This window comes from Stappia sp. (assembly GCF_048261845.1).
GTDB lineage: Bacteria > Pseudomonadota > Alphaproteobacteria > Rhizobiales > Stappiaceae > Stappia.
Window position 1 is genome coordinate 1 of record NZ_JBLXFR010000010.1, and the last position, 98,275, is coordinate 98,275.

Sequence of the window (98,275 nt, forward strand, 5' to 3'; positions counted from 1 at the left end):
AGCGTCATGCCGGTGTTCTCGCGGGTGAGCGCCTCGCCTTCCTCGATCAGGCCGAGGATCGAGGGATCAAGTCCCTCGCGCTCGCCGATCATCGTCACGCGGACGTTCTGGCGGTGGATCTCGGCAAGGTCCCGGCGCACGAACCGCTCAAGCAGTCCCATCAGGAAGCCGACTTCGGCCGGCGGCCGGTTCCAGTTTTCCGAGGAGAAGGAGAACAGCGTCAGGATCTCGACGCCGCGCTTGGCGCTGTGCTTCACGATCCTGCGCAAGGCCGCGACGCCGGCCCGATGGCCCTCGGTGCGCGGCAACCCGCGCCCGATCGCCCACCGGCCGTTTCCGTCCATGATCACGGCCACGTGTCTGGGCACCCCGATACGCTCCCCCGCGTCAACCTGCGCGGAAACGCCAAGGTCTGCCGTGACCGTCATCCCGAACTCCTTGATCCGCCGACCGGACCGCGACTGTGCGATCAGATCTGGGAGATTTCCTGTTCTTTCTTCGCCAGCATGGCGTCGATTTCCGTGATCATCTCGTCGGTCATCTTCTGGACCCGGTCAGCCTGCACGCGGCTGTCGTCCTCGCTGATGTCGCCGTCCTTCTCGAGCTTCTTCAGCGTGTCCATGCCATCGCGGCGCACATGGCGCACGGCGACCTTCGACTGCTCGGCATATTTGTGCGCCAGCTTGATCAGGTCCTTGCGGCGTTCCTCGTTGAGTTCGGGAATCGGCAGCCGCAGGTTGGTGCCGTCGACGACCGGGTTGAGGCCGAGATTGGATTCGCGGATCGCGCGCTCCACGGCGGACACCATCGACTTGTCCCAGACCTGGACCGAAATCATCCGCGGCTCGGGAACGCTGACGGTCGCCACCTGGTTGAGCGGCATCTCCGAACCGTAGGCGGAGACGGAAACCGGGTCGAGCATGTTCGCCGACGCACGACCGGTGCGCAGTCCCGCCAGATCGGTCTTCAGAACGCCGAGAGCGCCGTTCATGCGCCGTTCCAGATCGCCAAAATCGATATCCTGGTCCGCCATCTTGTCCTCTTTTGTTGAAGCGTCCGTCCAGGAGGACCGGAACGATCGAAATCTTCGCGTCTTATTTCCATGACGCGGGCGGCAAAGGCAAGGCCCCCGGCCCTCTTTTGCGGGGACGGGGATGCCGGAAACCGCTGTCGGCGGCAGCTCCGCGCCGCAGGTCCGGCCGAAGTCCCGTGCCCGGCGGGTATCGCGTCAGTCGGCGATCACCGTGTAACGGCCGGCGCCATTCATCACATCGACAAGCGCGCCGGGCGTGCGAATCGAGAAGACGATCACCGGAATGGCATTGTCGCGCGCCAGCGCGATGGCGGTGGCGTCCATCACCTTCAGGTCGCGTCCGAGCACCTCGCCCGGCGTCAGCGTATCGTAACGCTCCGCGTCAGGCACCTTCTTGGGATCGTCCGAGTAGACGCCGTCGACACTGGTTCCCTTGAGGAAGGCATCGCAGCGCATTTCGGCGGCCCGCAGGGCGGCACCGCTGTCGGTGGTGAAGAACGGATTGCCCGTGCCGCCGGCGAAGACGATCACGTCGCCGTCCTCCATGTAACGCTCGGCGCTGCGCTGGGTGAAGGTCTCGCAGATCGAAGGCACCGGCACGGCCGAAAGCACGCGGGCCGGCACACCGAGCCGGCGCAGCGCGTCGGCCAGCGTCAGAGAGTTCATCACCGTGGCCAGCATGCCCATGTGGTCGCCGGTGACCCGGTTGCCGCCCTTCGCCGCGATCGCGACACCGCGGAAGATGTTGCCGCCGCCGACGACGACACCCACCTGGGCACCGAGGGACACGGCCTCGGCAATCTCCTTCGCGACCCGGTCCACCGTCTGCGGATCGATGCCGAAATCCTGCGATCCCATCAGCGCCTCACCCGACAGTTTCACGAGCACGCGCCGCCAGCGAAGTTTTCCCGTCATATTTTTCTCGCCGTTTCAGAGAAGCAGTTTGTCTTGGACACTCGCACGAACGCAAGCGGACAGGACACCCCGTCCGCTTGCGCTGCGCATAGAAGAAGGGCGCCGGAATGACCGGCGCCCCGTTATAGGCTTAGCTGCCGACGGCCGCCGCGACTTCCGCGGCGAAATCGGTCTCTTCTTTTTCGATGCCTTCGCCGAGCGCATAGCGCACGAAGCCCGTGAGCTTCACCGGCTTGCCGAGGGTCTTGGCGAACGCCTCGACGGCCTGCTCGACCGTGTTGTCCGGGTCGATGACGAAGGCCTGCTTGGTCAGCGTCACTTCCTCGTAGAACTTGCGCAGACGGCCTTCGACCATCTTCTCGATGATGTTTTCCGGCTTGCCCGACTCGCGTGCCTGCTCGGAGAAGATCTGGCGCTCACGCTCGACGACGTCCGGATCGAGATCCTCGACACCGAGGGACAGCGGGTTGGTCGCGGCGACATGCATCGCGATCTTGCGGCCGAACGCGGCCACTTCGCCGGCATCGCCTTCCGACTCGAGCGCCACGAGCACACCGATCTTGCCCATGTTGTCGGCAATCGCGCTGTGCACATAGGTGGCAACCGCACCGCTGGAAACGGAGAGAGCTGCCGAACGGCGCAGCGACATGTTCTCGCCGATGGTCGCGATCGCGTCCTTGATCGTGTCGGACACGGTCTTGGAGGAGCCCGGGAACGTCGAGGAGGCAAGCGCCTCGACATCGCCGTCGACGGCAAGAGCGGCCTTGGAGGTGCCGGCGATCAGCGCCTGGAAGGCCTCGTTGCGGGCGACGAAATCGGTTTCGGAGTTCAGCTCCACGACGGCGGCCTTGGTGCCCTCGGATGCAACGCCGACCAGACCTTCGGCCGCGACGCGGTCGGCCTTCTTGGCCGCCTTCGCCAGACCCTTGGTCCGCAGCCAGTCGATCGCCGCTTCCATGTCGCCGTTGTTCTCGGTGAGGGCTGTCTTGCAGTCCATCATGCCCACGCCGGTCTTCTCGCGGAGCTCTTTCACCATAGCTGCGGTAATGCTCATAGATCGCCTCGTTGACGGGTGTTTACCCCGGCACGTTTAGCCGAGGCCTTGCTTAAGATTGATGACAGGAGCCGCCGTGACGGCGGCAGCCGGCGAAACAGGGTCCGCCGGCCATCGCTTACACCGTCAGCCGGCCTGGGCCGGAGCTTCCTCGGCGACCGTTTCCGCCGCCGGCTGCTCGCCAGCGTCCGCGGTCTCGGCCACAGCCTCGACTTCGGCCTCTGCTTCGAGAGCCGGCTCCACCGGAGCCTCCTCGGCAGCGCCGACATCGACGCCCATGCCGCCCTGGGCACGCGAGATGCCGTCAATGGCGGCGCGTGCGATCAGGTCGCAATAGAGCGAGATCGCGCGGCCGGCGTCGTCATTGCCCGGGACCGGGAAGTCGATGCCGACGGGATCGCAATTGCTGTCGACGATCGCCGCGACCGGAATGCCAAGGCGCTTGGCTTCCTGGATCGCGATCGCCTCGCGATTCGTGTCGATCACGAAGATCAGGTCGGGCAGGCCGCCCATGTCCTTGATGCCGCCCAGGTTCCGCTCGAGCTTCTCGCGCTCGCGGTCCATGAACAGACGCTCCTTCTTGGTGAGGCCGCTCGGGTTGCTGAGCGTCTCCTCAAGCTTGCGCAGGCGCTGGATCGACTGGGAGATGGTCTTCCAGTTGGTCAGCATGCCGCCGAGCCAGCGGGCGTTGACATGGTACTGGGCCGAGCGGCGGGCGCTGTCGGCAACAGATTCCTGCGCCTGACGCTTGGTGCCGACGAGCAGCACGCGGCCACCGGCGGCAACCGTGTCGGACACGGTCTTCAGCGCCTGGTGCAGAAGCGGAACGGTCTGCGCCAGATCCAGAATGTGGATGTTGTTGCGCACGCCGAAAATGTAGGGACCCATCTTCGGGTTCCAGCGGTGCTTCTGGTGACCGAAGTGAACACCGGCCTCCAGCAATTGACGCATAGTGAAATCGGGCAGGGCCATGGCCGTGCAACTCCTTGATTTTCCGGTTGTACCTCCGCAGGGTGTGACAGCGCTCATGCGCCGACACCGGATGGACCCCGTCCGTGACGAAAACCGACCCTGCGTGTGGAATGCGCGCGTTATAAAGGGCGTTGCCCGCCAAGACAAGCCCCGCCGTCCCGCCTTTTGCCGCGCCCGCCGCAGAAAGATGCCGATGGCGAAGGGGCACGGGCCTGCGCGGGGCGAACGGCGAGGCGCGGCGGTGTCTGGAACCCGCCCGGCGGGAGGGCTCGCGGCCGCCCCTTCCCGCCTCAGGCCAGCTGCACCTCGATGACGCCGGGAATCGTCTTCATGGCGCCCGCCATTTGCGGCGTCAGCCGGTAACGGCCGGGAAGCTTCACCTCCACCTCCCGCTCGCCGCTCCCGCACAGCACGACGACGCTGACCTCGCCATCGCCGCGGTCTCCCAGGTGGCGGGCAAGACGTCGCGCCGCCTGCTCGTCCCGCAGGAACACCGTCAGGCTCTTCTGCACCCGGGAGGCTTCCTCCTCCAGCGGGCGGACGGACTGGATCCGGAGGCTCGGTTCGTCATCGCGCATGTCGGCGCCAACGAGAAGGACCACGGATTTGCCCGGTTCGACCGCGTCGCGATACTGCTGCAGGCTCTCGGAGAACAGCAGCGCCTCGTACTGGCCGGTCGGGTCCGACAGCCGGACGATGCCCATCCGGTTGCCCGAGCGCGTCTTGCGCTCCTGCCGCCCCAGCACCGTTCCCGCGAGCCGTCCGGCGGTTGCCCCCTGTTTCACGGCCTGCGCGAAATCGCTCCACATCTGCACCCGCATCCGCTCCAGCAGCGGGCGGTAGCTGTCGAGGGGATGGGCGGAGAGATAGAAGCCGATCGCCGCCTGCTCGCGCTGCAGCTGGTCGTCCGGCAGCCAGGGCGCGGTATCCGGCAGGTGGACCGTCTCGCCCTCCTCGCCGCCGCCGAACATGTCGTTCTGGCCGCTCTGCTTTTCCTCGTCCGTCCGCTGCGCGACGCCGACGATCCGGTCGATGCCGGCAACCAGCCGCGCCCGGTTGGCCTCCAGCGCGTCAAAGGCGCCCGCGTTGATGAGGCTTTCCAGCGTCCGCTTGTTGAGTTGCCGGGCGCTGATGCGGCCGGCGAAATCGCCGATCGACGAGAACGGCCGGTCCTTGCGCATGGCGATGACATGCTCGACCGCGCCCTCGCCGACGCCCTTGATGGCGCCCATGGCATAGCGGATCTTCTCGCCCTCGACGCTGAACTGGACGCCCGAGCGGTTGACGGACGGGGGCAGCACCTCGATCCGCATCCGCCGCGCCTCGACGCAGAAGTCGCTGAGCTTGTCGGTGTTGCCCAGATCCAGCGTCATCGACGCGGCCATGAACTCGACCGGGTGGTTCGCCTTCAGCCAGGCCGTCTGGTAGGAGACCAGCGCATAGGCGGCGGCATGGGACTTGTTGAAACCGTAATTGGCGAATTTCGCCACCAGGTCGAAGATCGTGCCGGCCTGCCCCTTGTCGACGCCGCGCTCGACCGCGCCGTTGACGAAACGGGCCCGCTGGACCTCCATTTCCGCCGCGATCTTCTTGCCCATGGCGCGGCGCAGCAGGTCGGCTTCGCCGAGCGAGTAGCCCGACAGAACCTGGGCGATCTGCATCACCTGCTCCTGGTAGACGATGATGCCGTTCGTCTCCTTCAGGATCGGTTCCAGCAAGGGATGCAGGTAGTCCGGCTCCTGCTCGCCGTGCTTGACGGCGTTGTAGACGGGAATGTTGTCCATCGGGCCGGGACGGTACAGCGCCACCAGCGCGATGATGTCCTCGAACCGGTCCGGCTTCATGCCGGCGATGGCGCGGCGCATGCCCTGGCTTTCCAGCTGGAACACGCCGACCGTCTCGCCGGCGGCAAGCAGGCGGTAGGTCGCCGGATCGTCCATCGGCAGCGAGGCCATGTCGACGGCGATGCCCTTGTCGGCGATCAGCTTCACCGCGACATCGATCACCGTCAGCGTCTTCAGGCCGAGGAAGTCGAACTTCACCAGCCCCGCCTGCTCCACCCATTTCATGTTGAACTGGGCGACCGGCATGTCGGAGCGCGGATCGCGGTAGAGCGGAACCAGCTGCTCCAGCGGCCTGTCGCCGATGACGACGCCGGCGGCATGGGTCGAGGCGTGCCGGTAAAGCCCCTCGAGCTTTTGCGCCATTGCCAGAAGGCGGGCGACGTTCTCCTCCTCGCGCTGCGCCTCCTGCAGGCGCGGCTCGTCGCGGATCGCCTGCTCCAGCGTCACCTGCTGGCCGGGCGCGGCCGGCACCATCTTCGACAGCCGGTCGACCTGGCCGTAGGGCATCTGCAGCACGCGGCCCACATCGCGCAGCACGGCGCGGGCCTGCAGGGTTCCGAAGGTGATGATCTGGGCGACCTGCTCGCGTCCGTACTTGCCCTGGACGTAGCGGATCACCTCCTCGCGGCGGTTCTGGCAGAAGTCGATGTCGAAATCCGGCATCGACACGCGCTCGGGATTGAGAAACCGCTCGAACAGAAGCGCATAACGCATTGGATCAAGGTCGGTAATGGTCAACGACCAGGCAACCAGCGAGCCCGCACCCGAGCCACGCCCCGGCCCCACCGGAATGTCCTGCGCCTTGGCCCATTTGATGAAGTCGGCAACGATCAGGAAGTAGCCGGGAAAGCGCATTCCCTCGATGACGCCAAGCTCGTAGTCGAGCCGGCTCCAGTAGTCCTCCTCCGCAACGCCCGGCGCCAGCCCGTGCGCCGCAAGACGCGCCGCCAGGCCCTCGCGCGACTGGCGTCGCAATTCCTCGACCTCGGCCGTGAAAGCGGCATCCGGATCCGCCGACGCGCCGGCGAATTGCGGCAGGATCGGCGCCCGCTTCAACGGCCTTGCATGGCAGCGCAGGGCGATCTCGACCGTGTTGGCGGTTGCCTCGGGCAGATCGGAGAACAGCTCCAGCATCTCGGCCCGGGTCTTGAAGCAATGGTCCGGGGTGAGCCGGCGGCGGTCGTCCTCGGCGATCACCCGCCCTTCGGCGATCGCGATCAGCGCGTCATGCGCCTCGTAATCGTCGCGGCTGGCGAAGAACGGTTCGTTGGTGGCGACCAGCGGCAGGCCGAGATCGTAGGCAAGCGCCAGCGTCGCGGGCTCGCTCGCGATCTCCTCCGGCATGCCGTGGCGCTGTATTTCCACATAGAGCCGGTCGCCGAACACGGCGGCCAACGCCTCCAGACGCGACCGCGCGCGGGCCTCCTCGCCTGCGCAGATCGCCTGGCCGACCGGCCCGCCGACACCGCCGGTCAACAGGATCACGCCGGCCGACTTTTCCAGGATGCGCGACAGCGGCACATGGGCGCGCATCGAGGGGTCGGTGTCGAGATAGGCGCGGCTGACCACGTCCATCAGGTTGGCATAGCCCTCGGCGTCGGCGGCAAGCAGCACGACATCGCTGAGATGCTCGGTCGCGCGCCCGCGCTTGATCCCGCCATCGCCGAAATCGACCGCGATCTGCACGCCCGGAATGGGCTGGATGCCCGCCCCCCAGGCCTTCTCGGAGAATTCCAGCGCGCCGAACAGGTTGGAGGTGTCCGTGATCGCGATCGCCGGCTGCTCGTCGGCCTTGACCAGATCGATCAGCCTGGCGATCGGCAGGGCGCCTTCAAGCAGGGAATAGCCGGAGTGAACCCTGAGATGAATGAAACCCGGACCGTTCATGTACCTGCACCACCGCGTGGCTCGGCCCGCCCGCCCCCGACGTTGCAGGCGCCCGCACAGCCGCATGGCCGGAGCACCCGCATGCCGGCAAGGCGATGCGCGCGTGATGGCATCCGGATGTCAGGTGGCCGGTTGTCAGGTGGCCAGATGCCAGGCGGCCGGATGCCAGGCGGTCAGTGTCGGGTCTCGCCCGGCCGATGTCGAGGCCGGGCCGCGAAACATCCCCAGTTGCCGCAGGGCCGTCCCCAGGCAAGGACGGCCGTACGCGCGCGGACCGGCCGCGCTCAGGCCAGGAAGAGCTCCGCCAAGGCATCGCTCCACAGCAGCATCGTCACCCCGAACAGCATCAGGGCGCCGAGCGCCATCAGGTCCTGGAACGTTTCCCGAATGTCGTTGAACATGGTGCCCTCCCGCGTTCCAAACTCTCGATTTCCGTAGTATGTTCATGTTTTGTTCTTTTTGCAACCCTGCCTCAATGGCGCATGCGTCCATGGTTATCGGAAGGTTAAACCGGCGGATTCCGGCCGGCGGATGGTTCGGCGGACGGGCGGGCAGGTTCCGGCGGCCAGACGGACCGCCAGCCGGTGCGCGTGGGGATCCGGTCACGGAGCCAAACGCGGGCACGGACCTGCAACGGGCGCGCGCACGCCGTGGCCGCATCCCGTGGGCCGGCGAGGTGATGATCGTTCATGTGAGGGAAGGAAATGCGGAAGCCGGGCCCAGTCCGTTCAGGCTCCGCTAGTCGGGGCCCGCTTCCCGGGCCCTGTTCCAGGCGCCATGCACGCACCGGCAGGCACGGTCGGCCCGGCTGTCATCCGGGAGATGTCGCACCGGCATCGCAGGCAGGAAGATCGGGGCCGCCCGAAAGCCGGAACAGCCCGCCGTCAGAGCTCGACGATCTGCTGATCCTTGAGCGTGATCCGCCGGTCCATCTTGCCGGCGAGCTCCATGTTGTGGGTGGCGATCAGGGCGGCCAGCCCCGAGGCCCGCACCAGCGCGACAAGCGCATCGAACACATAGGCGGAGGTGACCGGATCGAGATTGCCGGTCGGCTCGTCGGCCAGCAGCACGCGCGGTGCGTTGGCAACGGCCCGGGCGATGGCGACACGCTGCTGCTCGCCGCCGGACAGTTCGGCCGGCCGGTGATCCGCGCGCTGGCCGAGCCGCATATAGTCCAGCAACTGGCGCGCCCGCTCCTTCGCCTCGCGCTTGTCGAGCCCGCGAATGAGCTGCGGCATCATCAGGTTCTCGAGCGCCGTGAATTCCGGCAGCAGATGGTGGAACTGGTAGACGAAACCGACTTCGGTGCGGCGAATGCGGGTGCGGTCGGCATCGTCCATGGTGCCGCAGGCGCGCCCGCCGATATAGATCTCGCCGCTGTCCGGGCGCTCCAGCAAGCCGGCGATGTGAAGCAGCGTCGACTTGCCCGCGCCAGACGGCGCCACCAGCGCGACCAGTTCCCCCGGATGCAGGGCCAGATTGGCGTCGCGCAGGATGTCGAGCCTGCCCTCGCCTTCCCGGAAGCTCCGGTTGATTCCGGCAAGCACCAGCGGCAGTCCGCCCATGCCCTCGATGTCGTCCTGGTCCATCGTCATCGTCATTCGTACCTGAGCGCCTCGACGGGATCGAGCCGTGCCGCGCGCCAGGCCGGATAGAGGGTGGCCAGCAGGGACAGCACCATTGCCATGATCACGACCGTCATGGTCTCGCCCGTGTCCATGTCGGCGGGCAGCCGGCTGAGGAAATAGAGTTCGGGCGAGAACAGCTCGGTGCTGGTCAGCCAGGAAATGCCCTGGCGGATGCTCTCCACATTGAGACAGACGACAAGGCCGAGCACGAAACCGGCGAGCGTGCCGACAATGCCGATGCTTGCCCCGGTGATGACGAAAATGCGCATCACCGCGCCGCGCGTGGCGCCCATCGTGCGCAGGATGGCGATATCCCGCCCCTTGTCCTTCACCAGCATGGTCATGCCGGAAATGATGTTGAGCGCGGCCACCAGCACGATCAGCGTCAGGATCAGGAACATCACGTTGCGCTCCACCTCGAGCGCCGAGAAGAACGTCATGTTGCGCGAGCGCCAGTCGCTGACGAAGGCCGGACGACCGGCCCCCTCCTCCACGAGTTCGCGCATCCGCCCGACGCTGTCCGGATCCTCGGTAAAGACCTCGATGCCGGTGACGATGCCTTCCTGGTTGAAATAGAGTTGCGCCTCGGACAGCGGCATGAAGGCGATCGTGCCGTCATATTCCGACATGCCGATCTCGAAGATCGCCTTGATCGGGTAGCCCTTGACCCGCGGCGTCACGCCGAGCGCGGTAACATTGCCGCGCGGGCTGACCAGGGTGATGGTGTCGCCGACGGAAACCCCGAGCTGGCGGGCCATGCGCGTGCCGATGGCAAGCCCGGTGCTGCTGTCGAAGTCCTCGAACGTGCCGGAGGTGACGGTGTCGGACACAAGCGGCAACCGCCGGAGATCGGTCTCGCGCACACCGCGCACCAGCGCCCCGAAGGCGCCGGAGGGACCCGAGACCAGTGCCTGCCCCTCGACGAACGGCAGGGTGAAGGTGACGCCTTCGAGATTCTCGATTCGCGCCGCCACGGCATCGTAGTCGTCCAGCTCGCTGCCAATCGGCTGGATCAGGAGATGACCGTTGATGCCCAGGATCTTGGAAAGCAGTTCGCCGCGGAACCCGTTCATGACGGCCATCACGATGATCAGCGTCGCAACGCCGAGCATGATGCCGACAAACGAGAAGCCGGCGATGACCGAGATGAACGCCTCCCTGCGGCGAGACCTCAGGTATCGTCCGGCCAGCATCCACTCGAAGCCGGCAAACATCGGTGTCTCGCCCGATCTTGCCGGTTTGGCCGTCGCCTTTGCGGCTGCCTTCATTCCCGTTCCCCGTGCCACCTGCCTCGTATCGCCGGACCCGGGCCCTGCCGGCCCGGATGGAGCGAATTCAAACCCGCCACCGGAAACAGGTATTCGATGGTGCCTCCCGGCGTCCGGCATCTGCCCGGGCACAGTCGGAACGATACGGCGACCACCGGAACCGTACCGTCAGCCCTGAAGGGTCAGCCGACGAGTTCGTCGACCAGTCGATTGACCGCCTCTTGCGGCGAAATGGTGACCCGCTCGCCGCTGGCGCGATTCTTCAGCTCCACCACGCCATCCTTCAGGCCGCGCGGACCGACGATAAGCTGCCACGGCAGGCCGATGAGGTCCATGGTGGCGAACTTCGCACCTGCCCGCGTGTCGACGTCATCCACAAGCACCTCGATCCCGGCCGCCTCCAGCTGCCGCTCCAGATCGTCGCAAGCCGCGTCCGCTGCCTCGTCGCCCGGCTTGAGATTGACCAGCCCGACATGGAACGGCGCGACCGATGCCGGCCAGATGATCCCGTCATCGTCGTGATGCGCCTCGATGATGGCGCCCAGCAGGCGCGACACGCCGACCCCGTAGGAGCCCATGTGGACGGGCACGTCGACGCCGTCGGGACCGGTGACCTTCGCGCCCATCGGCTCGGAATACTTGGTGCCGAAATAGAAGATGTGGCCGACCTCGATGCCGCGCGCCGACATGCGATCATCCTCGGCGACCGCGGCATAGGCGGCCTCGTCATGCATCTCGTCGGTCGCGGCGTAAGGAGCGGTCCACGCATCGATGACCGGCGTCAGGTCGGCATCGAAGTCCGTTTCCTGGCCCGGGATCGGCAGATCGAGGATTGCCTTGTCGCAGAACACCTCGCTCTCGCCGGTGGAAGCGAGAATGATGAATTCGTGGCTCATGTCGCCGCCGATCGGGCCGGTGTCGGCGCGCATCGGGATGGCCTGCAGCCCCATCCGGTCGAAGGTCCGCAGATAGGCGACGAACATGCGGTTGTACGAATGGCGCGCGCCTTCCTTGTCCAGGTCGAAGGAATAGGCGTCCTTCATCAGGAACTCGCGGCCGCGCATGATGCCGAATCGCGGGCGCACCTCGTCACGGAACTTCCACTGGATGTGGTACATGTTCAGCGGCAGGTCGCGATAGCTCCTGACCGAGGCACGGAAGATGTCGGTGATCATCTCCTCGTTGGTCGGGCCGAACAGCATGTCGCGCTCGTGGCGGTCCTGAATACGCAGCATCTCCTTGCCGTAGGCGTCATAGCGGCCGCTTTCGCGCCACAGGTCGGCCGGCTGGATGGTCGGCATCAGCAGTTCGTGTGCGCCCGCCCGGTTCTGCTCCTCGCGCACGATCTGCTCGATCTTGCGCAGCACCCGCAGCCCCATCGGCAGCCAGGCATAGATACCGGCGGCCTCCTGCCGGATCAGGCCGGCCCGCAGCATCAGGCGATGCGAGACGATCTCCGCCTCCTTGGGTGTTTCCTTCAGGATCGGAAGAAAATAACGGGAAAGACGCATCGACTGGATCTCGGGCTCTTGTATGCGAGGGAACGGCACCGGAAGCGGCGCCCGAAGTTTCGGCAGTGAAACCGCATGCGCCGCCAAAACACAAGCCCCGCCGTGCCGATAGGCCCGCCGGCGAGACGAAAACAGCCCCTGCTTCCGGCCACCCGGGACTTCAAGACCTGCCCAGCAAAAAAAATGGGCTTCTTCTGCACAAAATGGTGACAGGCGGATAACGATGCGCTATTGTCCCTCCTCATAACAAGGCAAGAAGTCGCAAGGCTTACTCAGCCAAATAAACAGACATCGCGGTCTGAGTCTTGGGAGGAAGAGCCTTCTGGCGCGTCTTTATAGATCGCTGCCCGCCGAACAGATTTATATTTGCCTTTGGCGCATGAAGGTGCGATACGCGAAACCTAAAAAGCAAGGCCTTGTGCCTTGCTTTTTCTTTTCAGGCTCGCGTTTTATTTGACCCGTTGCTTGGGATAGCCCGCCGGCACCACATCTTCGGTTATGAAAAACCGAAAGTGCGTGACGCAAACTACTTTCCACGCAGGGTTCGTCGCCGCCGGTTGTCTCCCGGTTTGTCATTGCCCGTTGGGCGCGTTTCCGACGCGGTCATGGACCCACGCCGGGGCCAGTATCCGGGCCAAGACTTGAGGTCCAGACTTGGGGCCAGTATCCAGGGCCCTGACCCTAGCCGCGCTCCGCGAACCAGCGCTCCAGCGACATGACGGTCGGCAGCTTGCCGTTGGCGTCCGGCCATGAATCGACCGCGTAGGATGTCCCGCTCGCCGTATCCCGGATGACAGCGGTGGCATGGGGATACCGCCCGTCGAGAAAGAAGCCACGCGCCACCGGTCCGGACACGCTGTGATGCCGGAGATAGCCTTTCCCCGCCACGACCAGCAGGACGCTCGTGGTGTTGGTCGCCTCGTCGATACAGTCCATCTGACCGGGCACGCCGGCATTGTGCAGATCGTAGCCGCCGACATCCCTGTCCGAGCCGACGATCGGACCGATGGTGCGTTCCGACCAGGCGACGGCCTCCGCGATCGCGCGCCGCTCGGCCTCCGGCGAGGCACGGCCCCTGGCAAGGATCGACTTCAGCCGCGCAAGCTGGCGCCCCGACAGGTCGACGGGCGTCTTCCGGGCACATCCGAACGCGTGGCAGACATAGATCCGCTGCTGCTTCGGCGCGACGCCGTCATGTGCGCCGTACCAGGCCCGCGCGGATCCCGCCGACTGCCCGGCGCAGCCCGCGACCAGTGCCGCGCAGGCAAGCGCCCCGGCGAGCCCCGCCGCGCGCCTGACAACGGCCCCGGCGGCCCCGTATCGAATCATGGCTGTTCCCCCAGCGTGTCCTGCCTTCTTATCGCCCCTCCGATTGCCTGATGGAAGGGGACGCGCTAAGTCACCGGCAAAGTGACCGAGGTGCCGGCCGATCCGCCGGACGTCAACAATGCGAAGGACATCGTTCATGCAGCCAGTTCATGTTGTCGGCGGCGGTCTGGCCGGATCCGAGGCGGCCTGGCAACTCGCCCGGCGCGGCGTTCCCGTGATCCTTCACGAGATGCGCCCGACCCGCGCGACCGATGCGCACAAGACCCAGGACCTGGCCGAGCTGGTGTGCTCCAACTCGTTCCGCTCGGACGATGCGGACTACAACGCCGTCGGCCTGCTGCACGCGGAGCTGCGCGCGGCCGGATCGCTGATCATGGCCAGCGCCGATGCCCACCAGGTGCCGGCCGGCGGCGCGCTTGCCGTCGACCGCGAGGGATTCGCCGCGGCGGTGACCCGGGCGCTGGAATCTCACCCCCTCATCACCGTCGAGCGCGGCGAACTGACCGCCCTGCCGCCGGAGGACTGGGACAGCGTCATCGTCGCGACCGGTCCGCTGACCTCCCCCGCCCTGTCGGAAGCCATCCTGTCGGCAACCGGCGAGGACGCGCTTGCCTTCTTCGACGCCATCGCGCCGATCCTGCATTTCGACAGCGTCGACCTCGACACCTGCTGGTTCCAGTCGCGCTACGACAAGGTCGGACCGGGAGGCACCGGCAAGGACTATATCAACTGCCCGATGGACAAGGCCCAGTACGACGCCTTCATCGACGCGCTGATCGCCGCGCCCAAGGCCGAGTTCAAGGAATGGGAGGAGAACACCCCCTATTTCGACGGCTGCCTGCCGATCGAGGTGATGGCCGAGCGCGGCCGCGAGACCCTGCGCCACGGACCGATGAAGCCGATGGGCCTGACCAACGCGCACAAGCCGACGGAAAAGCCCTATGCGGTCGTGCAGCTGCGCCAGGACAACGCGCTCGGCACGCTCTACAACATGGTCGGTTTCCAGACCAAGCTGAAGCATGGCGGCCAGCTCGAAGTGTTCCGCATGATCCCCGGGCTTGAGGAGGCTGTCTTCGCCCGCCTCGGCGGTCTGCACCGCAACACGTTCCTGAATTCGCCGAAACTGCTCGACGGGACGCTGCGCCTGAAGGCGCGTCCGGCGCTGCGTTTCGCCGGCCAGATCACCGGCTGCGAGGGCTATGTGGAATCGGCAAGCGTCGGCTGCATGGCCGGCCTCTTCGCTGCCGCAGAGCGTCTCGGCCTGCCCTGCCCGCCGCCACCGGCGACGACCGCCATGGGCGCGCTGCTCGGCCACATCACCGGCGGTCACATCCTGCGCGACGAGCCGGGCCCGCGCTCGTTCCAGCCGATGAACGTGAACTTCGGACTGTTCCCGCCGGTCGAGGCGCCGAAGGTCGACGACGAGGGCAAGCGGCTGAAAGGCAAGGACAAGACCAAGGCCAAGAAGCTGGCGATGACGCGCCGTGCACGGGCCGACTTCGCCGGCTGGATCTCCGCCTCGGCGCCGCATCCCCTCGCGGCGGAATAACAGGCCCTGCCTGTCCCGCCTCAGGTGGCAGGCGCAGGCCGGGCGGCGGCAGGACCGCTGGTGGCAGCGGTTTCGCCATTGCCGTCGCCCTCCTCGGCTTCCGGAAGCCCGTCGTCCCGGCCGAGATAGGTGATGCTTGAGGGGAAGGCGAAATCCGATCCGTGCGCCCGCACGATCCGGCCGATCTCAAGCAGGATCTGTTCCTGCACGGCAAGAAATTCCGTGCGGTCGGCGGTCGCGATATAGGTGAAGAGCTCCAGGTCGAGCGAATAGTCCCCGTAGCCGACAAAGGACACGCGCAGCGCCACCTGGTCCGCCACCTTGGGGTGCGCGACAAGATACTCCCGCACGGCGGTGATGATCGCCAGCAGCGCGCCCGGATCGGTCTCGTAGCGCAGGCCGATCATGTGGCGAAGCAGGAAGCGGTCGCGCCGGCTGAAATTGACGATCTTGCGCTTGGCGAGATCCGAGTTGGACACCGTGATGATGGTGCGGTCGAGGGCGCGGATGCGCGTCGAGCGGATGCCGATCGCCTCCACGGTTCCCGACAGTCCGTCGAACTCGCAATACTCGCCAACACGCACCATGCGGTCGGCATAGAGGATCACGCCGCCGATCAGGTTTTCCAGCGTCGGCTGGGCGGCAAGCGCCACCGCCAGGCCGCCGACGCCGAGACCGGCGATCACGCCATAGACGGGAATGCCGATGCGGGTGGCTCCGTATCCCAGCAGGACAACCGCGAGCGCCAGCCCCGCAAGGCGGAAGGCCGAAAGGAGCAGGCTGGAATCGAGACTTCCGGTGGGAACCGCCGGATTCTTGGTGACCCAGCTCGCGAGGAAATCGACGGCCTGGTACGCAAGCCAGGCAATGCCGGCCCACATGATCGCCTCCGACACGGTTCCAACGACAATCATCGGCACGCCGGTGATGTTGACCTGATGATCGGCGAGATAGCGGAAGGCGAGGATCGTCGAGAACAGAAGGATCGGCTGCTGCATGCGCCTCAGCCGCCGCCGCACATCCGACAGGGGAACGGCCCGCCAGCGGTTCCAGCGCTGCAGGCCGATCGGCAGGCAGAAGGCCAGGACGGAGAGCAGGCCCAGCGAGATCCACTGCCAGACGGCCTGGTTTTTGAACTCCTTGCGCAACCAGTCCGGCCCGGCAAGAACCAGGTCGTACCAGCGCGGGGCGACAAGGTTGCCCGGTGTGTAGATGTAATAGGCGTAAAGGTCCTCGCCGGTATCCGAACGCGAGGGGAAGAGCTTGACGGCCTCGTAGTCATCGGGGATGCGGGAGACCGTCTCCTTGGAGACAAGATAACGGACTTCGCCCCTGTCCTTGCCCACCCGCGCGAAAACGATGCTCGTGCCGGGGATCGTCCAGCGGTCGGGCAGGTCGGCGGCTTCCCGGGCATGAATGAAGGCGCCCGCCTCCTGACCCGGCACCGAGTCGAGGTCGGGCATGTAGATCCGGTCCAGGATTTCCTGGAACTGCAGCACGATCTCGGTGCCCGCGCCATCGCGCGCTGTCTGCGGAATGTCGTCGAGATCGAAGACCTGCCGGGCCTTGGCAATCAGCAACCGCACCACGTCGAGGCGGCGTTCCTGGTCGGCGCTGAGGAAAACATTGCCGCTGTCCTGATATTCGTCGCGAACGCCCCGCCAGATCCGGTTCGCCTCGAACAGGAGAACCAGGAAGCTTTCCAGGGAGGCCCGCGGGCTGGACGTGTCGGGGGGAGCAATCGGGTATTCCCGGAAAAGCCGCTGCAAGTCGGGCACCCGGCTGCGGATGTCCTCTTCCACCTGCTTCGATCTGTCCGCCATGCCACCGCGCAGGACGCTTGGCTGGACGAGCCCGCCAACGGCGGACTGGGCCGCGGCCGGAACGGTCAAGGATCCGGAGAAGCCACTTAGCGCAGCAATCGCGAGGCACCCGGCAACGCCGAGGACGCGTCCGTATCGCCTGGCTGCCCGATAAGTTGAGAAAAACATGCCTGCCCCTTCCGGATCATCCGTTACGCTGTCCGGAAGCCATAGAGGGTAAACTTGAAACGCCCGTTAAGTTTGTGACGTCCTGCGGGCCGCCTTCCGCGATGACCGCCAGAGGATCCAGTTGCGCCGCAGGGCGGACAACTCCGCCCGGTCGCTCAGGGGATCGAAGCCCGGCCGCTCGATCCGCGCAAGCAGCGGCTCGACAAGGCACACCGGCAGGAAGGCCGGCACGATCTCGCGGGAGACGCAGTCGATTCCGGCGCGCGTCTGCGCAAGATGCCCGCGCGCGATGCCGGCAAGCGTCGCGACCGCCTCTTTCAGTTGAGGAGTGCACTTTGCCGCGAAGATGTCTTCCGGATCGACCCCGTGCGCATCGAGCAGGTCGGCAGGCAGGTAGAGCTGCCGCCGGCGGGCATGCCACGGCAGGGCCCGCAGCAGGCCGGTGATCGCATAGGCAACGCCGGCATGGCCGGCAACCGTCCCGGTTCCCGGATCCTTGCCGCCGGCCAGGATGATCGCCGCCAGCTGGATCAGCGCCGAAGAGGTCTCCCCGGCATAGCCCTCCAGATCCCCGAGACTGGGCATCGGATCGTCATAGAGATCGAAGACCCGGGCATCGATCAGGTCGTGAAACGCGGAAAGCGGCAGCCCGTAGGCCGCGATCACCGCCCGTATCCTGCCGGCGACCGGATGCTGGTCGACATCGGAGCCGGGCGGTGCGTCAAGCGCATCGCGCCACCACTGGAAGCGGATTTCGCCCGGCATAGGATCGGAGACGGTCTCCCGCGCCCGTGCAATCTCCATGTTGAACGCATAGAGCGCGGCAAGGGCCGAACGCGCGGGCTCTCCCGCATGGAGCAGGGAGAGGTAACGGTCGAAATCATGTTGTCGGACGAGCGCGAGGCAGTGATCGCCCCCCGCCGTGTCATCGGCTGTCATCGAACGACACCTAGCGCAGCGACGGGAAAAGTGGAGAGCAGTCGTGCACCGGTGCTTGCATCATCAAACCGCCAGCAGGACGGCGGCGACGGCCCGGTCCTCGGACAGGAGCACATTGTAGGTGCGCACGGCCGCACCGGTCGACATCGGATCGGCCATGATGGCGGCGGCGCGGGCGGCCTCGCGCAGCTCCCGCTGCAGGGGCACGAGATCCGTGCCGGTCCCGACCAGCAACACCTCGATATCGGCCGCTTCCTCGAACACTTTCTCAAGCGCGGCGACGTCCAGTTCCGACGCGGACGTCGCCTGGAACCCGTAGATGCCGCTCGGCACGCACAGGATCGAGCCGCGATGCGACATTCCGGCGAACCGGAAGCCGCCATCGCCATAGGCCTCGATCGGTGCGCGCCCGGGGAAATGAGCATCCCGGATGACAATGCCCTGTCCGCGTCCTGCCATCACGTGCGCCCGCTCAGGCGGAGGCGGCGGAGCCGGAAGAGCCCTCGTCCGCCTTGTCGGCATCCGCCCCGCCGTCACCGCCGGTGACGCTCGACGGGCGCAGCTTGAGGAGGATGAGGAACGGCGCGGCAAGGAAGATCGACGAATAGGTGCCGATGACCACGCCGAAAATCATCGCCAGCGTGAACGAGCGGATCACCTCGCCGCCAAACGCGTAGAGCGCGATCAGCGCCAGCAGCGTCGTCACCGAGGTCATCACGGTGCGCGACAGCATCTCGTTGATCGAGCGGTCGAGCAGTTCCGGCAGCGCCATCTTCTTGTAGCGCCGCAGGTTCTCGCGGATCCGGTCATACACGACGACCGTATCGTTCAGCGAATAGCCGATGATCGTCAGGATCGCGGCGATGCTCGACAGCGAGAACTCGAGCTGCAGGACGACGAACAGGCCGACGGTGACGACGATGTCATTGATCGTCGTCAGGATCGCCCCGACGGCGAAGTGCCATTCGAAACGGAACCAGATGTAGAACAGGATCACCACCAGCGAGGCGATGACGGCGATCATGCCGGCCTGGGCAAGTTCGCCGGAGACGCGCGGGCCGACCACCTCGACACGGCGGAACTCGACGCTCTCGCCGAACATCTCGCGCACCTGCGAGACCACCGCCTGCTGGGCAAGCTCGCCGCCTTCCGGCTGCTGCACGCGCACCAGCACCTCGTCGTCGCCGCCGAACTGCTGCACCTGCACGTCGCCCAGGTTGAGCGTGCCGAGTTGCGTGCGGATCGCGGAAATGTCCGCCGGCGATTCCATCGTCTTCATCTCGAAGACCGTGCCGCCCTTGAAGTCGATGCCGAAATTCAGCCCGACGGAAAAGAACAGCGCGATGGACGCGAGGAACATCACCGCCGACAGCGGGAAGGAAACGCTGCGCAGCCACATGAAGCGGATGCGCGTGTTGTCCGGGATCATTCTCAATAGCATGGTACGGGTCCCCGGAGGTCAGATCGGCAGGTGGCTGGGGCGCTTCCAGCGCACCCACAGGGCCACCAGAAGACGCGAAACGGTGAAGGCCGAGAACACCGTGGTGAAGATGCCGATCGCCAGCGTCACGGCAAAGCCCCGGATCGGACCGGAACCGAGCTGGAACAGGATCAGCGCGGCGATCAGCGTCGTGATGTTGGCATCAAGGATGGTGCCGAGCGCGCGCGAATAACCGGCATCGATGGCGCTGATGGCGGAGCGCCCTGCCCTCGCCTCCTCGCGGATGCGCTCGAAGATGAGCACGTTGGCATCGACCGCCATGCCGATGGTCAGCACGATGCCGGCAATGCCCGGCAGGGTCAGCGTCGCCTGCAGGAAGGTGAGCGCGCCGAAGATCAGGATGATGTTGGTGGCCAGCGCCAGATCGGCGATGATGCCGAAGCGCCCGTAGGCCATCACCATGAAGACAACGACCAGCCCCGCGCCGATGATCGAGGCGATGCGGCCGGCATCGACCGAATCCTGTCCCAGACCCGGGCCGATCGAGCGTTCCTCGACGACCGTCAGCTTGGCCGGCAGCGCGCCGGCGCGCAGCAGAACGGCAAGGTCATTGGCGCTTTCGACAGTGAAGCTGCCGGAAATCTGCCCGGAGCCGCCGGTGATCGGCTCGCGGATGACCGGCGCGGAAATCACTTCCTGGTCGAGGACGATGGCGAAGGGACGTCCGACATTGCGCTGGGTGACGACCGAGAAGGTGCGTGCGCCCGACGTGTTGAAGCGGAAGTTGACCACCGGCTCGTTGGACTGCTGGTCGAAGGCGACCTGCGCATCGATCAGGTCCTCGCCCGACAGGAGCGGTGCTTCCTCGAGCAGGTAGGGGAATGGCGGATCCTCGGCCGAATACATCACGACCGTCCCGACCGGCGGACGGGACTGCATCGCCTGTTCGGCCGACATGGACTGGTCGACCATGTGGAAAGTGAGCTGGGCGGTCTGGCCGACGAGTTCCTTGAGCCGCTGCGGATCGCCCTCGCCCGGAGCCTCGACAAGGATGCGGTCCTCGCCCTGGCGCTGGATGCTGGGCTCGGTGGTTCCGAATTCGTCGAGGCGCAGTCGAATCACCTCGATGGACTGCTGCACGATGGAGCTGATGCGCTGTGCCAGGCCTTGTTCGGTATAGGAGAAGCGCACGAGACCGTCGTCGGCCACGGTCATCTCGAACTCGTCGACAGCCTGGCCGCCGAACACGTTGGTGACGAGCGGGTTGGTGAGTCCGGACAGACGCGTGCGCGCCTCGTCGAGGCGCGTCAGGTCGCGGATGCGCACCTGCGTGCCGTTGCCCTGCACGCCAAGACCCGTATAGCCGATGCGCGGCTCCTCGCGCAGGGTCTGGCGAATGTCGCCTTCCAGCGTCTTCAGCCGCTTCTGGATGTAGTCGGTCCGGTCGACTTCATAAAGCAGATAGGCACCGCCCTGCAGGTCGAGCCCCAGCACGATCCGGCTCTTGGGAAGCCAGTCGGGCATGGCCCTCAGGGCCGCGGGAGACAGGAAGTTCGGGAGGGTCGTGATCGCCCCGACGAGAATGACGAGGACGATCAGGACGATCTTCCAGCGCGCGAAATAGAGCATGGCGTTGCCGTTTCTGCTGTGCCGTCGGCGCGACCCGTCAGGCCGCGCCGGGAAAAAATGGCATCAAGGCCGGTGTCAGCCGTTGTCCTTGACCGGTTCGGACTTGGACCGCACTTCCGTGATCATGCTGCGCACGGCGCGAACCTTGAGGCCTTCGGCCAGCTCGAGCTGGACTTCGCTTTCGTCGACGACCTTCGAGACCTTGCCGATGAGACCGCCGGCGGTCACCACCGTATCGCCACGGCGCAGGTTGGCGACCAGTTCCTGGTGCTGCTTCATCCGCTGGCGCTGCGGGCGGATGATGAGGAAGTACATGATCACGAAGATCAGCACGAACGGAAGGATCGACATCAAAAGGTCGGGGGTCGAACCCCCGGCACCCTGTGCGTAGGCGGGCGAAATCAGCATATGTGTCTCCCTGGCCGGCCCTGCCCCTGCGTCCGAGCGCAGGCACGGCAAGTCACCGGCAACTGAACCAAAAGTCGCGCGGACTATACAAGTCGCGCCCGGCTTTGCAAGGCGAACCCGTGGAAGCGCGGAAAGCTCCGCACGGCCGTTCCCGGTCTTGGGGCATGGCCGTCACCATGCTAGGACGTGGACTCATAATTGTGCCGGAAACGGCGTCCTCCCCGCGGCCGTCCCCCGGCCGCCACCAGACAACCAGAACAAAGACCCACGGCACAGATATGGATCCCCAGCAACACGACAAGTCCGAAATCGCCGCAATCGCATCGCGGCTGGACACATTGATCGGCCTCATCGCACGCGCGGTGCCGCCGGAGCACGCCGCGCCGGATTTTTCGGCAGCCGACGCCTTTGTCTGGCACGCGGGCGAAGCCACGCTCGAACCGGTCGAGCGTGTCAACAGGATCGACATCACGCTGCTTCAGGGCGTCGACCGGGCCCGCGACCAGCTGGTCGACAACACGATGCGCTTCGCCAGCGGCTTTGCCGCCAACAACGTGCTGCTGTGGGGTGCGCGCGGCATGGGCAAGTCCTCGCTGGTCAAGGCGACCCATGCCCATGTCAACGCGATGCTCGCACGGGACGGCAAGGATGCCCGCCTCAAGCTGATCGAGATCCACCGGGAAGACATCGAGAGCCTGCCGGCGCTGATGAAGCTGGTCAAGGCCGGCGGTCACCGCACCATCGTCTATTGCGACGATCTCAGCTTCGACAGCGGCGATGCCTCCTACAAGTCGCTGAAGGCCGCGCTCGACGGCGGCATCGAGGGGCGTCCCGAGACCGTGCTGTTCTACGCGACCTCCAACCGGCGCCACCTGCTGCCGCGCGACATGATCGAGAACGAGCGCTCCACCGCGATCAATCCCGGCGAGGCCGTCGAGGAAAAGGTGTCGCTGTCCGACCGTTTCGGCCTGTGGCTGGGCTTCCACAAATGCAGCCAGGACGAGTTCCTGGCGATGATCGAGGCCTATGTGGAGCATTACGGCCTCGACCATGACGCCGAAACGCTGCGAGCCGAGGCGCTGGAATGGGCAACGACGCGCGGCAGCCGTTCGGGCCGTGTCGCCTTCCAGTTCATCCAGGACCTCGCCGGCCGTCTGGGCCGAAGCCTGCAGGGCTGAACGCTCCTTTCAACCAGGAATTGATTTTTCGCTGCCGGATTCCCACCTCGCGGGTTCAGGACATGGCGGAGAATCCCAACTGATGCCCGGCAGGAAAACGGTTTCGGCGGCAATCGCGCTCCTTGCAATTGTCCTGGTCGCGGCTGTTCTGGCGAGCGGGCTATCCGATTTCGATGTTTCGGGTCGCGACAGCCGGCAGCTCGTCTTCGCCTCTCCGGCCGGGAACCTGTCAGGAACCCTGCTGCTTCCCGCCTCCGGCGAGACACGACCGCCGGTCGTCATCGTCGTGCACGGCGACGGCCCGCAGGACCGCTACTCGGCCGAAGGCTACCTGCCGCTCTTCAATGCGCTGCTGGATGCGGGGATCGGCGTTTTCAGCTGGGACAAGCCCGGTATCGGCGGAAGCGAAGGCGACTGGCGCGACCAGTCCATGGCCGGCCGCGCCGCCGAGGCCGAGGCCGCGCGGGACGCCGTAAGGCGGAACGCCGGCAACCGGGCCGGCCTCATCGGCTTCCTCGGTTTCTCCCAGGCCGGCTGGGTGCTGCCACGGATCGCCGCGCGAGCCGGGGACGAAACGTTCTTCGTTCTTGTCGGCGGCGCGGTGAACTGGCAGCGCCAGGGCGACCATCTGACGCGCAGCAGGATGCGACAGGACGGCACATCGGACGCGCGGATCGCGGCCGAGATCGCCCGGCAGAACGCGGCCGAGGCGGCCCTTGCGGATGTGGCGGAAGGCGCGGCCCGCGATGCCGCCGCCGCAGCCCTTTTCGGCGTGCCTCGCGAGCGCGCCAGGTTCATCCTGCGCAACCGGGATGCCGACGCCAGCGCCGACCTGCAGCGGGCCGGAGCGCCGTTCATGGCGATCTGGGGCAAGGACGACCTGAATGTCGATGCGCGAACCAATGCCCGCGACTATGAGCAGCTCCTGCGCCCCAACAATCCGGCCAACCGGGTCGTGCTGATCCCGGACGCGACCCACGGCCTGCTGCGGGCCCGGCTTTTCAACTACCAACTTCCGCAGGACATGCCCTGGTGGGCCCGTGCCGCCTTCGTCCTTCTCGGCCGGTACGCCTATGCCGAGGGTGCAATCGCGACGATCGTCGACTGGATCCGCGAGCTCCCGGCACGGTGATCCCGTGCCGGCCTTGCCTCAGCGCGGCGGCTTGATGCGCGGAACGACCTGTTCCGGCCCGAGCTTCGGCGCGGTTCCGGCCAGCGGATCCTCGCCGGCGGCGGCCTGCTCGGAAATCGGCGGGCCGCTGTAATTTGCCGGCGGGGCGACGCTCGAGGACTGCTTGCAGTCGGTCAGCCAGACGTCATAGACGGCATGCTCCACGGCATGCAGGCCGGGGCTCGCCGCGAACATCCACCCGGTGAAGATCCGCCGCACCTCGTTGTTCAGCGTGATCTCGTCGACCTCGACAAAGGCCGTCGTCTGCGGTGCCTCGGTCTGCGGCCGGGTGTTGCACTCGCGCGGGGTCACCTGCAGCGCGCCGAACTGCACCGTTTCTCCGACATAGACGTCGAACGCGATGATGCGGCCGGTGATCTTGTCGAGCCCGGAGAAGACCGCAACAGGATTGACGATCTTCTCGGCCAGGGCCGGCGAGGAAACACCGGCCGATGCCCCGAGCGCGATCAGGGTGGCGGCGAGCACGCCCGGCCCCCGCACGACACCGGCGCGCCCATTCCGCAATCCCGCAAAACGCATCATCCGCTACTTCCCCGTACAGATCGCCTGGTCACGCATGTGACAGGTCCGCGAGCCGCTTGCGCGCCTCGACAACCCGGTCGCGTCGCTCGACCAGTTCAACCCGCTTCTCCTGCTCGGCCGCCACGATCTCTTCCGGCGCCTTGGCCACGAAAGCGGCATTTCCGAGCTTCTTGTCGATGCGTGCGATCTCGTCGTCGAGCTTGCCTTCTTCCTTGGCAAGGCGCGCCGCTTCCGCACCAAGATCGATGAAGTCGGCAAGAGGAAGGCAGAAAACCGCTTCTCCACTGACAATCTGCACCGACCCGCGCGGCGGCCCGTCGGCATGCGAGATCGCCTCCACCCTGGCAAGGCGCAGGATCGCGGCCTCATGCACATTGAGCCGCTGGCGCGTCACCTCGTTGGCGCCGGTCACCACCAGCGGCACCTTGGCGCCGGCGGGAACGTTCATCTCGGCGCGCACGGACCGGATCGAGGAAATCAGGTCGACCACCCAGTTGATCTCCGCCGCCGCATCCTGGTCGCCGCCGACGGACCGTGGCCAGCGCGTATGGACGAGCAGGTTGGCCCGGCTCGCGGCCGCGTCCTCCTCGACCGCGCGTGCCCAGAGCTCTTCGGTCATGAACGGCATGAACGGATGCAAAAGCTTGAGGATCTCGTCGAGAACCCAGGCCGCGGTCGCACGGGTTTCCGCCTGGGCAGCCTCGCTGCCTTCATTGAAGATCGGCTTGGCGAATTCCAGATACCAGTCGCAGTAGCTGTTCCACACGAAGCGATAGGCCGCGCCCGCCGCCTCGTTGAAGCGGAAGCCCTCAAGCGCCTCGGTGACCTCGGTGACACACCGCCCGGTCTCGGTGACGATCCAGCGGTTGACGGTCTCGCGGACGGCGGACGGATCGAACCCTTCCGGCCGGACGCCGCCGTTCATCTCGACGAAACGCGCCGCGTTCCAGAGTTTCGTGACGAAGTTGCGATAGCCCGCGACGCGGCCCGTCGCCAGCTTGATGTCGCGCCCCTGGGCGGCCATCGCCGCCAGCGTGAAGCGGAGCGCGTCGGCGCCATATTCGTCGATCAGGGCCAGCGGATCGATGACGTTGCCCTTCGACTTCGACATCTTCTGGCCCTTCTCGTCGCGGACCAGGGCATGGATATAGACCGTGTGGAAGGGCTCGGTCTTCATGTAGTGATCGCCCAACATCATCATCCGGGCGACCCAGAAGAAAATGATGTCGAAACCGGTGATCAGCACGCTCGTGGGATAGTAGTTGGCAAGCTCCGGCGTCTTGTCCGGCCAGCCGAGCGTCGAGAACGGCCACAGCGCCGAGGAGAACCACGTGTCGAGCACGTCCTCGTCGCGGTAGAGCGCGATGCCGGACCCGTCCTCGCCGCTCTCCCAACGGGCCAGAGCGGTCTCCATGTCAACGACCTCGACGGCCTTGCCGTAATGTTCCGCCGCCGCCGCGCAAGCCTCTTCCTCGCTGCGCTCGACGAAGATCCGGCCGTCCGGTCCGTACCAGGCCGGGATGCGGTGCCCCCACCACAGCTGGCGCGAGATGCACCAGGGCTGGATGTTCTCCATCCACTCGTAATAGGTCTTGTCCCAGTTGCGCGGGACGAAATTGGTCCGCCCCTCGCGCACGCTGGCGATCGCCGGCTGGGCCAGCGTCTTGGCGTCGACATACCACTGGTCTGTCAGCAGCGGCTCGATCGGCACCCCGCCGCGGTCGCCATGCGGGACCGCGTGCGTGTGCGGCTCGATCTGTTCGAGAAGGCCGGCCTCCTCCATCTTTGCGACCAGCCGCTTGCGCACGTCGAACCGGTCGCAGCCCTCGAAGGCCGCGATCGTCGCGGTCAGCTCCGCGCTCTCGGCAACACCGTCGAGGAACTCCGCGTTCTCGGCAAGGCGGACCTTCGCCTCGCGGTCGAGCACCGAGATCATCGGCAGATCGTGGCGCTTGCCGACCTCGAAATCGTTGAAGTCATGCGCCGGGGTGATCTTCACCGCGCCCGATCCCGCATCCGGGTCGGCATAGTCGTCGGCGACGATCGGAATGCGCCGGCCGACCAGTGGCAGCACGACATGCTTGCCGATCAGCCCCTTGTAGCGCGGGTCTTCCGGATTGACGGCGACGGCGGTGTCGCCGAGCATCGTTTCAGGGCGCGTCGTCGCAACGGTGATGTAGTCGCGCGTTTCGAACTCGGTCGGCTTGCCGTCCTCGTCGAAGGCGACAGGCGCCTCGAAGGTCTCGCCGTTCTCCAGCGGATAACGGAAGTGCCAGAGGTTGCCCTTCACCTCGACCTGCTCGACCTCGAGATCCGAGATGGCGGTCAGAAGCTTCGGGTCCCAGTTGACCAGCCGCTTGTCCTTGTAGATCAGGTTGTCGCGATAAAGCCCGACAAACACCTCGAGCACGGCCCTGGACAGGCCCTCGTCCATGGTGAACCGCTCGCGCGACCAGTCGCAGGACGCCCCCAGACGCTTCAACTGGTTGAAGATCATGCCGCCGGACTCGGCCTTCCACTCCCAGATGCGCTCGACAAACGCCTCGCGCCCCATGTCGCGGCGCCCTGGCTCCTTGCGCTCGGCCAGCTGCCGCTCCACCACCATCTGCGTCGCGATGCCCGCATGGTCCATGCCCGGCTGCCAGAGCACATCGCGCCCGCGCATGCGCTCGAACCGCACCAGCACGTCCTGCAGGGTGTTGTTGAGCGCATGGCCCATGTGCAGGGAGCCGGTGACATTCGGCGGCGGGATCACGATCGAGAAGGACGCCGCCCCCGGCTCGGCGCCGGCGCCGGCCCTGAAGGCATCTGCATCTTCCCAGGCCTTCGCGATCCTGGGTTCGACTGTGGCGGCATCATAGGACTTGTCGAGCATCGGTTTTCCCGGGGAACTGTGGACTGAACGCGTGGTTACTCGCTGGCATGTCGCCAAGTCAACCGTCGCGCGCATGCGGTCTGGAAACGAAAACGCCGCCCGGAGGGCGGCGTGGCGAGCGGACATCTCGGCGCGGATCAGCGTCCGCGCGATACCCGCTCGATCTCCTGGCGTACGAGCCGCTCGACGAGCGGGGGAAGATTTTCGTCGAGCCAGCCTTTCAGCATCGGCCTGAGCATCTCCTTGACGAGATCCTCCAGCGTGCGGGCATTGTTGGAAAGGATCGTGCCGGCGAGGTTGTGGAACGCGGCCTGCACGGCCTGGTCGGCCGAAGGAGACAACAGCTCCTCGGTCGTGCTTTCGCGCGGAGCGCGTGCCCATTCCGTCGACTTCGGCGCATCCGCTTCGGCGGTTTCGTCGACGAACGCCACGTCACCGATGTCTTCTTCCGCGGTCGCAAGCCCTTCAACGAGATCGAAGTCGTCGGTGTCGACGGCCTGGTCCTCGGTCAGCTCGAGAACATCATCGATGACCGCCTCGGGCTCCGGCTCGGGTTCGGGATCCGGTTCGACCTCCACGTCGTCATCGCCGGCGGAATCAAACAGCTTGTCGAGATCGTCCTGCGACATCTCCTCGCCGGCGTCGGCCAGTGCATCGTCAACCGCTTCGACCCCGGATGCTGCCTCGGCCTTGCCATCGGACGGCGTATCCTCATCGGAGATGATCCGGCGAATGGACGCCAGGATTTCTTCCATGGAAGGTTCTTGAGCCTGATTGGCGTTAGCCATACCGATCCCCGCACTCGACTACTCTGCGCCCGACGGCCCGGCTGAAGGACCGTGGCATCGCGCCGGCTGCGCCAACTGGCATGCCGACTCGATCTTGCAGAATATAACGCGTTAACCCGCCGGGGGAAAAGCGTGACAACGCCACGAACCGGCCCGGCGGCCTTGTCAAGCGCAACAATTCCCCGATTCGGCCGCTTTTGCACGTGAAACCCGATGGCCGGAGCCACCGGGCCGTGCACAGCCTCCCCGAAAACGGTCGCAGCGACCTCGGCTCAACGACCGTCGGGCGTGCGAATGCCGTACCAGCTGTTGCGGACCTTCTTGTAGTGCGCCTTCTCGTCGTGAAGGGTGACACCCAGACCGATGCGGTCCGCCGTCAGTGCGCCCGTCGTCGACAGCAGCGCGTAGGCCGCCACCGTGCGATTGCGCTGCGAGCTGATCAGGCTGACCCGGCTGTCGACCAGTTCGAACTGGGCGTTCAGCACGTCGAGCGTGGTGCGCTGGCCGACCCGCTGCTCTTCGATCACGCCCTCGAGCGCCAGCTGGTTGGCCGCCACGGCATCCTGCGCTGCCTGGATCGAGGCCTCGGCCGCCTGGTACTGCCCCCAGGCGGAAACGATCGAAGCGCGGATCTGATCGCGCGCGACATCGAGCTGGATCCGGGTCTGCCCGAGATCTTCCTTGGCCTGGCGCACGCGAGAGGAAACCGCCCCGCCCTGATACAGGGGAATCGAGACCCGGCCGAAAATGCTGGCGCTGTCGACCGTGTCTGTGTTCGGCGAGTTCAGCGGGCTCCACTGGCGCTGCATGTCCGCTTCAAGCGTCACTGTCGGCAGCAGTTCGCCCTCGACCGTCTTCACGCCGAACGTGCCGGCATCCACCAGATGCTGTGCGGAGAGGATGGAGGGATGGTCGCTGGCGCCCGCCTTGAGCGCCGCGTCGAGCGTCTTGGGCAACTGCCGGTAAATCGTCGTGCGCGCGGACAGCGACTTGGGATCCGAGCCGATGATCTGGCGATAGACGGCGCGGCTGCTGTTGACGTTGGCCAGCGCCAGGTTGAGTTCCGATTGCGCCTCGGAAAAACGGGCGCGCGCCTGCGACACGTCCGTCCGGGTGCCTTCGCCGACCTCGAAACGGTCTTCGGCGGCGCGGACCTGCTCGGCCAGGAATGTCAGGCTGCTGCGCCGCAGCGAGACGATGGCCGTGTTGCTGATGACATCCATGTAGGCCGTCGCCGCCTGAAGCAGCACCGACTGTTCCGTCGCGCGAAGGCTTTCGCGCTCGGACCGCACGACAGCCTCGGCCTGGCGGACCGAGTTCACCGTTCGGAAGCCGCGAAACAGCGCCTGTGACAGCGACAGGCCGACCGATGCCGTATTGCCGTAGCGATGACGTCCGGGATCGGATTTCGAGTATTGCGAGCCGACGTCCACACGGCCGAAAATCTGGGGCCGCCAGCCGGAAAGGGCCTGCGGCACCGATTCGTTGACGGAACGCAGTGCCGCACGCGCCGCGTTCAACGTCGGGTTTGCCGAATAGGCCTGGCCAAGTGCCTCGCCGATCGATTGAGACCGTGCCGTCGCGGGCACGCCCGCCCCCGCCACGGAAATGGCGGCTGCAATGAGCCAAGAACCCGTCCGATTCACCTTGAACACCCCTGTACAACTCCGGAATTCAGCGGCGCGCACGGCCGTGCACACTCGCCGTCATCACTTTGACGCGGATCCCTGCGATCCGATTTCCTGTCCGTACCGGATCCACGGCTTGTCGGTCCGCCAGCCGGCGTCCACCGCTTTTCGATCCTTCCGCCCGGCCGGTCGCCGCGTGGCAACCTGCCGATACCCCTTCCCGTCCGCGCCGATCTTGCGACGTCTTGCGCCGGTCGGCTCCGTGCGGGAGTGGCAATGTCCGGCGGCAACACTCCGGCCCGTGATCCGGGCAGGCTGCCGCGCCGATACTGTTATCTCCGTCCGGTCGGGTGACAACCTTTGAAAGCACTGCGGCAATGCATTCGCGCACCGCTGCGACCTCTGGGCAACACCCGTTGCAACATTGCCGGACCACAAAAAAAGCCGCCGGCGCTGAACAGCGCGGCGGCCTCCTTGCATCCCCTGCGTCACTTTCGTCAGAAGACGAATTCTTTCGGCTGCTCGAAGCCCGGCAGCACCTGCGCCGAAGCGTTGAACGCAAACCGTCCCGAGACGACATCGCCGGAGCGCACATGCAGCTCGGCGGTTCCCGAGCCGCCGCGACCGCGAATGACGACCAGTCGCCCGCCATCCTTGAGCTGCGCCGTCAGCGCTTCGGGAAGCCGTTCCACCGCGCCGTCGATCAGGATCACGTCATAGGGGCCCTCGGATGCGGCGCCGGTGACCAGGTCGCCGTCGATCACCGCGGCATTCTCGATGCCGAGGTCAACAAGCAGTTCCGACGCGGCGGCAACCGTCTCAGGGTCGTTGTCCAGACCGACGACCGAGCCGGCGAGCTGCGCCAGGACCGCGACGCCGTATCCCGTGCCGCATCCCACGCAAAGAGCGACCTCGCCGGGGCGGACCGCCGCGAGCTGAACAAGCTTGGCAAAGATATGCGGCTTCATGAGATAGCGCGGGCTCGCGCCGGAGGTCAGCGCGATATCCTGGTCGCTATAGGCGATGCAGCGCCTGGAGGCCGGCACGAAACGCTCGCGAGGCACCGCCTCCATCGCGTCGAGAACCCGCAGGTCGGTAACGTCGTTGGTTCGCAGCTGGTTGTCCACCATGTGGGTGCGAACCTGCTCGTAGTCGCCCATCGCGCGCCTCTTCCTTTGCCGTTTCCGGCACGCCTGCCATGTGTCGGGCGTGCGGATCCCGTCGTGCCTCTCCGGCGCCACCCGTCCGGGCCGGACGCGCCGTTGTGATCATAGTCCCGGTTCCTTAGCGGTGTCCGGCCCGCCTGACAAGCGGGACAAGCGCCGCAACCATCCGATACGCTCAAACGGCAGCATAACGGATTAATCACGCCATCGCCGGCACACTCTTCGGCACGAAACGGTGCAAGGCGTTCAGTCCTCGATCCGTCGCGCGCCCGAGCCCTGCGGACATTGCCCGCGCCGTCTCCGGCTGTTGCCCAAGATTCAACCTGTCACAAGGAACGATGACGGCCGGAAGCCGGAGGACCTATTGATGTTGCTTGGTGATCCCCACGACAAGGGACCGGCGGACAGCGGCTGGTCCGTCGACTGGCGTTTCCACCAGTTGCTGATGAAACTGAAGCGCCAGGACCTGATGCCGCTGCTTGTGCGGCTTGCCCGCTACCGTTTCGGAACGAGCGAGCTGTCGCTGCTGACACGACAGCAAAAGGCGATGCTCGTCATCGACTGCGAGAGGGAACTCGCGGTCACGATGTCGGACAAGGGCCAAAGGCAACGGGGGCCGAAGCCGTCCTGAGGGTCGCACCTGCGGGGGACCGTCGGCAAGCGCCCGCTGGCGGCTGCCCTCTAGCGAGCGCTGGGAGGCTTGAACGGCAGGTCGTCCAGCGTCAGGCCGGAATGGACCCGAAGCCAGTAGATGCCCGCAAACAATACGCCTGCGACAAGCGTCGTCAGCAGCGCCTTTTTCAGCAGTTGCGGACGTCCGGGTGCGCTCGACTCGGTGCCGGGCGTTACCTCGCCGGCCTCCTCCTGCGTCACGACCCCGATCGGCAGGATGGCGAAGAGCACCATCCACCAGATGATGAAATAGATTGCCAGCGCGGATACCAACGACACCGGATTCGCTTTCTTCTCTTGGGACGCCGCCCGGTCAGACCTGCTCGAGCTCGACCAGCGTTCCGTTGAAGTCCTTGGGGTGCAGGAAGAGCACCGGCTTGCCATGGGCGCCGATCTTCGGCTCGCCGGTGCCCAGCACCCGCGCGCCCTTCTCGATCAGCCTGTCCCTGGCCGCCAGGATGTCTTCCACCTCGTAGCACACATGATGAACGCCGCCCGACGGATTGCGCTCCATGAAGGCCTTGATCGGCGAGTTCTCGCCAAGCGCCTCGAGCAGCTCGACCTTGGTGTTGGGCAGTTCGATGAACACCACCGTCACGCCGTGATCCGGTTCCGCCTGGGGCTGCGACACCTTGGCTCCGAGCGTGTCGCGATACATCGCCGTCGCTGCCTCAAGGTCCGGCACGGCGATGGCGACATGGTTCAGACGTCCGATCATCTCAAATCCTCCTCAACAGGCCTTGCGACACGGCCCGGGCTGCAGGGGCCGTGGCGACTGGCGGCCGGCACGATTGCCGTTTCCGGGCCACCGCGCCACCCGGCAAATGGTCACACACGCACGACAAGCGCCTCGGTCAGGGGCTTCTTGCCCCAGCAGTCCCGAATGGCGGCGCGGGCCGCCCGGCGCGCGGCCTCCGCCACCAGATCGGCATCCTTGCGACGGTTCTTCGGGATGCTGTCCAGCGCCGCCACGACCTCGTCGATGACGATGTCTTCCAGATCGTCGCCGTTCTCGTCGACATCCGGAAGCCCGAAAAGCGCGGCCTGGGGTTCGCCGATCACCGTGCCCTTGGCGTCGATCACCACGGACACGACGATCGCCCCGGCGAAGGACAGCTTGCGGCGTTCGTGAACACCCGTTTCCTCCGGATCGCCGAAGATCAGACCGTCCTTGACGGCGATGCCGGTCGGCAGGTCGTCGATCACCGCAAGCTTGCCCGGCGCAAGCCGGACAACGTCGCCATTGCGGGCGATCAGCGTGTTCTTGATGCCGTATTGCAGGGCGAGATCGCGATGCGCCTTCAGGTGCACCGCCTCGCCATGCGCGGGGATCAGCCCCTGCGGCTTCAGGAGGTCGTAGAGCTGCGTCAGTTCACCCCGGCGCGGATGGCCGGAGACATGCACCAATGCGTCGCGGTCGGTGACGATCTCGACCTCGGCCTCGGCCAGCTTGTTGAGAATGGCGCCGACGGCCTTCTCGTTGCCCGGAATCGTGCGCGAGGAGAAGATGACCATGTCGCCCTTCGACAGGGCCACGTTGCGATGGTCGCCCGACGCGATCCGCGCCAACGCGGCGCGGTCCTCGCCCTGGCTGCCCGTCAGCAGCAACACCACACGCTCGGGCGGCAGGTAGCCATAGGCGTCCTCCGACAGAAACGCCGGCAGGTCGTCGAGATAGCCCAGCTCGCGGGACACTTCGATGGCCCGATGCATCGAGCGGCCCATCACGACGACATCGCGGTCGGCCGCCTTGGCGGCAATCGCGATGGAGCGGATGCGTGCCACGTTCGAGGCGAAGGTCGTCACCGCGACGCGGCGCTTGGCCTTGCGGATCACCTTGGAAAGGTCGGCGGCGACATCCATTTCGCTCGGGCTGACGCCGTCGCGCACCGCATTGGTGCTGTCGCAGATCAGGGCCTGCACCCCTTCCCGGCCGATCTCGGCCAGGCGCTCGGTGTCGATCGGCTTGCCGACGCCGGGCGTCGGGTCGATCTTCCAGTCGCCCGAATGGACGACGGTGCCCGCCGGGGTGCGGATCGCCAGGGCGCAGGGCTCCGGGATCGAGTGCGACATCGCCACGAACTCGACCTCGAAGGGACCGGCATTGATGCGCCCGCCCTGCTTCACCACGGTGACCGGGATCTTGCCGACGCCCGGCTCGCTCGAGGCCTTGGCTTCGAGCAGGCCCGCCGTGAACGCCGTCATGTAGAGCGGCGCCTTCAGCTTCGGCCACAGGTGCACGATGGCGCCGTAGTGATCCTCGTGCGCATGGGTGATGACGATGCCGTCGAGCCGGTCGAGATTGTCCTCGATGAAACGCGTATCGGGAACGACGATATCGACGCCCGGAAGCTCGGGACCGGCAAATGTCACGCCGCAATCGACCATCAGCCAGCGACGGTCACGCGCCGGCCCGTAGCCGTAAAGCGCCATGTTCATGCCAATCTCGCCAAGGCCGCCAAGCGCGACAAACACGAGCTCTTCTTTGCCCGCCATTCTCAAACTCCTGTCTGGACCGCGCGGCGGCGCACCCTCGCAAGGGCGGCCACGGCAACGCTCTTCCATGTGTCATCAGGCAGCCATGCGTCCATCGGACGGGCCACCGCTTCTCTTCTCAAACATCCATGCGGGGACATTCAGGACCGGTGCTCCTGCCCGGCCCTGCCCCGTCTCACATTCCCTGGCCGCCGCTCCCGGCCGCGCCGCCGGATATCGCCGACGGTTCGAAAAACACATCACCGGCCGACACTGTCGTGTGCCGACCATCTCCCTGATCGAGAACAAGCCGCCCGTCGCTGTCGAGCCCGGCGAACACGCCGGCCAGCTCGCGGGTTTCCAGCCGCACCCGGATCGGTGCACCGATTCCCACCGCGCGGGCACGCCAATCCTCCAGAATCCCCGAAAACGGCGCGTCATGCCAACGCGCCAGCTGTTTCGAAGCGCTCTCGGCAAGCGCCCGGAACGCGCGCTCCGGCGCAACGGCAAAGCCAAGTCCGGCAAGGTCGGTCGCCGCATATCCGGCAAGGTCCGGATGATGCGCAAGGTTGAGGCCGAAACCGCAAACGACGGCACGCCGGCCGTCGGCCAGCACCGTCGCCTCGAGCAGGATCCCGGAAATCTTGGCCCCGTCGACCAGGAGATCGTTCGGCCATTTCAGCCGGGCAAGCCCGTAGCTGCCGGTCATCGCATCGACCGCTTCGGCGAGCGCCAGCGCCGCCACCAGCGGCAACTGGCCGACCCGCTCGCCCGCGCCCGGATCGATCAGCAGGAGCGAGGCGTAGAGATTGCCGGGTTCCGACACCCAGGGCCGTGCCCGCCGGCCACGGCCGGCGACCTGGCGCCTGGCGACGACCCACAGGTTGCCCGGATCGCCCTCGCCCGCCAGGGCAAGGCCAGCGCTGTTTGTCGAGCCCAGTTCCGCGTGGGCGACGACGCGGTATCCCGCGACGTCCGCGACCTCGCGAACACGTCCGTCGAAAACAAGCGAGCTCAGAACAAGGTCCCCGCCGCCGCGCTCGCCATCTCCACGACGGAGCCGGCAAACACGACGAACAACACCACGAAGGCCGTCGACAGGCCGAGGGTGAATTTCAGCTCGACCGGCATCGGCAGGAAGGCGCGAACCGGCTCGTCGAAGAACATCACCTTGACGATCCGCAGATAGTAGTAGGCGCCGACCACCGAGGCCAGAACGCCGATCACCGCCAGCGGATAGAGCCCGGCCTCGACCGCCGCCAGGAACACATAGAACTTGGCGAAGAAGCCGACAAAGGGCGGAATGCCGGCCAGCGAGAACAGGATCACTCCAAGCAGCACCGCCATCGGCAGGTTGGTGCGCGACAGGCCGGAGAGATCGGAAATCTCCTCGACCATGCCGTCCTTGCGCCGCATCGACAGGATGCAGGCAAAGGCGCCGAGCGTCATCGCCAGATAGGCGGTCATGTAGATCATCACGCCCTCGACGCCGGCCTTGGAACCTGCCGCAAGACCCACCAGCGCAAAGCCCATGTGGCCGATCGAGGAATAGGCCATCAGCCGCTTGATGTTCTTCTGGCCGATCGCGGCGAAGGCGCCGAGCGCCATCGAGGCAATGGAGACGAAGACGATGATCTGCTGCCAGTCGTGGGTCACCGGCTCGAATGCCTCGATCACGACGCGGGTCAGGAGGCCCATGGCGGCGATCTTGGGCGCGGCGGCGAAGAAGGCGGTCACCGGCGTCGGCGCGCCTTCGTAGACGTCCGGCGTCCACATGTGGAACGGCACCGCCGAGATCTTGAAGGCAAGGCCCGCCAGAATGAACACGAGGCCGAAGACAAGGCCGAGCGAGGAACCGCCCTCATGCGCGATCGCAGCTGCGATCGGCGCAAAGCCCGTCTGGCCGGTGAAGCCGTAGACCAGCGACATGCCGTAGAGCAGCATGCCGGAGGACACCGAACCGAGGACGAAATATTTCAGGCCGGCCTCGGTCGAGCGCACGCTGTCGCGGTTGAAGGCGGCGATGACATAGAGCGCCAGCGACTGCAGCTCGAGCCCGAGATAGAGCGTGATCAAGTCGTTCGCCGAGAGCATCAGGAGCATGCCGAGCGTGGAGAGCACGATCAGCACCGGATATTCGAAACGCTCGAAATTCTCGTTGCGCGCATAGGCAACCGACATGGCGATGGCGAAGCCCGATCCAAGCAGCGTCAGGAGCTTCAGGTAACGGGCGAACCCGTCGAGAATGAAGGCGCCGTGGAAACTGGTGGTGCTGGCTTCGGTGATGCCGAACTGCGCGGGCAACAGCAGCGGCAAGGCCGCCACCGCCAGAAGGGCCACGGAAAGCGCCGTCACATAGGGCGTGATCTTGCGCCCGCCGAAGACGCCGAGCATCAGCAGCGCCAACGCACCACCGGCCAGAAACAGCTCCGGCAGCGCGGGCGAGAGATCCGGGAGTTGGGAATAGGCGTTCATGGCGTCTCTCGTCCTCGGACCTTAATGCGTCGCCAGCAAGGCGGTCGACGGTGCCGCCTCGATCGCGGCCTGATAATTGGTGACAAGCGCCCCGACCGACGCGGCCGTGGCGTCGAGGATCGGCGCCGGATAGAAGCCGAACAGGATCGTCAGCACGATCAGCGGAACGATGATGACGCGCTCGCGCAGGCTGAGATCCAGGATCGACTTCAGGCTCTCCTTGTCGAGCGCGCCGAACACGACCCGCTTGTAGAGGAAGAGCGCATAGGCCGCCGACAGGATGACGCCGGACGTTGCGATCAGCGCCACCCAGGTGTTGACCTGGAACGCCCCCATCAGCGTCAGGAACTCGCCGACAAAGCCGCTCGTGCCCGGCAGGCCGACATTCGCCATGGTGAAGATCAGGAAGGCGACCGCGTAGAACGGCATGCGGTTCACAAGCCCGCCATAGGCGGCAATGTCGCGCGTGTGGATCCGGTCGTAGATCACCCCGACGCACAGGAACAGCGCGCCCGAGACGATGCCGTGCGAGAGCATCTGGAACAGCGCGCCCTGGACGCCCTGCTCGGTCATCGTGAAGATGCCCATGGTCACGTAGCCCATGTGGGCGACCGACGAATAGGCGATCAGCTTCTTGATGTCCTCCTGGGCGAGCGCCACCAGCGAGGTGTAGACGATGGCGATCACCGACAGCGTGAAGACGAAGGGAGCGAACATCTCGCTCGCCAGCGGGAACATCGGCAGCGAGAAGCGCAGGAAGCCGTAGCCGCCCATCTTCAGAAGGATCGCCGCCAGGATGACGGAACCGGCCGTCGGCGCTTCCACGTGGGCATCCGGCAGCCAGGTGTGCACCGGCCACATCGGCATCTTCACGGCAAAGCTTGCGAAGAAGGCGAGCCACAGCCAGGTCTGCATGCCGGACGGGAAGCCGTGCGCCATCAGCGTCGGGATATCGGACGTGCCGGCATCCCAGTACATCGCCATCAGCGCGATCAGCATCAGCACCGAGCCGAGCAGCGTATAGAGGAAGAACTTGTAGCTCGCATAGACGCGCCGCTTGCCGCCCCACACGCCGATGATCAGGAACATCGGGATCAGGCCGGCCTCGAAGAAGACGTAGAACATGACCAGGTCGAGCGCGCAGAACACGCCGATCATCAGCGTCTCCAGCACGAGGAAGGCGATCATGTACTCCTTCACCCGGATCTGGACGCTCTTCCAGCTGGCCAGGATGCAGAACGGCATCAGGAAGGTGGTGAGGATGACGAACAGCATCGAGATGCCGTCGACGCCCATCCGGTAGCCGATGCTGCCGCCGAGCCACTCCTCGCTTTCCTGGAACTGGAAACCCGGGTTGTTCGGGTCGAACCCGCCCCAGATGAACAGGGAAATGACGAAGGTGAACACCGTGGTGATCAAGGCCACACGGCGCATGTTCTCCTTCGCCCCGTCGTCCTCGCCGCGAACGAGCAGGATGAAGAAGACACCGACCAGCGGAAGGAAGGTGGTGATGGAAAGAAGCGGCCAGTTGCTCATCAGTGAGCGCCCCCGACGGAGAACATGGACCAGGTGATCAGCGCCGCGACACCGATCAGCATGGCGAATGCGTAGTGGTAGAGATAGCCGGTCTGCAACCGGACGGCCCAGGTGCTGACAGTCTGCACCCGCGCCGCGATGCCGTCGGGGCCCAGCCCGTCGATCACCGCCCCGTCGCCCTTCTTCCAGAGCTGGCGGCCGATCCACATGGCGGGACGCACGAAGATCGCATCATAGAGCTCGTCGAAATACCACTTGTTGAGCAGGAACCGGTACAGGCCGTCATGCCGCTCGGCGAGCCGGCGCGGAATGTCGGGCGACTTGATGTAGAACAGCCAGGCAACGGCGAAGCCGCCAAGCATCATCACGAAGGGCGAGGCCTTCACCCACAGCGGCACCTCGTGGATGTCGTGCAGGATGTGGTTCTCCTCTGAGGTGAAGAGCGCGCCCTTCCAGAAGGCCTCGTAGCCGTGGCCCATGAACACGCCGGAGAAGACGAGACCGGCAAAGAGCGCCCCGACGGCCAGGATCATCAACGGCACGGTCATCACCAGCGGGCTTTCATGCACGTGCTTCATCACGTCGACCGAGGCGCGCGGCTTGCCATGGAAGGTCATGAACGCCAGGCGCCAGGAGTAGAAGGAGGTCAGCGCGGCGGCGGCGACGGTCAGCCAGAAACCGTACATGGCAAAGGCGTTGTGACCGACAAAGGCCGCCTCGATGATGCCGTCCTTCGAGAAGAAGCCGGCGGTCAGCGGGAAGCCGGTCAGCGCCAGCGTGCCGATCACCATCATCCAGTAGGTGATGGGGATGTGCTTCCTCAGCCCGCCCATCTTGCGCATGTCCTGCTCGTTGGAGACGGCATGGATCACCGAGCCCGCGCCAAGGAACAGCAGCGCCTTGAAGAAGGCGTGCGTGAACAGGTGGAAGATCGCGATCGAGTAGCCGCCGACGCCAAGCGCGACGAACATGTAGCCGAGCTGCGAGCAGGTCGAATAGGCGATCACGCGCTTGATGTCGTTCTGCACCAGACCGACCGTGGCGGCGAAGAAGGCCGTCGTCGCGCCGAACAGCGTCACCACGGTGAGCGCGGTGTGCGACAGCTCGAAGATCGGCGACAGGCGCGCCACCATGAAGACGCCCGCCGTCACCATGGTTGCGGCGTGGATCAGCGCGGAGACCGGCGTCGGGCCTTCCATCGCGTCCGGCAGCCAGGTGTGCAGCAGGAATTGCGCCGACTTGCCCATGGCACCCATGAACAGCAGCAGGCACACGACGGTCAGCGCGGCATGCTGGTCGAGCTCGTAGCCGAGGAAGTTCATCACCGTGGCCGGTTCGGCCGCGGCAAAGGACTGCGCATTGGCGAAGATCGTGTCGTAGTCGGTGGAATTGAACAGGTAGAAGACGCCGAAGATACCCAGGATGAAGCCGAAGTCGCCGACGCGGTTGACGACGAAGGCCTTCATGGCGGCAGCGTTCGCGGAGGGCTTCTTGAACCAGAAGCCGATCAGCAGGTACGACGCCAGACCGACGCCCTCCCAGCCGAAGAACATCTGCAGCAGGTTGTCGGAGGTCACCAGCATCAGCATGGCGAAGGTGAACAGCGACAGGTAGGCGAAGAAGCGCGGCCGGTGCGGATCGTGGTGCATGTAGCCGATGGAATAGACATGCACGAGGGCCGACACGGTGTTGACCACCACCAGCATGACCGCCGTCAGCGTGTCGACGCGGATCATCCAGTCGACATTGAAGGCGCCGGACGACATCCAGCGCATCACGGTCTCGCGCACGACCGGCGTCTCGCCGTAGCCGACCGAGAAGAACGCCACCCACGACAAGAGCGCCGCGACGATCAGGAGGCCGGAGGTGACATATTCGCTCGCCTTGGCGCCGATGAACCGGCCGAAGAGGCCGGCGATCAGGAAGCCGACAAGGGGCAGAAAGACGATTAGCTGGTACATCCTGCCCTCACCCCTTCATCATGTTGACGTCTTCGACCGCGATCGAGCCGCGGTTGCGATAGAAGACGACGAGGATCGCAAGGCCGATGGCAGCTTCCGCGGCCGCGACGGTCAGCACCAGCAGCGCGAAGACCTGTCCGACCAGATCGCCGAGGAACGAGGAGAAGGCGACCAGGTTGAGATTGACCGACAGCAGCAAGAGCTCGACCGACATCAGGATGACGATCACGTTCTTTCTGTTCAGGAAGATCCCGAAGATCCCGATCGTGAACAGGATCGCTGCAACCGCCAGATAGTGGGACAGACCGATTTCCATGGGCGCCTCGTGATGCTCCCCGATTAAGACGGACCCGGGCGCCGGGGTGACGGCGCGGCCGGAAAGACTAGGCGAGGATCCTCAGATCCCCTTGCCGGTTTCGACCTTGCGCACCTCGATCGACGCCTCGCGCGTGCGCCCGACCTGTGCGGAAATATCCTGCCGCTTGACCCCTTCCTTGTGACGAAGGGTCAGCACGATGGCGCCGATCATCGCCACCAGCAGCACCAGCCCGGCCGTCTGGAAGTAGAGGATGTAGCGGGTGTAGATCAGCTCGCCGAGCGCCCGGATGTTGGACATGTCCGAGGGCGGCGGAGCCGGCGCGGCCGTGTGTCCGGCGATCTCCGGAGAAATCACCCAGGCACCGAGCACCAGCAGCAGCTCGACCAGGAGGATGATGCCGACAAGCGCGCCGGCCGGCAGGTACTGGAGGAACCCCTGGCGCATCTCGACGAAGTCGACATCGAGCATCATCACCACGAACAGGAACAGCACCATCACCGCGCCGACATAGACGACGACCAGCAGCATCGCCAGGAATTCGGCGCCCAGCAGGATGAAGAGACCCGCCGCGTTGAAGAAGGCGAGAATCAGGAACAGAACCGAATGCACGGGATTGCGCGAGGCGATGACCATGAAGGCCGACGCCACGGCGGTCGCGGCGAAGAGATAGAAGAAGATGGCTTGCAGGACCATTTCGCGATGTGCCCCCGTCCCCGATTGGTGCGAAACCGCCGATGCGGCTTCAGATTGGTTGGGCGTGTCCCCTTGCGGAACGGCCTCGTCTTAGACCAGCCGCCGCGCGGCGTCCACTCCCCGCGCGCCTAGCGATAGGGCGCGTCGATGGCGATGTTGCTGGCGATTTCCCGTTCCCAGCGGTCTCCGTTCGCAAGGAGCTTTTCCTTGTCGTAATAGAGTTCCTCGCGGGTTTCGGTGGCGAACTCGAAATTCGGCCCCTCGACGATGGCGTCGACCGGGCAGGCCTCCTGGCAGAAGCCGCAATAGATGCACTTCACCATGTCGATGTCGTAGCGCGTCGTGCGGCGCGTGCCGTCATTGCGGCGCGGACCGGCCTCGATGGTGATCGCCTGTGCCGGGCAGATCGCCTCGCACAGCTTGCAGGCAATGCAGCGCTCCTCGCCGTTGGGATAACGGCGCAGCGCGTGTTCGCCGCGGAAGCGCGGACTGACCGGCCCCTTCTCGAAGGGATAGTTGATCGTCGGCTTCGGCTTGAAGAAGTAGCGCATCGCCAGGAAGAAGGCGGATACGAACTCCTTCAGCAAGAGCGATTTGGCAGCCTGTTGCAGTGCCATGGCGTTCAGCCTCGTTCTCTCGTTTCCCTTCGGACCGCCCGTTGCCGTCCCGTGTTGCGAGCGGCGCCGGACCGGCGGTCCTTCAGTCTGGTTTGCGGCCCCGTGCGAGGAGCCGTCGAAATGTTCCGGGCGACCCTGTCCGGCCACCCTGTCTGGCTACCGTGCTCGCCGCCCTACCCGGCAAGCGCGCTGCCGGCGAAGTAGCCGACCGCCGGAAAGCCGACCAGGGCGAAACCCAGGACCACCATCCTGATCGCACCCATGTAGCGGCCAAGCAGACCCTCGCGTCCGGTCCTCTGCCGCTGGCGTTCCGCCGCGCCCTTCAGAACGCCGACGACGATCTTGTAGTCGATCCACCCCACATAGAGGCCGATGGCCGCGCCGATCAGACCGGCAATCGAGATCGACATGTCAGCACCCTCCCCGGCCTGGCATCAGGTCCCGGTCGGGGCCCATCCCATAGCCATCAGCACCGCCGCCACGATGAACACCATCGCCAGCGACAGCGGCAGGAACACCTTCCAGCCGAGTCGCATCAGCTGGTCGTAGCGGTAGCGCGGGACCATCGCCTTGACCATCGCGAACATGAAGAACACGAGCAGCGACTTCAGCAGGAACCAGACGATGCCCGGCACCCAGGTGAAGGGCGCAAAGTCGAACGGCGGCAGCCATCCGCCCATGAAAAGGATGGTCGTCAGCGAGCACATCAGCGCGATGGCAACATACTCGCCCAGCATGAACATCATGTAGGGCGTGGAGCCGTATTCGACCATGAAGCCGGCGACCAGCTCGGACTCCGCCTCGGCCAGGTCGAAGGGCGGCCGGTTGGTTTCCGCCAGCGCCGAGATGAAGAAGATCACGAACATCGGGAACAGCGGCAGCCAGAACCAGTTCAGGAAGGCAAGCCACGGCACGCCAAGCGCCGTCGCAAGGCCCGTTTTCTGTGCCAGGACGATGTCCGACAGGTTCAGCGAGCCGACGCACAGGAGCACGGTGACGATAACGAAGCCGATGGACACCTCGTAGGACACCATCTGCGCCGCCGAACGCAGTGCCGACAGGAACGGGTATTTCGAGTTCGAGGCCCAGCCGCCGATGATGATGCCGTAAACGCCGAGCGAGGAAATCGCGAAGATGAACAGGATGCCCACATTGATGTCGGCAATCACCCATCCCTCGGCCACCGGCACCACCGACCAGGCGGCCAGCGACAGCGTCACGGTGACCAGCGGTGCCAGCAGGAACAGGCCCTTGTTGGCACCGGCCGGGATCACGGGTTCCTTCAGCACGAACTTCAAGAGATCGGCGAAGGACTGCAGCAGCCCCCAGGGACCGACCACGTTGGGGCCGCGACGGATCTGCACCGCCGCCCAGATCTTGCGGTCGGCATAGAGAATATAGGCCACGATCACCAGCAGCACGACGAGCATCAGGACGCTCTGTGCCAGCATGATGATCAAGGGGAAAAGGTAATCCGCCCAGAAGTCCGCCATCATTGCCCCCGTTTACTCCGCGGCCTCTGCCGCGCGTGCCTTGGCGAGGGCCGAACACTCGGCCATCGTCGCGGAGGCCCGCGCGATCGGATTGGTCAGATAGAAATCGGCGATCGCCGGATGGAACGCCTCGCCGGTCATCTTGCCGCCGCGTGCGGCGGCATTGGCAACACCGGCCCCGTCATCGCCGGCGATCGCGTCGATCGCCGCCATGTGCGGATGCGCCGCGTAGAGCGCCGCGCGCAGCTCGTCGAGGGAATCGAAGGCCAGCGCCTTGCCGAGCCTTGCCGACAGCGCCCGCAGGATCGCCCAGTCCTCGCGGGCCTCGCCCGGCGGGAAGCCGGCGCGCTCGCCAAGCTGGACACGGCCTTCCGTGTTGACCCAGGTGCCCGACTTCTCGGTATAGGTCGCACCCGCCAGGATCACGTCGGCCCGGTGGGCGCCGCGATCGCCATGGGTGCCCAGATAAACGACAAAGGCGTCGCCGAAGGCGGCCATGTCGATCTCGTCGGCACCGAGCAGGAAGACCACGTCGATCTCGCCGGCGGCGGCCGCCTGCTGGATCCCGGCCGTGCCCTTGCCGCCCTCGCCCGGCACGAAACCGATGTCGAGACCGCCGACGCGGGCCGCAGCCGTGTGCAACACCGAAAAGCCGTTCCACTCCTCGGTGACCGCGCCGACCGAGCTTGCCAGTTCGGCAGCGGCAGCCAGCACGGCGGCACCGTCGGGACGCGACAGGGCGCCCTGGCCGACGATGACAAGCGGGCGCTGCGCCTGCTTCAGGACCTTGGCGAAGGCATGCTTGCCGGCGACGAGCTCGGAGAGCGTGTCCGGACCCGCGCCCAGATAGGTGGTCGGGTAGGTCAGGTCGGCCTGCTGGCCGATGACGCCGACGGGCAGCTCGCCCATGCGCATGCGCTTGCGGATACGCGCATTGAGCACCGGCGCCTCGATGCGCGGATTGGACCCGATGATCAGGACCGCATCCGCATCCTCGATGCCCTCGATGGTGGCGTTGAACAGATAGGAGGAGCGGCCAAGCGCGGGATCGAGCGCCGTTCCGTCCTGCCGGCAATCGATATTGGCGGAGCCGAGCCCGTCCATCAGCGCCTTCAGCGCGAACATTTCCTCGACGCTGGCAAGATCACCGGCAATCGCCGCGATCCGCTCCGGCTTCGAGGCGGCGACCTTGTCGGCGATGGCGGCAAACGCCTCGCCCCAGCTGACCGCGGCAAGCCGGCCGCCGGACTTCACATAGGGGCGGTCGAGACGCTGTGTCCGCAGCCCGTCCCAGATGTAACGGGTCTTGTCGGAGATCCACTCCTCGTTGACCGCCTCGTTGAGACGCGGCAGCACGCGCATGACCTCGCGGCTGCGCGTATCGACACGAATCGCCGAGCCGACCGCATCCATCACGTCGATGGACTCGGTCTTCTTCAGCTCCCAGGGCCGTGCCTGGAAGGCGTAGGGCTTGTGCGTCAGGGCGCCGACCGGGCACAGGTCGACGACATTGCCCTGCATCTCCGAGGACAGCGCGTTTTCCAGATAGGAGGTGATCTCCGCATCCTCGCCGCGCCCGATCAGGCCGAGATCGGCAACGCCGCACACTTCCGTGGTGAAGCGGACGCAGCGCGTGCAGTGGATGCAGCGGGTCATGATCGTCTTGACCAGCGGGCCGATATACTTGTCCTCGACGGCGCGCTTGTTCTCCGCGTAGCGCGAGGCGTCGACGCCATAGGCCATCGCCTGGTCCTGCAGGTCGCACTCGCCGCCCTGATCGCAGATCGGGCAGTCGAGCGGATGGTTGATCAGCAGGAACTCCATCACGCCCTCGCGGGCCTTCTTCACCATCGGCGTCTTGGTGAACACCTCCGGCGCTTCGCCATTCGGGCCCGGACGCAGGTCGCGCACGTTCATCGCGCAGGACGCAACCGGCTTCGGCGGTCCGCCCTTCACCTCGACAAGGCACATGCGGCAGTTGCCGGCGATCGACAACCGGTCATGGAAACAGAAACGCGGCACCTCGGCACCCGCCGCCTCGCAAGCCTGCAGCAGCGTGTAGTCCTGCGGAACCTCGATCTCCTTGCCGTCGACAAAGATCGTCTTGTTCATGCTGTGCTGCCCTCGCGGCTTTTCTGCGTCTCGAACCACAGTTCGAGGAGATTCGAAACGTCTATGCCGTCGATTGTCATGCCCTGCAATCGACTGTTCGTGATGGCCGTCCCGGCAAGATCGACATCGTCGATCCGCAGGCCGGCCAGATTCGCGTCGGACACCGTCCAGCCCGACATGTTCAGGTTGCGAAACTCGCAACCCGACAGATTCACATTCGTATACCGCCCACCCGACAGATTGACGTCATCGAACGCACTTCCGGACATGTCGACATTGTGGAAGCGGGAGCCCGAAAGGCAGCTTTTTTCCACGTCCAGCCTGTGTTTCTCGCCGTCGATCTTCATGGATCAGGCTGCCTTACTGCGCCGCCGCCAGCACATGCGCCGGCTTGCGGCTCTTGGCCGTGTACTGGTCGATGCGCTCCTCGATCAAGGGGCGGAAGTTGCGGATCAAGCCCTGGATCGGCCAGGCAGCGGCATCGCCAAGCGCGCAGATCGTGTGACCTTCCACCTGCTTGGTGACGTCGAAGAGCATGTCGATCTCTTCCTTGGCCGCGTTGCCGGCGACCATGCGCTCCATCACGCGCCACATCCAGCCCGTTCCCTCGCGGCACGGCGTGCACTGTCCGCAGCTCTCGTGCTTGTAGAAATAGGAGAGCCGGGCAATCGCCTTGATGATGTCGGTGGAGCGGTCCATGACGATCACCGCCGCCGTGCCGAGACCGGAGCCGAGACCGCGCAGGCTGTCGAAATCCATCGAGCAGTCGGTGATGTTTTCCGCCGTCACGCAAGGCACGGACGAGCCACCCGGGATCACCGCGAGCAGGTTGTCCCAGCCGCCGCGAATGCCGCCGCAATGACGGTCGATCAGCTCGCGGAAGGGAATGCCCATCTCTTCCTCGACCGTGCAGGGCTGGTTCACATGCCCCGAGATGCAGAAGAGCTTGGTGCCGGTGTTGTTCGGCTTGCCGAGGCCTGCGAACCAGGCACCCGTGCGGCGCAGGATGGTGGGCGCAACGGCGATGGACTCGACATTGTTCACCGTTGTCGGGCAGCCGTAGAGACCGACATTTGCCGGGAACGGCGGCTTCAGGCGCGGCTGGCCCTTCTTGCCCTCGAGGCTTTCGAGCAGCGCGGTTTCCTCGCCGCAGATATAGGCGCCGGCGCCGTGATGGACGTAGATGTCGAAATCGTAGCCGTTCTTGTTGTTCTTGCCGATCAGCCCGGCCTCATAGGCCTGGTCGATGGCCGCCTGCAGGCGCTCGCGCTCGCGGATGAACTCGCCGCGCACATAGATGTAGGCGGCAATCGCACCCATCGCGAAACCGGCGATCAGGCACCCCTCGACCAGCGTGTGCGGATCGTGTCGCAGGATCTCGCGGTCCTTGCAGGTGCCAGGCTCCGACTCGTCGGCATTGACGACGAGATAGGCCGGCCGGCCGTCGCTCTCCTTCGGCATGAACGACCACTTCAGCCCGGTCGGAAAACCGGCGCCGCCGCGGCCGCGCAGGCCCGAGGACTTCATCTCGTTGACGATCCAGTCACGGCCTTTTTCCAGCAGCGCCTTGGTGCCGTCCCAATGGCCACGCTGACGCGCACCGTCGAGACCCCAATCGTGCAGGCCGTAGATATTGGTGAAGATCCGGTCCTGATCCTTGAGCATCTAGACCCCCTTCCCTTACGCCTTGCTCGAAGGAACGTCGCCACCGTCGACGCGCTTCGAGAATTCGGTTTCATCGCCCGCGGCAAGCACCTTGGCCTGCGCGATCCAGTCCTCGCGGTCGATCCGGCCCTTGAACTTCAGCCGGGTATCGACCCAGGCCTTGTTCTCCTCGGTCCAGACCGCGATCTGGTCGAAATGATAGATGCCAAGCTCGTTGAGGATGCCCTCGATCTTCGGGCCGACGCCCTTGATCCGCTTCAGGTCGTCGGCCTTGCCGCCGCGCGCGCCCTTCAGCAGCTCGGGCTCCTTCTCCTCGCCGGAGGCAAGGTCGAGGCTTGTCTGGGCGGCGAGCGCGTCCTTGACGGCCGGCTTTTTCGGCGTGGCGGCGTCCGCCTTGGGCGTCTCGGCCTTGCGAGCTTCGGCGGCAGGCGCCTTGGGCTTTGCCGCAGCGGCCGCCTTCTTCGCCGGCGTCTTGCCGGCGGACGCACCCGGGACGCCGTTGAAGTCGGTGCCGCCGCCATTGATCGAGGCGCCGGCAAAGGCGTGCGAGGCCGCTTCCGCGCCGTTGATCACATGCGGCAGCGGATCGGCGCCTTTGGTCTTGTCCGAAAGACCGGTCAGCGTCGTCGCCCCGCCTTCCGGCGCGCCGAAGCGGCGACCGTTCTGCGGCCCCGGCGTGACCTCGCGGCCCGCCGCGATATCGTCGATCAGCGCCTCGAGGCTTTCCGCCGTCAGGTCCTCGTAGGTGTCCTTGAAGATCTGCACCATCGGCGCGTTGACGCAGGCGCCAAGGCACTCGACCTCTTCCCAGGAAAAATCGCCATCGCCCGAAAGCTCGTGCGCATGGGCCGCGATCCTGGACTTGCAGACCCGGATCAGGTCCTCGGAACCGCGCAGCTGGCACGGTGTCGTGCCGCAGACCTGGATATGCGCCTTCTTGCCGACCGGGGCGAGCTGGAACATCGTGTAGAAGGTCGCGACCTCCAGCACGCGGATATCCGGCATGGACAGCATCTCGGCCACGTAGCGGATCGCCGGTTCCGGCAACCAGCCCTCGTGCTGTTCCTGCGCCCGCCACAGGAGCGGGATCACGGCAGAGGCCTGACGCCCCTCCGGATAGCGCGCGATGACTTTCTTGGCCCAGTCCAGATTGGCCGCCGTGAAGGCGAAGCTCTCGGGCTGCTCAGGGTGAAGGCGACGAACGGCCATTACCGGTCAACCTCTCCGAACACGATATCGAGGGAACCAAGGATCGCCGACACGTCCGCCAGCATGTGCCCCTGGCACAGGAAATCCATCGCCTGCAAATGCGCGAAACCGGGCGCCTTGATCTTGCAGCGATAGGGCTTGTTGGTGCCGTCGGAAACGAGATAGACGCCGAACTCGCCCTTCGGCGCCTCGACAGCCGCATAGACCTCGCCTTCCGGCACCCGGTAACCTTCGGTGTAGAGCTTGAAGTGATGGATAAGCGCTTCCATCGACTTCTTCATCTCGCCCCGCTTGGGCGGCACGATCTTGCCGTCGATCGACGAGACAGGCCCCTTTTCCACCGTCAGCTTCTCCAGGCACTGCTTCATCAGCCGCACCGACTGGCGCATCTCTTCCATGCGGATCAGGTAGCGGTCGTAGCAGTCGCCGTTCTTGCCGATCGGAATGTCGAACTCGAGCTCGGAATAGCATTCATAGGGCTGCGACTTGCGCAGGTCCCAGGCCGCGCCCGAACCGCGCACCATCACGCCCGAGAAGCCGCGCGCCCAGGCATCCTCCAGCGAGACCACGGCGATGTCGACATTGCGCTGCTTGAAGATGCGGTTGTCGGTCAGCAGGCCCTCGATGTCGTCGAGCGTCTGCAGGAACGGGTCGCAGAAATCCCAGATGTCGTCGAGAAGGTCGCTCGGCAGGTCCTGGTGCACGCCGCCCGGCCGCACGAAGGCGGCATGCATGCGCGCGCCACAGGCCCGCTCGTAGAACACCATCAGCTCCTCGCGCGGCTCGAAGCCCCACAGCGGCGGCGTCAACGCGCCGACATCCATGGCCTGGGTGGTCACGTTGAGCAGATGCGACAGGATCCGGCCGATTTCCGAATAGAGCACCCGGATGAGCTGGCCGCGCCTTGGAACCTCGACACCGACGAGCTTTTCCACCGCCAGCGCGAAGGCATGCTCCTGGTTCATCGGCGCGACATAGTCGAGCCGGTCGAAATAGGGCACCGCCTGGAGATAGGTCTTGTGCTCGATCAGCTTCTCGGTGCCGCGATGCAACAGGCCGATATGCGGATCGACGCGCGTCACCACCTCGCCGTCCAGCTCCAGCACGAGACGCAGCACGCCGTGCGCAGCCGGATGCTGCGGACCGAAATTGATGTTGAAGTTCCGGACCTGGGCCTCAGCCATGTTGAGGATCCTGCTTTGGTGCGTAGAGCTCGAACACTTCCGCGCCCGTCATTTTGCGTGTCTCGTTGGAAAACGTGTAGTTGCCGGGCTTCTCGTCAATGAAGATTTCCGAATTGAACGCGAAGACCGACGGATCGTCGAAAGCCTGGGCGGAAACCACGCTGTGCGAACCGTCCTGCATCCGCCACATCAGCGACGACCCGCAGGTCTTGCAGAACACCCGTTCGCCATACCCGGACGACCGGTAGATGCCGAGCGCCGTCTCGTCCCCGATGGCGACCTCGCCCGCGCACTCCACGGCCATGTAGACGCCGCCGCTCCAGCGGCGGCACATGGAGCAATGGCAGACGCCCATGCTGCGGTCCTTCGGCTGCGCCGAGAAGCGCACCGCTCCGCAAAGACATCCGCCATTCAGCCGGTCAGCCATCCCGCGATCCCTCAACTTGCCTTCTCGTCGCCCGGGAGCACGTAATCCACGCCCTCCCACGGAGACATGAAGTCGAAGTCGCGGAATTCCTGGTTGAGCCGCACCGGCTCGTAGACCACCCGCTTCTTCTCGTCGTCGTAGCGAACCTCGACATAGCCCGTGAGCGGGAAGTCCTTGCGCAGCGGATAACCGTCGAAACCGTAGTCGGTGAGAATGCGCCGCAGGTCGGGATGACCGGAGAACAGCACGCCGTACATGTCGTAGGTTTCGCGCTCGAACCATTCCGCGCCGGCGAAGACGTCGATGATCGAGGGCACCGGCGTTTCCTCGTCGGCCGTCACCTTGACCCGCACCCGCAGGTTCTGCACCGGCGAGAGGAAATGGTAGACCACCTCGAAGCGCCGGTCGCGCTGCGGCCAGTCGACACCGCAGATGTCGACAAGGTTGACGAACAGGCAGCTGGAATCATCGCGCAGGAAGCGCACCACCTGGACGATCTCCGAGGCCCGCGCGGCGAGCGTCAGCTCTCCGTGGGCAACGGCGAAGCCGTCGAGGGCATCGCCCAGATGCGCCTGAATGTGTTCGCCAAGTTCGGCGAGCGTCTCGTCCATGATCCTGACCCGTCTTGTCGCGCCGGGGATTGCGGACCCGTCCGGGCCCGCGGTGGCGCAGGTTCAGCGTTCGATCGTACCGGTGCGGCGGATCTTCTTCTGCAGAAGAAGAACGCCGTAAAGCAGCGCCTCGGCGGTCGGGGGACAGCCGGGGACATAGATGTCGACCGGGACCACCCGGTCGCAGCCGCGCACCACCGAATAGGAATAGTGATAGTAGCCGCCGCCATTGGCGCAGGAGCCCATGGAGATGACGTAGCGCGGCTCGGGCATCTGGTCGTAGACCTTGCGCAGAGCCGGCGCCATCTTGTTGGTCAGCGTGCCGGCAACGATCATCACGTCCGACTGGCGCGGTGAGGCGCGCGGCGCGAAGCCGAAGCGCTCGGCGTCGTAGCGCGGCATCGACATCTGCATCATCTCGACCGCGCAGCACGCCAGGCCGAACGTCATCCACATGAGCGAGCCGGTGCGCGCCCACTGGATCAGGTTGTCGGTGGCGGTGACGACAAAGCCCTTGTCGGCCAGTTCGTCGTTGATCTCGAGGAAGAACGGATCGCTGGCTCCGACCGGCTTGCCGGTGGCCGGATCGAGAATGCCCTTCGGAGCCTGGGCAACGAGCGGCTCGCGCGACGTCAGTCCCATTCCAGTGCTCCCTTTTTCCATTCGTAGATGAAGCCGATGGTCAGCACGCCGAGAAAGGTCATCATCGATCCGAACCCGTACCAGCCGAGATCGCCGAACGCGACGGCCCAGGGAAACAGGAACGCCACTTCCAGGTCGAAGATGATGAACAGCAGCGCCACCAGATAGAACCGGATGTCGAACTTCATCCGCGCGTCGTCGAATGCGTTGAAGCCGCACTCATAGGCCGACAGCTTTTCCGAATCGGGGTTCTGGTAAGCGAGAATGAACGGCGAAATCAGAAGCGCGAGACCGATGACGAGCGATACCCCGATGAAGACGAGGATCGGAACATAGTCTCTCAGGAGCTCTTCCATGTTCAAACGTGTCCTTGCGCCAGGCCCTCAGCACCGAAGTGCGCTTACAGGCCGCGCGGACGCGACCGAGCCTAATCCCGGCGATTGTGGCAGTGCGCGTGGAGAGGCGCGACCGCCAGTGCCCATAGGGGCACGCTTAGCCCACGCTCCACCGCAACGCAAGCCCGACGACGGTGTAATCGAAAGGGCATTTTCGCAAGCGCGAAATGACGTTGACGTCAACTCGAAGGCAAAGCCCGCGCACTTCAACGCGCGAAGCGCGCCGCCAGTTCGGGCCGCTGCGCGACAAGCGCATTTCAGGCACGGATACCCGGCGAGCCGCGCTCGCGTCCCTCGTCCCGGGCAAGCCTTGCAAAGACCACCCTGCGTGTCCCCTTTTGCGCCCAGCCAACGAACCAGCCATGCCCGCGCGCGCGGTCGAAACTGCCGTCGGCGCGGCGCGGATAGGCGCCGCCCGTCTTGCCCCGGATGCGCCAACCTGCGCCCGTCCCGGCGCCCTGCACGATACCCTCGGCCTGCGCCATCGCCGCGCCTGACAGCGGCAGGGTCCGGTTCAGGAGGCCCTGGAGAAAGCGCACCTGCTCCCGGGGCGAGATCTTCAGCGAAGAGGCGATCCAGGCGCGCTCCAGCCCGTTGTCCTTGCCCGGGTCGCCGGAGAAGTCCGCATTGCCGTAGCCGAGTGCCCGGGCGTGTCCCTCCAGCCTCGCCGTGCCCAATTGCCGCGCCATGCGCTGCGAATACCAGACCACCGAATATGTCATCCACCAGGCGGGATCGACATCGCCGCGCCACGGCTCCCCGCCCCAGTCGACCTCGCCCCTGGCGTGGGTCCAGACCGGCGCGTGCGGTCCCGTCAGGATGCCCTCCTCGAAACCGATGGCGGCGAGCGCAACCTTGAACGTGGAGGCCGGGGTTACCCGGCTGTCGCAGTCGCCCGATTCCAGCAACGGCGCGCCGCCATCCGAATCAATGACAAGGGTGCAGACGATTCTTGCCTCCGCACGCGCGCCACCGGCAAGGAGTGTCGGGACAGCGGCGACTGCAACTGTCGCGGCAAATGCCAGAATCGGTTTGGAGATCACGCTCGGTCCTTTCGCGACAAACATCGTCGGTGGCCGCCATTGGAACCGGAAGGATGTTGCGAAAGTGTGATGCGGGACGCGATGCCGGCGTCAAACGCGGGGACCCCGGCAGGGGGGAGCTGTTCATGACCGTATCGGGGAAACATGGGGCGAGTGGCGCGAGTGACGGGGCTCGAACCCGCGACCTCCGGCGTGACAGGCCGGCACTCTAACCAACTGAGCTACACCCGCTCACCTCTTGGCGACACTTGGCCGCCGGGAGTGGCGGTGATGTACGGCGAGCCGCGCGTCAAGTCAAGCGCAAGCGGCCGCCCATTGTGACGTTTCTGCAAAGCGCCATGCCCGCCCTGCCCCGCCATCTGTGGAAAACGACGACATGAGCCACAGCGCAACGCGAAACGGGCGCGCCGTCATGGCGCGCCCGTTTCGAAATTCGTCATCACCGCAAGGGGTCAGGGTCCTTGTCAGAGCCGCGCCAGATACAGCATCGGGTCGACCGGCTTGTTGCCGCGGCGCAGTTCGAAGTGAAGCTGCGGCTGTGTCACCGAGCCGGTCGAGCCGGCCTTGGCGACAGTCTGTCCGCGCTGCACGGTGTCGCCGCGCTTGACCAGCAATTCGCTGTTATGGGCATAAGCCGAGACCCAGCCGTCGTCATGTCGGACCAGCACCAGGCTGCCGTAGCCCTTCAGCTCGTTGCCCGAATAGATCACCGTACCGTCCTCGACGGACTTGATCTCCGTGCCTTCCGGCAGCGCCAGGTTGATGCCGTCATTGCGCGCGCCGCCCGGCTTCGAACCGAACTCGGAGATGATCCGTCCCTTGGCCGGCCAACGGAACCGGCGCTCGCCGTCGCCTGACGTCGCTGCCGTATCGCGGTTGACGGCGATCGGAGCCGTCGGCGCTGCCTCGACCCGGGCAACGCGCGGGGGAACCGGTTCGTTCGTCGAGGCCGAGGTGGCCGTGCTGCGGCTCGACAGGGTTGCCGGCTTGCGCTTGGGCTGCGCCCCGACAGACGGCGCATCGCTGCGTGTGGGAACGGGCGTGGTGAGCGAAGCGACCCGCACCGGTGCTCCGGGCTTTGCATGCGGCTTCGGCGCGGTTGCGGCGAATGCCGCACCGGCCGGGATCGACCCGGTCACGCTCGGCGCGCCGCCGGCCGGCGGCAGTCGCACCGGCTGCGAAGGCGCGGCGGCCGCCACATTGGGCGCGCCGTGCACATAGGTCGGGATGGTGACACGCTGGCCGGCCGGGAACGATCCGTTGGTGTCAACGCCGTTGATCTCGGCCAGCACGTGCTGGGGAATGCCATACCGCCGCGACATGCTGGCGACGGTGTCGCCGGACCTCGCGCTGACCTGCGTCGCGCCGGCCGTTGTCCAGCCCCTGACCGTACGGGGCGCGGCCCCGGCCGTTGCGCTCGACGTCATGATGGAGCGTGACTCTCCGGCACTCGACACCGGCGACGACGTTACCGGTGTCGTCGTCACGGTGCCGGCCCGTGGCGTCGGCACGGCAGCGAATGTCGCGGGACGCGTCGGCGTGGTCGGGGCGCTTGCCGGGATGGAGCCCGTGGCGATGCGGGAATTCGCGGAGGTCGCCGGCGGCAGGGTCGACCGCTCGACCCTGGCACTGGCCTGCGGCCCTGCGGCTATGTCGTCGAAGCTGGGCTGCGACGTGCCGAGCATGGCGCGCTGGTTGTCGGTGTTCCCGGTGAAGATCGGGTCTTCAAAGCGCTCGACACCTCCGCTGCATGCCCCGGCAAGTGCGGCAAGCACAAGCACGATGGCGGTCTGCGAAAGCAGTCGGGATGAAGGACGGAAAGTCTGCATGGACATGGCGCTACTCGGACTGAAGACACCTGAGTTCGTTATGTCCGATTAAATGCCGGTAACGTTTATAAAGACTTAAAGCGCGCCCATTTTACGTAAACCATCAGCAATCGGGACATGCCGCCATGCTTCAGAGACGGGTCGCAACGCCCTCGACCAGCGGCACGAAACGCACGTCCGCCAGCACGCGGCGCTCGAGCGTCGCACCCCGTTTCTCGACCATGACAAGCTGCTGGACGGCGCCCTTGGGGCCAAGCGGCAGGATCAGCCTGCCACCGTCGGCAAGCTGCTCGGCAAGCGCCTGGGGCACATCCGGGCCTGCTGCGGTGACGATGATGCGGTCGAAGGGCGCCTTTTCCGCCAGCCCTTCCAGCCCGTCCCGGTGATGGACCGTGACGCTGCCGATCTTCAGCGTTGCCAGGCGCTCGCGTGCCAGATCGACAAGCGTCCGGTAGCGCTCCAGCGAGTGCACCTCGCCGGCCAGCAGGCCCAGGATGGCGGCCTGATACCCCGATCCGGTGCCGACCTCGAGAACCCGGTGCCCGGGCTGGACGTCCAGCGCGTCCGTCATCATCGCAACGAGGCTGGGTTGGGAAATCGTCTGTCCGCACTCGATCGGCAGCGCGCTGTCCATTGCGGCATGGCGCTGCAGGGCGGCCGAAAGGAACAACCGCCGCGGCACGCGCTCGATGGCCGAGAGCACCTTGTGACTGCGGATACCCTGCGAACGCAGGCCCAGGATCAGCGCGGCGTTGGCCTCGCGGTCGGCTTCGGCCTGGCGCGCGCCTGCATCCATGTCCTCGCCAAGGCCGTCACCGTTCTCGCTCAACGATCCCTCCACGCCCTCAGGCCAAAAGATCTTTCAGTTCGCCGATAACATCGAAGGCGGTCAAGTCGAGCTTCAACGGCGTAACGGAGATGTACCGGTTGGCCAGCGCCGAAAGATCGGTGTCGCGGGGCGGGTTTTCCTCCGCGTTGCGGAAACCGAGCCAGTAGTAAGGAACGCCGCGCCCGTCTGTGCGTGCATCGACGGCAAGCTCGCTGACCTTGCGCTTGCCCTGGCGTGTCACCTCGATGCCCGCGACCTCGTCCGGCGCGCAGGCCGGAAAATTCAGGTTGAGCAGCGTGTCGGCGGGAAAGGTGAAGCCCAGCAGCTTGCCGATCAAGGCCGGTGCATGCGCGACAGCGCAGGCATAGTCCGCCCGCGCGCCTTGCGACCAGGCAACGGCCTGCGACAGGGCGATCGAGCGGATGCCGGTCAGCGTGCCTTCCATCGCGCCAGCGATGGTGCCCGAATAGGTGACGTCGTCGGCGGCGTTCTGGCCCCGGTTGACACCGGACAGGATCAGGTCGGGCCGCTCGGGAAGGATCTCGCGAACGCCCATGATGACGCAGTCCGTCGGTGTGCCGCGCACCGAATAGCGCTGGTCGCCGAGTTTGCGCACCCGCAGCGGATCATGCAGCGTCAGCGAATGCGCGACGCCGCTCTGGTCGCTTTCCGGCGCCACGATCCACACGTCGTCCGAGAGTTCGCGGGCGATCTTTTCGAGCGCGGCGAAGCCTTCGGCATGAATGCCGTCATCATTGGTCAGGAGAATGCGCATCAAAGCCCCTCAATGGTCTCGAGCCCGCCCATATAGGGCCGCAAGGCGTCGGGCACCGTGATGCTGCCGTCCGCGTTCTGGTAGTTCTCGAGCACGGCGATCAGCGCCCGGCCGACGGCAATGCCCGATCCGTTGAGCGTGTGAACGAACTTCAGCCCCTTCTCGCCCGTCGGGCGATAGCGGGCGCTCATCCGCCGGGCCTGGAAGTCGTCGCAGACCGAACAGCTCGAAATCTCGCGATAGGCGTTCTGCCCCGGCAGCCAGACCTCGATGTCATAGGTCTTGCGGGCGCCGAAACCCATGTCGCCGGCGGACAGCGCCATCACCCGGTAGGCAAGGCCGAGGCGCTTGAGCACCTCTTCGGCGCACCCTGTCATGCGCTCCAGTTCGTCGAGCGAATCCTCCGGCCGCGTCACCGACACCAGCTCGCATTTCCAGAACTGGTGCTGGCGCAGCATGCCGCGAACGTCGCGCCCGGCCGATCCGGCTTCCGAGCGGAAGCACGGCGTCAGCGCCGTGACGCGCAAGGGCAGGTCGGCCTCATCGAGGATCTCGCCGGCGACCATGTTGGTCAGCGGAACCTCGGCCGTGGGGATCAGCCAGCGACCGTCGGTGGTCCTGAAAAGATCCTCGGCGAATTTCGGCAGCTGCGAGGTGCCGAACAGCGCCTCGTCGCGCACCAAAAGCGGCGGCGACACTTCCATGTAGCCGTTCTCGTCGGTCTGCAGGTCCATCATGAACTGGCCGAGCGCGCGTTCCAGCCGCGCAAGCTTGCCCTGCAGCATGACGAAACGCGATCCGGACATGCGCCCGGCGCGCTCGAAGGCGAGCCCGGCCTGGATGCCCGAAATCTCGAAATGCTCCTTCGGCGCGAAATCGAGGACCGGCGGCGTTCCCACCTTGCGCAGCTCCACGTTGTCGCTCTCGTCGGCGCCATCGGGAACATCGTCATGCGGCATGTTGGGAAGCACCGACAGGGCGTCCTGCAGCTCCGCCGTGATCTGGCGCTCGCGCTCCTCGCCGTCCTGGATCGCGGCCTTGAGCTTGGCGACCTCGTCGATGACCGCCTGCGCGGCGGCATCATTGCCCGAGGCCTTCGCCTTGCCGATTTCCTTGGAGGCGGCGTTGCGGCGCTCCTGCGCCTGCTGGAGCTCGGCGATCAGCGCGCGGCGGCGGTCGTCGATGGTGACCAGCGCCCCGGCCTGCGGGCCGAGGCCACGCCGCTTCATGGCATGATCGAAAGCCGCGGCATTGTCGCGGATCCACTTGATGTCAAACATGAAAAACCCCGGGATAGGTACGGCCGCGCCGCCAAGGCGGCAGGAGAACCCGGCCCGGAAATGCTGCTCAGGCGTCCGCCTCGGCAGCCTCCCGCTCGGCCCGCTTCTTCTCGACCAGCCGGACGCAAATGATCGACACTTCGTAGAGAAGCAGGGTGGGAAGTGCAAGGCCGATCTGGCTGATCGGGTCGGGCGGCGTCAGCACCGCGGCCAGCACGAAGCCGATGACGATGGCGTATTTGCGCTTCGCCCGCAGGCCCTCGGCCGTGACCATGCCGACCCGGCCGAGCAGCGTCAGCAGCACCGGCAGCTGGAAGACGAGGCCGAAGGCGAAGATCAGCGTCATGATCAGCCCGAGATACTCGCTCACCCGCGCCATCAGCTGGATCTTGGCCTGCCCGTCCGTACCGTCCTGCTCCATCGACAGGAAGAAGCCCATGGCAAGCGGCATGATCAGGAAGAAGACCAGCGAGGCACCGATGCTGAACAGGATCGGGGTCGCCACCAGGAACGGCAGGAAGGCACCGCGCTCGTGCTTGTAGAGGCCGGGCGCGACGAACATGTAGAGCTGCGAGGCGATCACCGGGAAGGCGATGAACAGCGCGCCGAAAAAGGCGAGCTTCAGCTGGGTGAAGAACAGCTCCTGCGGCGCGGTGAAGATCATCTCCACCTGGCGGCCGGCGGCGTTCTCGTACGGGATGATCAGGATGTTGTAGATGGTCTGCGAAAAGTAGAAGCAGACGATGAAGGCGATGAGCACCGCGACCACCGTCTTCAGCAGTCGGCTGCGCAGTTCGATCAAGTGCTCGATCAGCGGCGCCTTGGAGGCGTCGATATCATCCTGGCTCATGCCTTGCCGTCACCCGCCGTCTTGGGCGCCTGTTCGTCGTTGTCGCCCTGCGCCCCTGCGGACGCAGCGGCAGAAGTCGCGGGGCCTTGCGCATCCGCCCCGCCCGGCTTGCCGGCAGCGTCGGGCGCGTTTCCGGCATCCGCCGCCGCGTCCTTCGTGCCGGCGGTCGCGCCATTTCCGGCCGACTGGGTCCCTGCCGACTGGGCCCCTGCCGCTTTCGCCTTGGGCTTGGTTGCCTTGTCGATGTCGATGGACTTCTTGAGATCGCCGAGCGGATCGAAATTCGCGGCCTTCTCGACCTGCGACTTCATGTCGGCGATATCGGCCTGTTGCTCGGCTTCGCGCAGCGCGTCATTGAATGTCGACTGAAAGTCGCTCGCCATGCGGCGCACCTTGCCAAGTGTCTGGCCGAAGGTCCGCAGCATGCGCGGCAGGTCCTTCGGGCCGACGACAAGGATCATGACGACGGCGACAACCAGCAGTTCCGTCCAGCCGATATCGAACATCTGGGTCCGTTTTCCGCGCTCGCGAGGTCACAACGCCACGGCCCCGTCACCCCCTGGTGAACCGGAAACCGGGCAGGCCGCGTCCGCCGGCGACCCGAAGCGCCGGCCGGCCGGACGTGAAGGCGCTCAGCCCGCCTGGGACTTGTCTTCGGACTTGTTGGTGACGACCGTATCGTCCGCCTTGTGATCGATGGTCTTGGCACCGTCCGCCGTGGCGTCGTCGTCCTCGTTGAGCCCCTTCTTGAAGCTCTTGATGCCCTTTGCGACGTCTCCCATCAGCTCGGAGATCTTGCCGCGACCGAACAGCAGAACAACGATCACCGCGATGATCAGGATCTGCCAAATGCTGATACCCATACGCCAACTCCCTGGTCTTTCCGGTGCACGCGCTCCGGCGCGGCACTATTGCAACAAAGCGGTCGCGACCGCAACCAACCGTTCCGCCGAACCCGCTCAATCGACCGGACGGAAAGGCAACATCGCGCGGTCGATCCGCACGCCGACATCCATGCCCACGGCAAACCGCCCCCCGTCGCGGATACGCGCCTGCAGGGCAGTTCGAGCCCGTACGCCACCTCCAAGGTCGACCTCGCCGATGAAACGGCGACGCATGACGCGCCCGTCGCCCCTCGCCCGGTTCGCCCAGCACGATTCCTGCGGCGGAACGACATCCACCGCCATGCCGGCGGCGATCCCGGGGCCGGGTGGCGGCCGCAGCAGCCCACCTCGCCGTCCCGGCGACGCCGTTCAGTTCGTTGAGTTGAGAAGAACGGGACGAACATGTCGACCGGATGATTGTAGAGCGTTGGCGCTGCCCAGCTGCACCAGCCGCCTCGGCGCATCAGGCGACCGGTCGCCCATGCGCATCGCCTCCGGTCGCGTCACCAGCATGCAGGTGGCGCGCGTCCGCGCAGCACCGACAGCGTTCCCGTCGCGCACCGTATCCTCAATCGCCGGTCGAGGCCGGAGAACGGCTCGTCCATCAACAGCACGCCGGGGCGGCGCGATGGCGCGGCCAGCGCGACCGCTGCTGCCGCCGCCCGACAGCGCATGCGGGTAGTCCCGGCATAGGAACGAGGCCAACGCGTCAGCGCCCGAGCGTGTCGCTGCGCCTCCGCCTTCCCCATGGGTCAGCCCGACATTCTCCCAATCGTCAGATGCGGAAACAGCGCGTATCCTGGAACATCAGACCGACACCGCGCTTTCCGGCGGCTGGAAACGCCCGGACCGGCGACCTCGCGCTCGTTGATCAGCACTCGGCCGGCGTCTGCCGTTCGACGCCCGCCGCGATCCGGAGCAAGGTGGTCTTGCCGCAGCCGGAATGGCCGAGCAGGCACAGAACTCACCCGCCTGACGTCAGGCGACCGAGCGCACCGCCGCACCCCATAGGCATGGCTCACTGCTCAGCGCGCCGCGGGTGGTTTCCGCCGTTCCGCGCACCCCCAGGCTTGCCACGTGGCGGCAGCGGGTTCAGCCTTGTCGTCTGTCTGCTCGCCGCCGGTCGCCAGGTCGAACAGTTCATCCCTCGATCGGATCCTCCTCGCGCCAAGCCCGCCGAATCGTTCGGCACGGGAACGGTGAACCCGGCGGGCACGGCGCTGCCAGCAGCCCCGTTCCCTCAGTTCCCCGGGCGGTCCCGATACGCAGAGGCCAGCATGAAATGCCCAGAAATGCGTCGGTGGTTCCGTAGGTGACTGCGTCCCGGCGTCCGCGCCGGCCGCGCATCCGGACCCAGCCGTTCGAGAGAACGTCGACCGTGCCCTTCGATGTCGAGACGCCGCGATTCCTCGATCTGGCCCGTGTCACCGGCTGGTGATAGGCGATGATCGCCAGGGTTCCAGTGCCGCGCGCGACAGCCGGCGTTCCTCGACCTGCTCGCGGGCAAGCAGTGACAGGTCCTCGGCGGTGCGGGCCCATTTGCCGCCACTCCACCACATTGACCCCGCGCGTCGCGTAATGGCGAAGCTTTCCGGCGACCAGCGCGGGATATCCGCCCGCCCGGCAGGCGGATGGCGATTCGGCGCTGAGCAGGTCCGGGACGCAAACAGCAGCGCTCGACCATGCGCACGCCGCTGGCAAGCGCCGCGCCCTTTCCAGCGTCGAGCCGGCCTTCCGGTCGCCCGCAGTCTCGCCATTCCGTCCTGCGGGTCTGCTCCCGCCTGCACGAGCCTCGGCTTCGCCCGCTCTCCCGCTCCCCGGCACCGCGCCTCAGGTAGAGCGGGCGAAGGCCCGCCTGACGCAACTCCACCGCGAACCATTCGAGGCTCGCGGAAAAACGCTGGCGATTACGGTGCTCGCCTGCCCGCCCTCGCCGATATACCTCGACAGATAGGCGTCCAGCGGCGCCCAGTCCATATGTCCGACCAGCCGGTCAGCAGGTCGCGGGCTTCCTGCAGCGACCAGACGGTGCGGCGCACATGGACCGAGGTCACTGAGGTCCGCTGGCTGCGCGGCATAGGCGATCAACAGGTCAGAGCGTGCGTCCAGGAAGCGCCGGGCGATGGGATGCTTCGGGCTTGCCGCGGCAAAACGTCGCGCCCGAGCGGTTGCGGTTCATCAGCTTTTCGGCCTTCCCGCATCGCTCGAGCCGGCGCAGACGGAAGGCAAGGGCCGCCATTTCTCGCCGGTAAGCTGGTCCTCGTCCTGTTCGGGAATCAGCAGACGCGATTTCAGGTAGGCCAGCCAGGCCGCCATGACCAGATAGTCGGCGGCAAGCTCCAGCCGCAACGGCGGCCTCCGCGACAGCCCAGATACTGCTCGACCAGCGCCAGGATCGATATCCGGGCAAGATCGACCTTCTGCTTGCGGGCAAGAGTCAGCAGATCGAGCTGCCCTTCGAACCCGTCGACATCCACCACCAGTGCCGGATCGGTGCTGGGCGTCCGCCGTGCGCCCGTGCCGTTCCGATCCTCGAAAAGGTGTCCTGCACCCCTGCCCCAACTCGGCTCCTCGGCAATCGTCACCGTTTTTAGGGAAGTGCGGCCGCCTCCGCCAGAAGCCTCACTAGCGCCGCGACCCTCGAACGGCAGGCCCGGCGCCACGCGGAGGGTCCCGCCCGGCGCCCGCCTCTCCCCAGAACCCGGGCGCCGCAACCTCGCATCTCCCATGTCGCCATTGCAATGAAGCGCATGTCGTGCCGGCCGCAAAGGCCAAGTGCGCGGTCATCTCCCGCCAAGCGCCTTCATCGACAGGTCGTCGCCATCAGCAACCCGTCATAAAGCCGAGCCGCCCGCGGGTCTCGCCGAACCCGGGGCGACTGGGTCGCGCAAGTCCGGATCCAGGCGGTGAAGACCACAGCGCGGTCATCGCCAGGGCAGGTCGGTAGGCCGGAACGGCGCGAAGTCCACGGCGTCGGCTCACCGGAGCGGCGCATCCACCACCGGGAGGTCCAATGGTTCGGTCGGCTGCCCGCCTGTAACTGGGCATGTGCTTGATGGGCAGGACCCCGCCATCAGCCCTCGGCGAGGCGCGACCATCTCGCCACCGTTCCGCCGTCGCTCCATGGCCCTGTCGCCGATCGCCTCGCTCGTCGCGGCCGGCACATCGAGGATCGGCGCACAGTCGACGGTAATGCCAAGCTTCGGCAGGTCGGCGCTGATCAGCCGGCTGCCGAGATAAGCCGCCCGCGGCCCGCCTCCGGGCCGAAAAGAGTCTGCAGATTGCGCTGGCCGGATACCCTGACAACGGCGGACGCAGCCGGCGGACCCGGCCGCCTTCCTGGTCGATCAGGACAGGTGCGTTGGACCCCCGACAACGGCCGGAAGTCCCACCAGGGCGCGGATCTGCGCGGACAGCAATTGCGGAGAACAGGATCAGCCCCAGGGTCGCTCTGCTCGAAGAACGCGCGCCGTCGCCCGCGCCCCGCCCCGCAGCCCGCGATGAAAGCCTTCGTCATGATCGTTCCACGCTTTCTGCTTCCCGCCGGCCCCGCGCGAGCCTCTCGGGCCAAGTGGAACGCCTGGTCCGCCCTTTGAAAGTCTTTGCAGGTCGGCCGAGGCAAGCCCCGAGCCCTGCTCCCAGTTGCGGCGGACGAAACAGTCGCCGCCCGCCGTTTCAGCTGCTCGCAAAGCGATCGCATCGTCGCGGAGCCGGGCCGGACCACGCACCCGGTAGAAGGTGCCCCGATCACCCAGATCGGCCCGCTGGATCACCGGATACACCGCCAGGACCGAACCGGCGTTGCAGGTCGTTGAAGCCGTCTGCGCCGTTCCTGCGTACGCTGCGAGGAGACCTGCACGATATGGCACCGGACGGGATAGGCGCTGTCCGCGCCGGAGCGGGGGGCGGCCTGGGCCGCCGGCGGGCAGGCGTTCTGGCGCAGGCCCGCTGGGCCGTCAGGTGAGCGGCGCGGGGAGGTTATGCGGCCGGTGCTCCTGCGCCCACCGCGGCGCGGCGCGCTCGGCCAGTGTGTCGATGCCGCCCGGCTTGTGCGCGGCACGTTGACGGCGTATCGGTGCGTCGCGGTCGCGGTGCAACATCGCCCGGGTGGCGCCGCAGTGTCGCCGATGCCGTGGTGCGACCTGACGGGCGGCTCGGCGCCTGCTGTGCGCCCGCCAGGGTCTGCCCGGCCTGGCGCGGCCGCCGCTGATGCTGTGTCACGACCGCGGTCCTCCTCGCCGGGCATTCTGTTCTGCCGGCCGCGCTGCGCGGCGGTTACTGGCGCGGCTGGCCGCCGCGGTTCGGTTCGTCGCTGGAAATGATCGTACCGCCGGGCGCACGCCCGCGCGCACACGGCGCGTCCGCCGGAAGAGCCTTTGCGAGGTTCCGGCGGTGTCCGCCGGCGGCAGCGAGGCGACTGGCGTCTCGTCCTGCAGGACCAGACGTTCGTCGCGAGGCGTTTATCGCCGACACGATCGTAGATCAGCTTGCTCTGCCCGTTCGCCGTCGTCCGTTTCCGGATAGACCTTCTGGCTGCCGCGGCGATGACCGGCGGCGGACCGCTGGCCCTTCCCCGAAATCCAGACGGGAAGGCGCTGCTGCCGTCGGCGCCCAGAACTGCCCCGCATAAACCTTCAGGCGCCGTGCTCGGGTGCCGCCCTTCCCCGCCCTGGGGAATGCGGCGGCAAAACGCCATGACCACCATTCGGTCGCCCTCGCGCATCGCCTGGGCAACCTCGTCGAGATCGTATCCGCCCGGCGGCGGCGGGCCTCCGGATCTGCCTGAAAGATGTCGTCGACCGCCTCGCAAACTCCCGCTCGCATAAGCGGAGGCATGAGGCCGGGCGGGCGCCCCGGCAGGCGATCGTCCTCCAGCAGCAGGCGGTCGTCGAGCCGCTGTCCTCGGGGGTCTCGAACGCCGGTTCGAATGCGGGGCCTGGCTATGCCCTGCATCCGGGACAGCCGCGAATCGGCCGAATAGGTCAGCCTGGGTTGGATTAGGCACCTGGCCTGAGGCGGCCGGCCAGCCCATGCGCCAGCAGCTCGCTCGAGCGATGTCAGGTCATCGGCCAGGCGTTCATGGCGCCTGCATGAAATCGGTCCGAAATCCTGGCGGGTGCGAACGCCGACTGCACCGAACCGGCCCGCATAGGATCGCGGGTTCCGGGCTGAAATCGGCCGCGTAGCGCGGGTCGGCACCACGGAATCGGCATAGGATCGGCGGTGTTCTTCGGTGCCGCAGGGGTCAGCTTCCGCATATCGACCGGCTCGGCCGCGACGGACCTCGGCGAAGGCCTTCAGCGGCAAGCCTTCGCCCGGATAGGCTCGGCATCATAGGCCGCCTGCTGTCCGGGCTCATCCGTCCGCCCTGGTCCTCGCGACTGGCAACCGGCATAGGGCCATGGCCTGCGGGGCTGCCGTTGCGGCGCGTAGGCCTCTTCCGCATAGGCCTGAGGCGCAGGCGTCCTCGGCATAGGGTCCTCGAAATAGCCCTCTTCGGAATAGGCTCGCCGGTTCCTCCGATAGCCGGCCCGGCGCATAGCCGCCGAAATCGCCGAAAGGCCGGCCTCCAGGTCGCGCGCCCAGGCCTCGTGATCGATCAGGCCCGGCGCGGCATCGCCGGCGGCTTCGGGTTCCGGCTCCGGGATCCACCAGCGCGACAGGGCGGTATTTCGCATTCTGCTGACATGCGTGCGAGCTCGACAAGCGGATCCTCGTCGAACCCGGCAGGCCCGTCATCGGCGCGATAGCGGTCGTCGCGCGGGTCGGGACCTCCGGCCGGGTAATTCGAACGATTGGACATGGTGCTGAGGACTTCCCCGCTGGCTGCGGCGCGCGTACGCGCCGACATGACACCCCGCCCTACCGCATCTCCTCGGGAGCCGCCACGCCAAGAATGCCAAGGCCGGAGGCTAGAACAAGGGAGACCGCACGTACGAGACCAAGGCGGGCCAGTGTTGTTTGTCGATCTTCAGCGTTAATAAAACGTAATTGCGGCGAATCCTTGCCTTTATTCCATTGAGAATGCAGGGCGCTGGCCAGTTCGTGCAGGTAGAAAGACACCCGGTGAGGCTCATGTGCTTCCGCCGCGCTTTCCACAAGCCGCGGCCATGCGGCGAGCTTGGCCGCGATGTCACGCTCGCCCGAATCGGTGAGACCGGAAAAATCGATGCCCGACAAAGCTTTGGCGGAAAGGTCGAGATCCGGGAACTCCTCTCCCGCCTGACGCAATACCGAGCTGCAACGTGCATGGCCATATTGCACGTAGAAGACGGGATTGTCCTTCGACTGCTCCGTCACCTTCTTGAAATCGAAGTCGAGCGGCGCGTCGTTCTTCCGGTAGAGCATCATGAAGCGAACCGGATCGCAGCCGACTTCCTCGACCACATCACGCAGCGTGATGAAGTCTCCCGAGCGCTTCGACATGGTCACCTGCTCGCCGGCGCGGAACAGCTTCACCAACTGGCACAGGCGCACGATCACCTTGGCATCGCCGCCTGAAATCGCCCGTCCGACCGCCTCCAGCCGCTTCACGTAGCCGCCGTGATCGGCGCCCAGGATGAAAATCATCTCCTTGAAGCCGCGCTGGTACTTTGACAGGAAATAGGCGACATCGGCCGCGAAATACGTATAGGAACCGTCCGACTTCTTCAAAGGGCGGTCGATGTCGTCGCCGAAGGCGCTGGCCCGGAACAGCGTCTGTTCGCGATCTTCCCAGTCCTCCGGAAGCTGCCCTTTGGGCGGCGGCAACGTGCCCTCGTAGACGAGATCGCGCTCGCGCAGGATGTCCAGCATCTGGTCGATGGGCGAACCGTTGCTTCCCTCGCGCGCATGCAGGGTCCGCTCCGAGAAGAACTCCTCGTGATGGACATTGAGCAGCATCAGGTCGGCGCGGATCAGGTCCATCATCGCGGCGATCGTGGCGTCCTTGACCAGCGGCAGCCGCTCGCTCTCGCCCATGGCCAGCAGCGCATCGCCATGCTCCTCGGCAAGCGCCTGGCCGACCGGCACAAGATAGTCGCCCGGATAGAGCCCTTCCGGGATCGCGCCGATATCCTCGCCCAGCGCCTCGCGGTAACGCAGGAAAGCCGAATTGGCGAGCACGTCGACCTGCGAGCCCGCGTCGTTGATGTAATATTCGCGGGTGACGTCATAGCCGGCGAAATCAAGCAGCGACGCGAGCGCATCGCCGACAACGGCACCCCGGCAGTGGCCGACATGCATCGGCCCGGTCGGGTTGGCCGAAACGTATTCGACATTGACCTTCAACCCGCCGCCCATGGTCGAACGCCCGAAGTCGGTGCCGCCCTGCAGCACCGCCTTCAGCACCCTGGCCCAGACGCTGTCGGCAAGCCGCAGGTTGATGAAGCCCGGCCCGGCGACTTCGGCGCTGACGATATCCTCGTTGCGCGCCAGCACCGAACCCAGGCTCTCGGCAAGCGCACGCGGGTTCGTCTTCAGCGGCTTGGCCAGAACCATCGCCGCATTGGTTGCCAGATCGCCATGGGCGCTGTCGCGCGGCGGCTCCACCACGCATCGCTGCAACAGGTCCGCTCCGACCTCGCCTCCCGGATGGAGTTCGAGGATCGCGGCCCGCACAAGCTCGGCATAGTGGTTGAAGATGTTCATCTCGATCTTTGCATCCGTGGAGAGGATCGCGTCCCGTGGTCCGCAATCCGGTCTGGTCTGGTTCGGCCACGTCCGGGCCGGTGGAAAGACAATGTGTTCCGCGCGGCGGACTAGCCCAAATCGGGGGTATGGTCAAACAGCCGACGGTGCTCGTCCATGGCGAAACGATCGGTCATTCCCGCAATGAAATCGCAGACGCGCCGCGCCCGCCGGGTGTCGTCGTCCTGCTCGAGGCCGCGCCGCCATTCCTCGGGCAACTCGACCGGCTCGGCCATATAGGCCTTGAACAGGTCGCGCACCACCCCGGCCACCTGCCGGCGCACGGCAAGCATCGTCTCGTGCCGGTAGAGATTGGCGAAGAGGAAGGCCTTCACCTCGCGTTCGCGTGCCGCCATCTCGTCGGAGAAGGCGACAACGGGCGCTCCGGCCGCGCGGATGTCTTCCGCGTCTCCGGGAGACAGCGCCGCAAGCCGGCGCAGGGATTCGCCGATCACGTCCTCGACCATCCGCGTGATTGAGCGTCGCACGATTTCGTGAATGCGCCGGGCCTCTTCCAGCTGCGGATAGCGCGTGTCGACCTCGTCCAGGATACGGGCGAGGAACGGCACCTCGCGCACCTGTTCGATGCTCAGCAGTCCGGCCCGCAGCCCGTCGTCGAGATCATGCGCGTCATAGGCGATGTCGTCGGCGATGGCGGCGGCCTGCGCTTCGGCACTCGGCCAGCTGTCGAGGCGCAGGTCCTGCTTTAGCGCATACTGGCGGATGGCAAAGGGTAGTCCGGCCTCCGCGAACTTGCCGAGCGGCTTTCCGGCCGGATCGACAAGCGGCCCGTTGTGCTTGACCAGCCCCTCCAGCGTCTCCCAGCTGAGGTTCAACCCGTCGAACTCCGCATAGCGGCGCTCCAGCACGGTAACGACACGCAGCGACTGGGCGTTGTGGTCGAAACCGCCGAAGGGCGCCATCGCGGCGTCCATGACATCCTCCCCCTCATGCCCGAACGGCGTGTGGCCGAGATCGTGGGCAAGCGCCAGGCACTCGGCGAGGTCCTCGTCGAGCCGCATGGCCCGGGCGAGCGAGCGGGCGATCTGCGACACCTCGATCGTGTGGGTCAGGCGCGTGCGGAAATGATCGCCCTCGTGATAGACAAACACCTGTGTCTTGTGCTTGAGCCGCCGGAAGGCCGTCGAGTGGATGATTCGGTCGCGGTCGCGCTGGAACGGCGTGCGGGTCGGGCTTTCCGCCTCCGGCACCAGCCGCCCGGCGCTCCTGTCCGGGTCGGTGGCGTAGGTGGCACGCGGCTGGGCTCCATAGCCAAGCGGTGCGGTCATAAGGCCTCCTGATCGTCTGCCGGACAGTGCGTGCGCGAGGATCGGGCACACATTCGGGCAGCGAAACTGTTGACGCATGCCCGCGCTGTTCATACCTATTCACTAACGCCTTGCACAGGGTGGCCTTGCGGGACGCGCGCGATTTTCCGCCTTCCGCAAGCCTTCCCGGCCGGATCTCCCGGCACGGCAAGCATCGGAGCCTCCCGCTGCCCGGGGAGACACAGCCCCGCCGGCACCGGCAGCGCCCGCAAAACGGAAGAGCATGACCATGGCGGATCACATCACGGACGCGACGCCCGAGACGGTCGACCTCAGCGACACGGCGGTGAAGCGCATTGCCCGCATCCTCTCGGCGGAACCGGAGGGGACCAGCCTGCGCGTCAGCGTCGAGGGCGGCGGCTGTTCGGGCTTCCAGTACAAGTACGACCTGGTGCGGGAGAAGGAGAGCGACGATCTCGTCATCGCCCGCGACGGCGCGAGCGTGCTCATCGACCCCGTCTCCCTGCAATACATGAGCGGCTCGGTCATCGATTTCGTCGACGACCTGATGGGCCAGTCGTTCCAGATCCGGAACCCGCTCGCCGCCGCCGGTTGCGGCTGCGGCACCAGCTTCTCGATCTGACCCCCGCCTTATCGATCCGAAGGACCGACGCCGTTGAAAATCGCCACCTGGAACATCAACGGCGTCAAGGCACGCCTCGAGACGGTGCTTGCCTGGCTCGACGAGGCAAAGCCCGACCTTGCCTGCCTGCAGGAGATCAAGTCCGTCGACGAGGGCTTTCCCCGCGCCGCCATCGAGGACATGGGCTATCAGGTGGAGACGCACGGGCAGAAGGGCTTCAACGGCGTCGCCCTGCTCAGCCGCACCCCCCTGACGGATATCCGGCGCGGCCTGCCGGGCGATGACAGCGACGAGCAGGCCCGCTACATCGAGGCCCGCATCGAAACCAGCGCCCGCCCCGTGCGGGTGGGCTGCCTCTACCTGCCGAACGGCAATCCGCTCGGCACCGAGAAATTTCCCTACAAGCTCGGCTGGATGGACCGCCTGATCCGCCATGCCCGCATGCATCTCGAGGAGGAGGAGCGTTTCATCCTCCTCGGCGACTACAACGTCATCCCCGACCCGCGCGATGCCCGCCATCCGGAGAACTGGACGGGCGATGCCCTGTTCCAGCCGGAAAGCCGCGGCGCCTACCGGGCCCTGCTCGCGCTCGGCCTGACCGACGCGGTGCGCGCCACCAACCAAGAAGACGGCGTCTACACGTTCTGGGACTATCAGGCCGGCGCCTGGCAGAAGAACAACGGCATCCGCATCGACCACGTCCTGCTCTCGCCCGAGGCGACCGACAGTCTGGAAAGCGTCGGCATCGACGCACATGTGCGCGGCTGGGAAAAGCCGTCCGACCATGTTCCCGTGTGGGTGGATATCGCTGCCTGAGACGCCTCGCCAGAACCGCAGGCCTGAACCGTTTCCGGGAAAACCGCTCAATGCGCGGCGGGGAGCCCGGCGAACGCCGTCAGGTTGGGAGCAGGCGGCGCGAGCGCCGTCGGACAGGCGCGCTCCAGCGTCTTCCAGGCGGTGTTGTTGAGGTTCATGGAGCAGCGCGCCATCCTGGGGCCGTCGGGCCCGCGCAGGCAGACCGTGTCGCCGAGCTTGTAGTCGGTCCCGAAGAAGCGGCAGGTGCAGTTCGTGTTCCCGTCCGCCTGCCGGATCTCGCCGGCGCTGGCGATGCCGGCCGCCCCCTGAAGGCCCGGCACGGCGGAAAAGGCAACCAGCAACGCGAGCACGGCAGCGAGCCTTGCGGCGCCCCTCGTGCCGTTGCGTGCGGTCGTATGCGGCAGGGTCGTCAACCGTTCCATCTGCAGCCAGCCCGTCTTGCCATTGTCACATCATACCAGAAAAACGCTGCGTAAACGAGCCGGCGCGCCGCCGCCGCCTACTGCGGTGAACAATCGGCGGGCGTTGCCCTCTCCCGGCTTTTTCCCCCCGCCGCGATCCGATATGGTGCGCGCCGACAGGGTTGCCGATCTTCCCGGCAAGCGGAGACATCCAAGGTGACTGGCAAGGTGACTGGCAAGGCGGTTGGCAAGGTGACTGGCAACGCAACTGGCAACGCAACCGGCGGGGGCGCATCGCTGCGATCTGCGCCGCAAGCAGGCAGAACGCCGGCGCGTTTCCGGCTGCGGGTCGCGGCCGTCCTGTCCCTGGCCCTTGCGCTGGCCGCCTGCCAGACAGCCGGCAATTCGGCCGGCACGTCGACGGGCAGCCGGGTTGGCGGTGCCGCCGTGCAGACCGCCGCCCTGCCCGCACTGCCTGGCACCGCCGCGACGAGTGCCGGTCCGGCGCTCGCCTTCGCGCCTCCCGGGCAGGCGGAGCCTCGCGCCCATGCGGCGATCGTCATCGACGCGGCAAGCGGCAGCGTGCTGCATGAGGAACAGGCGGATGCCCTGCGCTATCCCGCCTCGCTGACCAAGATGATGACGCTCTACCTGCTGTTCGACGCTCTCTCCGAAGGCCGTGTCTCCCTCGATACCGAGCTCGCGGTCTCGGCCCGCGCCGCCGGTCAGCCGCCGGCAAAGATCGGTCTCAGGCAGGGCGGAACGATCACCGTTTCGCAGGCAATCCAGGCACTCGCGGTGAAATCGGCGAATGACGTCGCCGTCGCTGTGGCCGAAAACCTCGGCGGCTCGGAAGACGCATTCGCGCGCTCCATGACCTCCAAGGCCCGTGCGCTGGGCATGCGGCGCACCCATTTCGTCAACGCCTCCGGCCTCCCCGATCCGCGTCAGGTGACCACGGCGCGCGACATGGCGATCCTTTCGCGGGCCCTGAAAAGCCGGCACGCGGACCGTGCCCGCGCCTTCACCGCCCGCAGTTTCGCCTATAACGGCCGCACGTTCGAGGCGACCAACAACCTGCTCGGGCGTGTCGCCGGCGTCGACGGCATCAAGACCGGCTATATCCGCCTGTCGGGCTACAATCTCGCCGCCTCCGCAAGGCGCGGCGGCCGGCAGGTGATCGCGGTGGTCTTCGGCGGGGAAAGCGAAGGCGCGCGCGACCGCGAGGTCACCGCCCTGATCGAACAGTATCTGTAACCACCACCCGCTGCACGGAAGCCGGACAAGGCGCGTTCAAGCCAGGCTTTCGCCTTGACGAACGACATCTGCCCGGAACGCTTTCCGGGGGACTGGCCGGAGCGCGCCGCGATCACGAAGCGGTATCGCCCTGGAGAGGTACTCCATCCCGGCTGCGCGCGACGAACTGTCGTCTCCAGGGACGGTTTCCGGCTTCTTCAGCAGGGGATCGCCCCCTTCCGGGACGACGGTCACGATCACGCCGCTCGCGTCATCCACCAGCAGGTAAAAGCGCTGCCCGTCCCGGCGCGCAACGATCTCGATACGCCCGTCCTTGTTCGCATAGCGCAGGGTGACGTAACCGGCCTCCGCCAGGCTCATGATGATCTCGTTGAGATCCTTGCCGAGTTTCGCACCCGGAACGGGCTCCGTCGCCATGGCGGAGCCAACCGGGCCGCCGGCCGCCATGAGCGGCAGGGCGATCGCAAGAACCAGGGCATAACGACCGGTTATCATCTCGTCATCTCCTGTTCGCCCCACATGTCCTGACGTGTCCGCGGCCAGAATCCGCAGGCAGAACCAGCGGGCTCGCCGTCGTCTGACTGACTCGTCTGCTCAAGCCGGGCGGGTTCCAACTCTACCACAGCTCCCACCCTCGCCATATCGGCAGAACCACGGAAAGCTTTGGAAAGACTGCAAGCGTGCAGGAGTTCAGTCGAGGAACACATGTTCCGTGACAAACTACGCAGTGCATTTTGCTTCGGATCACATCTTTTGCGCGACGACACCGCCGCGAGCGGCGGGCCCATCCCCATCTCCATGCAATCCACGTTGCACGGAGCTCAGGTTTTCGCCCGCACTGACATACCGATTTCCGGGTCAGTGGGCTGGCTCCCCCGCCCTCGTCCGGAATGACCTGATGGAACGCCGGGCGGGCCGATCCCGCGCCTGACCTGAAACGCAAAACCCGCCCGGCATTGCTGCCGGACGGGTCTGTGTCTCGTATACCGAGCAGCAGGAAGGTCGACCTTCAGGCCGGGCCTCCCCGCTGTCCCGTCAGCTGCAGCCGCTTGTCGAGCCGCAGGTGTCGCATTTCAGGCATGTGCCGTTCCGCACCATGGTGAAGTTGCCGCATTCCATGCAGCTCTCGCCCTCGTAGCCCTGCATCCGGGCCTTGGCGATCTGCTGGGCCTGGCTTGCCTTGGCGGGCGCCGCCGTACCGACCGCAACTTCCGTCTCCGGCGCCGCATCCACATCCCGCTTGAAGGCGGTCGCGACCGCTGTCGTGCGGCCATGGATGCTGCCGGAGGCAACCGCCGAGGCCTTGCCGCCCTTGACCGCGCCGCTCTCTCCGCCACCAAGCGCGCCGGCCGGCTCGCCCGGATGTCCGACGAGGCGGAAGCGCTCGGTCTGGCCGCGCACCAGCCCCTTGGACACGACGCCGCTATGCGCGGTGCCGGCCGGACGGCCTTCGTTCTCGCCGCCGCTGATCGACGTGGTCGACAGGGATTCCGGCGAGACATGCGCCAGGTCGTGCCGGTCCAGATAGGAAACCGCCAGCTCGCGGAAGATGTAGTCGAGGATCGAGGTCGCGTTCTTGATCGCCTCGTTGCCCTGCACCATGCCGGCCGGCTCGAACCGGGTGAAGGTGAAGGCGTCGACATATTCCTCGAGCGGCACGCCGTACTGGAGGCCGAGCGAGATGGCGATGGCGAAATTGTTCATCAAGGAGCGGAAGGCGGCGCCTTCCTTGTGCATGTCGATGAAGATCTCGCCGAGGCGGCCGTCGCCATACTCACCCGTGGTGAGATAGACCTTGTGGCCGCCGACACGCGCCTTCTGGGTGTAGCCCTTGCGCCGGTCCGGCATCTTCTCGCGCTCGCGCACGGTGCGTTCCACCACCCGCTCGACGATGCGCTCGACGATCTTTTCCGCCACCATCTCGGCCCGTGCCGCCTGCGGCTGCGCCATCAGCGTCTCGACCGCATCCTCCTCGTCCTCGTCGCTGTCGGCGAGAAGCTGGGAGTTGAGCGGCTGGCTGAGCTTCGAGCCGTCGCGGTAGAGCGCGTTGGCCTTCAGCGCCAGGCGCCAGGACAACATGTAGGCTTCGGCGCAATCGGAAACCGTCGCGTCGTTCGGCATGTTGATCGTCTTGGAGATCGCGCCGGAGATGAACGGCTGGGCGGCCGCCATCATGCGGATGTGGCTCTCCACCGACAGGAACCGCTTGCCCAGACGGCCGCACGGATTGGCGCAATCGAAGACCGCGTAATGCTCCTGCTTGAGGAACGGCGCGCCTTCCAGCGTCATCGCACCGCAGACATGGGTGTTGGCCTGCTCGATATCGGCGCGCGAGAAGCCAAGATGCGCGAGCAGCTCGAAATCCGGATCGTCGAGCTTCTCGGCCGGCACGTTGAGCGCACTGGTCAGGAATTCGTCGCCGAGCGTCCAGCGGTTGAAGACGAACTTGATGTCGAAGGCCGACTTCAGCGCGCCCGCCACCTTTTCCAGCGCGGCGTCCGTGAACCCCTTCGCCCGCAGGCTGCCGGGATTGACGGCCGGAGCCTGGTCGAGCGTGCCGTGACCGACCGCGTAGGCCTCCATCTCGGCGATCTCGCTCTCGGAATAGCCGAGCGTGCGCAGGGCCTCGGGCACCGCCCGGTTGATGATCTTGAAATAGCCGCCGCCGGCCAGCTTCTTGAACTTCACCAGCGCGAAGTCAGGCTCGATGCCGGTCGTGTCGCAATCCATGACGAGGCCGATCGTGCCGGTCGGCGCGATCACCGTCGACTGGGCGTTGCGATAGCCGTGCTTCTCGCCAAGCTCCAGCGCCAGGTCCCAGGCGGCCTTTGCCCGCTCGACAAGCACCTTGTCCGAGCACGAGGCGTGGTCGAGCGGCACCGGATTGGTGCTCAGCCCCTCGTAGCCTTCCGTCTCGCCATGGGCGGCGCGGCGGTGGTTGCGGATGACGCGCAGCATGTGCCCGGCATTGTCCGCATAGCCCGGGAACGGGCCGAGCTCGCCGGCCATCTCCGCCGAGGTCGCATAGGAAACGCCGGTCATGATCGCGGTGAGCGCGCCGCAGATCGCCCGCCCCTCGTCGCTGTCATAGGGAATGCCGGAGGTCATCAGCAACCCGCCGATATTGGCATAGCCAAGGCCGAGCGTGCGGTAGCGGTAGGACAGCTCCGCGATTTCCTTCGAGGGGAACTGCGCCATCAGCACCGAGATCTCGAGCACCATGGTCCACAGCCGCACGCCGTGCTCGTAGGCCTCGACATCGAACACGCCGTCCTTGCCGCGGAACTGCAGAAGGTTCAGCGACGCCAGGTTGCAGGCCGTGTCATCGAGGAACATGTACTCGGAGCACGGGTTGGAGGCACGGATCTCGCCCGAGGCCGGGCAGGTGTGCCAGTCGTTGATCGTCGTATGGTACTGGATGCCCGGATCGGCCGAGGCCCAGGCCGCATAGCCGATCTGCTCCCACAATTCGCGGGCCTTCAGCGTCTTGGTGACGCGGCCGTCCTTGCGGGCGGTCAGGTTCCAGTCGCCATCCTCGACCACGGAGGTCAGGAAACCGTCGGTGACGCGCACCGAATTGTTCGAGTTCTGGCCCGAAACCGTCAGATAGGCTTCCGAATCCCAGTCCGTGTTGTAGGTCGGGAACTCGATCTTCGTGAAACCCTGGCGGGCGAACTGGATGACGCGCTGGATGTAGTTCTCCGGCACCATCATCTTCTTGGCGGCGCGGATCTCGCGCTTCAACGCCGGGTTCTTCGCCGGATCGAAGCAATCCCCGTTGTCGGCCTCGCAATTGACGCAGGCCTTCATGATCGCGGTCAGGTGCTTCTGGCAGATCTTCGAGCCGGTGACGAGCGCGGCCACCTTCTGCTCCTCGCGGACCTTCCAGGTGATGTAGTCCTCGATATCGGGATGATCGACATCGACCACCACCATCTTGGCGGCGCGGCGCGTCGTGCCGCCCGACTTGATGGCCCCGGCCGCCCGGTCGCCGATCTTGAGGAAGCTCATCAGGCCCGACGACTTGCCGCCGCCCGACAGCCTCTCGCCCTCGCCGCGCACGCGGGAGAAGTTGGAGCCTGTCCCCGATCCGTACTTGAACAGGCGCGCCTCGCGCACCCAAAGGTCCATGATGCCGTTCTCGTTGACGAGATCGTCCTGGACCGACTGGATGAAGCAGGCATGCGGCTGCGGATGCTCATAGGCCGTGGCCGAGCGGGTCAGCTCACCTGTCTGAAAATCAACGTAAAAATGCCCCTGGCTCGGGCCGTCGATGCCATAGGCCCAGTGCAGGCCGGTGTTGAACCACTGCGGCGAGTTCGGCGCCACCTTCTGGGTGGCGAGCATGTAGCGCAGCTCGTCGTAGAAGGTCTGCGCGTCGGCCTCGGTGTCGAAATATCCGCCCTTCCAGCCCCAGTAGGTCCAGGTGCCGGCGAGCCGGTCGAAAACCTGCCGGGCATCGATCTCGGAGCCGTAGCGCTCCTCCTCGGGCAGTTCCTCGAGCGCCGCAAGATCGGCCTCCTGCCGCCACAGCCAGGAGGGAACGGTGTTCTCCTCGACCGGCTTCAGGCGAGCGGGAACACCGGCCTTGCGGAAATACTTCTGCGCCAGGATGTCCGCAGCGACCTGCGAGAACTGCGCAGGAACGTCAATGTTTTCAAGCCGGAAGACGATCGAGCCGTCCGGATTCCGAATTTCGCTTGTGGCCACGCGAAACGCGATCTCGGCATAGGGCGACTGGCCGCCCTTCGTGTAGCGCCGCTCGATCTTCATCCAAAAGCCCCCTTAACGTGCATCGGCCCCGCGGGCCGTGGGTGTTCATGTGCGGCCAAGGCCGCCGGTGGAGCGGAACGCGGCGAAACGCCTGCGCCCGGTGCGAGGCGGCCACGCCGCCGGGCCGCGCATCGACCGATGCACAAGCCCTTGTCCCCGCCGCCCTGTGATGTCGCCGCGCTTCAACGCGCGGTCCTGTGTGAAGGATGAACACTAGATATAGTGGATCATCGCTTTTTTGTCACGACATATCGTCAACGCAAGGCGCAATTTTCCCGCATCGCGAACCGCCGCGGTCGCCATGCCGAAACCCGGAAAGCTCCGGAACCCTACGCTTGCAGTTGATGAGGACGCGGGGTCGAAGCCCCAACCTGTCTGCGATTTATCCGACACCCGAACGTTAGGGTGAATCGCCGGTAAGCGTCAAGCACCCAAATCCATCTATTGTGGTCACGTTTCCTCGCGACCCAAAATGTAGTGTGTACGTGTGGATAACGAGGATGACGGACGCTTTGCCGGCTTGGCGGCGAAATACGCCTTGCCAGGGGCTCTGTCCCCTGCCCCGGCCGTCTCTGGGCGCCCCCTGGCCCGCGCCCCTTGCCCGGCCTCTTGCGGGGATTGGCGGCTTCGGACCTCAAAACCGGCGACCGGCGGGACACACCGGGGATAGTGCAAACCTGTCCCCGTTTGCCCCGAAAACGGGCAAAACACGGCCCGAAACGGCGCTGGCGAAAACAGAATCACGCTGATTTTGTCAATATACCAGCGATATCGATTCAATTTTAGCAAAACTGTCTGAGAATCGTCCTGTTCCCCTCAATCGCGGGGAAATCCGGCTGTGCTCTAAATGTCTCCCAGGGGATCTCCAACCGGGATGGCAACGTGGCTCGGATGACGCGGCATTACGCATACGGACTGCACATCAGCGATCTCGATGTCGTCGTCGTCGACGATTCCAAGCCGATGCAGGCGATCCTGCGCTCGACGCTGCTGTCGTTCCGCGTCCGCCGGGTCAGGACCTTCGACACCGCCGAGGCCGCGCTCGAGGCGATGCGGCTCGACCCGCCCAATTTCGTCATCACCGACTGGCGGATGAAGCCGATGAGCGGCGTTGCCCTGCTGCGCACCCTCCGCCAGCGCAAGATGGCGCCCCTGTGCTTCCTGCCGGTGATGTTCTGCACCGCCCACGGCACCCGCACATTGATCGACCGGATGCTGCGCGACGGCGCCCAGCACGTGCTGACCAAGCCGCTGTCGCCCTCCGCCCTCTACGACCGGCTGGCTTGGACGCTGCGCGATGCCCGCCCGCTGGTGATGGGCGAGGACGGGCGCTATGTCATCGACGGCGTCGCCGACACTCTCGATGCCAAGGCCCGCAAGTGGCAGCAGATCGGCAACGGCCGCAACGTGGTCACCGTCAAGCCCGCCGTGACCCGCCGCGACGTGCCGCATGGCACGCCGGCACGGCTTGAACCGGCGCATCCGCCGCTGCACGAGGTGGCCGCCGCCGAAAAGGCCGGCGTCAAGGGCGGACGGGCGGGATTTGCCACCGTGCGCGCCAAGCGCGACAAGACCGCCGCCTGAGAAGACGGGCCGGCCCCGCCGGGAACGTACCGGGGACGCCCCGCCGCATTGCGCAACGGGCAAGCTTGCGCTATGCGAGGGCAACGGTATCAAACAAGACGGCGAGCCGATGAAAACCCTGCTGCAATTCTTCACCTGGTGGAACAGCGCCACCTGGGGCACGCGCTTCTTCACATGGCGCAAGGGCGAGTTCGTCGGCAAGGACGAGTTCGGCAATTCCTACTACCGCGAGCGCGGCGGGAAGAAGCGCTGGGTGATCTATGACGGCCTCGCGGAAGCATCAACGATCCCGCCGGGCTGGCACGGCTGGATGCACCACCGCACGGATGTCGCCCCGAGCGAGACCGACTACGCCCCCCGCGCCTGGGAAGCCCCGCACATCCCCAACCGCACCGGCACGCATCAGGCCTACCGCCCCAAGGGCTCGATCCTGACCGGCGAAAAGCGACCGCAGGTGACCGGCGACTACCAGCCCTGGACACCGGGCGAGTAGGAACGGGCCTCAGGCGCCGCGCGACGACGCTGCCCCCGCGCGATAGCGAGCCATCAAGAGATACAAAACACCCCGCCGGGAGCCACCGCCGGGGTGTTTTGGTTTTTGGGGAAAAGGAAGAGTGTCCGAACGAGTACCTGTTTCCAAACCTGCGCCACGCCCGCCAGTGGATGGAGACATGGCGGGACGACTACAACCGTCACCGCCCTCGTTCGAGCCTCAACGGGCAAAGCCCCGCGAGCATCACCCCGGGCCGAAAGCGGCCAAATCCTGAACAGAGCCAACCTATAGACGAGGACTGTTAGGGGAGCAGGTCACTCACCCTCGTCAGCCGACGCCTTACCAGCCCAAACTCCCGTAACGAAGTCGACCAAGCAGTCTCACACCGCGTCGTCCTCGCAGTCGAGATTGATGCTCCCGGCGCCTGGCATGGAACGCGGCACCGCAGCACGCAGTACGATGATCTCTCCATCGACCGTGCCAGCCTGCGCCCGTCCTGATGTCAGCTTCCACCGCCGCCAGCGGCCATGGCGGAGAGGCGGGTGCGAACGATCTCGGTCCGACCGTCGGGGCCCCTGATATTGCCTTCGAGGAAACTGTCGAAATCGTCATGAGCCTGCAGAGTGCGAAGCTTGGCGGCGATGAAGTCCCGAATGTCTTCGTCCGCTGCGCATACCTCGGCGGCCAGCTCCTCCCGTCCATCGACGACGATCAGGATGTCCTCCAGATCATGACTGCCAAGAGGGTCATTGCGGCCACGGCCGAGATAGGCCTCCAGCTTGGTGGCGACAAAAAGCGCGGGGGTGAGAAGCCTGATATCGCGTCCACTCGGCAGAGAACGTGTCACCGCCGTCTCGATCCCACGCGCATACCAGCGGTTTGTGAAACCGAGAATTTCCTTGTCGTCCGGCATGAAATCGACCTTTAGCGCGCCGAGGCGCATGCGGCAGATCACGTCGTCATCCGGAGATTCGGAAAAGCCCCTCTGCCGCAACTGGTCCTGCAACCGTGCCCATTCTCCGTATCCGGCCAGATCGACGATCAGATCGACATCATCCGTCGCCCGCACGTCTTCCAGGGTGACCGGGTCGGTCACGAAGAGCGCGGTGGTGCATCCGCCGACAAAGACCAGTCTCTGCCGAAGGTCCTCGCCGAGAGCCTCGGCGACCGTCTCCAGCATATGCAGAAGCACGCCCCGGACGCTCATCGCTTCAGGAGTCTTTCCCTGATGAGGTCCGCGGCGAGATTGGCCTCGCGCTGCCGCCCGAGCCTGATCGCGTCGACGAGCGCGAGATATTCGTACAGCCGCTCGTCCTGCCCGGCCGCTTCCGGCACGGACCTGAACAGAGGCTCGACCGACAGGCCCCGCGTCCTGCCCTTCGCATCGGGCCAGACATGAATGTCGTCGCCGGCGCTTAAGAGGCGGCCCTGAAGCATGGGGGCGGCAAAGGCTGTGGGCATTCCGCGCAAGGGTGCACCGGGTCTTGCCGGATACACGAATTTCAAGCCGTGAATGATGAAATCGCAGAGGCTGCGCCTGCTGGGCTTTGCCCGGCCGCGCTCCGGGTCCCTCACCGCAAGGCCGGACGCAAGGCTGCGATTGAGCGAGGCACTCACCTCTGTCTTGCTGATGCCAAGCGATGCCCCCAGACCGCGAACGGAATAGGGTTCTTCGCGTCCCGGCACATCATCGGAGCTCCCGGACACGCCAGGGCCTTCCAGTTCCTGCAGGCTCGCGAGCTTCAACAGTATGACGATGTCCTGGCTTTTCATTCGGCTTCGGCTTTCTGTCCTTCGTCCGCGGACCGAGGACAGTTAACAGCGAAACATGCATCCCGGTCAATTACGGACCGCACGAGGGACGCTTCGCAAACGAAATGCCCTGGCGCAGGGAAACAGGAACGCACGGGAAGCCGCTGCCCACCCGTTCAACGAGGCAACAGCCCCCTCACGCCACGTTGGCGATGGTCTCGGCAGTCTCGTCCTCGTCACCGGCTTTCCTGCCGCCTGAGAGCGCCGTGGCAAGGTCGATGAAGAGTTTCGCCGGCAGCGGGGGGGCGAAGATGTAGCCCTGCGCGGCGGAGACGCCAAGCTCGCGCAGGCGCTCGATCTGCTCCATCGTCTCGACGCCCTCGGCGATGATGCCCATGCCCAGGTTGTCGGCCAGCTCCACCATCGTGTCGACGATGGTGGTGGAATTGTCGTCGGTGCCGAGGCTGTCGATGAACATCTTGTCGATCTTGATGATGTCGATGCCGAGCTTCTGCAGATAGGCGAAGCCGCCATGGCCGGTGCCCACGTCGTCGAGCGCGACGCGCACGCCGACGGCCTGCATCTCGGCGATGATCTTGCGCGCCGTGTCCATGTCCGACAGCGGCTGGCGCTCGGTCACTTCCATGACGATCTGCTGGAAGGCGATCTTCGATTCGCCATAGATCTCGATGATGTCCTCGACGATCTTGCGGTCCTCGAAATGGCCGGCGAAGAGGTTGACCGAGAGCTTGAATTCCGGGTTCTGGAAATAGAGATCGCCGACCTCGTCGCGCGTCTTGCGCATGATCTGGCGGGTCATCTCGAAGATGTGGCCGGAGGTCTCGGCGAAGGTCATGAAGGCGCCGGGCGAAATCACCGACCCGTCGGGCCGGGCCCACCGCATCAACACCTCGCAGCCGCGCAGGCGGCCGGTCTCGATGTCCATCACCGGCTGGTAATAGGGCACGAACTCGCCCCGGCGGATCGACTGGACGAACTCGTCCTCCGCCTCGCTCTCGGGACGCCAGGAGAACCACACGCTGATGGCGATGAAGAGAATGGCGAACCCGACGGCGGCGATGGCCGAGACCACCTTGAGATCGCGCACCAGGTTGTCGGCGGCCGAGGCCGGCGCGGTGACGGTGGCCAGCATCGGATATTTCGCCGAGGCCATCTGGACGACGAGCTCGCGCTCGCCGGAGCGCGAATCGAGACGACCGTATTCGCCCGAGCGCAGCCAGACGACGCCGTCGCCGAGGCGCAGCTCGACATGGCGATGGGCGCGCAGGTATTCCGGGCCCGGATCGATGGAGATCGCCACCGGCGAGATTTCCGCAAGCAGCCGGCTGCCGTTGCCGATCCGCCAGCTGACCAGCGCGACGCGCACCCCTTCATAGGCCCGGTCGCGCATGCCGATGCCGACCAGCGGCGAATCGGACTGCAGGACGGGAAGAACCGGATCGCCGTTGCCCGTCTCGTCCGGCACGTTGCACATCAGCACGCCGCCGGAATCGACGACGCCGATCATCTGCACGAAAGGCGCCGCGATCAGGCCGGCATGGAAGGCGGCGCGGTCGGCGGCAGAACAGGTGACGAAGCCGCCCTGATGCAGGCCCTGGAGAACCGAAACGGCATCGCCAATGGCCTTCTCGGCGCGCAGCACATAGCGCTCCGCCGCCGCCTTCATCTCGGTCTCGGCCTGTGTTACGGCATAGTTGTCGAGGATGTAATTGGCCGCGATGAGGGGTGCGATCGCCAGTCCGAGGGCAATCACGAGAGTTTTCAGGAAACGGGTATAGCGATGCGGCACGCGATCATCCGGGATTGAACAACCGTTTCACTATGCGCCGCTTTGGTAAATGACCCCTGAAGACAGGCCGGACGCAGCAAAATAATTCCGGGCGCACGGCCACTTAGCCGCGCCGGTTGATCCAACGCCACAGGAGCCCCCGCATGCAGGCATTGTTCATCGGTCAGGCCTATATCGACATCACCTTCCTGACCGACGCGCTGCCGACCGGCGACGAAAAGACGATCGCGCGCGACTATGCGGTCAGCTTCGGCGGCAACGCGGTGACGGCGGGTTTTGCCTGCGCCAAACTGGGCATCGCCCCCGACCTGCTGTGCTCCCAGGCCGACGACTGGCTGGCGCGCATGTTCCTCGACATGGCGGCCAAGTACGGCATCTCGGTGCATGGCCGCAAGGTGCGCGAATCCTCCCTCTCCTTCATCATGCCCAGGGACGGCAAGCGTGCCATCGTGCGCTGCCGTGACAACGATTTCCTGCACCCCTTCCCGGTCCTGAACCTCGCCGGCTGCCGAGCGCTGCACCTCGACGGGCACATGCCGGACGCCGCGCTTCACTATGCGCGCGCGGCGCGCGAGGCCGGCATCCTGACCTCGCTCGACGGCGGCGCGGTGCGCGAGAACACCGACGAGTTGCTGCGCTTCATCGACATCGCCATCGTCTCCGCCCGGTTCTGCGAGCAGCTGGGCGCGAGCGTGGAAGAAACGCTGGACCTTTTGCGCGCAAGGGGCTGCCGGGTGGGCGGCGTGACGCTCGGCGACGAGGGGCTCGTCTGGTACGAAAACGGCGGCCCGACGGCGCGCCTGCCCGCCCTCGACGTGCCGCGCGAGCGGATCCTCGACACCAATGGCGCCGGCGATGTCTTCCACGGCGCCTATATCCACTCTTTCCTCGCCAACCCCGAACAGGATTGGGAGGCGCATTTCCGCTTCGCCCGCGCGGCCTCGGCGCACGCGATCCAGCATCTGGGCAACGAGGCCAGCCTGCCGAGCCTTGAAATGGTCGCAAACGCGATGGCCGAATGGCCGGAAAAGCTTTTCGCATCCGCATCCTAGCCCGGCATACCCCCCCCCTTTCGCTGCCTCGCTTCCCGCTCGACGGTCTTCCCGCATGGCTTGTCCTTGGGACATATTTGACGCATCGTAGCGCTCCGCAGGCAGGGAGCGGATAACAGCAAACGAAATTCGGAGACGTCTGCATGACCTATCTTCCCCTACGCAGCCGCGCCCGCGCGCTCGCTCTGGCCTGCCCCTTCCTTCTCGCCGCGGCCCTTCCCGGCCACCAGGCGCTCGCCTTCGATGCCTCCGGCAACGAGGTCGCCGACACGTTCATGGAGATCCTGGAGGCCGGCAACGCGACGATCTCCGGCTATGACGGGGTCTCGGGCAGCGGCGGCGACGTCGTCATCACGGGCCTGCGCGCCAATGTCGACGACAATGGCAAGACGTCCGATCTCACCATCGCGGAGACGACCATCGAGGGCGGCAGCGTCGATGCCGACGGCAAGCTGTCCGCCGACACCATGACGATGACCGATGTCGCCATCGACGACACGGACGGCAAGGACAAGGTGAACGCGCGCGTTGCCCGCGTCGCCATCGTCAAGCCGGTGCTTCCCTCGGCCGCCAGCGTCAGGGCGAAGGCCTCGGCCGACGCGATCGCACCTGGATATTCGAGCGCCGAGCTGACCGGCATCGTCGTGGAGACCGAGGACCAGGGCACGATCCCCATCGCACGGGCCAGCGCCGTGATCGACAGGATGGAGGGCGACCTGCCCACCGCCGGATCACTGTCGCTGGAAGGCGTCGAGGTCAGCGCAGACCAACTCGACGAGGAGGAGCGCAAGACCCTCACCGACCTTGGCTACGACACGGTCATGCTGAGCCTGCAGATGGAGATCGACTGGGATCCGGCAAGCGGCACGCTCAACATCGAGAAGCTGACGCTCTCCGGCGAGAACGCCGCCACGCTCAACGCCACGCTGCGCATCAACGGCCTGACGCGCGAGGTGGTCCAGCAGCTCGACGCGGCCCAGGACAACCCGGAAAAGGCGATGGGCCTCATGCAGGGTCTTCTGGTGGAAAGCCTGACGCTGCGCATCGACAACGGCTCGCTCGTCGACCGGCTCCTGGACAACCAGGCCAAGGAAGCCGGCGCCACGCGCGAGGAATTCGTCCAGCAGCTCACCGGCGCCCTGCCGTTCATGCTGTCGATGATCAACAATCCCGGCTTCCAGAAGAAGGTCGCCTCCGCAGCAACTGCCTTCCTCAACGATCCCAGGTCGCTCAGCGCGACGGCGATGCCGGCCGCACCCGTGCCCTTCGCCCAGGTGCTCGGCACCGCGATGATGGCGCCGCAAACGCTGCCCGACATTCTCGGCGTGACCATCACCGCCAACGAGAACTGAGCATCGGCGGGAGGGCTATTGCCCTCCCGTTTCCGCATCCGGCGGACAGACGCATTGCGAACAGCCATTTCAAGCGACGGACACGGATCATGCCGAAGACATTCCTGCGCGCGCCTGCTGCTGGCGCATTCCTGCTCGCCGCGACCGCCCTCGGTGCGCCGGCCAGTGCCAATCCGGCCATCGAGGCGAGCGAAGCCTTCTTCGCCTGGGCAAAGGCCAACGGCGCGACCATTGCCGAATACGAGAGCCTGACCGAGACGGCGCCGTCCGACGCGATCCTGCGCGGGGCGAAGCTCGGCTGGGACTTCGCCTTTTCCTTCGGCGAGACAGACATCGACATCGACATCCGCATCGACAGCCCGGAAACGCGGCTGATCGGTGCCCGCATGGAAGCGGACGGCGTCCATCTCGACCGCTACGAGCAGCCGGGCGGACACGAGTTCACCTTCAGCGGCGGCGTCACCGAGAAAGGCCGGCGGACGCCTTTCGAGATCACCGCCACGCAGTACGATCTCGTCGCGGAGAACTATTACCAGCCCTACCTGCAGGTTGAGGAGGACGCGGCACGGCCCGTTTCACGCTTCGTGCCGGCCATCGTCGCCTCGCTCCGCGGACGCATGGACCGCGTATCCGTGCGTCTCATGGAGGCCAGGTCGAAACTCCCGGACGGCGGCAGTGGCACCGAACGCTACGAGAACTTCACCATCACCGGCATTGCCAACGGCCGGATGGAAGAGCAGCGCATAGAAAAGACGGTGTCCGAAACGGCATTCCAGCCCGAACCCGGTTCGAACGGCACGGCCTTGACGATGCGCCAGGAAACCGGGCTTCAGGTCGTCACCGGCACCGACATCAAGCCGTTGCTGCGTCTGCTCGGCATGCTCCCGAAGGACCGGCTGACCGGAGACGCGATGATCGAATCCGCCAGCATCGACGGCATGACGATCGATGCCGGCCCGCTCGGTTCGGGCGCCATCGGGAGCGCGACCGCCAATGGCCTGCACGTCCTTTCCGACACACCCGCCTTCGACGTCGCCGCCCTCGGTGACAAGGCGGTGCTCGGCACCCTGCCCCAGGACGAGACGGGCCTGGCCGCAATCGGCCGCGAGGCCCTCAATGCGCTGGAAGCCCTGTCCCTGGACAGCTTCAGGCTCGACGCATTGGCTCTCTCCTCGGAAGCGGCCAACGGGGCTGTCGGCACGATCGCGGTGAAGGATGCCTCCTATCGCGGCCTCGGCGAGTTCTCCATCGCCGATGTCTCGTTGACAACCGCGGAGAACAGCGGCGTCTTCGACCTTGCCGGTTTCACCATGCAGGACCTGCGCCTGGCGCGGCTTGCCTCCTATCTCGATTTCGGGCTGGCCGCTGCCAGGAACGAGCCCTCGCTTGCCGAGATCCTGTCGATCGTGCCGACGCTCGGCCTGATCGAGATCGAGGGACTCAAGGTCGCCTCGGACGACCTTCCGGCGCCGGCCTCGCTGGATCGCTACCGGCTGGCGATGAGCGATTTCATCCAGCCGTTCCCGACCGCGATCGAAGGCCTCACCGAGAACGCCGTCTTCCCGGTCTCGCTGATCGAGGAGGAGGAGGCGCGCTCCCTGTTCGAGGCAATGGGGCTCGACGTGGTGCGCTATTCGGACCGCATGCGGCTGCGCTGGGACCCGGACACGCAGGTGCTGAGCGCCGACCCGGTGTCCTTCAACATCGAGGGCGGCGGATCGATCGACATGGTGATGGAGATCGGCGGCATCCCGCGCATCGTCTTCGAAAGCCCGGAGCAGGCGCAGATGGCAATCGCCACGGCGACCGTCAACCGGGCGCGGATCACGGTGCGCGATGCCAAGCTCGTCTCCGCCTTCATCGCCCAGCAGGCGGCGGGCTCCGGCCTGTCGCCGGAAACGCTGGCCCTTGCTCTTGCCGACCAGGCCGCCAATGAAATGGGCCCGGTGAAGGACACCCCGTTCGGCCAGAGCCTGCATGGCGCTCTGAAGGCCTTCCTGGTCTCGCCCGACGAACTGGTGCTGAACGTCGAGCCTGCCAATCCGGTGCCGGCGATGCAGATCATGGGGGTGCTGGCCACCACGCCGAACACGCTGCCGCAACTGCTCAACGCGACGGTGAGCGCCAATCCGGGTCGCTGAAGACGGGCTGGAGGGCTGCACGCTGCCCTCCTCCAGCGCTCGACCGGCCAACCGCGCAGGCTCTTCTGTGCCTGCCGCGGCCAGCGGTGCCGATCACGCCTGCCGGGGGTGCCAATGGATCCCGGATCAAGTCCGGGATGACGTCTGAGAGAGGGCCAAGGCCGATGTGTCGCCCCCCCTCGCCCCCGGGCAAGCGAAGCGCGACCCGGGGCCCGTTGGTTTCCAGGGCAGGTGCGGCGGGAACGCGGAAGATTGCACCAGACAAGGCGGCAAGGCCCTCAGGCGGGGCTCGAACCGCCTTCGGCGAACTGCAGGTCGCACAGCCGCTTGTAGAGCCCGCCATGGGCGAAAAGCTCTGCATGGGTGCCGCGCTCGATGACCCGTCCGCGATCCATCACGACAATCTGGTTCGCCTCGCGCACGGTCGCAAGGCGATGGGCGATGACAATCGTGGTGCGGCCGCGCATCAGGTTGGCAAGGGCCGACTGGATCTTGGCCTCGGATTCGGAATCGAGCGCCGAGGTTGCCTCGTCGAGCAGCAAGAGCGGCGCATCGCGCAGGATCGCGCGGGCAATCGCCACGCGCTGGCGCTGGCCGCCGGACAGCCGCCCGCCGCCCTCACCCACACGCGTGTCGTAGCCGTCTTCCAGGGCGAGGATGAAGTCATGCGCGTTGGCCTCGCGCGCCGCCTGGAAAATCTCCTCGTCGCTGGCGGTCGGCCGGCCGATGGAGATGTTGTCACGCACCGAAATGTCGAAAAGAAACGTGTCCTGCGAGACCAGGGCGATGCGGCCGCGCAGGGCCTCGAGAGGCCGGTCGCGAACGTCCGCACCGTCGACCAGGACACGCCCCGAGGTCGGATCGTAGAAGCGCTCGATCAGCGCGAAGACCGTCGACTTGCCCGCACCCGACGGGCCGACCAGCGCCGTCACCTCGCCGGCACGGGCAGTGAAGTCGAGGCCTTCGAGCGCCGGCACCTCGCCATAGTGGAAGGTGACGTCGTCGAACCGCACGGCGCCCGCGGTGACGGTCTCGTCGGCGGACGGCAAAGCCTCGTCCGTCTCGCCCGGCACCCGGTCGAGGATGTCGTACATCAAGCGGATCCCGACCATGTGGGCGGACAGGTTGACGTTGAGGCGTGCCAGCCGCCGCGACGGGTCATAGGCCAGCAACAGGGCGGTGATGAAGGCGAAGAAGGCGCCGGGATCGCCGCCGCGCTCGATGACGCTGTAGCCGCCATAGAGAATGACCAGCGCGATGGCCGCACCGCCGAGCGTCTCCATGACGGGCGAGGTGCGCGCGGAAAGCCGGGTGATCTTGTTGGCGCGCAGCTCGACGTCGGCGACGGCGGCATCCATCTCGGCACGCAACCGGTCCTCGACGGCGAAAGCCTTGACGACACGGATGCCGGAGATCGTCTCCTGGGCGATCGACAGGATGCGGGTCAGCGAAACGAACTGCGTCTTGGCCACCCGGCGCACCCGGCGCACAAGGCCGGCGATGATGATGATCGCCGGCGGCATGATGACCAGCGCGATCAGGCTCATCAGGGGATCCTGGACGACCATCACCGCAACGAGGGCGACCACCGTCAGCAGGTCGCGCCCGACTGCCGTGACGACGAGGTCGAGCGCGGTCCGCGCGGCCGTGGCGTTGTGCGACAGGCGCGTGCCCAGATCGCCAATACCGGAAGTCTCGAAGAAGCCGACATCCTGGCGGGTGATGGCGTGAAACAGCCGCGACTGGGTGCGTGCGATGATCGCGTTGCCGATCTGTCCGAGCACCACCTGCTGCCCGTAGGTGGCTGCCCCCTTCATGGTGAAGATGAACAGGACGAAGGCGGCGATGAGCACGACCGTGGTCGCGTCGCGCTCCAGGAACACCTCGTTGATCACGTCCTTCATGATCCAGGCGCTGGCCGCCGTGCAGGCCGCGACCAGTCCCATGAAGACGAAGGCGAGCGCATAGCGCCACGCATAGTCGCGGGCGTTTTCCAGCACCAGCCGGCGGATCAGGAAGGGAGCGCCCTCGGTATCGGCAAACAGGGAGGACCAGATGCGTTTCAAAGCGTCTGCCTTGTCCGTTGATGCGCGGCGGCTCCCCCCAGGCCGGCGCGGTGCCTTGAGGAGGCTGGCGCCGTCGGCGTCAGCCCTTTTCCGGCAGGTTGAGACGGATGTGAAGCTCGCGCAACTGCTTCGGATAGACGTCGGACGGTGCGCCCATCAGGAGATCCTGCGCCTGCTGGTTCATCGGGAAGAGACTCACGTCGCGCACGTTCTTAGCACCGACGAGAAGCATGACGATACGGTCGACGCCGGCCGCCATACCGCCATGCGGCGGCGCGCCGTACTGGAAGGCCCGGTAAAGACCGCCGAAGCGCTCTTCGACATCCGCCTTGGTGAGGCCGACCGTCTCGAACGCCTTGACCATCAGGTCCGGCGACTGGTTACGGATCGAACCGGAAGCGATCTCGTAGCCGTTGCACACCAGGTCGTACTGGAAGGCCTTGATGTCGAGCGGATCCATGGTCTGGAGCGCCTCGAGCCCGCCCTGCGGCATCGAGAAGGGATTGTGGGCGAACTCGACCTTCTTCTCCTCCTCGTCCCACTCGAAGAACGGGAAGTCGACGATCCAGGCGAGCGCGAAACGGTCGCGGTCGACGAGGTCGAGATCCTCGGCCGCCTTGGTGCGGGCCTTGCCGGCAAAGTCCGCGAACTTCTTCGGGTCGCCCGCGACGAAGAACGCGGCATCGCCCGCCTGCAGCCCGAGCTGGGTGCGGATCGCCTCGGTGCGCTCCGGTCCGATGTTCTTGGCCAGCGGCCCGGCGCCCTCGATGGCACCGGCTTCCTCGCGCCAGAAGATGTAACCAAGGCCCGGCTGGCCCTCACCCTGCGCCCAGGAATTCATCCGGTCGCAGAAGGCGCGGCTGCCGCCGGTCGGGGCGGGAATCGCCCACACGGCGTTCTTCTCGTCCTCGAGAAGGCGGGCAAAGATCTTGAAGCCCGAGCCGGCAAAGTGGGTGCCGACATCCTGCATCTCGATCGGGTTGCGCAGGTCCGGCTTGTCGGACCCGTATTTGGCGATCGCCTCGGCATAGGGAATGCGCGGGAAGACCTCGGTGACCGGCTTGCCCTTGGCGAACTCCTCGAAGACGCCGCGCATCACCGGTTCCATCGTCGAGAACACGTCGTCCTGCTCGACGAAGCTCATTTCCACGTCGAGCTGGTAGAACTCGCCCGGCAGGCGGTCGGCGCGCGGGTCCTCGTCGCGGAAACAAGGCGCGATCTGGAAATAGCGGTCGAAGCCCGACATCATCAGGAGCTGCTTGAACTGCTGCGGCGCCTGCGGCAGCGCATAGAACTTGCCCGGATGCAGCCGCGAGGGCACCAGGAAGTCGCGCGCGCCTTCCGGCGAGGACGCCGTCAGGATCGGCGTCTGGAACTCGGTGAAACCGGTCTCGCCCATGCGCTGGCGCAGCGACGAGATGATCTTCGTGCGCGTCATGATGTTGGCGTGCAGCGTCTCGCGGCGCAGGTCGAGGAAGCGGTAGGTCAGCCGGATGTCTTCCGGGTATTCCGGCTCGTTGAAGACCGGCAGCGGCAGCTCGCGCGCCGCGCCAAGGACCTCGATGTCGCGGATGAAGAGTTCGATGGCGCCGGTCGGCAGCGCCTCGTTGACCGTCTCGTCGGTGCGCTTCTTCACGTCGCCGTCGATGCGCAGGCACCATTCGGCGCGCACCGTCTCGGCCAGCTTGAAGGCCGGCGAATCGGGATCGACGACGCATTGCGTCATGCCGTAATGATCGCGCAGGTCGATGAACAGAAGGCCGCCATGATCGCGCACGCGGTGCACCCAGCCCGACAGGCGCGCCGTTGCGCCGACATGGGTTTCGCGCAGTTCCCCGCACGTGTGACTGCGATAACGGTGCATTTCGTCCTCGATGACCCGACGTTTGAAGAAAGCCTGAAGGCTTGCGGCATGGCTGAAGTCCGGGCCGAAGTCCGGCGCCGATGCGCGCCGTGCACAAACAACGGCACGACGACAAAGTCAAGGCAGAGCGCCCGTTCGGGCCCGCTCCGGGCCCTTGTGCGGAAGGTGTCCGTTCAAGGCGATTTCGTGGCGACAAGCGGGCAGGCTTGGGATATATCTCGCGGTCGACATGCATATCGTAACAAGCACAAAAGACCTCACCGACGTTTGTCGGCGTCTCGCCCAACATGATTTCGTCGCGGTAGACACCGAGTTCCTGCGCGAAACCACCTTCTGGCCGAAACTCTGCGTCATTCAGTTGGCCAGTGTCGAGGAAGCCGTGATCGTCGATCCGCTCTCCGAAGAGCTGGATCTCGGCCCGTTCTTCGACCTGATGCGCGACGAAAGCGTGGTCAAGGTGTTCCACGCCGCGCGCCAGGACATCGAGATCGTCTACCATCTCGGCGGCTTCATCCCTCACCCGGTGTTCGACACCCAGGTGGCGGCGATGGTCTGCGGATTCGGCGATTCGATCTCCTACGACCAGCTCGTCCACCGCATCACGGCGGAACGGATCGACAAGTCGTCGCGCTTCACCGACTGGGCGCGGCGCCCCCTCTCCGACAAGCAGCTCGACTACGCGCTCGCCGACGTCACCCATCTGCGGGAGGTGTACCACTTCCTCAAGGCCAATCTCGCCGAACAGGGCCGCAGCCACTGGGTGGGCGACGAGATGGAGATCCTGACCTCGGAAAGCACCTACAGGAGCGATCCGGAGAACGCCTGGAAACGGCTCAAGCTCAGGGTCCGCAAGCCGATCGAGTTCGCCGTGCTGCAGGAAGTGGCGGCCTGGCGCGAGCGCGAGGCGCATGAACGCGACGTGCCGCGCAACCGCATCATCAAGGACGACGCGATCTACGAGGTCGCAGCCCAGCAGCCGACCAACACCCAGGCGCTCGCCGCGCTGCGCACCATTCCGCGCGGTTTCGAGCGCTCGCGCACGGCCGAGGACATCCTCGGCGCGGTCAAGCGGGCGCTGGCGATCCCCAAGGACCAGCTGCCGCAGGTTCCCAAGGGCCGTTCCGCGCCCGACGGGTCCGCCGCCGCCGTCGATCTTCTCAAGGTGTTGCTGAAGCTGGTCAGCGAGGCCAATGGCGTCGCCTCCAAGGTGATCGCCACGATGGAAGACCTGGAAAAGATCGCCGCCAGCGACGACGCCGATGTCGCCGCCCTGAAGGGCTGGCGCCGGGAACTTTTCGGAGAGGCAGCCCTGAAGCTGAAGCGCGGCGAGATCGCCCTTGCCTTCAACGGCAAGCGCATCGTCTCGGTCGAGCAGGCCGAGCCGATCGTCGCCCCCAAGGCCGAGCCCTCGAAGCGCCGTCGCAACCGCCAGAAGCAGGAAAAGGCGGCCGCGGAGTAACACCGCGGCCACGACGTCCCGCGCGTCTCGAGGCGCGAGCCTCAGGGACATGCCTCAAGGGACGTGCTTCAGGGGCGCGTCTCGACCCGCGACTTGAGCCCGAGCAGGCGCGCGAACTGTGTCAGCCGCTTGTTGAGGCGCTCGCCGGCAAGGGCGCAAAGCTCGCCCTCCAGCGTCATCACGACTTCACCCTCCTCGACGGCGACCTGCACCCGCGGCAGGATACCGGCGACCGAGGCGCTGAGCACCGACGCAACCCGGAGCGCGCCGCCAAGAACACGGGCGCGGTCCTTGAGGCGGGTATGGGCCAGCTCGCGGATGCGCGGTCCGAGCGCGTCCTCCACCAGCCCCTGGTGCCGGTAGAAGACCGACAGCGCCAGATAGGCCCGACCCGGGTGGTCGATCCCGACAAAGCCCGCATTGGAGATGATGTTGAGGCTCTGCTCGCCGCGATAGTCGGGATGGGCGCGCCAGCCGATATCCGACAGGAGGCAGCCGGCGGCGCGCAGGCGGCGCTCGTATTCCGTCTCGTCGATGCCGACGGCGGGAAACAGCTTGTCCGTCCAGCCCACCAGTTCCTCGCCATAGGCGGGCGAGCGGGACCGGAGGATCGACAATTCGCGCGCCGCCTCGACCAAGGGGTCCTGCCGGCGCGTCTCCTCCGGCAACAGGTCGTAGAGCAGCCCCTCGCGCAGGCCGAGGGCCGACATCACAACTTTCGAGGCCTTGCTTCGCCGCAGCACCTTTTCCATGACCACCGCGCCGAAGGGCAGCAACTGGCGGCGGGCCCGCGAAACGACCTCGATCATGTCGAGGCTGTCGGGATCGCGGCGGGCGACGAGCTGACAGAACTCGATCGCCTCCTCGGCCGGGATTGCATAGTCGTGCATGACATGCAGCGGGTAGCCGTTCTGGTGCAGATGCAGCCGGGCGAGCGAGCGCCACGTCCCGCCCACTGCATAAAAGGGCTTGCCGGAACCGATCGGCAGCCAGTCGACATCGTCGAGCGCCTGTTCGGCGATCTTCTGTGCCTTCGCGGTCTTGCCCTCGGCGTCCTCCTGCAGGCGGATGCCGCCGAGCGGCAGGGTCTGGCCGCGCCCGATCTCGTCGTGTTTCAGCTCGACGAGCTCGAGGCTGCCTCCCCCCAGGTCGCCGACGATCCCGTCGGGCCGCCAGATGCCGGAGACGATGCCGAGCGCAGCCAGACGCGCCTCGTCGCGCCCGGAAAGCAGGCGCACCGGCGTCCGGCAGATCGCCTCGACCGCATCGAGAAACTGCTGCCCGTTCGCCGCATCGCGGGTCGCGGCCGTGGCCAGGATATGCAGGTCGCCGACACCGATCTGGTCGCACAGCCGGCGAAAGCGCACGAGGGCCCGCTCCGCCTGCTCCGTGGCAGCGTCCGAGAGGCGACCCGTCGCCCCGACGCCGCGTCCCAGCCCGGCAAGCACCTTCTCGTTGAACAGCACCGTTGGCGTTCTGGCGTGGCGTTCGTAGACCACAAGGCGGATCGAGTTCGATCCGATATCGATCACCGCGACCGGCCCGCTCCCGTTGAGCCGGCCGCGCACGATCGAATGATGGGCATCTTCAGCCACGCTTCCTCGGCTCCGCGAAGGGTTTCGGGCTGTGACTGCGCAGCGACTTGCCGCGTCCCGACAGCGACGGATTCGTCATGAAATACTGATGCGCGTTGAACGGTTTCTCGCCGCGCGACAGGCGCACCCGCTCATGTCCGCCGTCGGGCAGAAGCCGCCAGCTCTGCTGGTTGTCCTTGAAATTGGCGGCCATGATCTGATCGAGAACCTGTTCGTGCACGGTCGGAGTCAGCAGCGGCGCGAGTGTTTCCACCCGCCTGTCGATATTGCGCGGCATCAGGTCCGCCGAGCCGATATAGACGACAGCATCCGGCGAGGGAAGCCCGTGACCGTTGCCGAAGCAGAAGATCCGGCTGTGTTCCAGAAAACGTCCGACGATCGATTTCGCCCGGATGTTGTCGGACAATCCCGGAATTCCGGGGCGCAAACAGCAGATGCCGCGGATCACGAGGTCGATCTGAACGCCTGCCTGGCTGGCCTGGTAGAGCGCGTCAATGATCTGGGGATCAACGAGCGAATTCATTTTCATCCAGATCTGCGCCGGCCGGCCCGCCTTGGCATGCTCCGCCTCGGCCGCGATCATCGCCATGAAGTCGCGCCGCAGCGTCACCGGCGAAACCATCATCTTCTGCAGCTCCACCGGCTCGGCATAGCCGGTGATGAAATTGAAGATCTTGGCGACCTCCTGCCCGATGCGCGGATCGGCCGTGAAATAGGAAAGGTCGGTGTAGATGCGCGCGGTGATCGGGTGGTAGTTGCCCGTGCCGATATGACAGTAGGTGCGCAATTCGCCATGCTCGCGGCGAACCACCATGGAAAGCTTGGCATGGGTCTTCAGCTCCAGGAAGCCGAAGACGACCTGCACGCCGGCGCGCTCCAGGTCGCGTGACCAGCGGATATTCGCCTCCTCGTCGAAGCGCGCCTTGAGTTCGACCAGCGCCGTCACCGACTTGCCGGCCTCCGCCGCCTCGACCAGCGCCTTGACGATGGGGGAATTGTTCGAAGTCCGGTAGAGCGTCTGCTTGATCGCCACCACGTCCGGATCCTGGGCCGCCTGGCGCAGGTACTGGACCACCACGTCGAAGGATTCGTAGGGGTGGTGGACGATGATGTCCTTCTGCTGGATCGCCGCGAAACAGTCACCGCCATGCTCGCGAATGCGCTCGGGGAAGCGCGGCGTGTAGGGCTCGAACTTGAGTTCGTCGCGGTCGATGGAGACCAGTTGCGACAGGTTGTTGAGGGCAAGAAGCCCGTCAACCATGAACACCTCGTCCGCCGACGCGCCGAGGGCCTCGGCGACGAATTCGCGCAGGGACGCAGGTGTCGATTCCTCGATCTCGAGGCGGATCACCGAACCGCGCCGGCGACGCTTCAGCGCACTTTCGAAGAGGCGCACCAGGTCCTCCGCCTCCTCCTCGATCTCCAGATCGGAATCGCGGATGACGCGAAACGCGCCCTTGCCCCGGATCTCGTAGCCCGGGAACAGCCGGGTGATGAACAGACCCAGCGCGTTCTCGATCGTGATGTAGCGGTCCTGCCCCTCGCTGTCGGCGGCCGGCAGCCGCACGAAGCGGTCGATCTGCGCGGGAATGCGCAGCAGCGCGGTCATGCCCCGGCCGCCCTTTTCCGGTGCAAGTTCAAGAACGAGCGAAAAGCCCAGATTGGCGATAAAGGGGAACGGGTGCGCCGGATCGATGGCCAGCGGCGTCAGCACCGGGAAGATGTGGGCGAGGAAATAGTCTTCCAGCCACTGCAGGTCCTGCGCCGACAGGTCCGTCCCGTCGATGATCGAGATGCGATCCCCGGCAAGCAGCTTGCGCATCTCGCGCCAGACGCTCTGCTGTTCGCTCTGCAAGGCCAGGATCGCCGCCGAGATCCGTTCAAGCTGCTCGTTCGGCGTCAGGCCGTCGAGGGAACGTGCCGACATGCCCTCGCGCTGCTGGGCGCGCAGGCCGGCGACGCGAACCATGAAGAACTCGTCGAGATTGTTGGCGGAAATCGACAGGAAGCGCAGGCGCTCGAGAAGCGGATGCGACGCGTTCTCCGCCTCCTCCAGCACCCGCCTGTTGAACTGAAGCCAGGAAAGTTCCCGATTGATGAACCGGCTTGGATGATCCGCAAGCGCCTCGGCGGCGTCGGAGACACCGGTTCTGGTCGCTGTCACCGGCGCCTCAACCGCTTCCGCATCCTTGGGGTTCGCGCCTGTCTCGTTCATGCCTGCCTCCTGCGAGCCGGCCATGGCCGGCTATCCGATTCTCACTGTCGGGCGCGACTGTATCGGATTGTTTTGACGGATTTGCATCACTCGCAACCCGCCCGCATCCTTACCCGGCTGATGCCAGAACCTTTGCCGCCATCGGCCGGGTGATCCTGCGTGCCGCCGACAGCGATGCCTGGTCGAGCTGCTCGACCAGGACCTGCGCGGCGGCGACGGAGCGCTCCATGCGCACCACGAGAAAGTCTACCACGGCCGGGTCGATATCGATCTGGCGATCGGCAAAGAGCTTGACCAGAACCCGTCGCAGCAGGTCGTCGTCCGGTTCGAGGATTTCCACCGGCGTCGCCGCCCGCAGCCGCGAGGCCAGATCCGGCAGACGCAGTCCCCAGGACTGGGGCCAGCTGCGCGAGGTGATCAGCAGGCTCGCGCCGCTGTCGCGCACGGCGTTGAACAGGTGGAACAGCGCCGTCTCGTCGAAGCCGGAATGGGCGTCCTCGATCGCCACGGCCCGGTTCGCCGCCAGCGCCGTGACGTCCTCGCCGCGCAGCGCGCCCGCGGCCAGGATGGGAGCCCCGCTCACCCCTTGCCAGACATGGGCGAGATGGGTCTTGCCCGAGCCCACGGGCCCGGCGAGCACCGCCGTCTGCGAAGGCCAGGCCGGCCAGCTCTCGACCAGCGAGAAGGCGGCCCGGTTGGAGGCACCAAGGAGGAAATCGTCGCGCCCGAACGCGACCTCGTGCGGCAGCACCAGCGGCAACTGCTCGCCCCCGTGGCGGCGGATGTCAACCATCGCGCTCCTCGCCGCCTTCGGTGTCGGCGACCCGGCCGGCGCCCCCGTAGTAAAGAGAGCTCGCCATGTACTGGCCGAGCGCGAAACGGATCAGAACGCCGATCATCGCCGATGCCGGAACCGCAATCAGCATGCCGACGAAACCGAACATGTAGCCGAAGGCAAAGAGCGCAAACATCAGCCAGACCGGATGCAGGCCGACATTGTTGCCCACCAGCTTCGGTTGCAGGATGTTGCCCTCAAGGAACTGGCCAGTGGCGAAGATCGCCAGCACGACCGCGATCATCGGCCAGTCGGGCCAGAACTGCACCAGAGCGACGCCGAGGGAGACGACGAGACCGAGCGTCGCGCCGACATAGGGAATGAAGCTGACGAGACCGGCGCCGATGCCGATCAGCAGGCCGAAATTGAGGCCGGCCAATGCAAGGCCGATCGCATAGAATGCCCCCAGAAGGAAGCAGACGCTGACCTGACCGCGCACGAAACCTGCAACGGCGGCGTCCATCTCCCCGGCGAGTTCGCGAATGGTATCGCGGTGCTGGCGCGGCAGCCAGCCGTCGATGCGCTCGACCATCCGGTCCCAGTCGAGCAGAAGATAGAAGGCGACAACCGGCGTCACGACGAACAGCGAGACGAGCGACAAGAGCGCCTGCCCCCCGTTCCAGACCGACTTGAGCAGGCCCGCAACCCAACCGGCCCCCTCGCCCAGCAACCCTCCGACATTCGCCTTGATGTCGCCGCCGCCAATGCCGATCAGTTCGAAGAGGCGGCTGCCGAGCGCATCGCTCACCAATTGCTGCAGCGAGGTGACAAGACCCGGCAGCGCCTTGAGGAAGGCGGCGAGCTGATTGCCGAGAACCGGGAGAAGAAGAAGCAGGATCAGCACGAAGCCGATGACAAAGAGCACCAGGATGACAATCGTCGCACCAAGCCGCGGCAGGCCGAGAGCCTCCAGCCGGTCGGCGACCGGATCAAGCAGGTAGGCGAGCGCCATGCCGGCGACGAAGGGAAGCAGGATCGGGCTGAAAAGATAGACAAACCCCGCGAAGAACGCGAAGGAGGCGAGCCAGAAATAGATATGCCGCTGCAACGTCACGAAAATGTTTCCCTTGCCTAGGCGCCCCTGACCCGCAGTGTCCTGCAAGCAGATAGGCAGCCGCGCCACCGAGCGTCAAGGCGGGGAGCGCGGAAAGGCGCGGGTTTGTGCCCGCTGTCCCGCGCCGCCCACAGGTGCGGGCGCCCGTCACACCCGGCGAAGCGCGCCGCCCTTGTGTTCGGCGGCGTTCGACTGTAATCGCGTGCAATCAGTCTCCCAAAGCCGCAGCATCGGAGTGCCGCAATGAGCGCCAGCCAGCCGACCGGATCGAACGGTCTCACCTATGCGCAGTCCGGTGTCGACATCGATGCGGGCAACGCCCTTGTCACGCGCATAAAGCCCTTCGTCAAGGCCACCGCAAGGCCGGGCGCCGACAGCGAGATCGGCGGTTTCGGCGGCCTGTTCGACCTCAAGGCCGCAGGCTTCAGCGATCCCGTCCTGGTCGCCGCCAATGACGGCGTCGGCACCAAGCTGAAGATCGCCATCGACAGCGGCGCCCATGCGACCGTCGGCATCGACCTGGTTGCCATGTGCGTCAACGATCTCGTCGTGCAGGGCGCCGAGCCGCTGTTCTTCCTCGACTATTACGCCTGCGGCGCACTCGACATCGATGTTGCCGCCGATGTGGTCAAAGGCATTGCCGAGGGCTGCCGCATCTCCGGATGCGCCCTGATCGGCGGCGAAACGGCGGAAATGCCGGGCATGTACCGGGCCGGCGACTACGATCTTGCCGGCTTCGCGGTCGGGGCGGCCGAGCGCGGTTCGCTGCTGCCGCGCGGCGATGCGAAACCCGGCGACGTGCTGCTGGCGCTCGCCTCCTCCGGCGTCCATTCCAACGGCTTCTCGCTGGTGCGCAGGATCGTCGAGCATGCCGGCCTCGAGTGGAGCGCACCCGCCCCCTTCGCACAGGGTGCGACGCTGGGCGAGGCACTGATGACGCCGACCCGCATTTACGTGAAGCCGCTCCTGGCCGCCCTGAAGGCCGGCGCCGGCATCAAGGCGCTTGCCCATATCACCGGCGGCGGCTTGCCGGAGAACCTGCCGCGCGTGCTGCCCGGCACCCTCGCCGCGCGCATCGACCTTTCGGCGATCGCCGTGCCGCCGGTCTTCGGCTGGCTGGCGAAAACCGGCGGCGTCGCCCAGTCCGAAATGCTGCGCACGTTCAACTGCGGCGTCGGCATGGTGGTCGCGGTCGAGGCGGACGAAGCCGACGCGGTCATCGCGGCGCTTGCCGCCGAGGGCGAGACGGTCACCCGCATCGGCAAGCTCGAGCCGCGCGCGGGCGACGAGGCCGTCCTCTTCGACGGGGCACTGGCACTTTGACCAGCGGACCGGTTGCAAGCGGCCGCAAGCGCACGGCCATTCTCGTTTCCGGACGCGGCTCGAACATGACCGCGCTGCTCGACGCCGCGAGCGATCCCGCCTATCCGGCCGAAATCGCGCTGGTGGTCGCC

General features: G+C 66.0%; 84 protein-coding genes, 1 tRNA gene and 2 pseudogenes. 17 read left to right on the forward strand and 70 right to left on the reverse strand.

Features of this window, described 5'->3' with window-relative positions; translation table 11 throughout:
- The 10 genes from uppS to ACN0T5_RS06380 all read right to left on the reverse strand — a co-directional run.
- Positions 1-428 (reverse strand): polyprenyl diphosphate synthase (uppS, locus tag ACN0T5_RS06335; RefSeq protein ID WP_417767782.1); only part of this gene is annotated, 428 nt, incomplete at its 3' end.
- Between the two features lie 41 nt (positions 429-469).
- A complete protein-coding gene (gene frr / locus ACN0T5_RS06340) occupies positions 470-1,033 on the reverse strand; it encodes a ribosome recycling factor (protein ID WP_417767783.1) in 564 nt (187 codons plus the stop codon).
- 195 nt (positions 1,034-1,228) lie between these two features.
- Complete coding sequence (gene pyrH, locus ACN0T5_RS06345; protein ID WP_417767784.1) at positions 1,229-1,948, reverse strand: UMP kinase; 720 nt, start codon at positions 1,946-1,948, stop codon at positions 1,229-1,231.
- A 130-nt stretch (positions 1,949-2,078) separates the two neighbouring features.
- Entirely contained in the window at positions 2,079-3,002 is a 924-nt protein-coding gene (gene tsf / locus ACN0T5_RS06350; protein ID WP_417767785.1) for a translation elongation factor Ts, read from the reverse strand.
- A gap of 126 nt (positions 3,003-3,128) precedes the next feature.
- Positions 3,129-3,974: a 30S ribosomal protein S2 gene (rpsB, locus tag ACN0T5_RS06355; RefSeq protein WP_417767786.1), complete on the reverse strand. Its 846-nt coding sequence runs from the start codon at positions 3,972-3,974 to the stop codon at positions 3,129-3,131.
- Between the two features lie 290 nt (positions 3,975-4,264).
- On the reverse strand, positions 4,265-7,705 hold the full coding sequence (dnaE, locus tag ACN0T5_RS06360; protein ID WP_417767787.1) for a DNA polymerase III subunit alpha: 3,441 nt from the start codon (positions 7,703-7,705) through the stop codon (positions 4,265-4,267).
- A gap of 884 nt (positions 7,706-8,589) precedes the next feature.
- Positions 8,590-9,306, reverse strand: coding sequence for an ABC transporter ATP-binding protein (locus tag ACN0T5_RS06365; protein ID WP_417767788.1), 717 nt, complete (start codon positions 9,304-9,306; stop codon positions 8,590-8,592).
- Positions 9,303-10,601 carry a lipoprotein-releasing ABC transporter permease subunit gene (locus tag ACN0T5_RS06370; RefSeq protein WP_417767789.1) on the reverse strand — a complete coding sequence of 433 codons (1,299 nt, stop codon included), beginning with the start codon at positions 10,599-10,601 and terminating at the stop codon, positions 9,303-9,305. The genes ACN0T5_RS06365 and ACN0T5_RS06370 overlap by 4 nt, the downstream gene beginning before the upstream one ends.
- Before the next feature lie 182 nt (positions 10,602-10,783).
- A complete protein-coding gene (gene proS / locus ACN0T5_RS06375; protein WP_417767790.1) occupies positions 10,784-12,112 on the reverse strand; it encodes a proline--tRNA ligase in 1,329 nt (442 codons plus the stop codon).
- A gap of 681 nt (positions 12,113-12,793) precedes the next feature.
- The gene (locus ACN0T5_RS06380) at positions 12,794-13,441 is read right to left on the reverse strand and encodes a hypothetical protein (protein ID WP_417767791.1); all 648 of its coding nucleotides are present in this window, start codon (positions 13,439-13,441) and stop codon (positions 12,794-12,796) included.
- A 136-nt stretch (positions 13,442-13,577) separates the two neighbouring features.
- Between ACN0T5_RS06380 and trmFO the strand changes: the two genes are divergently transcribed.
- Positions 13,578-14,990 carry a methylenetetrahydrofolate--tRNA-(uracil(54)-C(5))-methyltransferase (FADH(2)-oxidizing) TrmFO gene (gene trmFO / locus ACN0T5_RS06385; RefSeq protein WP_417767792.1) on the forward strand — a complete coding sequence of 471 codons (1,413 nt, stop codon included), beginning with the start codon at positions 13,578-13,580 and terminating at the stop codon, positions 14,988-14,990.
- A 20-nt stretch (positions 14,991-15,010) separates the two neighbouring features.
- On the opposite strand, the gene ACN0T5_RS06390 is transcribed toward trmFO, so the two are convergent.
- The 6 genes from ACN0T5_RS06390 to yajC form a co-directional block, all read right to left on the reverse strand.
- Entirely contained in the window at positions 15,011-16,882 is a 1,872-nt protein-coding gene (locus tag ACN0T5_RS06390; RefSeq protein WP_417767793.1) for a mechanosensitive ion channel family protein, read from the reverse strand.
- A gap of 165 nt (positions 16,883-17,047) precedes the next feature.
- Positions 17,048-17,920 (reverse strand): phytoene/squalene synthase family protein, encoded by an 873-nt coding sequence (locus ACN0T5_RS06395; RefSeq protein WP_417767794.1) that lies wholly within the window; start codon positions 17,918-17,920, stop codon positions 17,048-17,050.
- A gap of 63 nt (positions 17,921-17,983) precedes the next feature.
- Positions 17,984-18,379, reverse strand: coding sequence for an Mth938-like domain-containing protein (locus ACN0T5_RS06400; protein ID WP_417767795.1), 396 nt, complete (start codon positions 18,377-18,379; stop codon positions 17,984-17,986).
- Positions 18,380-18,392: 13 nt separating this feature from the next.
- Positions 18,393-19,361: a protein translocase subunit SecF gene (gene secF, locus ACN0T5_RS06405; protein WP_417767796.1), complete on the reverse strand. Its 969-nt coding sequence runs from the start codon at positions 19,359-19,361 to the stop codon at positions 18,393-18,395.
- Positions 19,362-19,379: 18 nt separating this feature from the next.
- The gene (gene secD, locus ACN0T5_RS06410; RefSeq protein ID WP_417767797.1) at positions 19,380-20,990 is read right to left on the reverse strand and encodes a protein translocase subunit SecD; all 1,611 of its coding nucleotides are present in this window, start codon (positions 20,988-20,990) and stop codon (positions 19,380-19,382) included.
- Between the two features lie 75 nt (positions 20,991-21,065).
- The gene (yajC, locus tag ACN0T5_RS06415) at positions 21,066-21,398 is read right to left on the reverse strand and encodes a preprotein translocase subunit YajC (protein ID WP_306028890.1); all 333 of its coding nucleotides are present in this window, start codon (positions 21,396-21,398) and stop codon (positions 21,066-21,068) included.
- Positions 21,399-21,676: 278 nt separating this feature from the next.
- Here yajC and ACN0T5_RS06420 point away from each other — a divergent pair, with 278 nt between their 5' ends.
- Both ACN0T5_RS06420 and ACN0T5_RS06425 read left to right on the forward strand, forming a co-directional pair.
- Positions 21,677-22,576, forward strand: coding sequence for an ATP-binding protein (locus ACN0T5_RS06420; RefSeq protein WP_417767798.1), 900 nt, complete (start codon positions 21,677-21,679; stop codon positions 22,574-22,576).
- A gap of 82 nt (positions 22,577-22,658) precedes the next feature.
- Positions 22,659-23,708 (forward strand): alpha/beta hydrolase family protein, encoded by a 1,050-nt coding sequence (locus ACN0T5_RS06425; protein WP_417767799.1) that lies wholly within the window; start codon positions 22,659-22,661, stop codon positions 23,706-23,708.
- 18 nt (positions 23,709-23,726) lie between these two features.
- Here the strand turns inward: ACN0T5_RS06425 and ACN0T5_RS06430 are convergent, their stop codons facing one another.
- The 5 genes from ACN0T5_RS06430 to ACN0T5_RS06450 all read right to left on the reverse strand — a co-directional run bounded on the left by ACN0T5_RS06430 (position 23,727) and on the right by ACN0T5_RS06450 (position 30,741).
- On the reverse strand, positions 23,727-24,287 hold the full coding sequence (locus ACN0T5_RS06430; protein WP_417767855.1) for a DUF2155 domain-containing protein: 561 nt from the start codon (positions 24,285-24,287) through the stop codon (positions 23,727-23,729).
- Positions 24,288-24,318: 31 nt separating this feature from the next.
- Positions 24,319-27,165 (reverse strand): valine--tRNA ligase, encoded by a 2,847-nt coding sequence (locus ACN0T5_RS06435; protein ID WP_417767800.1) that lies wholly within the window; start codon positions 27,163-27,165, stop codon positions 24,319-24,321.
- A 137-nt stretch (positions 27,166-27,302) separates the two neighbouring features.
- Positions 27,303-27,920: a PopZ family protein gene (locus ACN0T5_RS06440; RefSeq protein ID WP_417767801.1), complete on the reverse strand. Its 618-nt coding sequence runs from the start codon at positions 27,918-27,920 to the stop codon at positions 27,303-27,305.
- A gap of 305 nt (positions 27,921-28,225) precedes the next feature.
- Positions 28,226-29,608, reverse strand: coding sequence for a TolC family outer membrane protein (locus ACN0T5_RS06445; protein WP_417767802.1), 1,383 nt, complete (start codon positions 29,606-29,608; stop codon positions 28,226-28,228).
- A 470-nt stretch (positions 29,609-30,078) separates the two neighbouring features.
- Positions 30,079-30,741, reverse strand: coding sequence for a protein-L-isoaspartate O-methyltransferase family protein (locus ACN0T5_RS06450; protein ID WP_417767803.1), 663 nt, complete (start codon positions 30,739-30,741; stop codon positions 30,079-30,081).
- A gap of 373 nt (positions 30,742-31,114) precedes the next feature.
- On the opposite strand from ACN0T5_RS06450, the gene ACN0T5_RS06455 reads away from it, so the two are divergent.
- Positions 31,115-31,378: a hypothetical protein gene (locus ACN0T5_RS06455; RefSeq protein WP_417767804.1), complete on the forward strand. Its 264-nt coding sequence runs from the start codon at positions 31,115-31,117 to the stop codon at positions 31,376-31,378.
- A 50-nt stretch (positions 31,379-31,428) separates the two neighbouring features.
- Here the strand turns inward: ACN0T5_RS06455 and ACN0T5_RS06460 are convergent, their stop codons facing one another.
- From ACN0T5_RS06460 to ACN0T5_RS06575, 24 genes are all read right to left on the reverse strand, one after another.
- Complete coding sequence (locus ACN0T5_RS06460; RefSeq protein ID WP_417767805.1) at positions 31,429-31,698, reverse strand: DUF1467 family protein; 270 nt, start codon at positions 31,696-31,698, stop codon at positions 31,429-31,431.
- A gap of 34 nt (positions 31,699-31,732) precedes the next feature.
- Positions 31,733-32,137 carry a methylmalonyl-CoA epimerase gene (gene mce / locus ACN0T5_RS06465; RefSeq protein ID WP_417767806.1) on the reverse strand — a complete coding sequence of 135 codons (405 nt, stop codon included), beginning with the start codon at positions 32,135-32,137 and terminating at the stop codon, positions 31,733-31,735.
- A 110-nt stretch (positions 32,138-32,247) separates the two neighbouring features.
- Entirely contained in the window at positions 32,248-33,915 is a 1,668-nt protein-coding gene (locus ACN0T5_RS06470; RefSeq protein WP_417767807.1) for a ribonuclease J, read from the reverse strand.
- 175 nt (positions 33,916-34,090) lie between these two features.
- Complete coding sequence (locus ACN0T5_RS06475; protein WP_417767856.1) at positions 34,091-35,008, reverse strand: biotin--[acetyl-CoA-carboxylase] ligase; 918 nt, start codon at positions 35,006-35,008, stop codon at positions 34,091-34,093.
- Positions 34,909-36,369, reverse strand: coding sequence for an NADH-quinone oxidoreductase subunit NuoN (nuoN, locus tag ACN0T5_RS06480; protein ID WP_417767808.1), 1,461 nt, complete (start codon positions 36,367-36,369; stop codon positions 34,909-34,911). Before nuoN ends, ACN0T5_RS06475 begins: the two co-directional genes overlap by 100 nt.
- Positions 36,370-36,390: 21 nt before the next feature.
- The gene (locus tag ACN0T5_RS06485) at positions 36,391-37,905 is read right to left on the reverse strand and encodes an NADH-quinone oxidoreductase subunit M (protein WP_417767809.1); all 1,515 of its coding nucleotides are present in this window, start codon (positions 37,903-37,905) and stop codon (positions 36,391-36,393) included.
- Positions 37,905-39,866, reverse strand: a complete 1,962-nt coding sequence (gene nuoL / locus ACN0T5_RS06490; RefSeq protein WP_417767810.1) for an NADH-quinone oxidoreductase subunit L — start codon at positions 39,864-39,866, stop codon at positions 37,905-37,907. The genes ACN0T5_RS06485 and nuoL overlap by 1 nt, the downstream gene beginning before the upstream one ends.
- Before the next feature lie 7 nt (positions 39,867-39,873).
- Positions 39,874-40,182 (reverse strand): NADH-quinone oxidoreductase subunit NuoK, encoded by a 309-nt coding sequence (gene nuoK, locus ACN0T5_RS06495; protein ID WP_029057158.1) that lies wholly within the window; start codon positions 40,180-40,182, stop codon positions 39,874-39,876.
- An 81-nt stretch (positions 40,183-40,263) separates the two neighbouring features.
- A complete protein-coding gene (locus ACN0T5_RS06500) occupies positions 40,264-40,878 on the reverse strand; it encodes an NADH-quinone oxidoreductase subunit J (protein ID WP_417767811.1) in 615 nt (204 codons plus the stop codon).
- A gap of 128 nt (positions 40,879-41,006) precedes the next feature.
- Entirely contained in the window at positions 41,007-41,495 is a 489-nt protein-coding gene (nuoI, locus tag ACN0T5_RS06505; RefSeq protein WP_306028873.1) for an NADH-quinone oxidoreductase subunit NuoI, read from the reverse strand.
- A 173-nt stretch (positions 41,496-41,668) separates the two neighbouring features.
- On the reverse strand, positions 41,669-41,905 hold the full coding sequence (locus ACN0T5_RS06510) for a hypothetical protein (RefSeq protein WP_417767812.1): 237 nt from the start codon (positions 41,903-41,905) through the stop codon (positions 41,669-41,671).
- Positions 41,906-41,929: 24 nt separating this feature from the next.
- Positions 41,930-42,988, reverse strand: coding sequence for an NADH-quinone oxidoreductase subunit NuoH (nuoH, locus tag ACN0T5_RS06515; RefSeq protein WP_417767857.1), 1,059 nt, complete (start codon positions 42,986-42,988; stop codon positions 41,930-41,932).
- 12 nt (positions 42,989-43,000) lie between these two features.
- Complete coding sequence (nuoG, locus tag ACN0T5_RS06520) at positions 43,001-45,100, reverse strand: NADH-quinone oxidoreductase subunit NuoG (RefSeq protein WP_417767813.1); 2,100 nt, start codon at positions 45,098-45,100, stop codon at positions 43,001-43,003.
- Complete coding sequence (locus tag ACN0T5_RS06525; RefSeq protein WP_417767814.1) at positions 45,097-45,447, reverse strand: pentapeptide repeat-containing protein; 351 nt, start codon at positions 45,445-45,447, stop codon at positions 45,097-45,099. The genes nuoG and ACN0T5_RS06525 overlap by 4 nt, the downstream gene beginning before the upstream one ends.
- A gap of 13 nt (positions 45,448-45,460) precedes the next feature.
- Positions 45,461-46,765 (reverse strand): NADH-quinone oxidoreductase subunit NuoF, encoded by a 1,305-nt coding sequence (nuoF, locus tag ACN0T5_RS06530; RefSeq protein WP_417767815.1) that lies wholly within the window; start codon positions 46,763-46,765, stop codon positions 45,461-45,463.
- A 15-nt stretch (positions 46,766-46,780) separates the two neighbouring features.
- Entirely contained in the window at positions 46,781-47,974 is a 1,194-nt protein-coding gene (locus tag ACN0T5_RS06535) for an NADH-quinone oxidoreductase subunit E (protein WP_417767816.1), read from the reverse strand.
- A complete protein-coding gene (locus ACN0T5_RS06540) occupies positions 47,974-49,158 on the reverse strand; it encodes an NADH-quinone oxidoreductase subunit D (protein ID WP_417767817.1) in 1,185 nt (394 codons plus the stop codon). The genes ACN0T5_RS06535 and ACN0T5_RS06540 overlap by 1 nt, the downstream gene beginning before the upstream one ends.
- The gene (locus tag ACN0T5_RS06545) at positions 49,151-49,585 is read right to left on the reverse strand and encodes a GFA family protein (RefSeq protein WP_417767818.1); all 435 of its coding nucleotides are present in this window, start codon (positions 49,583-49,585) and stop codon (positions 49,151-49,153) included. Before ACN0T5_RS06545 ends, ACN0T5_RS06540 begins: the two co-directional genes overlap by 8 nt.
- An 11-nt stretch (positions 49,586-49,596) precedes the next feature.
- On the reverse strand, positions 49,597-50,196 hold the full coding sequence (locus tag ACN0T5_RS06550) for an NADH-quinone oxidoreductase subunit C (RefSeq protein WP_417767819.1): 600 nt from the start codon (positions 50,194-50,196) through the stop codon (positions 49,597-49,599).
- A gap of 63 nt (positions 50,197-50,259) precedes the next feature.
- Positions 50,260-50,838, reverse strand: coding sequence for a NuoB/complex I 20 kDa subunit family protein (locus ACN0T5_RS06555; RefSeq protein WP_417767820.1), 579 nt, complete (start codon positions 50,836-50,838; stop codon positions 50,260-50,262).
- Positions 50,829-51,194: an NADH-quinone oxidoreductase subunit A gene (locus ACN0T5_RS06560; protein WP_417767821.1), complete on the reverse strand. Its 366-nt coding sequence runs from the start codon at positions 51,192-51,194 to the stop codon at positions 50,829-50,831. Before ACN0T5_RS06560 ends, ACN0T5_RS06555 begins: the two co-directional genes overlap by 10 nt.
- Positions 51,195-51,490: 296 nt before the next feature.
- Positions 51,491-52,258, reverse strand: coding sequence for a class D beta-lactamase (blaOXA, locus tag ACN0T5_RS06565; RefSeq protein ID WP_417767858.1), 768 nt, complete (start codon positions 52,256-52,258; stop codon positions 51,491-51,493).
- A gap of 172 nt (positions 52,259-52,430) precedes the next feature.
- Positions 52,431-52,507 (reverse strand) — tRNA-Asp (locus ACN0T5_RS06570).
- Positions 52,508-52,740: 233 nt separating this feature from the next.
- A complete protein-coding gene (locus tag ACN0T5_RS06575; protein ID WP_417767822.1) occupies positions 52,741-53,598 on the reverse strand; it encodes a peptidoglycan DD-metalloendopeptidase family protein in 858 nt (285 codons plus the stop codon).
- Here ACN0T5_RS06575 and ACN0T5_RS06580 point away from each other — a divergent pair.
- Positions 53,579-54,157 (forward strand): hypothetical protein, encoded by a 579-nt coding sequence (locus tag ACN0T5_RS06580; RefSeq protein WP_417767823.1) that lies wholly within the window; start codon positions 53,579-53,581, stop codon positions 54,155-54,157. The genes ACN0T5_RS06575 and ACN0T5_RS06580 overlap by 20 nt on opposite strands.
- 78 nt (positions 54,158-54,235) lie before the next feature.
- Here ACN0T5_RS06580 and ACN0T5_RS06585 read toward each other — a convergent pair whose 3' ends face one another.
- The 13 genes and pseudogenes from ACN0T5_RS06585 to ACN0T5_RS06645 all read right to left on the reverse strand — a co-directional run bounded on the left by ACN0T5_RS06585 (position 54,236) and on the right by ACN0T5_RS06645 (position 67,680).
- Positions 54,236-54,934: a protein-L-isoaspartate(D-aspartate) O-methyltransferase gene (locus ACN0T5_RS06585; RefSeq protein WP_417767824.1), complete on the reverse strand. Its 699-nt coding sequence runs from the start codon at positions 54,932-54,934 to the stop codon at positions 54,236-54,238.
- Between the two features lie 16 nt (positions 54,935-54,950).
- Positions 54,951-55,709: a 5'/3'-nucleotidase SurE gene (gene surE / locus ACN0T5_RS06590; RefSeq protein ID WP_417767825.1), complete on the reverse strand. Its 759-nt coding sequence runs from the start codon at positions 55,707-55,709 to the stop codon at positions 54,951-54,953.
- A complete protein-coding gene (gene serS, locus ACN0T5_RS06595) occupies positions 55,709-56,989 on the reverse strand; it encodes a serine--tRNA ligase (protein WP_417767826.1) in 1,281 nt (426 codons plus the stop codon). The genes surE and serS overlap by 1 nt, the downstream gene beginning before the upstream one ends.
- Positions 56,990-57,056: 67 nt before the next feature.
- Positions 57,057-57,839 carry a twin-arginine translocase subunit TatC gene (tatC, locus tag ACN0T5_RS06600; RefSeq protein ID WP_306028858.1) on the reverse strand — a complete coding sequence of 261 codons (783 nt, stop codon included), beginning with the start codon at positions 57,837-57,839 and terminating at the stop codon, positions 57,057-57,059.
- The gene (gene tatB / locus ACN0T5_RS06605) at positions 57,836-58,345 is read right to left on the reverse strand and encodes a Sec-independent protein translocase protein TatB (RefSeq protein ID WP_417767827.1); all 510 of its coding nucleotides are present in this window, start codon (positions 58,343-58,345) and stop codon (positions 57,836-57,838) included. The genes tatC and tatB overlap by 4 nt, the downstream gene beginning before the upstream one ends.
- A gap of 126 nt (positions 58,346-58,471) precedes the next feature.
- Positions 58,472-58,702, reverse strand: a complete 231-nt coding sequence (locus ACN0T5_RS06610; protein ID WP_417767828.1) for a twin-arginine translocase TatA/TatE family subunit — start codon at positions 58,700-58,702, stop codon at positions 58,472-58,474.
- 96 nt (positions 58,703-58,798) lie between these two features.
- Positions 58,799-59,026 carry a hypothetical protein gene (locus ACN0T5_RS06615; protein WP_417767829.1) on the reverse strand — a complete coding sequence of 76 codons (228 nt, stop codon included), beginning with the start codon at positions 59,024-59,026 and terminating at the stop codon, positions 58,799-58,801.
- Positions 59,027-59,594: 568 nt separating this feature from the next.
- On the reverse strand, positions 59,595-59,684 hold the full coding sequence (locus ACN0T5_RS06620; protein WP_417767859.1) for an ATP-binding cassette domain-containing protein: 90 nt from the start codon (positions 59,682-59,684) through the stop codon (positions 59,595-59,597).
- Positions 59,685-59,863: 179 nt separating this feature from the next.
- Positions 59,864-60,262: an SMC-Scp complex subunit ScpB gene (locus ACN0T5_RS06625; protein ID WP_417767860.1), complete on the reverse strand. Its 399-nt coding sequence runs from the start codon at positions 60,260-60,262 to the stop codon at positions 59,864-59,866.
- 289 nt (positions 60,263-60,551) lie between these two features.
- Positions 60,552-61,374, reverse strand: a pseudogene (locus ACN0T5_RS06630) (segregation and condensation protein A); the annotation flags it as partial.
- A gap of 2,646 nt (positions 61,375-64,020) precedes the next feature.
- Positions 64,021-64,401, reverse strand: a complete 381-nt coding sequence (locus ACN0T5_RS06635) for a hypothetical protein (protein WP_417767830.1) — start codon at positions 64,399-64,401, stop codon at positions 64,021-64,023.
- A gap of 184 nt (positions 64,402-64,585) precedes the next feature.
- Entirely contained in the window at positions 64,586-66,352 is a 1,767-nt protein-coding gene (argS, locus tag ACN0T5_RS06640) for an arginine--tRNA ligase (protein ID WP_417767831.1), read from the reverse strand.
- A 110-nt stretch (positions 66,353-66,462) separates the two neighbouring features.
- Positions 66,463-67,680 carry a deoxyguanosinetriphosphate triphosphohydrolase gene (locus ACN0T5_RS06645; protein ID WP_417767832.1) on the reverse strand — a complete coding sequence of 406 codons (1,218 nt, stop codon included), beginning with the start codon at positions 67,678-67,680 and terminating at the stop codon, positions 66,463-66,465.
- A gap of 268 nt (positions 67,681-67,948) precedes the next feature.
- Here ACN0T5_RS06645 and erpA point away from each other — a divergent pair, with 268 nt between their 5' ends.
- Positions 67,949-68,302: an iron-sulfur cluster insertion protein ErpA gene (gene erpA, locus ACN0T5_RS06650; RefSeq protein WP_417767833.1), complete on the forward strand. Its 354-nt coding sequence runs from the start codon at positions 67,949-67,951 to the stop codon at positions 68,300-68,302.
- Between the two features lie 33 nt (positions 68,303-68,335).
- The gene (gene xth, locus ACN0T5_RS06655; protein ID WP_417767834.1) at positions 68,336-69,118 is read left to right on the forward strand and encodes an exodeoxyribonuclease III; all 783 of its coding nucleotides are present in this window, start codon (positions 68,336-68,338) and stop codon (positions 69,116-69,118) included.
- A gap of 47 nt (positions 69,119-69,165) precedes the next feature.
- Here the strand turns inward: xth and ACN0T5_RS06660 are convergent, their stop codons facing one another.
- The gene (locus ACN0T5_RS06660; RefSeq protein WP_417767835.1) at positions 69,166-69,540 is read right to left on the reverse strand and encodes a hypothetical protein; all 375 of its coding nucleotides are present in this window, start codon (positions 69,538-69,540) and stop codon (positions 69,166-69,168) included.
- A gap of 195 nt (positions 69,541-69,735) precedes the next feature.
- On the opposite strand from ACN0T5_RS06660, the gene ACN0T5_RS06665 reads away from it, so the two are divergent.
- A complete protein-coding gene (locus tag ACN0T5_RS06665) occupies positions 69,736-70,776 on the forward strand; it encodes a D-alanyl-D-alanine carboxypeptidase family protein (protein ID WP_417767836.1) in 1,041 nt (346 codons plus the stop codon).
- Positions 70,777-70,812: 36 nt separating this feature from the next.
- Here ACN0T5_RS06665 and ACN0T5_RS06670 read toward each other — a convergent pair whose 3' ends face one another.
- Positions 70,813-71,271: a hypothetical protein gene (locus tag ACN0T5_RS06670; protein ID WP_417767837.1), complete on the reverse strand. Its 459-nt coding sequence runs from the start codon at positions 71,269-71,271 to the stop codon at positions 70,813-70,815.
- Between the two features lie 540 nt (positions 71,272-71,811).
- Positions 71,812-75,549 carry a vitamin B12-dependent ribonucleotide reductase gene (locus ACN0T5_RS06675; protein ID WP_417767838.1) on the reverse strand — a complete coding sequence of 1,246 codons (3,738 nt, stop codon included), beginning with the start codon at positions 75,547-75,549 and terminating at the stop codon, positions 71,812-71,814.
- Positions 75,550-76,440: 891 nt separating this feature from the next.
- On the opposite strand from ACN0T5_RS06675, the gene ACN0T5_RS06680 reads away from it, so the two are divergent.
- The 3 genes from ACN0T5_RS06680 (at position 76,441) to ACN0T5_RS06690 (ending at position 77,931) form a co-directional block, all read left to right on the forward strand.
- On the forward strand, positions 76,441-77,133 hold the full coding sequence (locus ACN0T5_RS06680) for a response regulator (protein WP_417767861.1): 693 nt from the start codon (positions 76,441-76,443) through the stop codon (positions 77,131-77,133).
- Positions 77,134-77,242: 109 nt separating this feature from the next.
- Entirely contained in the window at positions 77,243-77,626 is a 384-nt protein-coding gene (locus ACN0T5_RS06685) for an NADH:ubiquinone oxidoreductase subunit NDUFA12 (RefSeq protein WP_417767839.1), read from the forward strand.
- 98 nt (positions 77,627-77,724) lie between these two features.
- Entirely contained in the window at positions 77,725-77,931 is a 207-nt protein-coding gene (locus ACN0T5_RS06690) for an integrase core domain-containing protein (RefSeq protein ID WP_417767840.1), read from the forward strand.
- Between the two features lie 197 nt (positions 77,932-78,128).
- Here the strand turns inward: ACN0T5_RS06690 and ACN0T5_RS06695 are convergent, their stop codons facing one another.
- The 3 genes from ACN0T5_RS06695 to ACN0T5_RS06705 all read right to left on the reverse strand — a co-directional run bounded on the left by ACN0T5_RS06695 (position 78,129) and on the right by ACN0T5_RS06705 (position 81,188).
- Positions 78,129-78,818, reverse strand: a complete 690-nt coding sequence (locus tag ACN0T5_RS06695; RefSeq protein WP_417767841.1) for a hypothetical protein — start codon at positions 78,816-78,818, stop codon at positions 78,129-78,131.
- 11 nt (positions 78,819-78,829) lie between these two features.
- A complete protein-coding gene (locus ACN0T5_RS06700) occupies positions 78,830-79,399 on the reverse strand; it encodes a hypothetical protein (RefSeq protein WP_417767842.1) in 570 nt (189 codons plus the stop codon).
- A 175-nt stretch (positions 79,400-79,574) separates the two neighbouring features.
- Positions 79,575-81,188, reverse strand: coding sequence for an EAL domain-containing protein (locus ACN0T5_RS06705; RefSeq protein WP_417767843.1), 1,614 nt, complete (start codon positions 81,186-81,188; stop codon positions 79,575-79,577).
- Between the two features lie 143 nt (positions 81,189-81,331).
- Between ACN0T5_RS06705 and ACN0T5_RS06710 the strand changes: the two genes are divergently transcribed.
- The 3 genes from ACN0T5_RS06710 to ACN0T5_RS06720 all read left to right on the forward strand — a co-directional run bounded on the left by ACN0T5_RS06710 (position 81,332) and on the right by ACN0T5_RS06720 (position 85,733).
- Positions 81,332-82,240 (forward strand): sugar kinase, encoded by a 909-nt coding sequence (locus ACN0T5_RS06710; RefSeq protein WP_417767844.1) that lies wholly within the window; start codon positions 81,332-81,334, stop codon positions 82,238-82,240.
- Positions 82,241-82,383: 143 nt separating this feature from the next.
- The gene (locus tag ACN0T5_RS06715; protein WP_417767845.1) at positions 82,384-83,592 is read left to right on the forward strand and encodes a hypothetical protein; all 1,209 of its coding nucleotides are present in this window, start codon (positions 82,384-82,386) and stop codon (positions 83,590-83,592) included.
- A gap of 89 nt (positions 83,593-83,681) precedes the next feature.
- The gene (locus tag ACN0T5_RS06720; protein WP_417767846.1) at positions 83,682-85,733 is read left to right on the forward strand and encodes a hypothetical protein; all 2,052 of its coding nucleotides are present in this window, start codon (positions 83,682-83,684) and stop codon (positions 85,731-85,733) included.
- 278 nt (positions 85,734-86,011) lie between these two features.
- On the opposite strand, the gene ACN0T5_RS06725 is transcribed toward ACN0T5_RS06720, so the two are convergent.
- Together ACN0T5_RS06725 and aspS are read right to left on the reverse strand one after the other, a co-directional pair.
- Positions 86,012-87,799 carry an ABC transporter ATP-binding protein gene (locus tag ACN0T5_RS06725; RefSeq protein WP_417767847.1) on the reverse strand — a complete coding sequence of 596 codons (1,788 nt, stop codon included), beginning with the start codon at positions 87,797-87,799 and terminating at the stop codon, positions 86,012-86,014.
- A gap of 79 nt (positions 87,800-87,878) precedes the next feature.
- A complete protein-coding gene (aspS, locus tag ACN0T5_RS06730; RefSeq protein ID WP_417767848.1) occupies positions 87,879-89,663 on the reverse strand; it encodes an aspartate--tRNA ligase in 1,785 nt (594 codons plus the stop codon).
- 229 nt (positions 89,664-89,892) lie between these two features.
- On the opposite strand from aspS, the gene rnd reads away from it, so the two are divergent.
- The gene (gene rnd, locus ACN0T5_RS06735) at positions 89,893-91,122 is read left to right on the forward strand and encodes a ribonuclease D (protein WP_417767849.1); all 1,230 of its coding nucleotides are present in this window, start codon (positions 89,893-89,895) and stop codon (positions 91,120-91,122) included.
- 68 nt (positions 91,123-91,190) lie between these two features.
- Here rnd and ppx read toward each other — a convergent pair whose 3' ends face one another.
- From ppx to ACN0T5_RS06755, 4 genes are all read right to left on the reverse strand, one after another.
- Positions 91,191-92,717, reverse strand: coding sequence for an exopolyphosphatase (ppx, locus tag ACN0T5_RS06740; protein WP_417767850.1), 1,527 nt, complete (start codon positions 92,715-92,717; stop codon positions 91,191-91,193).
- Positions 92,710-94,932, reverse strand: coding sequence for an RNA degradosome polyphosphate kinase (locus ACN0T5_RS06745; protein ID WP_417767851.1), 2,223 nt, complete (start codon positions 94,930-94,932; stop codon positions 92,710-92,712). Before ACN0T5_RS06745 ends, ppx begins: the two co-directional genes overlap by 8 nt.
- A gap of 109 nt (positions 94,933-95,041) precedes the next feature.
- On the reverse strand, positions 95,042-95,725 hold the full coding sequence (locus tag ACN0T5_RS06750) for an HdaA/DnaA family protein (RefSeq protein WP_417767852.1): 684 nt from the start codon (positions 95,723-95,725) through the stop codon (positions 95,042-95,044).
- Positions 95,718-96,821, reverse strand: coding sequence for an AI-2E family transporter (locus ACN0T5_RS06755; protein ID WP_417767853.1), 1,104 nt, complete (start codon positions 96,819-96,821; stop codon positions 95,718-95,720). The genes ACN0T5_RS06750 and ACN0T5_RS06755 overlap by 8 nt, the downstream gene beginning before the upstream one ends.
- 243 nt (positions 96,822-97,064) lie before the next feature.
- On the opposite strand from ACN0T5_RS06755, the gene purM reads away from it, so the two are divergent.
- Positions 97,065-98,144 (forward strand): phosphoribosylformylglycinamidine cyclo-ligase, encoded by a 1,080-nt coding sequence (gene purM / locus ACN0T5_RS06760; RefSeq protein ID WP_417767854.1) that lies wholly within the window; start codon positions 97,065-97,067, stop codon positions 98,142-98,144.
- Positions 98,141-98,275: pseudogene (locus ACN0T5_RS06765) on the forward strand (phosphoribosylglycinamide formyltransferase); the annotation flags it as partial. The gene purM and the pseudogene ACN0T5_RS06765, both read left to right, overlap by 4 nt.

Bases quoted from the DNA above. Each gene is read 5' to 3' on its own strand.
- frr (WP_417767783.1), bottom strand. From the start codon at position 1,033: ATGGCGGACCAGGATATCGATTTTGGCGATCTGGAACGGCGCATGAAC.
- pyrH (WP_417767784.1), bottom strand. From the start codon at position 1,948: ATGACGGGAAAACTTCGCTGGCGGCGCGTGCTCGTGAAACTGTCGGGT.
- tsf (WP_417767785.1), bottom strand. From the start codon at position 3,002: ATGAGCATTACCGCAGCTATGGTGAAAGAGCTCCGCGAGAAGACCGGC.
- rpsB (WP_417767786.1), bottom strand. From the start codon at position 3,974: ATGGCCCTGCCCGATTTCACTATGCGTCAATTGCTGGAGGCCGGTGTT.
- dnaE (WP_417767787.1), bottom strand. From the start codon at position 7,705: ATGAACGGTCCGGGTTTCATTCATCTCAGGGTTCACTCCGGCTATTCC.
- ACN0T5_RS06365 (WP_417767788.1), bottom strand. From the start codon at position 9,306: ATGACGATGACGATGGACCAGGACGACATCGAGGGCATGGGCGGACTG.
- ACN0T5_RS06370 (WP_417767789.1), bottom strand. From the start codon at position 10,601: ATGAAGGCAGCCGCAAAGGCGACGGCCAAACCGGCAAGATCGGGCGAG.
- proS (WP_417767790.1), bottom strand. From the start codon at position 12,112: ATGCGTCTTTCCCGTTATTTTCTTCCGATCCTGAAGGAAACACCCAAG.
- ACN0T5_RS06380 (WP_417767791.1), bottom strand. From the start codon at position 13,441: ATGATTCGATACGGGGCCGCCGGGGCCGTTGTCAGGCGCGCGGCGGGG.
- trmFO (WP_417767792.1), top strand. From the start codon at position 13,578: ATGCAGCCAGTTCATGTTGTCGGCGGCGGTCTGGCCGGATCCGAGGCG.
- ACN0T5_RS06395 (WP_417767794.1), bottom strand. From the start codon at position 17,920: ATGACAGCCGATGACACGGCGGGGGGCGATCACTGCCTCGCGCTCGTC.
- ACN0T5_RS06400 (WP_417767795.1), bottom strand. From the start codon at position 18,379: ATGGCAGGACGCGGACAGGGCATTGTCATCCGGGATGCTCATTTCCCC.
- secF (WP_417767796.1), bottom strand. From the start codon at position 19,361: ATGCTATTGAGAATGATCCCGGACAACACGCGCATCCGCTTCATGTGG.
- secD (WP_417767797.1), bottom strand. From the start codon at position 20,990: ATGCTCTATTTCGCGCGCTGGAAGATCGTCCTGATCGTCCTCGTCATT.
- yajC (WP_306028890.1), bottom strand. From the start codon at position 21,398: ATGCTGATTTCGCCCGCCTACGCACAGGGTGCCGGGGGTTCGACCCCC.
- ACN0T5_RS06420 (WP_417767798.1), top strand. From the start codon at position 21,677: ATGGATCCCCAGCAACACGACAAGTCCGAAATCGCCGCAATCGCATCG.
- ACN0T5_RS06425 (WP_417767799.1), top strand. From the start codon at position 22,659: ATGCCCGGCAGGAAAACGGTTTCGGCGGCAATCGCGCTCCTTGCAATT.
- ACN0T5_RS06430 (WP_417767855.1), bottom strand. From the start codon at position 24,287: ATGCGTTTTGCGGGATTGCGGAATGGGCGCGCCGGTGTCGTGCGGGGG.
- ACN0T5_RS06435 (WP_417767800.1), bottom strand. From the start codon at position 27,165: ATGCTCGACAAGTCCTATGATGCCGCCACAGTCGAACCCAGGATCGCG.
- ACN0T5_RS06440 (WP_417767801.1), bottom strand. From the start codon at position 27,920: ATGGAAGAAATCCTGGCGTCCATTCGCCGGATCATCTCCGATGAGGAT.
- ACN0T5_RS06450 (WP_417767803.1), bottom strand. From the start codon at position 30,741: ATGGGCGACTACGAGCAGGTTCGCACCCACATGGTGGACAACCAGCTG.
- ACN0T5_RS06455 (WP_417767804.1), top strand. From the start codon at position 31,115: ATGTTGCTTGGTGATCCCCACGACAAGGGACCGGCGGACAGCGGCTGG.
- mce (WP_417767806.1), bottom strand. From the start codon at position 32,137: ATGATCGGACGTCTGAACCATGTCGCCATCGCCGTGCCGGACCTTGAG.
- ACN0T5_RS06470 (WP_417767807.1), bottom strand. From the start codon at position 33,915: ATGGCGGGCAAAGAAGAGCTCGTGTTTGTCGCGCTTGGCGGCCTTGGC.
- nuoN (WP_417767808.1), bottom strand. From the start codon at position 36,369: ATGAACGCCTATTCCCAACTCCCGGATCTCTCGCCCGCGCTGCCGGAG.
- ACN0T5_RS06485 (WP_417767809.1), bottom strand. From the start codon at position 37,905: ATGAGCAACTGGCCGCTTCTTTCCATCACCACCTTCCTTCCGCTGGTC.
- nuoL (WP_417767810.1), bottom strand. From the start codon at position 39,866: ATGTACCAGCTAATCGTCTTTCTGCCCCTTGTCGGCTTCCTGATCGCC.
- nuoK (WP_029057158.1), bottom strand. From the start codon at position 40,182: ATGGAAATCGGTCTGTCCCACTATCTGGCGGTTGCAGCGATCCTGTTC.
- ACN0T5_RS06500 (WP_417767811.1), bottom strand. From the start codon at position 40,878: ATGGTCCTGCAAGCCATCTTCTTCTATCTCTTCGCCGCGACCGCCGTG.
- nuoI (WP_306028873.1), bottom strand. From the start codon at position 41,495: ATGGCACTGCAACAGGCTGCCAAATCGCTCTTGCTGAAGGAGTTCGTA.
- ACN0T5_RS06510 (WP_417767812.1), bottom strand. From the start codon at position 41,905: ATGTCGATCTCGATTGCCGGTCTGATCGGCGCGGCCATCGGCCTCTAT.
- nuoH (WP_417767857.1), bottom strand. From the start codon at position 42,988: ATGGCGGACTTCTGGGCGGATTACCTTTTCCCCTTGATCATCATGCTG.
- nuoG (WP_417767813.1), bottom strand. From the start codon at position 45,100: ATGAACAAGACGATCTTTGTCGACGGCAAGGAGATCGAGGTTCCGCAG.
- ACN0T5_RS06525 (WP_417767814.1), bottom strand. From the start codon at position 45,447: ATGAAGATCGACGGCGAGAAACACAGGCTGGACGTGGAAAAAAGCTGC.
- nuoF (WP_417767815.1), bottom strand. From the start codon at position 46,765: ATGCTCAAGGATCAGGACCGGATCTTCACCAATATCTACGGCCTGCAC.
- ACN0T5_RS06535 (WP_417767816.1), bottom strand. From the start codon at position 47,974: ATGGCCGTTCGTCGCCTTCACCCTGAGCAGCCCGAGAGCTTCGCCTTC.
- ACN0T5_RS06540 (WP_417767817.1), bottom strand. From the start codon at position 49,158: ATGGCTGAGGCCCAGGTCCGGAACTTCAACATCAATTTCGGTCCGCAG.
- ACN0T5_RS06545 (WP_417767818.1), bottom strand. From the start codon at position 49,585: ATGGCTGACCGGCTGAATGGCGGATGTCTTTGCGGAGCGGTGCGCTTC.
- ACN0T5_RS06550 (WP_417767819.1), bottom strand. From the start codon at position 50,196: ATGGACGAGACGCTCGCCGAACTTGGCGAACACATTCAGGCGCATCTG.
- ACN0T5_RS06555 (WP_417767820.1), bottom strand. From the start codon at position 50,838: ATGGGACTGACGTCGCGCGAGCCGCTCGTTGCCCAGGCTCCGAAGGGC.
- ACN0T5_RS06560 (WP_417767821.1), bottom strand. From the start codon at position 51,194: ATGGAAGAGCTCCTGAGAGACTATGTTCCGATCCTCGTCTTCATCGGG.
- ACN0T5_RS06580 (WP_417767823.1), top strand. From the start codon at position 53,579: ATGCCATACCGCCGCGACATGCTGGCGACGGTGTCGCCGGACCTCGCG.
- ACN0T5_RS06575 (WP_417767822.1), bottom strand. From the start codon at position 53,598: ATGTCGCGGCGGTATGGCATTCCCCAGCACGTGCTGGCCGAGATCAAC.
- surE (WP_417767825.1), bottom strand. From the start codon at position 55,709: ATGCGCATTCTCCTGACCAATGATGACGGCATTCATGCCGAAGGCTTC.
- serS (WP_417767826.1), bottom strand. From the start codon at position 56,989: ATGTTTGACATCAAGTGGATCCGCGACAATGCCGCGGCTTTCGATCAT.
- tatC (WP_306028858.1), bottom strand. From the start codon at position 57,839: ATGAGCCAGGATGATATCGACGCCTCCAAGGCGCCGCTGATCGAGCAC.
- tatB (WP_417767827.1), bottom strand. From the start codon at position 58,345: ATGTTCGATATCGGCTGGACGGAACTGCTGGTTGTCGCCGTCGTCATG.
- ACN0T5_RS06610 (WP_417767828.1), bottom strand. From the start codon at position 58,702: ATGGGTATCAGCATTTGGCAGATCCTGATCATCGCGGTGATCGTTGTT.
- ACN0T5_RS06615 (WP_417767829.1), bottom strand. From the start codon at position 59,026: ATGGCGGTGGATGTCGTTCCGCCGCAGGAATCGTGCTGGGCGAACCGG.
- ACN0T5_RS06625 (WP_417767860.1), bottom strand. From the start codon at position 60,262: ATGGGCCCGCACCGCCGAGGACCTGTCACTGCTTGCCCGCGAGCAGGT.
- ACN0T5_RS06635 (WP_417767830.1), bottom strand. From the start codon at position 64,401: ATGCGAAATACCGCCCTGTCGCGCTGGTGGATCCCGGAGCCGGAACCC.
- argS (WP_417767831.1), bottom strand. From the start codon at position 66,352: ATGAACATCTTCAACCACTATGCCGAGCTTGTGCGGGCCGCGATCCTC.
- ACN0T5_RS06645 (WP_417767832.1), bottom strand. From the start codon at position 67,680: ATGACCGCACCGCTTGGCTATGGAGCCCAGCCGCGTGCCACCTACGCC.
- erpA (WP_417767833.1), top strand. From the start codon at position 67,949: ATGGCGGATCACATCACGGACGCGACGCCCGAGACGGTCGACCTCAGC.
- ACN0T5_RS06660 (WP_417767835.1), bottom strand. From the start codon at position 69,540: ATGGAACGGTTGACGACCCTGCCGCATACGACCGCACGCAACGGCACG.
- ACN0T5_RS06670 (WP_417767837.1), bottom strand. From the start codon at position 71,271: ATGATAACCGGTCGTTATGCCCTGGTTCTTGCGATCGCCCTGCCGCTC.
- ACN0T5_RS06675 (WP_417767838.1), bottom strand. From the start codon at position 75,549: ATGAAGATCGAGCGGCGCTACACGAAGGGCGGCCAGTCGCCCTATGCC.
- ACN0T5_RS06680 (WP_417767861.1), top strand. From the start codon at position 76,441: ATGACGCGGCATTACGCATACGGACTGCACATCAGCGATCTCGATGTC.
- ACN0T5_RS06685 (WP_417767839.1), top strand. From the start codon at position 77,243: ATGAAAACCCTGCTGCAATTCTTCACCTGGTGGAACAGCGCCACCTGG.
- ACN0T5_RS06700 (WP_417767842.1), bottom strand. From the start codon at position 79,399: ATGAAAAGCCAGGACATCGTCATACTGTTGAAGCTCGCGAGCCTGCAG.
- ACN0T5_RS06710 (WP_417767844.1), top strand. From the start codon at position 81,332: ATGCAGGCATTGTTCATCGGTCAGGCCTATATCGACATCACCTTCCTG.
- ACN0T5_RS06715 (WP_417767845.1), top strand. From the start codon at position 82,384: ATGACCTATCTTCCCCTACGCAGCCGCGCCCGCGCGCTCGCTCTGGCC.
- ACN0T5_RS06720 (WP_417767846.1), top strand. From the start codon at position 83,682: ATGCCGAAGACATTCCTGCGCGCGCCTGCTGCTGGCGCATTCCTGCTC.
- aspS (WP_417767848.1), bottom strand. From the start codon at position 89,663: ATGCACCGTTATCGCAGTCACACGTGCGGGGAACTGCGCGAAACCCAT.
- rnd (WP_417767849.1), top strand. From the start codon at position 89,893: ATGCATATCGTAACAAGCACAAAAGACCTCACCGACGTTTGTCGGCGT.
- ACN0T5_RS06745 (WP_417767851.1), bottom strand. From the start codon at position 94,932: ATGAACGAGACAGGCGCGAACCCCAAGGATGCGGAAGCGGTTGAGGCG.
- ACN0T5_RS06750 (WP_417767852.1), bottom strand. From the start codon at position 95,725: ATGGTTGACATCCGCCGCCACGGGGGCGAGCAGTTGCCGCTGGTGCTG.
- purM (WP_417767854.1), top strand. From the start codon at position 97,065: ATGAGCGCCAGCCAGCCGACCGGATCGAACGGTCTCACCTATGCGCAG.